The organism is Variovorax sp. F042 (assembly GCF_057814215.1).
Map to the genome: position 1 here is coordinate 611,037 of NZ_JBVASX010000001.1, position 109,483 is coordinate 720,519.

Annotated in this window: 110 protein-coding genes (2 of these 110 only partly in view); 41 read left to right on the forward strand and 69 right to left on the reverse strand. The window is 66.7% G+C overall.

What is annotated here, in order from left to right; translation table 11 throughout:
• On the reverse strand, positions 1-1,571 hold the 5' portion of the coding sequence (locus tag ACZYSP_RS02930) for a sensor domain-containing diguanylate cyclase (RefSeq protein ID WP_093056864.1). Its footprint begins 1,207 nt before the window's first position; 1,571 of the gene's 2,778 nt are visible here — the first part of the coding sequence; it begins with the start codon at positions 1,569-1,571; its stop codon lies beyond the left edge, outside the window.
• A 181-nt stretch (positions 1,572-1,752) separates the two neighbouring features.
• Positions 1,753-2,079, reverse strand: coding sequence for a metalloregulator ArsR/SmtB family transcription factor (locus ACZYSP_RS02935; RefSeq protein ID WP_093056865.1), 327 nt, complete (start codon positions 2,077-2,079; stop codon positions 1,753-1,755).
• Between the two features lie 96 nt (positions 2,080-2,175).
• Here ACZYSP_RS02935 and ACZYSP_RS02940 point away from each other — a divergent pair, with 96 nt between their 5' ends.
• Positions 2,176-2,559: a thiol-disulfide oxidoreductase DCC family protein gene (locus tag ACZYSP_RS02940; RefSeq protein WP_177192711.1), complete on the forward strand. Its 384-nt coding sequence runs from the start codon at positions 2,176-2,178 to the stop codon at positions 2,557-2,559.
• Between the two features lie 16 nt (positions 2,560-2,575).
• Positions 2,576-3,283: a bifunctional 2-polyprenyl-6-hydroxyphenol methylase/3-demethylubiquinol 3-O-methyltransferase UbiG gene (gene ubiG, locus ACZYSP_RS02945; RefSeq protein WP_093074065.1), complete on the forward strand. Its 708-nt coding sequence runs from the start codon at positions 2,576-2,578 to the stop codon at positions 3,281-3,283.
• Between the two features lie 4 nt (positions 3,284-3,287).
• On the opposite strand, the gene ACZYSP_RS02950 is transcribed toward ubiG, so the two are convergent.
• On the reverse strand, positions 3,288-3,695 hold the full coding sequence (locus tag ACZYSP_RS02950) for a PaaI family thioesterase (protein WP_093074063.1): 408 nt from the start codon (positions 3,693-3,695) through the stop codon (positions 3,288-3,290).
• 30 nt (positions 3,696-3,725) lie between these two features.
• Positions 3,726-4,427 carry an FMN-dependent NADH-azoreductase gene (locus tag ACZYSP_RS02955; protein WP_093074061.1) on the reverse strand — a complete coding sequence of 234 codons (702 nt, stop codon included), beginning with the start codon at positions 4,425-4,427 and terminating at the stop codon, positions 3,726-3,728.
• 108 nt (positions 4,428-4,535) lie between these two features.
• On the opposite strand from ACZYSP_RS02955, the gene ACZYSP_RS02960 reads away from it, so the two are divergent.
• Entirely contained in the window at positions 4,536-5,462 is a 927-nt protein-coding gene (locus ACZYSP_RS02960; protein WP_093074059.1) for a LysR substrate-binding domain-containing protein, read from the forward strand.
• Between the two features lie 80 nt (positions 5,463-5,542).
• Complete coding sequence (locus ACZYSP_RS02965) at positions 5,543-7,132, forward strand: serine hydrolase domain-containing protein (RefSeq protein WP_093074057.1); 1,590 nt, start codon at positions 5,543-5,545, stop codon at positions 7,130-7,132.
• 66 nt (positions 7,133-7,198) lie between these two features.
• Here the strand turns inward: ACZYSP_RS02965 and ACZYSP_RS02970 are convergent, their stop codons facing one another.
• The 3 genes from ACZYSP_RS02970 to ACZYSP_RS02980 form a co-directional block, all read right to left on the reverse strand.
• Complete coding sequence (locus tag ACZYSP_RS02970; RefSeq protein ID WP_143062553.1) at positions 7,199-7,402, reverse strand: hypothetical protein; 204 nt, start codon at positions 7,400-7,402, stop codon at positions 7,199-7,201.
• A 78-nt stretch (positions 7,403-7,480) separates the two neighbouring features.
• Positions 7,481-7,636 carry an alpha/beta fold hydrolase gene (locus ACZYSP_RS02975; RefSeq protein ID WP_177192710.1) on the reverse strand — a complete coding sequence of 52 codons (156 nt, stop codon included), beginning with the start codon at positions 7,634-7,636 and terminating at the stop codon, positions 7,481-7,483.
• Positions 7,637-7,712: 76 nt separating this feature from the next.
• A complete protein-coding gene (locus tag ACZYSP_RS02980; protein WP_093074053.1) occupies positions 7,713-8,216 on the reverse strand; it encodes a GNAT family N-acetyltransferase in 504 nt (167 codons plus the stop codon).
• A 65-nt stretch (positions 8,217-8,281) separates the two neighbouring features.
• On the opposite strand from ACZYSP_RS02980, the gene ACZYSP_RS02985 reads away from it, so the two are divergent.
• On the forward strand, positions 8,282-9,022 hold the full coding sequence (locus tag ACZYSP_RS02985) for a hypothetical protein (protein ID WP_093074051.1): 741 nt from the start codon (positions 8,282-8,284) through the stop codon (positions 9,020-9,022).
• A 7-nt stretch (positions 9,023-9,029) separates the two neighbouring features.
• On the opposite strand, the gene ACZYSP_RS02990 is transcribed toward ACZYSP_RS02985, so the two are convergent.
• The 4 genes from ACZYSP_RS02990 to ACZYSP_RS03005 all read right to left on the reverse strand — a co-directional run bounded on the left by ACZYSP_RS02990 (position 9,030) and on the right by ACZYSP_RS03005 (position 11,007).
• The gene (locus tag ACZYSP_RS02990) at positions 9,030-9,314 is read right to left on the reverse strand and encodes a general secretion pathway protein GspL (protein ID WP_256216631.1); all 285 of its coding nucleotides are present in this window, start codon (positions 9,312-9,314) and stop codon (positions 9,030-9,032) included.
• Positions 9,315-9,560: a hypothetical protein gene (locus ACZYSP_RS02995; protein WP_093056874.1), complete on the reverse strand. Its 246-nt coding sequence runs from the start codon at positions 9,558-9,560 to the stop codon at positions 9,315-9,317.
• A 249-nt stretch (positions 9,561-9,809) separates the two neighbouring features.
• A complete protein-coding gene (locus ACZYSP_RS03000; protein ID WP_176928836.1) occupies positions 9,810-9,977 on the reverse strand; it encodes a hypothetical protein in 168 nt (55 codons plus the stop codon).
• A 133-nt stretch (positions 9,978-10,110) separates the two neighbouring features.
• Positions 10,111-11,007, reverse strand: a complete 897-nt coding sequence (locus ACZYSP_RS03005) for a LysR substrate-binding domain-containing protein (protein WP_093074047.1) — start codon at positions 11,005-11,007, stop codon at positions 10,111-10,113.
• A gap of 135 nt (positions 11,008-11,142) precedes the next feature.
• On the opposite strand from ACZYSP_RS03005, the gene ACZYSP_RS03010 reads away from it, so the two are divergent.
• Positions 11,143-11,811, forward strand: coding sequence for an FMN-dependent NADH-azoreductase (locus ACZYSP_RS03010; RefSeq protein WP_093074045.1), 669 nt, complete (start codon positions 11,143-11,145; stop codon positions 11,809-11,811).
• A gap of 18 nt (positions 11,812-11,829) precedes the next feature.
• Here ACZYSP_RS03010 and ACZYSP_RS03015 read toward each other — a convergent pair whose 3' ends face one another.
• The 21 genes from ACZYSP_RS03015 to ACZYSP_RS03115 form a co-directional block, all read right to left on the reverse strand.
• Entirely contained in the window at positions 11,830-12,735 is a 906-nt protein-coding gene (locus ACZYSP_RS03015; protein ID WP_093074043.1) for an SDR family oxidoreductase, read from the reverse strand.
• Between the two features lie 112 nt (positions 12,736-12,847).
• The gene (locus ACZYSP_RS03020; RefSeq protein WP_093074041.1) at positions 12,848-13,786 is read right to left on the reverse strand and encodes a glutathione S-transferase family protein; all 939 of its coding nucleotides are present in this window, start codon (positions 13,784-13,786) and stop codon (positions 12,848-12,850) included.
• A gap of 37 nt (positions 13,787-13,823) precedes the next feature.
• A complete protein-coding gene (locus ACZYSP_RS03025; protein ID WP_093074039.1) occupies positions 13,824-15,464 on the reverse strand; it encodes an isovaleryl-CoA dehydrogenase in 1,641 nt (546 codons plus the stop codon).
• 39 nt (positions 15,465-15,503) lie between these two features.
• Positions 15,504-16,520, reverse strand: a complete 1,017-nt coding sequence (locus ACZYSP_RS03030; protein ID WP_093074037.1) for an NADP-dependent oxidoreductase — start codon at positions 16,518-16,520, stop codon at positions 15,504-15,506.
• Between the two features lie 35 nt (positions 16,521-16,555).
• Positions 16,556-17,020, reverse strand: a complete 465-nt coding sequence (locus ACZYSP_RS03035; RefSeq protein ID WP_093056884.1) for a PaaI family thioesterase — start codon at positions 17,018-17,020, stop codon at positions 16,556-16,558.
• 1 nt (position 17,021) lies between these two features.
• Entirely contained in the window at positions 17,022-17,819 is a 798-nt protein-coding gene (locus tag ACZYSP_RS03040) for an SDR family oxidoreductase (RefSeq protein ID WP_093056885.1), read from the reverse strand.
• A 28-nt stretch (positions 17,820-17,847) separates the two neighbouring features.
• Positions 17,848-18,150: a Dabb family protein gene (locus ACZYSP_RS03045; protein WP_093074035.1), complete on the reverse strand. Its 303-nt coding sequence runs from the start codon at positions 18,148-18,150 to the stop codon at positions 17,848-17,850.
• Positions 18,151-18,161: 11 nt separating this feature from the next.
• Positions 18,162-18,422 (reverse strand): hypothetical protein, encoded by a 261-nt coding sequence (locus tag ACZYSP_RS03050; RefSeq protein ID WP_093074033.1) that lies wholly within the window; start codon positions 18,420-18,422, stop codon positions 18,162-18,164.
• Positions 18,422-20,275: an acyl-CoA dehydrogenase gene (locus ACZYSP_RS03055; RefSeq protein ID WP_093074031.1), complete on the reverse strand. Its 1,854-nt coding sequence runs from the start codon at positions 20,273-20,275 to the stop codon at positions 18,422-18,424. The genes ACZYSP_RS03050 and ACZYSP_RS03055 overlap by 1 nt, the downstream gene beginning before the upstream one ends.
• 17 nt (positions 20,276-20,292) lie before the next feature.
• The gene (locus tag ACZYSP_RS03060; protein WP_093074029.1) at positions 20,293-20,748 is read right to left on the reverse strand and encodes a PaaI family thioesterase; all 456 of its coding nucleotides are present in this window, start codon (positions 20,746-20,748) and stop codon (positions 20,293-20,295) included.
• A 2-nt stretch (positions 20,749-20,750) separates the two neighbouring features.
• Complete coding sequence (locus tag ACZYSP_RS03065; protein ID WP_093056890.1) at positions 20,751-21,926, reverse strand: acetyl-CoA C-acyltransferase; 1,176 nt, start codon at positions 21,924-21,926, stop codon at positions 20,751-20,753.
• 43 nt (positions 21,927-21,969) lie between these two features.
• On the reverse strand, positions 21,970-23,445 hold the full coding sequence (locus ACZYSP_RS03070) for a M20 family peptidase (protein WP_354336251.1): 1,476 nt from the start codon (positions 23,443-23,445) through the stop codon (positions 21,970-21,972).
• A 28-nt stretch (positions 23,446-23,473) separates the two neighbouring features.
• Positions 23,474-25,579: a 3-hydroxyacyl-CoA dehydrogenase NAD-binding domain-containing protein gene (locus tag ACZYSP_RS03075; RefSeq protein ID WP_489012947.1), complete on the reverse strand. Its 2,106-nt coding sequence runs from the start codon at positions 25,577-25,579 to the stop codon at positions 23,474-23,476.
• Positions 25,580-25,727: 148 nt separating this feature from the next.
• Positions 25,728-26,423, reverse strand: a complete 696-nt coding sequence (locus tag ACZYSP_RS03080; protein ID WP_093056893.1) for an ABC transporter ATP-binding protein — start codon at positions 26,421-26,423, stop codon at positions 25,728-25,730.
• A 1-nt stretch (position 26,424) separates the two neighbouring features.
• Positions 26,425-27,195 carry an ABC transporter ATP-binding protein gene (locus ACZYSP_RS03085; RefSeq protein ID WP_093074023.1) on the reverse strand — a complete coding sequence of 257 codons (771 nt, stop codon included), beginning with the start codon at positions 27,193-27,195 and terminating at the stop codon, positions 26,425-26,427.
• A complete protein-coding gene (locus ACZYSP_RS03090; RefSeq protein ID WP_093074021.1) occupies positions 27,192-28,535 on the reverse strand; it encodes a branched-chain amino acid ABC transporter permease in 1,344 nt (447 codons plus the stop codon). The genes ACZYSP_RS03085 and ACZYSP_RS03090 overlap by 4 nt, the downstream gene beginning before the upstream one ends.
• Before the next feature lie 4 nt (positions 28,536-28,539).
• A complete protein-coding gene (locus tag ACZYSP_RS03095) occupies positions 28,540-29,493 on the reverse strand; it encodes a branched-chain amino acid ABC transporter permease (protein ID WP_093056896.1) in 954 nt (317 codons plus the stop codon).
• Between the two features lie 83 nt (positions 29,494-29,576).
• Positions 29,577-30,818: a branched-chain amino acid ABC transporter substrate-binding protein gene (locus ACZYSP_RS03100; RefSeq protein ID WP_093056897.1), complete on the reverse strand. Its 1,242-nt coding sequence runs from the start codon at positions 30,816-30,818 to the stop codon at positions 29,577-29,579.
• A gap of 199 nt (positions 30,819-31,017) precedes the next feature.
• Positions 31,018-32,247, reverse strand: a complete 1,230-nt coding sequence (locus ACZYSP_RS03105; protein ID WP_093056898.1) for a branched-chain amino acid ABC transporter substrate-binding protein — start codon at positions 32,245-32,247, stop codon at positions 31,018-31,020.
• A 147-nt stretch (positions 32,248-32,394) separates the two neighbouring features.
• Entirely contained in the window at positions 32,395-34,038 is a 1,644-nt protein-coding gene (locus ACZYSP_RS03110; RefSeq protein ID WP_489012948.1) for a 3-(methylthio)propionyl-CoA ligase, read from the reverse strand.
• A 114-nt stretch (positions 34,039-34,152) separates the two neighbouring features.
• Positions 34,153-35,913, reverse strand: coding sequence for a carboxylesterase/lipase family protein (locus tag ACZYSP_RS03115; protein ID WP_489013664.1), 1,761 nt, complete (start codon positions 35,911-35,913; stop codon positions 34,153-34,155).
• Between the two features lie 222 nt (positions 35,914-36,135).
• Here ACZYSP_RS03115 and ACZYSP_RS03120 point away from each other — a divergent pair, with 222 nt between their 5' ends.
• The 6 genes from ACZYSP_RS03120 (at position 36,136) to ACZYSP_RS03145 (ending at position 40,897) form a co-directional block, all read left to right on the forward strand.
• Positions 36,136-37,215: an AraC family transcriptional regulator gene (locus ACZYSP_RS03120; protein ID WP_093075176.1), complete on the forward strand. Its 1,080-nt coding sequence runs from the start codon at positions 36,136-36,138 to the stop codon at positions 37,213-37,215.
• A 66-nt stretch (positions 37,216-37,281) separates the two neighbouring features.
• A complete protein-coding gene (locus ACZYSP_RS03125; RefSeq protein ID WP_093074017.1) occupies positions 37,282-38,763 on the forward strand; it encodes a protein adenylyltransferase SelO in 1,482 nt (493 codons plus the stop codon).
• The gene (gene msrB / locus ACZYSP_RS03130) at positions 38,760-39,170 is read left to right on the forward strand and encodes a peptide-methionine (R)-S-oxide reductase MsrB (RefSeq protein ID WP_093074015.1); all 411 of its coding nucleotides are present in this window, start codon (positions 38,760-38,762) and stop codon (positions 39,168-39,170) included. Before ACZYSP_RS03125 ends, msrB begins: the two co-directional genes overlap by 4 nt.
• On the forward strand, positions 39,167-39,709 hold the full coding sequence (locus tag ACZYSP_RS03135; RefSeq protein ID WP_093056902.1) for a septation protein A: 543 nt from the start codon (positions 39,167-39,169) through the stop codon (positions 39,707-39,709). The genes msrB and ACZYSP_RS03135 overlap by 4 nt, the downstream gene beginning before the upstream one ends.
• A complete protein-coding gene (locus tag ACZYSP_RS03140; RefSeq protein ID WP_093056903.1) occupies positions 39,706-39,984 on the forward strand; it encodes a BolA family protein in 279 nt (92 codons plus the stop codon). Before ACZYSP_RS03135 ends, ACZYSP_RS03140 begins: the two co-directional genes overlap by 4 nt.
• A 127-nt stretch (positions 39,985-40,111) precedes the next feature.
• The gene (locus tag ACZYSP_RS03145; protein WP_093074013.1) at positions 40,112-40,897 is read left to right on the forward strand and encodes a peptidylprolyl isomerase; all 786 of its coding nucleotides are present in this window, start codon (positions 40,112-40,114) and stop codon (positions 40,895-40,897) included.
• A 57-nt stretch (positions 40,898-40,954) separates the two neighbouring features.
• Here ACZYSP_RS03145 and ACZYSP_RS03150 read toward each other — a convergent pair whose 3' ends face one another.
• Positions 40,955-41,266, reverse strand: a complete 312-nt coding sequence (locus ACZYSP_RS03150) for a hypothetical protein (RefSeq protein WP_143062552.1) — start codon at positions 41,264-41,266, stop codon at positions 40,955-40,957.
• A gap of 11 nt (positions 41,267-41,277) precedes the next feature.
• The gene (gene purL, locus ACZYSP_RS03155) at positions 41,278-45,246 is read right to left on the reverse strand and encodes a phosphoribosylformylglycinamidine synthase (RefSeq protein WP_093074009.1); all 3,969 of its coding nucleotides are present in this window, start codon (positions 45,244-45,246) and stop codon (positions 41,278-41,280) included.
• 155 nt (positions 45,247-45,401) lie between these two features.
• On the opposite strand from purL, the gene map reads away from it, so the two are divergent.
• The 3 genes from map to ACZYSP_RS03170 are packed head-to-tail and all read left to right on the forward strand — an operon-like array spanning position 45,402 to position 49,925.
• Positions 45,402-46,226 (forward strand): type I methionyl aminopeptidase, encoded by an 825-nt coding sequence (gene map / locus ACZYSP_RS03160; protein WP_093056906.1) that lies wholly within the window; start codon positions 45,402-45,404, stop codon positions 46,224-46,226.
• A 22-nt stretch (positions 46,227-46,248) separates the two neighbouring features.
• Positions 46,249-48,855: a [protein-PII] uridylyltransferase gene (locus ACZYSP_RS03165; RefSeq protein WP_093074007.1), complete on the forward strand. Its 2,607-nt coding sequence runs from the start codon at positions 46,249-46,251 to the stop codon at positions 48,853-48,855.
• A gap of 29 nt (positions 48,856-48,884) precedes the next feature.
• Positions 48,885-49,925 carry a sensor domain-containing diguanylate cyclase gene (locus tag ACZYSP_RS03170; protein ID WP_093075173.1) on the forward strand — a complete coding sequence of 347 codons (1,041 nt, stop codon included), beginning with the start codon at positions 48,885-48,887 and terminating at the stop codon, positions 49,923-49,925.
• A 6-nt stretch (positions 49,926-49,931) separates the two neighbouring features.
• Here the strand turns inward: ACZYSP_RS03170 and ACZYSP_RS03175 are convergent, their stop codons facing one another.
• Entirely contained in the window at positions 49,932-51,263 is a 1,332-nt protein-coding gene (locus ACZYSP_RS03175) for a putative bifunctional diguanylate cyclase/phosphodiesterase (protein WP_257014728.1), read from the reverse strand.
• Positions 51,264-51,408: 145 nt separating this feature from the next.
• On the reverse strand, positions 51,409-51,753 hold the full coding sequence (locus ACZYSP_RS03180; RefSeq protein ID WP_093074003.1) for a hypothetical protein: 345 nt from the start codon (positions 51,751-51,753) through the stop codon (positions 51,409-51,411).
• A 208-nt stretch (positions 51,754-51,961) separates the two neighbouring features.
• On the opposite strand from ACZYSP_RS03180, the gene ACZYSP_RS03185 reads away from it, so the two are divergent.
• Genes ACZYSP_RS03185 through ACZYSP_RS03195 form a run of 3 tightly spaced genes read left to right on the forward strand, consistent with a single transcriptional unit; the run spans position 51,962 to position 54,706 of the window.
• A complete protein-coding gene (locus ACZYSP_RS03185) occupies positions 51,962-52,639 on the forward strand; it encodes an HAD family hydrolase (protein WP_093074001.1) in 678 nt (225 codons plus the stop codon).
• Positions 52,636-54,291, forward strand: a complete 1,656-nt coding sequence (gene pgm / locus ACZYSP_RS03190; RefSeq protein WP_093073999.1) for a phosphoglucomutase (alpha-D-glucose-1,6-bisphosphate-dependent) — start codon at positions 52,636-52,638, stop codon at positions 54,289-54,291. Before ACZYSP_RS03185 ends, pgm begins: the two co-directional genes overlap by 4 nt.
• Positions 54,292-54,295: 4 nt before the next feature.
• Positions 54,296-54,706, forward strand: coding sequence for a PPC domain-containing DNA-binding protein (locus tag ACZYSP_RS03195; protein WP_093073997.1), 411 nt, complete (start codon positions 54,296-54,298; stop codon positions 54,704-54,706).
• On the opposite strand, the gene ACZYSP_RS03200 is transcribed toward ACZYSP_RS03195, so the two are convergent.
• Genes ACZYSP_RS03200 through ACZYSP_RS03210 form a run of 3 tightly spaced genes read right to left on the reverse strand, consistent with a single transcriptional unit; the run spans position 54,672 to position 56,645 of the window.
• The gene (locus tag ACZYSP_RS03200) at positions 54,672-55,742 is read right to left on the reverse strand and encodes an aldo/keto reductase (protein WP_093073995.1); all 1,071 of its coding nucleotides are present in this window, start codon (positions 55,740-55,742) and stop codon (positions 54,672-54,674) included. The two genes, ACZYSP_RS03195 and ACZYSP_RS03200, sit on opposite strands and share 35 nt — an antisense overlap.
• Positions 55,739-56,092: a TIGR04076 family protein gene (locus ACZYSP_RS03205; RefSeq protein WP_256216629.1), complete on the reverse strand. Its 354-nt coding sequence runs from the start codon at positions 56,090-56,092 to the stop codon at positions 55,739-55,741. The genes ACZYSP_RS03200 and ACZYSP_RS03205 overlap by 4 nt, the downstream gene beginning before the upstream one ends.
• Before the next feature lie 16 nt (positions 56,093-56,108).
• A complete protein-coding gene (locus tag ACZYSP_RS03210; protein ID WP_093056923.1) occupies positions 56,109-56,645 on the reverse strand; it encodes a cupin domain-containing protein in 537 nt (178 codons plus the stop codon).
• Between the two features lie 205 nt (positions 56,646-56,850).
• On the opposite strand from ACZYSP_RS03210, the gene ACZYSP_RS03215 reads away from it, so the two are divergent.
• Entirely contained in the window at positions 56,851-57,147 is a 297-nt protein-coding gene (locus ACZYSP_RS03215; protein ID WP_093073993.1) for a DUF3311 domain-containing protein, read from the forward strand.
• Positions 57,144-58,616, forward strand: a complete 1,473-nt coding sequence (locus ACZYSP_RS03220; RefSeq protein ID WP_093073991.1) for a sodium:solute symporter family protein — start codon at positions 57,144-57,146, stop codon at positions 58,614-58,616. Before ACZYSP_RS03215 ends, ACZYSP_RS03220 begins: the two co-directional genes overlap by 4 nt.
• On the opposite strand, the gene ACZYSP_RS03225 is transcribed toward ACZYSP_RS03220, so the two are convergent.
• The 4 genes from ACZYSP_RS03225 to ACZYSP_RS03240 all read right to left on the reverse strand — a co-directional run bounded on the left by ACZYSP_RS03225 (position 58,617) and on the right by ACZYSP_RS03240 (position 63,321).
• Positions 58,617-59,978 carry a homoserine dehydrogenase gene (locus ACZYSP_RS03225; protein WP_093073989.1) on the reverse strand — a complete coding sequence of 454 codons (1,362 nt, stop codon included), beginning with the start codon at positions 59,976-59,978 and terminating at the stop codon, positions 58,617-58,619.
• A 270-nt stretch (positions 59,979-60,248) separates the two neighbouring features.
• Positions 60,249-61,304: an amino acid ABC transporter permease gene (locus ACZYSP_RS03230; protein WP_093073987.1), complete on the reverse strand. Its 1,056-nt coding sequence runs from the start codon at positions 61,302-61,304 to the stop codon at positions 60,249-60,251.
• Positions 61,301-62,290: an amino acid ABC transporter permease gene (locus ACZYSP_RS03235; protein ID WP_093073985.1), complete on the reverse strand. Its 990-nt coding sequence runs from the start codon at positions 62,288-62,290 to the stop codon at positions 61,301-61,303. Before ACZYSP_RS03235 ends, ACZYSP_RS03230 begins: the two co-directional genes overlap by 4 nt.
• Positions 62,287-63,321, reverse strand: a complete 1,035-nt coding sequence (locus tag ACZYSP_RS03240) for an amino acid ABC transporter substrate-binding protein (RefSeq protein WP_093073983.1) — start codon at positions 63,319-63,321, stop codon at positions 62,287-62,289. Before ACZYSP_RS03240 ends, ACZYSP_RS03235 begins: the two co-directional genes overlap by 4 nt.
• Positions 63,322-63,488: 167 nt before the next feature.
• Between ACZYSP_RS03240 and ACZYSP_RS03245 the strand changes: the two genes are divergently transcribed.
• Entirely contained in the window at positions 63,489-63,884 is a 396-nt protein-coding gene (locus tag ACZYSP_RS03245) for a DoxX family protein (protein ID WP_093073981.1), read from the forward strand.
• 10 nt (positions 63,885-63,894) lie between these two features.
• Here ACZYSP_RS03245 and def read toward each other — a convergent pair whose 3' ends face one another.
• The 5 genes from def to smc form a co-directional block, all read right to left on the reverse strand.
• Positions 63,895-64,434, reverse strand: coding sequence for a peptide deformylase (def, locus tag ACZYSP_RS03250; protein WP_056590568.1), 540 nt, complete (start codon positions 64,432-64,434; stop codon positions 63,895-63,897).
• A 45-nt stretch (positions 64,435-64,479) separates the two neighbouring features.
• Positions 64,480-64,896: a hypothetical protein gene (locus ACZYSP_RS03255; RefSeq protein ID WP_093073979.1), complete on the reverse strand. Its 417-nt coding sequence runs from the start codon at positions 64,894-64,896 to the stop codon at positions 64,480-64,482.
• 120 nt (positions 64,897-65,016) lie between these two features.
• Positions 65,017-67,116, reverse strand: a complete 2,100-nt coding sequence (gene ligA / locus ACZYSP_RS03260; RefSeq protein WP_093073977.1) for an NAD-dependent DNA ligase LigA — start codon at positions 67,114-67,116, stop codon at positions 65,017-65,019.
• 26 nt (positions 67,117-67,142) lie between these two features.
• Positions 67,143-68,249 (reverse strand): cell division protein ZipA C-terminal FtsZ-binding domain-containing protein, encoded by a 1,107-nt coding sequence (locus ACZYSP_RS03265; RefSeq protein ID WP_093056934.1) that lies wholly within the window; start codon positions 68,247-68,249, stop codon positions 67,143-67,145.
• Positions 68,250-68,263: 14 nt separating this feature from the next.
• Positions 68,264-71,779 (reverse strand): chromosome segregation protein SMC, encoded by a 3,516-nt coding sequence (smc, locus tag ACZYSP_RS03270; RefSeq protein WP_093056935.1) that lies wholly within the window; start codon positions 71,777-71,779, stop codon positions 68,264-68,266.
• 114 nt (positions 71,780-71,893) lie between these two features.
• Here smc and ACZYSP_RS03275 point away from each other — a divergent pair, with 114 nt between their 5' ends.
• From ACZYSP_RS03275 to ACZYSP_RS03290, 4 genes are all read left to right on the forward strand, one after another.
• A complete protein-coding gene (locus tag ACZYSP_RS03275; RefSeq protein ID WP_093073975.1) occupies positions 71,894-72,652 on the forward strand; it encodes a hypothetical protein in 759 nt (252 codons plus the stop codon).
• A gap of 64 nt (positions 72,653-72,716) precedes the next feature.
• On the forward strand, positions 72,717-73,031 hold the full coding sequence (locus ACZYSP_RS03280; protein ID WP_093073973.1) for a helix-turn-helix domain-containing protein: 315 nt from the start codon (positions 72,717-72,719) through the stop codon (positions 73,029-73,031).
• The gene (locus tag ACZYSP_RS03285; RefSeq protein ID WP_093073971.1) at positions 73,028-74,341 is read left to right on the forward strand and encodes a type II toxin-antitoxin system HipA family toxin; all 1,314 of its coding nucleotides are present in this window, start codon (positions 73,028-73,030) and stop codon (positions 74,339-74,341) included. Before ACZYSP_RS03280 ends, ACZYSP_RS03285 begins: the two co-directional genes overlap by 4 nt.
• Positions 74,342-74,392: 51 nt before the next feature.
• Complete coding sequence (locus ACZYSP_RS03290; RefSeq protein WP_093056939.1) at positions 74,393-75,085, forward strand: P-loop NTPase family protein; 693 nt, start codon at positions 74,393-74,395, stop codon at positions 75,083-75,085.
• 62 nt (positions 75,086-75,147) lie between these two features.
• On the opposite strand, the gene fabG is transcribed toward ACZYSP_RS03290, so the two are convergent.
• The 10 genes from fabG to ACZYSP_RS03340 form a co-directional block, all read right to left on the reverse strand.
• Complete coding sequence (gene fabG, locus ACZYSP_RS03295) at positions 75,148-75,879, reverse strand: 3-oxoacyl-ACP reductase FabG (protein ID WP_093056940.1); 732 nt, start codon at positions 75,877-75,879, stop codon at positions 75,148-75,150.
• Positions 75,876-76,358, reverse strand: a complete 483-nt coding sequence (locus ACZYSP_RS03300; protein WP_093073969.1) for a hotdog family protein — start codon at positions 76,356-76,358, stop codon at positions 75,876-75,878. Before ACZYSP_RS03300 ends, fabG begins: the two co-directional genes overlap by 4 nt.
• A complete protein-coding gene (locus ACZYSP_RS03305; RefSeq protein ID WP_371258768.1) occupies positions 76,355-77,104 on the reverse strand; it encodes a class I SAM-dependent methyltransferase in 750 nt (249 codons plus the stop codon). The genes ACZYSP_RS03300 and ACZYSP_RS03305 overlap by 4 nt, the downstream gene beginning before the upstream one ends.
• A 70-nt stretch (positions 77,105-77,174) precedes the next feature.
• Positions 77,175-77,996 carry a polysaccharide deacetylase family protein gene (locus tag ACZYSP_RS03310; protein ID WP_093073965.1) on the reverse strand — a complete coding sequence of 274 codons (822 nt, stop codon included), beginning with the start codon at positions 77,994-77,996 and terminating at the stop codon, positions 77,175-77,177.
• Positions 77,997-78,015: 19 nt separating this feature from the next.
• A complete protein-coding gene (locus ACZYSP_RS03315) occupies positions 78,016-80,412 on the reverse strand; it encodes an MMPL family transporter (protein ID WP_093073963.1) in 2,397 nt (798 codons plus the stop codon).
• Complete coding sequence (locus ACZYSP_RS03320) at positions 80,409-81,038, reverse strand: LolA-related protein (RefSeq protein ID WP_176928838.1); 630 nt, start codon at positions 81,036-81,038, stop codon at positions 80,409-80,411. Before ACZYSP_RS03320 ends, ACZYSP_RS03315 begins: the two co-directional genes overlap by 4 nt.
• Complete coding sequence (locus ACZYSP_RS03325) at positions 81,028-82,050, reverse strand: lysophospholipid acyltransferase family protein (protein ID WP_093073961.1); 1,023 nt, start codon at positions 82,048-82,050, stop codon at positions 81,028-81,030. Before ACZYSP_RS03325 ends, ACZYSP_RS03320 begins: the two co-directional genes overlap by 11 nt.
• Positions 82,050-83,756, reverse strand: a complete 1,707-nt coding sequence (locus ACZYSP_RS03330) for an AMP-binding protein (protein WP_093073959.1) — start codon at positions 83,754-83,756, stop codon at positions 82,050-82,052. Before ACZYSP_RS03330 ends, ACZYSP_RS03325 begins: the two co-directional genes overlap by 1 nt.
• Before the next feature lie 16 nt (positions 83,757-83,772).
• On the reverse strand, positions 83,773-84,417 hold the full coding sequence (locus ACZYSP_RS03335; RefSeq protein ID WP_093073957.1) for a COG4648 family protein: 645 nt from the start codon (positions 84,415-84,417) through the stop codon (positions 83,773-83,775).
• A gap of 4 nt (positions 84,418-84,421) precedes the next feature.
• Positions 84,422-84,733, reverse strand: a complete 312-nt coding sequence (locus tag ACZYSP_RS03340; RefSeq protein ID WP_093073955.1) for a phosphopantetheine-binding protein — start codon at positions 84,731-84,733, stop codon at positions 84,422-84,424.
• 100 nt (positions 84,734-84,833) lie between these two features.
• On the opposite strand from ACZYSP_RS03340, the gene ACZYSP_RS03345 reads away from it, so the two are divergent.
• A complete protein-coding gene (locus tag ACZYSP_RS03345) occupies positions 84,834-86,351 on the forward strand; it encodes a helicase HerA-like domain-containing protein (RefSeq protein WP_093073953.1) in 1,518 nt (505 codons plus the stop codon).
• A gap of 30 nt (positions 86,352-86,381) precedes the next feature.
• Here ACZYSP_RS03345 and ACZYSP_RS03350 read toward each other — a convergent pair whose 3' ends face one another.
• The 3 genes from ACZYSP_RS03350 to ACZYSP_RS03360 form a co-directional block, all read right to left on the reverse strand.
• Positions 86,382-87,023, reverse strand: a complete 642-nt coding sequence (locus ACZYSP_RS03350) for an NrsF family protein (protein ID WP_093073951.1) — start codon at positions 87,021-87,023, stop codon at positions 86,382-86,384.
• The gene (locus ACZYSP_RS03355) at positions 87,020-87,610 is read right to left on the reverse strand and encodes a sigma-70 family RNA polymerase sigma factor (RefSeq protein WP_093056952.1); all 591 of its coding nucleotides are present in this window, start codon (positions 87,608-87,610) and stop codon (positions 87,020-87,022) included. Before ACZYSP_RS03355 ends, ACZYSP_RS03350 begins: the two co-directional genes overlap by 4 nt.
• Positions 87,611-87,690: 80 nt before the next feature.
• Positions 87,691-88,026, reverse strand: a complete 336-nt coding sequence (locus ACZYSP_RS03360) for a hypothetical protein (protein WP_143042606.1) — start codon at positions 88,024-88,026, stop codon at positions 87,691-87,693.
• A 155-nt stretch (positions 88,027-88,181) separates the two neighbouring features.
• Between ACZYSP_RS03360 and ACZYSP_RS03365 the strand changes: the two genes are divergently transcribed.
• From ACZYSP_RS03365 to ACZYSP_RS03410, 10 genes are all read left to right on the forward strand, one after another.
• Positions 88,182-89,492, forward strand: coding sequence for a GTP cyclohydrolase II (locus ACZYSP_RS03365; RefSeq protein ID WP_093056954.1), 1,311 nt, complete (start codon positions 88,182-88,184; stop codon positions 89,490-89,492).
• Positions 89,489-90,895, forward strand: coding sequence for a URC4/urg3 family protein (locus tag ACZYSP_RS03370; protein ID WP_093073949.1), 1,407 nt, complete (start codon positions 89,489-89,491; stop codon positions 90,893-90,895). Before ACZYSP_RS03365 ends, ACZYSP_RS03370 begins: the two co-directional genes overlap by 4 nt.
• 36 nt (positions 90,896-90,931) lie before the next feature.
• Positions 90,932-91,561, forward strand: a complete 630-nt coding sequence (gene upp, locus ACZYSP_RS03375; RefSeq protein ID WP_007837874.1) for a uracil phosphoribosyltransferase — start codon at positions 90,932-90,934, stop codon at positions 91,559-91,561.
• An 80-nt stretch (positions 91,562-91,641) separates the two neighbouring features.
• Positions 91,642-92,643, forward strand: a complete 1,002-nt coding sequence (locus tag ACZYSP_RS03380) for a BMP family protein (protein WP_093056956.1) — start codon at positions 91,642-91,644, stop codon at positions 92,641-92,643.
• An 8-nt stretch (positions 92,644-92,651) separates the two neighbouring features.
• Positions 92,652-93,599 carry a 5'-methylthioadenosine/S-adenosylhomocysteine nucleosidase gene (locus ACZYSP_RS03385; protein ID WP_093073947.1) on the forward strand — a complete coding sequence of 316 codons (948 nt, stop codon included), beginning with the start codon at positions 92,652-92,654 and terminating at the stop codon, positions 93,597-93,599.
• Positions 93,596-95,227 carry an ABC transporter ATP-binding protein gene (locus ACZYSP_RS03390; RefSeq protein WP_489012949.1) on the forward strand — a complete coding sequence of 544 codons (1,632 nt, stop codon included), beginning with the start codon at positions 93,596-93,598 and terminating at the stop codon, positions 95,225-95,227. The genes ACZYSP_RS03385 and ACZYSP_RS03390 overlap by 4 nt, the downstream gene beginning before the upstream one ends.
• Positions 95,227-96,291, forward strand: coding sequence for an ABC transporter permease (locus tag ACZYSP_RS03395; RefSeq protein ID WP_177142302.1), 1,065 nt, complete (start codon positions 95,227-95,229; stop codon positions 96,289-96,291). Before ACZYSP_RS03390 ends, ACZYSP_RS03395 begins: the two co-directional genes overlap by 1 nt.
• Entirely contained in the window at positions 96,288-97,211 is a 924-nt protein-coding gene (locus ACZYSP_RS03400; protein ID WP_093073941.1) for an ABC transporter permease, read from the forward strand. The genes ACZYSP_RS03395 and ACZYSP_RS03400 overlap by 4 nt, the downstream gene beginning before the upstream one ends.
• A complete protein-coding gene (locus tag ACZYSP_RS03405; protein ID WP_371258767.1) occupies positions 97,211-97,678 on the forward strand; it encodes a hypothetical protein in 468 nt (155 codons plus the stop codon). Before ACZYSP_RS03400 ends, ACZYSP_RS03405 begins: the two co-directional genes overlap by 1 nt.
• Positions 97,679-97,741: 63 nt before the next feature.
• Positions 97,742-99,028, forward strand: a complete 1,287-nt coding sequence (locus ACZYSP_RS03410; RefSeq protein WP_093073937.1) for an amidohydrolase family protein — start codon at positions 97,742-97,744, stop codon at positions 99,026-99,028.
• Positions 99,029-99,037: 9 nt separating this feature from the next.
• On the opposite strand, the gene ACZYSP_RS03415 is transcribed toward ACZYSP_RS03410, so the two are convergent.
• Together ACZYSP_RS03415 and ompR are read right to left on the reverse strand one after the other, a co-directional pair.
• Positions 99,038-100,342, reverse strand: coding sequence for an ATP-binding protein (locus ACZYSP_RS03415; RefSeq protein ID WP_093073935.1), 1,305 nt, complete (start codon positions 100,340-100,342; stop codon positions 99,038-99,040).
• On the reverse strand, positions 100,339-101,061 hold the full coding sequence (gene ompR / locus ACZYSP_RS03420; RefSeq protein ID WP_093073933.1) for an osmolarity response regulator transcription factor OmpR: 723 nt from the start codon (positions 101,059-101,061) through the stop codon (positions 100,339-100,341). The genes ACZYSP_RS03415 and ompR overlap by 4 nt, the downstream gene beginning before the upstream one ends.
• A 194-nt stretch (positions 101,062-101,255) precedes the next feature.
• Between ompR and ACZYSP_RS03425 the strand changes: the two genes are divergently transcribed.
• Genes ACZYSP_RS03425 through ACZYSP_RS03440 form a run of 4 tightly spaced genes read left to right on the forward strand, consistent with a single transcriptional unit; the run spans position 101,256 to position 103,744 of the window.
• Positions 101,256-101,702: a hypothetical protein gene (locus ACZYSP_RS03425; protein ID WP_093073931.1), complete on the forward strand. Its 447-nt coding sequence runs from the start codon at positions 101,256-101,258 to the stop codon at positions 101,700-101,702.
• Positions 101,703-101,719: 17 nt separating this feature from the next.
• Positions 101,720-102,010 (forward strand): EF-hand domain-containing protein, encoded by a 291-nt coding sequence (locus ACZYSP_RS03430; protein ID WP_093056963.1) that lies wholly within the window; start codon positions 101,720-101,722, stop codon positions 102,008-102,010.
• A 1-nt stretch (position 102,011) separates the two neighbouring features.
• Positions 102,012-102,872: a sterol desaturase family protein gene (locus ACZYSP_RS03435; protein WP_093056964.1), complete on the forward strand. Its 861-nt coding sequence runs from the start codon at positions 102,012-102,014 to the stop codon at positions 102,870-102,872.
• Positions 102,869-103,744, forward strand: coding sequence for an alpha/beta hydrolase (locus ACZYSP_RS03440; protein ID WP_093073927.1), 876 nt, complete (start codon positions 102,869-102,871; stop codon positions 103,742-103,744). The genes ACZYSP_RS03435 and ACZYSP_RS03440 overlap by 4 nt, the downstream gene beginning before the upstream one ends.
• On the opposite strand, the gene ACZYSP_RS03445 is transcribed toward ACZYSP_RS03440, so the two are convergent.
• Complete coding sequence (locus ACZYSP_RS03445) at positions 103,741-104,592, reverse strand: NAD-dependent protein deacetylase (RefSeq protein WP_093073925.1); 852 nt, start codon at positions 104,590-104,592, stop codon at positions 103,741-103,743. The genes ACZYSP_RS03440 and ACZYSP_RS03445 overlap by 4 nt on opposite strands.
• A 114-nt stretch (positions 104,593-104,706) precedes the next feature.
• On the opposite strand from ACZYSP_RS03445, the gene ACZYSP_RS03450 reads away from it, so the two are divergent.
• Complete coding sequence (locus ACZYSP_RS03450) at positions 104,707-105,117, forward strand: GFA family protein (protein WP_093073923.1); 411 nt, start codon at positions 104,707-104,709, stop codon at positions 105,115-105,117.
• 11 nt (positions 105,118-105,128) lie between these two features.
• On the opposite strand, the gene ACZYSP_RS03455 is transcribed toward ACZYSP_RS03450, so the two are convergent.
• The 5 genes from ACZYSP_RS03455 to clpA all read right to left on the reverse strand — a co-directional run.
• Positions 105,129-105,575: a DUF3574 domain-containing protein gene (locus ACZYSP_RS03455; RefSeq protein ID WP_093073921.1), complete on the reverse strand. Its 447-nt coding sequence runs from the start codon at positions 105,573-105,575 to the stop codon at positions 105,129-105,131.
• A gap of 21 nt (positions 105,576-105,596) precedes the next feature.
• Positions 105,597-106,331: a CatB-related O-acetyltransferase gene (locus tag ACZYSP_RS03460; RefSeq protein WP_093073919.1), complete on the reverse strand. Its 735-nt coding sequence runs from the start codon at positions 106,329-106,331 to the stop codon at positions 105,597-105,599.
• Positions 106,332-106,343: 12 nt separating this feature from the next.
• Positions 106,344-107,783: an exodeoxyribonuclease I gene (gene sbcB / locus ACZYSP_RS03465; RefSeq protein WP_093056969.1), complete on the reverse strand. Its 1,440-nt coding sequence runs from the start codon at positions 107,781-107,783 to the stop codon at positions 106,344-106,346.
• A complete protein-coding gene (cls, locus tag ACZYSP_RS03470) occupies positions 107,784-109,229 on the reverse strand; it encodes a cardiolipin synthase (RefSeq protein ID WP_093073917.1) in 1,446 nt (481 codons plus the stop codon).
• Positions 109,230-109,341: 112 nt separating this feature from the next.
• Positions 109,342-109,483, reverse strand: the end of a protein-coding gene (gene clpA, locus ACZYSP_RS03475; RefSeq protein WP_093056971.1) for an ATP-dependent Clp protease ATP-binding subunit ClpA. The gene runs 2,180 nt beyond the window's last position; only the last 142 of its 2,322 coding nucleotides appear in the window; the start codon falls outside the window, past its right edge; the stop codon is at positions 109,342-109,344.

Sequence of the window (109,483 nt, forward strand, 5' to 3'; positions counted from 1 at the left end):
TTGGCGAACAGGCAGTTCTGCTCGCGGTCGAAATAGCCGACCAGCGCCGGAATGCTGTCGGTCACGTCGCGCAGCAGCTTTTCCTGCTCGGTCAGGGCCCGGCGGATGTTCACTTCTTCGGTGATGTCGAAGGTCATCGAGAACACGCCGCACACCACGCCGTCGGCATCGACGTCGGGAATGTAGTGGGCCTTGAAAGTGCGGTTGCCGATGCCCAGGGCCGGGTCGCCCGACTTCTCGAGGATCACCGTCTCGCCGGCCAGCGCGCGCATGAAGTGCGGCTCCACGAGCGCAAAGTCTGCGGCGCCGCGCACCTCGGGCATCAGGCGCCCCACCAGCGCTGAGTTGTTGTGCAGGGCCCGCACGTGCGCGTTGACGAAGGTGTAGCGCAGCGATGCGTCTACATGCGAAACCATCGCCGGGATGTTGTCGGCAATGGTGCGCACCTGCGCCTCGCTGCGCGCGAGGCTGAGCTCGATGGCACGCCGCTGCGCCATCAGCTCGTCGAAGGTGCGCGAAAGGTCGCCGATCTCGTCGGGGGCGTAACTGCTGCGCGGCTCGGCGGCGGCTGCGGGTGCCTCCTTCGTGGACTGCATGTGCCGATGCAGCTCCGACAGCGGCTTCAGCTGCCGGCGCGCCACGCCCAGGGCCAGTGCGCCCGCGAACAGCGCGAGCGCCATCGCCCCGAACAATGCACCGCGCTCGATGGCGTCGATGCTCGCGAAGGCCTCGCTGCGCGGATACATGGCGCCGACGATCCAGTTGGTCTGCTCGGTGCGGTCGAAGGCATAGAGGGCAGGCACGCCGGCATCGTTGATGCCCTCGCTCGAGCCCTGGAAACCGGCCATCGCGCGCAGGATTTCGGCATTGCCGCGGCCATCCGCCTGGACCTGGTTCAGGATGCGCGAAGTCTGCGGATGGTCGACCACGATGCCGTCCACGGTCGTCACGAACAGGTAGCCGGTCTTGCCGAACCTGACGTCGCCGAGCGTGCCCAGGATGTTCCGGTCCTTCAGGTTGATGGCGCCGGAGATCACGAACCTCACCTGCCCCGCGTTGTCGAGCACCGGCTCGGTGATGGCCACCTGCGCCAGTCCGTTGAGGCGGTTGCGGTAAGGCTCGGACACGAGGCCGGCCTTGGAAGCGACCGTCTGCTGGAAGTAGGGGCGATCCTTCACGTTCACCTTGCCGATCGCCTGCACGCCGTTCAGGTTGGCGACCAGGTTGCCGTCCATGTCGACGAACGCAACGTTGTCGAAAGCCTTGCGCAGCGAGCCATGCTTCTCTAGAAAGGCCTGCAGCGCGGCGCCCTGGAGGTCCTGCGCTTCCACGCTGCCGCCAAAGGTTTGCAGCAGGATCCGGCGGCTGCCGAATTTCTGGTCGATCGCATCCGCGATGGCACCCACGCGGGCGACCTCCTCGGTCGCGATCGAGGCGCGCATGTTGCTCTTGACCAGATGCAGGGCGAAGGTGGCGATTGCGAAAGTGGTCAGCAGAACCACTGCTGCCACACCGAGGCTCAGGCGCGTGTGCAAACCGAAGCGGATTTTCGAGAAGCCTGTTGGAGTCATTGAACTTGTTCGGAGCCGGTACGTTGCCGGCGGGGAGTTTCCGGGCAGAGTATCGGTGCGTTCCGCGTGCGGAGAAAGACTCAGGGACACAGGCTCCGGTGAACCGCGTGGCACGGCGGAAAAATGAATTCCTTTGCCGTACTTTTCGCCTTCCGGGAAGGAAAAAGCGCGGGGCGCTGCGTCAGGTGCCCGAGGAATCCGCCGAGCGCTTGCTGGCCAGGGCGCGGCTTTCTTTCTTCAGCGCCTTCGACACCGGGCAGACCGCCTGTACGAAGCCGGTCAGCGTGTTGGCCAGGCTCTCGCGCTGCAGGCTGTAGAACACGAACTGGCCGCGCTTCTCGGCCTTTACCAGCCCCGCGCCTTCGAGGATCTTCAGGTGCTTGGAGAGCGAAGGCTTGGTCATGTCGAAGCGCGAGGCGATGTCGCCGGCCGACAGTTCGGTCTCCGACAGGTACGCCAGGATCTTGCGCCGCGGCGTGGAGGCAAGCGCTTCGAAAACTTTTTCCATCGGTTCAGTTTAGCTCGCGAGTAGGCAATTCTCTAATTAGTTATTTAGCCATTTAGCTAAATGAATGGCACAATGGCCCGAACAGGAGCCGATGACATGCAAGCACCCACCGCCCCTTCCCCGCGCACGGTTGTCTACTACAACAGCGCCTGTCCCGTCTGTGATGCCGGCGTTTGCGCCATGCGCGAGAAAACACCGGACGCAAGCGTCGAGTGGATCGACGTGCACACTCGCCCGGAAGTGCTCGAACCGCTGGGCCTGCAACTGGAGGACGTGCGCGAACGCCTGCACCTCGTCGACACCTCGGGCGCCACGCACATCGGCGCCGACGCCATCGCCAGCGTGCTGGCCCTTGCTCCGCGATGGCGCTGGCTGGCAAGGCCGCTTCAGTGGCCCGGGCTGCGAACGCTCGGCGCCTGGCTCTACAACCTCTTCGCGCATCAGCTCTACCGCTGGAACCGGTCGCGGGGTCATTGGTAAACCAAGGAGAAGAACCATGAGCGCAGCATCCAACTTCGACCCCGCCGAACTGGCCAGATTCCAGGCCCTGGCCGACCGCTGGTGGGACCCGCAGTCTGAATTCCGCCCCCTGCACGAAATCAATCCGCTGCGGCTGGACTGGATCGACAAGCTCGCCGCGCTGAACGGCCGCAAGGTGCTCGACGTCGGTTGCGGCGGCGGCATCCTGGCCGAGTCGATGGCGCACCGCGGCGCGGACGTGCTCGGCATCGACCTCGCCGACAAGCCGCTGAAGGTCGCAACGCTTCATGCACGCAGCAGCGCGGCAAGCGTGACCTACCAGGCCATTTCCGCCGAAGACCTGGCCGCTGACAACGAGGCGAAGTTCGATGTCGTCACATGCATGGAGATGCTCGAGCACGTGCCGTCGCCAGCAGCCGTGATCGACGCCTGCGCCCGCATGGCGAAGCCCGGAGGCTGGGTCTTTTTCTCCACCATCAACCGCACGCCGTGGGCATGGCTGATCGCGATCTTCGGCGCGGAGCAGGTGCTGCGCATCCTGCCGCGCGGCACGCACGACTACCGCAAGCTCATCCGCCCTGACGAACTCAAGAGCGCGGCCGCCAATGCCGGCCTCGTGCTGCGGGACCAGCGCGGCCTGGGCTACAACCTGCTCACCCGCAACTTCAGGCTCCACCGTTCGCTGCGCGTGGGCTACCTGCTTGCCATGCAGAAGAAGGATTGAGCCGTCAGGCCTTCACGACCCGCGCGCTGGCCGTGGAGCGCGCCACGACGCGGCCGTCCGGATCGCTCAGTTGCGCCTCGAGAAAAGCGATGGTCTTGCCGCGCTGCACGACCCTGCCTTCGCCATACAACAGGCCGGGCTTCGCGGCCGCCAGAAAAGACACGCTGAGGTCGATGGTGACGGAGTAGGTCTCTTCGCCATTCATGACCCACAACGCCGGCCCCATCGTGTCGTCGAGCATCGCGACGAGGATGCCGCCCTGCACCGCGCCCGCGGGGTTGAGAAACGCATCGGTGGCCACGAAGCTCAGGCGGATCGATCCTTTGGCCTTGTCGAAATCGAGCACGCGCTGATTGAAAAGCTCGGCGGTGGGCGGGCGGGGAAAGCGCTCAAGCAAAACGTCGGGCTTCATTTTTTCGCTCAGGAAGTGGAGCGAAAAATCCTATGCCGCAGCTACTGACAGCGTAGTGTCAGTAGCTGTCAACACATCGACGAGCTCGTCCACGCGCTGCTCCGCACGCCGCATCGACTGCGCGAGCTGCTCCCCGCCGAACTCGTCGGACTCCACTGCGGCCTCGAACACATCGGTGATGCCGATGTAGCCGAGCACCGAACGTACGCTGCCCTCGGTGTGGTTGAGATGCGCGATGCGCCCGCCCGCGTCGTAGCCGTGGTCGCCGCGCGCGCCGAGCAGCACCACGCGCTTGCCCGCTTCCGCCAGCAGCGGCCAGTACGGCACCGCGCCGCGCGAACGGTCGAAGCCGAAGGTGCGGCCCACGCGCACGATGTTGTCGATCCAGGCCTTGAACTGCGCGGGCACGCTGAAGTTGTACATCGGCAGGCCGATCACGACCACGTCGGCCGCAATGAGCTGATCGACCAGCCGGTCGCTCTCGGCAAGCACGTCGGCCATCCACGGCTCGCGCGCGGCCGGCGGTGTGAAGGCCGCATGGATCCAGCGGCCGTCGACGTGCGCGGGCGGCCGCTGTCCCACGTCGAGGTAGTCGATGCGGTCGTCGGGCCGCGCCTTGCGCCAGCGCTCGACAAAACGCGCGGAGAGACGGCGCGTGTGCGAGCCGTGGAGATCGGTGTCGGAACGGCCCGGACGGGCGCTGGCGTCGATGTGAAGGAGGTTCATGGTCATGGCCTTTATGGATGAATTGATGTCTTTCATTTCGCGCTGCCAGAATGGCGCGCAGGCCTTGAATCTATGGATGCAGGCCTGCCATCACAAACGACGATTTCTCTGCCTATGAACGAGATTGGCTCATCTATCAGATATCCCCGCCGGCTGCCTCCGCTGCTGTCGCTGCGTGCCTTCGAGGCAGCGGCCGCACACCTGAGCTTTCAGCGCGCGGCGCTCGAACTCTCGGTTACGCCCTCGGCCATCAGCCACCAGGTGCGTGCGCTCGAAGACACGCTCGGCCTGCCACTGTTCCGCAGGCTCACGCGACAGCTCGCGTTGACGCCTGCGGGCCAGCGACTGTTCGACGACCTGCGCATGGGCTTCGACGTGCTCGAAGCCGGTGTGGACAAGCTGCGCCGGCCGGCCGCATCGCAGGCCGTCACCCTCACCACCAACACCGCCTTCGCCGCGCGCTGGGTGCTGCCGCGCATGGAGGCGTTCCGCAAGGCCAGCCCCGGGGTGGAGCTGCGGCTGCATGCAAGCGATACCGTGGTCGATCTGGCGCGCGGCGATGCCGACATCGCTGTGCGCTCAGGCCGTGGCAACTGGCCGGGGCTGGTGTCGCGCGAACTGATGCCCGAGCGCTATGCGCCGTTGTGCAGCCCGATGCTGGGTCTCAAGCGCGCGGCAGACCTGCCGAAGCATCAGCTGATCCATTGCGACTGGCAGCCACAGGCGCTCGCACCCGCCGTGTGGCCGCGCTGGTTTCGTGAAGCCGGCATCGCACCGCCGAGGGGGCGTGCGATGAAGGCCTCGGGCCTGTCGTTTTCCGACGAGACGCACGCGATGCTGGCCGCCCTCGCCGGCCATGGCGTGGCGTTGCTGAGCCTCACGCTGTCGGCTGAAGAGCTTCGCAGCGGCGCGCTGGTGCAGCCCTTCGGGCCCGCGCTCGAAACCGGCAGCTACTTTCTTGCGGCTGCGAACGGGAGGGAGAACGAGCCGGCCATCCGCGCCGTGTGGGAGTGGATCGCGTCGCAGGCCACCACAGGCTGAGAAAAAGCTGAACGCCAGGCTTGCAGGTCGTTACGTTTCTCATGGAGACTCCGGCACCAACAATAAAGTGAGGAGAGTTCATGACGAGGTTTGCCCGCGCCCCTCTTGCCATCGCAACAGGCGCGCTTCTTGTAGTAGCTTTGACTTCATGTGGAGGCGGCGGTGGAGGTGGAGGTGGTGGAGGCGGGGGCATCGGCATACTCCCCAGCGCGGGCGGAACCACGCCGACCACAAACACCCCCGAGCTGCCGGCACGCGAAGCCCTCATCGCCCGCGCCAGAAGCTACGAACTCGACACGCCCTACGTCCCGCCGCCCGGCGATCCCCTGGAGCACAACACCTCGGGCTACGCCAAGACGATGTGCTCCGCCGCGTTCATCACCGGCCTTGACCCCGACGTTGCCGCCGAGAGCGTCGGCTACTTCACCGGCCCTTACGACCAGCGCAAGAAAGTGGGCAAGCCGGTGGTCGACCGCGTCAAGAAGGAAGTCCGCATCGCCATCCCGAACGGTCCGACGCTGGTGGCGCGCTACTACGGCTCGCAGGGCTGCATCACGCTGCCACCCGGCAGGGACGATGTGTTCTTCACGCCTGTGGCCGTGACAAGCACCCTCCCCGATCCCTCTACGCAGGCATGGCCCATGGGCGACGTGATGCCCGCCGGCCCCGCGCCCGGCATCGATACGGCAAAGGTAAGCCAGGCAGTCGATGCAGCCTTCGAGTTGCCGGAGGCCTACACCGCCGCCTTCGTCGTCACGCACAAGGGGCGCATCGTTGGCGAGCGCTACATGAACGGCATCACGGCGAACACGCCGCTCGAATCGTGGTCGATGGGCAAGAGCGTGACCGCGACGATGCTGGGCGTGCTGATGAAACAGGGCGAGTACCGGCTCGACCAGCCGGCGCCCATTCCGGAATGGCAGGGAGCGGACGACAAGCGCAAGGAAATCAAGATCCAGGACATCCTGCATATGTCGAGCGGGCTGCGCATCAAGGCGCCGGACGATCCGGACTTCGACCCCAACGGCACTTACCCCGACCACATCTATCTCTACACCGGCCGCATAAACTCGTTCAACTACGCAGCCACGCGTCCGCAGCAATGGCCGCCCAACACCATCGGCCGCTATCGCAACACCGACCCGGTGCTCGCAAACTACCTGATCCGCCTTGCCGTGGAAAAGCGCGGTGAGGAGTACCTGTCGTTCCCGCAGAGAAACCTGTTCGACAAGATCGGTATCCGCACGATGACGCTGGAGACCGACCCGTACGGCAACTTCCTGGCACAGGGCTACGACTTCATGTCGGGGCGCGACTGGGCGCGTCTGGCCAACCTGTATCTGCAGGACGGCGTCTGGAACGGCGAGCGCATCCTGCCCGAAGGGTTCGTCAAGTTCGTGAGCACCCTGGCGCCGGCCTGGGCGGCCGACAAGCGCCCGATCTACGGCGGCTTCTTCTGGCTCAACGGCGCGATCAACGGTGCGAGCACCTGGCCGGTGCCGACCACGGCGTACTACATGCTGGGTGCGGGCGGGCAGACGGTGCTGATCGTTCCTTCGCACGACCTGGTGGTGGTGCGGCTTGGCTATGACAAGGGAGAACGCGCCTCGGCCACGAGCCTGCGAAAGGCGCTGACGCTGCTGATGCAGGCTGTGCCCAGCTCGTCGTGAACGTGAAAAGGCCTCCCGAAGGAGGCCTGCGCCGACCGGGTTCCGGGCGGGGCCCGGACTTTCTCTTCATTCGACGCGCTTGCTCAGGAGAGTCGGCACGACATAACCGTCGCGGTACACGGCCTCGATGCTTCCCTGCACGCGGTCAGCGGCATGCGCAGCCACGAATTTTTCCTCTGTCACGCGGTAGACCACCATGGTGCACGACGAGTGCTTGCTGAGGGTGCGGGCCACGCCGGTGGCCTGTCTTAGGGTTGGGTACGTTTCCATGGGATCCTCCTTGTCTGCCTGACAGCCCAAATGTTAACTCTTTGGTACTCAAATATGCCTCAGGGTATTTTCTGAGCGTCAACGGTCGCCATTCTTGTCCGCCCCTCCCTTTTGCAGGAATCGGATGATCTGGCCATTGACATCCTCAGGCTGCGACATGGCCGCGATGTGGTCTGCGCCCGGCACGATCGCAGCCTCCAAGCCCGGCATCCGGCGCTGCGCCAGCTTCAGCATCGCCTGGGGTTCGTAAAGCTTTTCCGCGTCTTGTACCGCGCCCTGGCTTCCTCGCTCCTGAACTCGGGCGGCCCTGTCATGCGCCAAGGCCTTGGGCGAGCTGACTCAACTGGGGTTCGGACAGCCGGTAGCTGAGCCTGTCGAGAACCCTCCCGGCACCAAGGCCTTCGTAGAACGAGATGCCCCTGTCGTTCGATGCCTTGACGGGCCAGTCGATGCGACAGCAGCCGTTCTCGACAGCGTACCGAGCCACCCAGGCCATGAGCGCCCTGCCGGCTCCATTGCTCCTGCCAGAAGCCTTCACATACAGTTCCTTGAGCTGGCAGTGCTTGCACCTGTCAGGAGCAAATTCGACGAGCGAATACACCAGCGAGATGGCCGCCAGACCAACCACCGCGCCGTCATCGCCTGAAGCCACGACCAGACGATGGGGCGACCCAGCCGCCAGGAGGTTGCCGAGGAGGTGCTCTCTCACGGCCTCCCGAGAGACTGTGGCGCCATCGTTGTAGAAGGCATGCAACTCGCACAGCAGGTCTGTCAGCGACTCATGCTGGGCTTCAGAGACAAGTTCAACGTGCATACGGTGTCCTTGGAGGCTCCCGGCTAAACGCGGCGATGCTACCAAGCTCACTACACTGCCCTCCGATGAACCACCCTCCTCGACCGCAACGCGCGCGAGACATCCTGACTTCCTACTTCTGGAGCGGCGACGTCATCCGCAGCCGAAGCGTGAGCAATGTCGTGTTGTCTGCCACGGTCGACGTGCCTGTGCCCCCTGCGCGCCTGCTTGCAGATTGGGAGAGTGAGATTTCTTCGCGCCTGTTCCTGGAACCCGGAGACGTCGAACCATTGCCCCTGGCCCGGGCGCGTACGCGCTGGCCTGACTACAAACACTGCGTGCAGGCGGTGTCCGACTGGATGCGCACGCTTGGGCTGTCCGATGTGCTTGCCTCCAGCGACGTGGCCCTCATGGCCTGCCGCGGCGCGAAGTACCACCACGACGGTGCGCAGTACGGCGGCGCGGCCTTCTGCAATCTCTTCATGAGCGAGGACAAGGGGCTGGACCTGCACTTTCCCTTTGCAGATCACAGGATCCCGCTGACCCGGGGCACGGTGGTGATCTTCGATACCGGCCAGCCTCACGCCGTCATTCAACGCGGCAGCGGCGGCTTCGATGCGGCCGACTTCGCGCCCGAGCGGGATTGCAGCCAAGTGTTCCTGACCTGGGAACTGCCCATCGAGGATGTCCATGTCGGGCACGCACTGGGAGTCGCCTTCGACATCGATCTTTCGACCCCACCGCAGCTGGATGAAGAGCAAGTCTGGCTGAACGGCGCACGGGCCATCGTGTGCCCGGAGTCCGGACGATGGCGCAGTGCCGACTGACTGATCGTCAGCGATTGGATGGAAGAGCCCTGGCAGCAGCCAGTTCGCCCAGACAGGCGTTGACCGCCTGGAGCGGTGCCTTCTCGTGGCAACGCGCTACCGCCTCGCGCGCAACGGCTTCGCTCAAGCGCCGCTCCCGCGCGGCCTCGACCTGGAATTCGACGATCCACTTCATGAGCCCAGCCAGCACGATCAGCAAGCCGATCAAGGCTGCGACCAGGGTCACCCGCCAGCCCTGAACGCGAAAGATGGATGCCGCGGATTTTCCCGCCATGGGTTCCTGCGAAGCCATCTAGCGGGGAAGGTCCGGAAAGACCCACATGCTCAAGCCGAGGATCAGGCCAGCACCCAGGAACATGATGGCTGCCGTCGTGAACATCGATGCCGCAATGATGTTCGGAACAAGGATGGCCACGACCACAAAGGCCACGGCTGCCACGATGCACAGGAGCACGGACAACCATGCCATGTACGCTGGCCCGCGCCCGGCCGCCAAAGGCTCGTCCGGGCTGGTTTCGGGTTGGAACGGTGTGCGCATGAATAGCCTCCCTCTTCGCAGATGTCGCGTGTAATTCGGTAGCCGGTGCAGGCAGGTGCGAGGCAGCATGGACTGCGCGCAACCTTTCCTGACCTTCGTCAAAAAAGTACAGGAAGGTTAAGAAGAACAGCCGATCGGGCTAAGGGATTAATTCGCGCGCACCGCACATGAGAGCAGGTTCGGTGCAGAAAGCCAGTGAACCTGCGCAATATTTGACAAATGTCAAACATTGCGCAGCGCGGGCACCTCTCAGCCGCAGAGGTCGAAGATCGCTTCCATGATCAGCTGATAGCCACTCCAGAACAGCCAGTGGTCGCTGCACTGGGTGAACGGCCCTGCGACAGCCGGGGCAGCCAGAGCCAGCGACGACAAGATCGCGGCCACGGCGCCAGCCTTGATTGCGGTTGCACGTTTCATGATTTCTTCCCTCCATTGGTACTTCTGAACGCAGGACATCTCGCTCCTGCAACCCGAGATGAGCCGCGCAAGCGACTCACGGTCGGACTCTAGGACTGCGAACGAGCGACCACCAGTGTCGAAAGTCACGCGCTCAGGCACCCAGCGGCTGAAGCCCCCTCACCCACTCGAACACCGCAGCGACGGCCGGCTCCGAACGCCGCGACTCGAGGCACACCAGATAGAACGGCAGCCCAGGCAACTCCGGACCGAAGGGCTGCACCAGATTGCCCGCGCGCAATTCGTCGGCAATCAGCGCAAGGCCCATCAACGCCACGCCTTGCCCCTGCAGCGCGGCAGACACGGTGTGCGTTTCGTCCGAGAACACCGGCCCGGCCGATACGTCGAGGCCGGGCACCTGCGCCTGCTGCTGCCACTCGGCCCAGGTGCCGGGCTGGCTCTTGTTGCCGGGGACCGCGAAGTGCAGCAGCGTGTGCCGCGTCAGGTCACTGCGCCGGCGCAGCTTGAGCGCGGGGCTGCAGGCCGGCGCGAAGACGTTGTCGAACAGCTTCTCGGCCACCATGCCCGGCCACTGTCCCTTGCCGTAGCGGATGGCGATGTCAGCCGTGACACCGTCGAGCGCAACCGCTTCGTGCGACGCATGAATGCGCAGGTCGAGCCTCGGGTGCAGCGCGCGCAAAGTGCTCACGCGCGGCAGCAGCCAGCGCGCCGCGACGGCCGGCGTGGCCGACAAGGTGATGGCGCTGCGCTCGGGCGGTGCACGCAGCCGCGCCACCGCATTCGCCATGGCATTGAACGATTCGCTCAGCACCGCCTGCAGTTCCCTGCCCTGCGGCGTGAGCACCAGTTGCCGCGGCTGGCGGATGAACAGCGGCACGCCGAGTGAGTCTTCGAGCTGCCGCACCTGATGGCTGATGGCGGTAGGCGTGACCGAAAGCTCATTGGCCGCGAGCTTGGCGCTGCAGTGCCGCGCGGCCGCTTCGAAGGCGCGCAGCGCCGCCAGCGGAGGGAGTTGGCGAAGGTTGGCCATGGATGAATTAATTTTTCAGTAATGCAAAGAAATCGTCGTTTGTCGCGCTGGGAATGCCTGGATAAATTGAGAACCATGTCAAGCAGACAGCTGAATTCTCTTCATCCCACCCTTCACGTCAACGAGGACCACGCCATGACCACACTGCTCCACATCGACGCCAGCGCCCGCCCCGGCCGTTCCGGCACCCACGTTCACGGCTCGCATTCGCGCCGGCTGAGCCATCACTTCGTGTCGAGCTGGCTCGCGACGCAGCCGGGCACCGAGGTGATCTATCGCGACATCGGCGCCGCGCCGCCGAGCAACGTCACTGGCGAATGGATTGCGTCGGGCTATACGCCCGCCGCGGAACGCGAACCGTGGATGCACGCCGTACTGGCCGAAAGCGATGCGCTGATTGCCGAGATCCACCGCGCCGACGTGCTGGTGATCGGCGTGCCGATGTACAACTTCAGCATGCCGGCACCGCTCAAGTCATGGATCGACAACATCGTGCGCGTCGGAGCCACCTTCGACTTCGACCGCAGCCGCGAGAACCCGTATGTGCCGCTGCTGGCCGAGCGCAACCGCCGCACGGTGCTGCTGACCTCGTGCGGCAGCAGCGGCTACGGGCCGGGCGGGTTCCAGGCGCATCTGGACCTGCTCACGCCCGGCATCACGAGCCCGCTGGCCCTGCTCGGTCTCAACGAAGTGCACAGCGTGGCCATCGAGCACGCCGAAGACCATGGGGACCTGCTGGACCGCTCCATCGCTAGTGCGCTCGCCCGCGCCGAGGCGCTGGTAGGCGAGCTGCAGGCCTCCTGATGACTGGGAAAAAACTGCTCAGGCCGAGCGCAGCTGCTCGCGCAGCTTCTGCCCGATCTCTGGTCGCTCCAGGAAGGGGTCGGCCGGGTTGGTGATGGAGGCGATGTTCTCCATGCGGCTGCGCACGTTGCCCAGCGCCTTCGGGTGGCTGAACACGTAGAACTGGTTGGCGGTGATGGCGTCGAACACCTTGGCCGCGACTTCTGCGGCCGTGATCTTGCCGCTGCTCACAGCCTTGTTGCTCATGGCCTGGCCGATGAGCTGGCTCCTGGTGAGCTCGGTTTCCTTCGGCGCATTCGGTCGGTTGCGCTCGCTGCTGGTGATGCCGGTGGGCACGAAGTACGGGCACAGCAGGCTCGCACCGATCTGGTCGGTGACGAGGTTCAGGTCCTGGTACATCGTCTCGGTGAGGCTCACGACCGCTGCCTTCGCGGCGTTGTAGATGCCCATGTTGGGCGGCGTGAGCAGGCCCGCCATGCTGGCGGTGTTGGTGATGTGGCCGCGATAGCCCGGGTCTTTCGCGGCGGCCTCGAGCATCATCGGCGTGAACAGGCGCACGCCGTGAATCACGCCCCACAGGTCTACGCCCAGCACCCACTCCCAGTCAGCCACGGTGTTCTCCCACACTAGGCCACCAGCGCCCACGCCCGCGTTGTTGAACACGAAGTGCGGCGCGCCGAAGCGTTCCTTCACGGCAGCGGCCAGCGCTTCCATCTGCGCCGCGTTCGACACGTCGACCTTGCGCGCCAGCACCTGAGCACCGGCTGCTTCCATTTCTGCCTGGGCCTTGTCGAGCGCGTCCTGCTGCACGTCGACCAGCACGAGGTTCATGCCACGGGCGGCGCCGATGCGCGCGCACTCCAGGCCGAAGCCCGAGCCCGCGCCGGTGAGTACGGCGGTCTTGCCCTTGAAGTCCTGAATCATTTGCCGGTGTCCTTCTGCTTTGTTGAATGTCTCTGGGGTGGAGACGCTATTGAAATACGGAAAGCGCGCCGGCGCAGTCACGAAGGTGCCCGTCTGCTTGTCTCGGCAGGTTTCAGGCCTCAGCCTTCTTCAGCACATACCCGATCCGCGGAAAGTGCACATGCACCGTGCCAGTCCGCTCGCTGCTGCGCTCCAGCGTGTAGTGCGTGCGCGTAGCCGCGACCAGCGTGCCGGGCGTCTCTTCGAGGCCGAAGCTCTCGGCGCGCACGGTGACGGCGCTACCCAGCGGAATGCCGTGGTCGTCCTGGAAGGTGCTGTCGGTCAGCAGCGTGTGCGGCGTCGCGGCCTTGGCTACTGCAATGGCCTCGTCGCTCGTGAACTTCTCGGGAACGCCGTGGCCGATGGCGGCCATGCGGTCGAGCCAGTCGATCACCGCGGGCGTCAGGTCGAGGATGGTGCGAACCGACTCGATGCGCCGCGTGTACCAGAGCGGGTGGTAGGCCGAGAAGTCGGCAATGCTGGGCACCTCGCCGAGCAGGAAGGGTTTCTCGTCGAGCATGTCCGACAGGCGGCGCAGGTACGACTTGTAGGCGCTGGTGGCGTCGGCGGGGCGCAGGCGGGTCATGTTGCCGGCGCTCATCTTGCCGCGGTCTTCGCCGAAGGCTTTTGCGGCTTCTGGCGGGGCCTTGGCGAACACCTCGGCCGCGCCCCTGGGCTGCAGGTTCCAGGCCATGGCAGCCCAGAAGAGCGTGGTGTCGGCCCACTGGGCGAGGATGCGCGACATGCCCTTTTCAGGCTCGGGGTAGAGCGTGGGTTCGGGCTGCAGGTGTTCGAGCACGTCGGCGATGAGTGCGCTGTCGCAATACATGTCGGCGCCGATCTGCAGGAACGGCGTCTTGCGGTAGCCGCCGGTGAGCACCTCCACGTCGGGCTTGGGCATGATCGGCGGGATGAAGACCGACTTCCACGGCAGCTTCTTGGCACCGAGGATCAGGCGCACCTTCTCCGAGAATGGGGAGGTCAGGTAGTGGTGAAGGATCAGGTCGGCCATGGGTGGGGTCTTTCTTCTGTGGTGGGTTCGGCGCGTTTCAACGGGGTTGCGCGCGCTGGATGATCGAATCGAAATCGGTGCCCGCGGCCAGCGTGCCAAAGGCATTGCCCCAGTCGCCACCCAGGCGCGAGGCGCAGAACGCGCCAGCAATGGCAGGTGGCGCGGTCTGTACGAGCAGTGCAGCCTGCACGGCGAGCGCAACGTCTTGCGCGAGGCGACGGGCCTCAGCTTCGGAGGCCATCGCCTCGATGCGAGCCGGCAGCGCGTCGGCCAGCCGGTCGAGCGCTGCGTGCTGACCACGCGCAGGCGCCAGCTCCTTCGTCAGCGCGGCCACCGCGTCGCCCTTGCGCAGGCCGCGCAGCAGGTCGAGCGCCATGATGTTGCCCGCGCCTTCCCAGATGGAGTTGAGCGGCATCTCGCGGTAGATGCGGGCCATGACGCCCTCGCCACCCTCTTCCACGTAGCCGTTGCCGCCAAGGCATTCCATGGCCTCCTGCGCGAAGGCGCTGCCGCGCTTGCAGATCCAGAACTTGGCGACCGGCGTGAGCAGGCGGGCCATCAGGCGCTCGTGCTCGTCGGCCTGATTGTCGAAGGCACGGGCCAGGCGAATGGCGAGCGCGGTGGCGGCTTCACTTTCTAGCGCGAGATCGGCCAGCACGTTCTTCATCAAGGGCTGTTCGATCAGCGGCTTGCCGAAGGCCTTGCGCTGCATCGCATGATTGAGCGCGATGCCCAGCGACTGGCGCATCAGCCCGCTGGTGCCCAGCGCGCAGTCGAGCCGCGTCATCGTGCCCATCTCGAGGATCTGCGGGATGCCGCGGCCCTCTTCTCCCACGAGCCACGCGCTGGCGCCCTGGAACTCGACCTCGGAACTTGCGTTGGCCTTGTTGCCGAGCTTGTCCTTCAGCCGCTGGATCTGGATGGCGTTGCGCGAGCCGTCGGGCAGCACGCGCGGCAGGAAGAAGCACGAAAGCCCCGCGGGCGCCTGCGCCAGCACCAGGAAGGCATCGCACATCGGCGCCGAGAAGAACCACTTGTGGCCGGTGATGGCATAGCGCTCGCCCCAGGCATCGCTGCCGTCGCGCACGGCTTGCGTGGTGTTGGCCCGCACGTCGGAACCGCCCTGCTTCTCGGTCATGCCCATGCCCATAGTCACGCCGGGCTTGTCGCTGAAAAGCTTCAGGGCCGGGTCGTACCAGAGGCTGCCGAGCTTCGGGCCCCAGTCGGCGTATACGGCCGCATTGCCGCGCAACGCGGGCGTGACCGCGTAGGTCATGGAGATGGGGCAAAGAATCGATGGCTCCAGCTCGGTGAAGAGCATGAAGCCCGCTGCGCGCAGCACATGCGGCGAGGCCGAAGTGCCCGTCCAGGGCGTGCCGTGCAGCCCGGCACCCACGGCGGCGGTCATCAGCGCGTGGTAGCTCGGATGGAACTCCACCTCGTCGATGCGCCGCCCGAAGCGGTCGTGCGTATGCAGCTCGGGCGTGTGGATGTTGGCGAGCCGCGCATGCGCCTGCATGCCGGCCGTGCCGAGGGTGGCGCCAAGCTCGTGCAGCTGCGTCGTCTGCAACGCGGGCGCGTTGAACTTCAGCGCATCGCGCAAGGGCCGGTTGGTGTCGAAGAGGTTGTAGTCCACCAGCGGCGTGGGCTGGTTGAACACCTCGTGCGTGGTTTCCATGACCGGCCTCCTTGCCGTGCGTTCAGTTCATCCAGTGCATCAGATCAGCTTGACGAGTTGCTTGCCGAAGTTCCTGCCCTTGAGCAGGCCCAGGAAGGCTTCAGGCGCCGCTTCGATGCCTTGCGCAATCGACTCGCGCGGCTTCAGCTTGCCCGTGGCCACCAGCGTGCCCAGCTCGGTCAGCGCCTCGGGCCACACTTCCATGTGCTCGCTGACGATGAAGCCTTCGATCTTCATGCGGTTGATGAGGATCAGCGCCGGGTTGGCCAGCGGCAGCGGCTGGCCGTCGTAGCCCGCGATCATTCCGCACAGCGCCACGCGGGCGAAGGCGTTGGCGCGCAGCAGCACCGCGTCGAAGATGTAGCCGCCGACGTTCTCGAAGTAGCCGTCGATGCCGTTCGGGCAGGCTTCCTTGAGCGCCGCGCTCATCGACTTGACGTCGGCGTGCACGCGATAGTCGATGCAGGCATCGAAGCCCAGCTCGTCGGTCACGTACTTGCACTTGTCGGGGCCACCGGCAATGCCGACCACACGGCAGCCGCGCGCCTTGGCCAGCGCACCGAAGGCGCTGCCCACGGCGCCGCTGGCGGCGGTGATGACCACCGTTTCACCGGCCTTGGGCGCAATGATCTTCACCAGCCCGTACCAGGCCGTGACGCCGGGCATGCCGACCGCGCCGAGGTAGTGCGACAGCGGCACATGCGTGGTGTCGACCTTCTTCAGCGCTCCGGGCTGGGAGGCATCGACCACGCTGTATTCCTGCCAGCCGCCGAAGCCGACCACCTTGTCGCCCACGGCGTACTTGGGGTGCTTGCTCTCGACCACTTCGCCGACCGTGCCGCCCTGCATCGTCTGGCCCAGCGGCTGGGGCTGCGCGTAGCTCTTGGCGTCGTTCATGCGGCCGCGCATGTACGGGTCGAGGCTCATGTAGTGGTGGCGCACGAGCACCTGGTTGTCCTTGAGCGCGGGGGTCTCGGCGGACACGAGCTTGAAGTTGCTGGCCACGGCCTCGCCGTCGGGGCGGTTGTCGAGGTGGATCTGCTTGTTGATCGGCATGAATGTCTCCGGGAAAGTGTCAGTCAGTCAGTCAGTCAGTCGGTCGACGGCGGCCGCATCTCGTTGGCGCTGGCGGGGCCGGTCGGCAGCCGGCGCTTCACGTACTTGAAGGTGCCGGTGGCGTGGGCGCACACGCGTTCCTGTTCGTCGTAGATTTTGGCCTCAGTGAAAGCCAGCGTCGCCGTCCTGTGAATGAGCGTGCCGCGTGCGTGCAACGGGCCGACCGAAGGCTGCATGAAGCTGGTCTTCATCTCGATGGTGACCACACCCGTCTCGGGCGCCACGCTGCGCGCGGCTGCTGCCATGGTGATGTCGAGCAGCGTCATGCAGGCGCCGCCGTGCGTCACGTCGAAGGTGTTCAGGTGCTCGGGCTTCGCCGTGTAGATGATCTCCGACTCGCCGCCCTCGAACTTCGTCAGCTCGAAGCCCAGGTGGCGCGCGAACGGGATCTGGCTCGTGTACGAGCGGATGTTGATGTCGCTGGAATCTGAAGAAGACATGTCAGGCCGCACCCAGCACCACGCTGACGCCGCCGTCCACAGCCAGCCACTGGCCGGTGATGTGCTTGCCTGCATCGCTCGCGAAGAGCAGCGTCAGGCCCTTCAGGTCTTCCTCGTCGCCCAGGCGGCCGAGCGGGGCCTGCGCGGCCATCTTTTCCTCGCCCAGCGACTTGATGAGACCGGCGGCCATCTTCGTCATGAAGAAGCCGGGGCAGATCGCGTTCACATTGATGCCGTAGCGGCCCCATTCGGCGGCCAGCGTGCGGGTGAAGCCGATGACCGCGGTCTTGGAGGTGTTGTAGGCCAGCGTCTGCATTTCAGGCGGGTTGCCGTTCAGCCCGGCGATCGAGGCGATGTTGATGATGCGGCCGGTCTTCTTCGGAATCATGTAGCCGTTGGCGATCTGCTGCGACAAGATGAAATAGCCGCGCACGTTGAGGTTCATCACCTTGTCCCAGGCCTCGACCGGGTGGCTCTCGGCCGGCGAACCCCAGCTGGCACCCGCGTTGTTGATGAGGATGTCGACTGCGCCCATGCGCTGCAGCGTCTCGTCGGCCAGGCGGCGGGTGTCTTCTTCCTTCGAGCAGTCGGCGGCGATCCAGCGCGCGTCGATGCCGGCGGCTTGCAGCTCGGCGGCGGCCTGCTCCAGGTCGTCGGCCTTGCGCGAGCTCAGCATGATCTTCGCGCCGGCTTCGCCGAGCGCATGGGCCATCTGCAGGCCCAGGCCGCGCGAGCCGCCGGTGATGAGTGCGGTCTTGCCGGTGAGGTCGAACAGCTGCTTGATGTTGCGGGGCGTCATGAGGTGTCTCCGGTTTTGAATGTCAGGCTCAGATCTCGTAGTCCATGCACTGGCGGGCTTCACGCACGGCGCCGATGAAAGGCTTCAGGGCCACGTGCTGCGGATGGTCCGAATAGGCCGCGAGCGCGGCGGAGTCGGTGAATTCCGAGTACAGGACCAGGTCGTAGGTGGCTTCCAGCCCGGGCTGGGCAATGGCCACCTCGAAGCGCAGCGTGCCGGGCGACAGCTTGGCGCAGGCGTCGAGCAATGCCTTGGCTTTCAGCAGGTTGGTCGCCTTGTCGGTGCCCTCGGCGTGTTCCTTGAACTTCCACATCACGATGTGCTTGAGCATGGCGGGCCTCTTTACTTGGTAGGGGTGTTGGGCAGCCGCGAGCGCACGTAGATCAGCACGAAGCCGACCAGCGCCACGATGCCGCCGGGCACGGCGAGGGACCAGCCCAGCGCGGCGTCGGTGCGGCCGGTGGCAATGCCCAGGATCACGACGAACAGGCCGCCGTAGATCAGGATCCAGATCCACTTCTCGAGCCGCGCGTGCGGCTTGGGAGGTTTGACGGCGGGGGTGTTGTTGTTGGGGTTGGCGTTCGGCGAATCGGTAGTGGCCATCAGAAGGCGTCCTCGGGCAAAGCTGTACAGGTCGGGTCACGGGTTTCGACCACGTTGAGCCATGCGCCGATTTTCGGCAGCTCGTAGTGGAAGAAATAGTCCGTGGCGCCGATCTTGCCAGCTGTTACCGCCCTCGCCTTTTCACCGTCGGTCTGCAGGGCCCTTTGGGCCACGTCGAGCCAGATCCAGGCCAGCACCGTGTGGCCGAAGGCCTGCATGTACGGCACGGCGTTGGCCAGCGCGTCGGCCGGGTCGCCGGTGGACCATGCGGCCTCGGTGGCACTGCCGATGCGCTGCAGCGCGACGCCCAGCGCCTTGGCATGAGCGGCCAATGCCGGCACCTTGGCGGCGCGCCCGATGGTGTCGGTCATGCGCCCAGCCAGCAGCTGCAGGCCGCGGCCCTTTTCCATCAGCACCTTGCGACCCAGCAGGTCGGCTGCCTGGATGCCGTGGGTGCCCTCGTGAATCATGTTCAGGCGGTTGTCGCGCCAGTACTGCTCCACCGGAAAGTCGCGCGTGTAGCCGTAGCCGCCATGCACCTGGATGGCCAGCGAATTGGCCTCCAGGCACCACTCGCTGGGCCAGCTCTTGGCGATGGGCGTGAGCACTTCGAGCAACAGGCGCGCGTCGTCGGCGGCCTGCGCGTCGCCGGTCTTCTGCTCGTCGACCAGCCGGGCGCAGTACAGCTCCAGCGCCAGCGCGCCTTCGCAGTACGCCTTCTGGGCCAGCAGCATGCGCCGCACATCGGCGTGCTCGATGATGCGCACCTGCGGCGCGGCCGAGTCCTTGGCGACTGCGGCCCCTGCTGCATCCGGCTTCTTCACCAGCCGCCCCTGCGGACGGCTCTTGGCATATTCGAGCGAGGCGTGGTAGCCGGCCATGCCGAGCATGGTGGCGGCCGTGCCGACGCCGATGCGCGCCTCGTTCATCATGTGGAACATGCAGTGCAGGCCCTTGCCGGGGGCGCCGACCAAGTAGCCCACGGCACCGGCCTTGCCATCGACCGGGTACTTGCCCTCGCCGAAGTTCAGCAGCGTATTGGTGGTGCCGCGCCAGCCCAGCTTGTGGTTCAGGCCCGCGAGCGCAACGTCGTTGCGCTGGCCCGTCAGCTCGCCCTTGGTATCGACCATGCGTTTGGGCACGATGAACAGCGAAATGCCGCGCGTGCCCGGCACCAGCTTGCCGTTCTCGTCGGGGATCTTGGCGAGCACGATGTGCACGATGTTCTCGGTCAGCTCGTGGTCGCCCGACGAGATCCACATCTTGTTGCCCGTGAGGCGATAGCGCGGGCCCAGCGGGTCATTTTGAAAGCCGGCGCCGTCGGGCACTGCGCGCGTGGCCACGTCGCTCAGCGACGAACCGGCCTGCGGCTCCGACAGGCACATGGTGCCGGCCCAGCGGCCCGAGAACTCGTTCTTGGCGAACACCTCTTTCTGCATCTCGGTGCCGTGCACCATCAGCAGGTTGGCGTTGCCGCTCGTGAGCATGTTGGAGCCGATGCTCACGGAGGCCATCGCGAAGAAGCTGTTGGCCGCGGCAGAGAGCGTGTACGGCAGCTGCATACCGCCGATGTCGTAGTCTTGCGCCGCGCTCATCATTCCCGACTCGACGAAAGCCTTGTGCGCGTCATGCGTGGCCTGCGGCAGGATGACTTTTTCGCCATCGAAATGCGGCTCCTGCGTGTCGACCGTGCGGTTGAACGGCGCGTACTTTTCGCGCGCGATGCGCTCGCAGGTATCGAGCACCGCGTCGAAGGTTTCGCGCGAGTGGTCGGCAAAGCGTTCGCGCTGGTTGAGCGACTCGGCGTCGAGCCAGTCGTAGAGCAGGAAGTCGAGGGTGGAACGCAGGCTCATGAGGGTGTCTCTTCTTGCTACTTTTTCGGAGAGTCAGGCAGTTTCGCGATGGTGCCCTGCGCCAGCGCGCAGAGCTTCTCTGCACCGTCGTTCACCACGAACACTTCGCAGGTGCAGACGGCCTGCGAGCTGCCGCAATGGGCTGTGGTGGCCCGTGCGATCAAGCGGTCGCCAAGAGCCGGCCGCACATAGTTGATCTTGAATTCGGAAGTCACCACCGGCACACGCAACGCGCTGCCACCGGCAAAGGTGAGCGCGTTGTCGGCCATGTAGCTCACGATGCCGCCGTGGGCAAAGCCGTTCTGCTGCTTCAGCTGCGCCGTGAGCGGCAGCTGAAGCTCGGCAAGGCCCGGCGCCAGCGCGTGCAACTCCGCGCCGATCAGCACGCTGAACGGCTGCGATGCAAGCATGCGGCGCCCGTAGGCCAGAACGGCTTCGGGCGAGACCTCGTGGTCGTGGCCCAAGCCGGACATGATTACAAGACCTCGAACACGCCCGCGGCACCCATGCCGCCGCCGATGCACATCGTGACCACGACTTTCTTGGCACCGCGGCGCTTGCCTTCGATGAGCGCGTGGCCCGTGAGGCGCTGGCCGCTCACGCCGTAGGGGTGGCCCACAGCAATGGCGCCGCCGTCCACGTTCAGGCGGTCGGCCGGAATGCCGAGCTTGTCGCGGCAGTAGATCACCTGCACGGCGAAAGCTTCGTTCAGCTCCCACAGGTCGATGTCGTTGACCGTGAGGCCCAGGCGCTTGAGCACCTTCGGAATGGCGAACACGGGGCCGATGCCCATTTCGTCGGGCTCGCAGCCGGCCACGGCAAAACCGAGGAAGCGGCCCAGGGGCTTCAGGCCCTTCTGCTCGGCGTACTTCTCGTCGACCACCACGCAGGCGCCGCCGCCGTCGGAGAACTGGCTGGCATTGCCGGCCGAGATCAGGCCGCCGGGAATGGCCGAGCGGATGCCGCTGATGCCTTCCTTGGTGGTGCCGGCGCGGATGCCTTCGTCGTTCTCGATGGTGACTTCCTTGGTGCGCAGGCCCAGCACGGGGTCGGCCACGCCGGCCAGCACGGTGATGGGGGCGATCTCGTCCTTGAAGCGGCCGGCTTCCAGCGCGGCGGTGGCCTTCTGCTGGCTGGCGGCGCCGTATTCGTCCATGGCGTCGCGGCCGATGTTGTAGCGCTTGGCGACCTGCTCGGCCGTCTGCAGCATGTTCCAGTAGATCTCGGGCTTGTGCTTCACGAGCCACGGGTCGGCCAGCATGTGCTTGTTGGCTTCGTTCTGCACGCACGAGATGCTCTCGACGCCGCCGGCCACGTACACCTCGCCCTCGCCCGCGATGATGCGCTGGGCGGCGGTGGCGATGGTCTGCAGGCCCGACGAGCAGAAACGGTTGATGGTCATGCCCGAAGTGGTGATCGGCAGGCCGGCGCGCAGCGCGATCTGGCGTGCGATGTTGGAGCCGGTCGCGCCTTCGGGCGTGGCGCAGCCCATGATGACGTCGTCCACCGAAGCAGGGTCGATGCCGGCGCGCTGCACCGCGTGCTGCACGGCGTGGCCGCCGAGCGTGGCGCCGTGCGTCATGTTGAAGGCACCCTTCCAGCTCTTCGCGAGCGGCGTGCGGGCGGTGGAAACAATGACGGCGCTGGTCATGGTGAGGTCCTTTGAAGCAGATGGAAGGGAAAAGAGGTTGTCGTCATTGCGCCGGAGCAGCGTTGGTGTTGCTCAGGAGCTGGTGATAGAAGCCGATCATCTCGCCGTAGTTCGAGATGGCCAGCCGCTCGTTGTTGCCGTGAAAGCGCGCCAGGTCTTCGCCCTTCACGCGGAACGGCGAGAAGCGGAAGACGGCATCGCTCACGAGGCTGAAGTGGCGCGAGTCGGTAGCGGCGGTCATGAGGCCGGGGGCCACCACCGCATCGGGGAAGGTCTGACGCACGGCCTGCTGGATCGCGCGGTAGCCGGTGCTGTCGGTCGCCGACACGGGCGACGGCTCGGCGTTGCCGGGGTACTGCTTGATCTTGATGTCGTCGTTGGCCAGCGTCTTGCGCAAGTGTGCCTCGACGCTGGCGAGCGTGTCACCCGGCAGGATGCGGAAGTTGACGGCGGCTTCGGCGCGGCCGGGCAGCACGTTGTCTTTGTTGCCGGCGCGAACGATGGTCAGCGCGGTGGTCGTGCGCAGCATGGCATTGCTGCTCGGGCTCTTCTCGAGCTGGCCGCGCACCAGCGGCTCGGTGAGCCACAGGTTGGACAGCATCACGCGGTTGACGCCGCTCATCTCTGGCGCAAGCGCGCCGAACATCTGGCCGGCCACGCCCTTGATGCCACCAGGCATCGGATTGGCTTCGAGCCGTGCCAGCGCCGCACTCATGCTGCCGATGGCGCTGTGCTGCGGCGGCATCGACGAGTGGCCGGGGGAGGTGTCGAGCGAGAGGAAGAAGGTGCCATAGCCCTTTTCAGCCAGGCCGATGAGCGCCGCGGGCTTGCTCAGGCCCGGCAGCACGCCGTCGAGCACCAGCAGGCCTTCGTCAAGCACCCAGTCGAGGCGCACGTTGCGCGACTTGAGCAGTTCGGCAATAGGCAGCGCACCGCGCAGGCCGCTCACCTCTTCGTCGTCGCCCATCACGAGATAGACGGTCTGCCTGGGCTTGAAGCCGGCGCCGATGAGCAGCTCGATGGCTTCCATCTGCGCGAGAAGATTGCTCTTGTTGTCGAGCGTGCCGCGGCCCCAGATGAAGCCGTCCTTGATCTCGCCCGCGAAGGGGTCGACCGTCCACGCCTTCTCGGTGCCCGGGGCAATGGGCACCATGTCCTGATGCGCCATCAATGCGATGGGCTTGGCAGAGGGATCGGTGCCGGTCCATGTATAGAACAGCGCCTTGTTGCCGACCACTTCCTTCTTGAGAGTGGCATGCACCTTCGGGAACTGCTGTGCAAGGAATGCATGCAGCTTGTCGAACTCGGCCGCATTCGCAGCCGGATCGTCCATGCCCGACACCGTGCGGAACGTGATCGCTGTAGAGAGCCGCTTGGCTGCTGCCTGCAGATCGATGTCCAGCTTCGGCGCGGGCGCCACCGCCAGTTGCTGCGACGGTGTGGTCCAGGTCTTGACCGCCACGGCGGCCACCAGCAAGACGATTGCCAGCAGCAGCCCGAGGAAGATGCGTTTCAACATTGGCGGTCGGTCCCTTTGCCTTAGTGGATCAGCTGAACTGCTTGCCTTCGGCCACGAGCTTCTGGATCAGCGGTGCGGGCTGCCAGAACGCGCCGTCATCACGCGGGTTCTTGGCAAAGCGCTTCATCGTCTCGGCCACGTTGTACAGGCCGACCTGCGACGCGTAGTGCATCGGGCCGCCGCGCCAGATCGGGAAGCCGTAGCCGGTGAGGTACACCATGTCGATGTCGCCAGACTTCGAGGCAATGCCGTCTTCCAGGATGTGCGCACCTTCATTGACCAGTGCGTACACCAGGCGCTGCACGATCTCTTCATCGGAGATCTTGCGCGGCGTGATGCCAAGCTCTTTGCGGTGGTCCTCGATCATCTTGTTGACGAGTTCCGACGGAATCGCATCGCGCTTGCCGGCCTGGTAGTCGTACCACCCTGCCCCGGTCTTCTGGCCGAAGCGGCCCAGTTCGCAGAGCTTGTCGGCCGTACGGCTGTACTTCATGTCGGCGCGCTCGGTGGCGCGGCGCTTGCGAATGGCCCAGCCGATGTCGTTGCCGGCCAGGTCGCCCATGCGGAACGGGCCCATGGCAAAGCCGAACTTCTCGACGGCCTTGTCGACCTGCTGCGGCGTGGCGCCTTCGTCCAGCAGGAAGCCTGCCTGGCGCGAGTACTGCTCGATCATGCGGTTGCCGATGAAGCCGTCGCACACGCTCGAGACCACCGAGGTCTTCTTGATCTTCTTGCCGATGTCCATGACCGTGGCGAGCACGTCCTTGGCGGTGGCCTTGCCGCGCACCACTTCGAGCAGCTTCATCACGTTGGCGGGGCTGAAGAAGTGCATGCCGACCACGTCCTGCGGACGGTCGGTGAACGAGGCGATCTTGTCGACGTCGAGCGTCGAGGTGTTCGAGGCCAGGATCGCGCCCTTCTTGGCCACGCGGTCGAGTTCCTTGAAGACCTTTTCCTTCACGCCGATTTCTTCGAACACGGCCTCGATGATGAGGTCGGCGTCCTTCAGGTCGTCGTAGCTCAGCGTGGTGCTCAGGAGCGCCATGCGCTGCTCGTACTTGTCCTGCTTGAGCTTGCCCTTCTTGACCTGGGCTTCGTAGTTCTTCTTGATGGTGGCAACGCCGCGGTCGAGCGCTTCCTGCTTCATCTCGAGGATCTTGACGGGGATGCCCGCGTTCAGGAAGTTCATCGAGATGCCGCCACCCATGGTGCCGGCGCCGATCACGCCAACGGCCTTGATCTCGCGCTTGGGCGTGTCTTCGGGCACGTCGGGAATCTTGCTCGCGGCGCGCTCGGCCATGAACAGGTGGCGCAGGGCCAGCGATTCGGGCGTGAACATCAGCGCCGTGAACAGGCGGCGTTCTTCGGCCATGCCTTCGTCGAACTTCAGTTTCGTTGCGGCCTGCACGGCGTCGACACACTTCAGCGGCGCCGGGTAGTTCTTCGACATGCCGCCGACCATGTTCTTGGCGAACTGGAAGTAGGCGTCGCCCTGCGGGTGCTTGCACGGCAGGTTGCGCACCAGCGGCAGCGCTTCACCAGTCTTGCCGGCCACGCTCTTGGCGAAGGCCACGGCTTCTTCGAACACCGATTCGGCCGAGGCAGCCAGCTTGTCGAACAGCTTCTGGCCGGGCAGGCTCGCGAGCAGTTCGCTCTTCACGGGCTCGCCGCTGACGATCATGTTCAGTGCGGTTTCCACGCCGAGCACGCGCGGCAGGCGCTGCGTGCCACCAGCGCCGGGCAGCAGGCCCAGCTTGACTTCAGGCAGTGCCACGCTGGTGCCGGGAGCAGCCACGCGGTAGTGGCAGCCCAGGGCCAGTTCAAGGCCGCCGCCCATGCACACCGAGTGGATGGATGCGACGATGGGCTTGGGAGAGGCTTCGAGCGCGAGGATCACGCTCAGCAGGTTGGGCTCTTGCAGCGCCTTGGGCGTGCCGAACTCCTTGATGTCCGCGCCGCCCGAGAAAGCCTTGCCGGCGCCGGTGATGACGATGGCCTTGACGGCGTCGTCGGCATTGGCCTTCGACAGGCCATCGGTGATGCCGATGCGTGTCGAGAAACCGAGACCGTTGACCGGAGGGTTGGTCAGTGTGATCACGGCGATATCGCCGAGCACTTTGTATTCAGCCGTCATGCTGCGTTCCTTGGTGTGTGAAGAAAAAGAAGAAAAAGCACGAGTGTTCTTTTTCGGGGATTCTAGGCGTTTCGCGTGGCCCAACAATGGCACGCAGTCGCTGGAGAGACAAGGGGATCCGGGGCGTAGCCCGAATCCCCTGGGGGTATCAAACCTCCAACCACTCTTTGCGAGTGGTGGCGTCGGCGCGGAGGCTGTCCGGCGTGCCGTCGAACACGATGCTGCCGTGGCCCATGACGAGCGCGCGGTCTGAAATCTGCATCGCGATGGTGAGCTTCTGTTCGATCAGCAGCACCGAGATGCCCTTGTCCTTCAGCGTGCGCAGGTACTGCCCCACCAGCTCGACGATCTTGGGCGCGAGGCCTTCGGTGGGCTCATCGATGATGATGAGATCGGGGTCGCCCATCAGCGTGCGGCACAGCGTGAGCATCTGCTGCTCGCCGCCCGAGAGCACGCCCGCTTCGGTGTGCTGCCGCTCCTTCAGGCGCGGGAACATGCCGTACATGTCGTCGAACGACCAGCGGCTGCCCTTGCCCGAGCCCTTCTGCCCCAGCAGCAGGTTCTGGTGCACCGTGAGCTTGGGGAAGATGTCGCGGTTCTCTGGCACGTAGCCGATGCCGAAATGGGCGATCTCGTAGGCTTTGCGACGCAGGATGTCCTGCCCCTTCCAGTGCAGGCCGCCCTCGGCATGCACCAGGCCCATGATGGCCTTGGCCGTGGTCGAGCGGCCGGAGCCGTTGCGGCCCAGCAGCGCGACGATTTCGCCGGGGTTCACGTCGAACGAAACGCCGTGCAGCACATGGCTCTTGCCGTAGTAGGCGTGGATGTCTTTGAGCTTCAGCATGTCAGTGTCCCGCCCCTTGTGCATCCGCGACCGACGAGCCGAGGTAGGCCTCCTGCACGCGCGCATTCGCACGAACGGCAGCAGGCGTGTCGAAGGCAATGACTTCGCCATACACCACCACCGCGATCTTGTCGGCCAGCCCGAAGACCACGCCCATGTCGTGCTCCACCGTCAGCAGAGTCTTGCCGACCGTGACGTGCTTGATGAGCGAGATGAAGTGCGAGGTTTCGGTCTTGCTCATGCCCGCCGTGGGCTCATCCAGCAGGATGACGCTGGCGCCGCCCGCAATGGTCACGCCGATTTCCAGCGCGCGCTGCTCGGCGTAAGTGAGGTTCACCGCGTGCACGTCGCGCTTCTTCTCCAGGCCGATCTGCCTGATGAGCTCTTCGGTGCGCTCGTTGGCGTCGTCGAGGTTCGAGAGAAAGCGCAGGAAGGTGTACTTGTAGCCCAGGCTCCACAGCACGCCGCAGCGCAGGTTCTCGAAGACGGTGAGCTTCGGGAAGATGTTGGTGATCTGGAAGCTGCGCGACAGCCCCATGCGGTTGATCTCGTACGGCTTCATGCCGTCGATGCGCTGGCCGTTGAGCAGCACCTCGCCGCTGGTGGGCGTGAGCCGCCCGCTGATCAGGTTGAACAGCGTGGACTTGCCCGCGCCGTTCGGCCCGATGATGGCGATGCGCTCGCCGGCCGTCACGGCCAGATCGACGCCGCGGATGATGTCGGTCTTGCCGAAGCTCTTGCGCAGGTTCTTGAGTTCAAGTGAATAGGTCATGCCGTCTCCCGCCGCTTGATCTCGGCTTCGATTTCTTCCTGTGCATGGCCCCAGACCTTCGCGAAGCGCCGGCGCACCACCTCGAACACGCCCAGGCCCACCGCCAGCAGCGCCACCGCGATGATCCAGCTAGTGGCCGATGAGGTATCGAGCTGCAGGCCCGCGAGCGGCACCACGGGCCCGAGCGCCGCATTCAGCTGCATGTGATAGATCATCTCGACGATGGCGGCAGCGCCCGCGAGCATGATGGCCGCACCGATGAAGAGGCCCACGTAGAGTGCGTAGAAGCGCTTGATCTTGCCGAACAGCGCCACGCGCACGTTCATCATGATCAGGCTGGCCACGCCGCCGGGCGCGAACATCACCATCAGCAGGAACACCAGGCCCACGTACAGCAGCCAGGCCTTGCTGAGCTCGGACAGCAGCACCAGCGCGAACACCAGCAACGCCGCGCCGATGATCGGCCCGAAGAAGAAGGTCGCGCCGCCCAGGAAGGTGAACAGCAGGTAGCTGCCCGAGCGCAGCCCGTTCAGGCTGTCGGCCGCGTTCACGATCTCGAAGTTGATGGCCGCCAGTCCGCCGCCGATGCCCGCGAAGAAGCCCGCGATGATGAAGGCGTAGTAGCGCACGCGCTGCGTGTTGTAGCCGATGAACTCCACGCGCTCCGGGTTGTCGCGCACCGCGTTCAGCATGCGCCCGAGGGGCGTGCCGGTGAAGGCGAACATCAGCCCGGTGCAGATGAAGCAGTACACGGCGATCAGGTAATACACCTGGTTCTGCGGCCCGAAGTTGATGCCGAAGACCGAGGCGCCGTACACGCGGTTGGTGGTGATGCCGCCCTCGCCGCCGAAGAAGCTCGGGAACATCAGCGCCATGGCGGCCACCAGCTCGCCGAGGCCGAGCGTGATCATCGCGAAGGTGGTGCCCGACTTCTTGGTCGACACGTAGCCGAACACCACGGCGAAGAACATGCCGCCCAGGCCACCCACGAGCGGGATGAGCACCAGCGGAATCGGCAGCTTGCCGGCGCTGGCCAGGTTCATCGCGTGGATGGCGATGAACGAGCCCAGGCCCACGTACACCGCATGCCCGAAGCTGAGCATGCCGCCCTGCCCCAGCAGCATGTTGTAGCTCAGGCAGATGATGATGAGGTAGCCGATCTGCGACAGCATGGTGAGAGCCAGGCTGCTGGTGAAGATCATCGGCGCCACGATCAGCAACAGCGCGAAGAAAGACCAGATCAGGATGCGGCCGATGTTCAGCGGCTTGAAGCGGTAGTACTGCGTCGGCGCCTTGTTGGCCGAAGCGGCTGGCGTGGTTGTGGTGGTTGCAGTGTTCATGGCGTCAGTCCTCCCGCGTTCCGAGAAGACCCTTGGGCCTGAAGATGAGAATCAGCACCAGGAACAGATACGGCAGGATCGGTGCCACCTGCGAAATGGTGAGCTTCAGCAGTTCATAGCCGAAGGTCTGGTCGCTCACCGCCACGCCGAGCGCCTGCAGGCCGGTGGCGAGCGACTGGTCCATGGCCACGGCGAAAGTCTGCACCACGCCGATGATCAGCGAGGCCAGGAAGGCGCCTGCCAGCGAGCCCATGCCGCCGACCACCACCACCACGAAGATGATGGAGCCGACCGAACCCGCCATGGCCGGCTCGGTGACGTAGGTGTTGCCGCCGACCACGCCCGCGAGGCCAGCCAGCGCTGCGCCGCCGCCGAACACCAGCATGAACACGCGCGGCACGTTGTGGCCCAGCGCCTCGACCATGTCGGGGTGCTTCAACGCCGCCTGGATGACCAGGCCGATGCGCGTGCGCGTGAGCAGCAGCCACACCGACACCAGCATCAGCACCGCCACCAGCATGATGAACGAGCGCGACTTGGGAAACTGCGTGCCGTAGAGCGAGAAGAGCGGGCCCTGCAGCGCCGACGGCAGGCCGTACGGCACCGTGGAGCGGCCCCACACCAGTTGCACGAGTTCGAGGATCAGGTACGAAAGACCGAAGGTCACCAGCAGCTCGGGCACGTGGCCGAACTTGTGGACCCGGCGCAGGCAGTAGCGCTCGAAGGCCGCGCCCAGCGCGAACACCAAGAGCGGCGCGATGAAGAGCGCCGGCCAGAAACCGACGACGCCCGACAGCGTGTAGGCGAAATAGGCGCCCAGCATGTAGAAGCTGGCGTGCGCGAAATTGAGCACGCCCATCATGCTGAAGATCAGCGTGAGGCCAGAGCTCAGCATGAACAACAGCAAGCCGTAGCTCACGCCGTTGAGCAGCGAGATGACGAAGAATTCGACGTTCATCGGTCTTTCGTGTCAGGTAAAAAAGAAAAAGGCCCGAGTGTTGAAGTCGGGCCTCGACCTGTCAGGTGGCGATCAGACAGCGATCAGGAGGCGCCGCCGGGCCGCTTCATCTGGCAGGAGGTGGGCGTGCTGGCCACGTAGGCGTCGTAGTACTTCACCGGGGCCAGCGTGTAGCCGGTGTTCTCCGGGCTGTACGGGTACTTGGCGCTGGCCTTCTCCCACTTGGCGATGTACAGGCCCTGCTGTGCCTGGTGGTCGGTCTTGCGCAGTTCGATCTCGCCGTTGAAGCTCTTGAACTTCATGCCTTCCATGGCGGCGGCAACCTTGACGGGGTCGGTCGACTTGGTCTTCACGAAGGCTTCGGTCAGCGCCTGGAACACGGTGTAGACGTCGGTGGTGTAGAGGTCGTCGTTGAACTTCTTCTTGAACTCTTCGGCGTACTTCTGCATGTCGCCGCCCATGTTGTAGTGGGCATAGCCGACCTGGTACACCTTGCCGTCGGACGCAGCGCCCATGGCGGTCGGCGTGCCGCTGGTCACGGCGTAGTAGGTGTAGAACTTGACGTTCAGGCCCGAGTCGTTGGCCGACTTGATAAGCAGCGCGAGGTCGGAGCCCCAGTTGCCGGTGATGACGGTGTCGGCGCCCGAGGCCTTGATCTTGGCGATGTACGGCGCGAAGTCGCGCACCTGGGCCAGCGGATGCAGGTCGTCGCCGACGATCTGCACGTCGGGGCGCTTGTTCTTGAGGTTTTCCTTGGCGAACTTGGAGACCTGCTGGCCGTGCGCGTAGTTCTGGTTGAGCAGGTAGACCTTCTTGATTTCCGGCTGGTCCTTCATGTAGGTGGTCAGCGCTTCCATCTTCATCGACGTGTCGGCGTCGAAGCGGTACTGCCAGTAGCTGCACTTGCTGTTGGTCAGGTCGGGGTCGACGGCGGCGTAGTTCAGGTACAGCGCTTCCTTGCCGGGATTGCGCGCGTTGTTCTTCTCGAGCGCGTCGATGATGGCCAGCGCAGGGCCGGAGCCGTTGCCCTGCACGATGTAGCGCGCGCCCTGGTCGAGGGCCGAACGCAGTGCGCTGGTGGTCTCTTGCGGGCTGAGCTTGTTGTCGATGCCGATGATCTCGAACTTCACGCCTGCCGCATTCTTCTTGTTGAACTCTTCGGCAAAGAACTGGAAGGTCTTGAGCTGGTTCGTCCCGACCGCGGCCATGAGGCCCGACAACGGGTCGAGCCATGCGATCTTGACGGTTTCACCCTTCTGGGCAAGGGCGCCGGTGGCGGTTGCCGCGATGACGGCCGCGGTAGCGATTTTCAGAGCGAACTTCAATCTATATCTCCTGGTCAAACCGATTCAAAACGCCGCACGAGAGTACAAGCGTTTGCAGCCCCACTCCTCAGGGAATGCCCGTAAGAGGGGTGCTGCAAAGGCCCGTTTCTATCGCGCATGCGACACCGCGTTTCTCCAATTTGCTACCCGTTGGTAGACAGCTGCTACCAATGGGTAGGAAACGCGTTCACAAAGACGCCTAGGGGCGCTTCATCTGGCACGACGTGGGCGTGCTCGCCACGTACGATTCGTAGTACTTCACGGGAACGTTCGTGTAGCCGGTGTTCTCCGCGTCGTAGGGGTACTTGGCGCTGGCCTTTTCCCAGCGCGAGATGTACAGGCCCTGCTGCAGCTGGTGGTCGGCCTTGCGCATCTCGACCTCGCCGTTGAAGCTCTTGATCTTCATGCCCTCCAGCGCCGCGGCCACCTTGACCGGGTCGGTCGACTTGGTCTTGGCGAAGGCGGCATCGAGCAGTGCGAACACGTGATAGATCGACGACTGCGTGAGGTCGTCATTCATGCGCTTCTTGTAGCCGGCGAGCAGCTGCTGGATTTCTCCGCCCATGTTGTAGTGGGCGTAGGCGACGGTGTAGACCTTGCCGTCGGAAGTGGCGCCCATGGCCGTGGGCGTGCCCGCACCCGGCGCGTAGTAGGTCAGGAACTTGACGTTCAGCCCCGAGTCGTTGGCCGCCTTGATGAGCAGCGACAGGTCGGAGCCCCAGTTGCCGGTGATGACGGTGTCGGCGCCCGAAGCCTTGATCTTTGCGATGTACGGAGAGAAGTCGCGCACCTGCGCGAGCGGATGCAGGTCGTCGCCCACGATCTGGATGTCGGGGCGCTTCACCTTCAGGTCTTCCTTGGCGAACTTGGACACCTGCACGCCGTGGGCGTAGTTCTGGCCGAGGATGTAGACCTTCTTGATGTCAGGCTGGTCCTTCATCCAGGTGGTCAGCGCCTCCATCTTCATGGAGGTGTCGGCGTCCAGCCGGAAGTGCCAGTAGCTGCACTTGCTGTTGGTCAGGTCGGGGTCGACCGCAGCGTAGTTCATGTAGAGCAGCTCCTTGCCCGGATTGCGCGCGTTGTTCTTCTCGACGGCGTCGATGATGGCTAGCGCGGGGCCGGAGCCGTTGCCCTGCATGATGTAGCGCGCGCCCTGGTCTTGCGCGGAACGCAGCGCGGCGGTGGTCTCTTGCGGGCTGAGCTTGTTGTCGAGCGCGATGATCTCGAACTTCACGCCCGACTGGTTCTTCTTGTTGAACTCTTCAGCAAGGAATTGCGTGGTCTTGAGCTGGTTGGTGCCGACCGCGGCCATGAGGCCCGACAGCGGGTCGAGCCAGGCGATCTTGACGGTCTCGCCCTTCTGAGCGAATGCAGCGGCAGCGCTCACCAACATTGCACAGGCAGCTACTGACTTGATAGCAAATTGCATGAAGAGTCTCCAGTGTGAAAGGCGGAATGCCAGCGTACAAGCGCCCTTTTCTTCGCCGCACAGGGAATGCCCGGAAGGAAGGCCGCCGGGGCGGCTTTCCTATCGCGTAGGCGACAGTGCGGGTGGGCTTGGCTCGTGTCCTTGTCTTCAGAGGGTCGGCAGCTTGTAGTCCTTCAGCAGCTCGCGCAGCTTGGTCTTGAGGATCTTTCCGGTGGCGCCGATCGGAATGGCCTCGACGAACACCACGTCGTCCGGGATCTGCCACTTGGCAGTCTTGCCCTCGTAGAACTTCAACAGCTCTTCGCGCGTGACTTCGGCGCCGGGCTTCTTCACGACCGCGATGATCGGCCGCTCGTCCCACTTCGGATGGAACACGCCGATGCACGCGGCCATGGCGATGGCCGGGTGCGCGACGGCGATGTTCTCGATCTCGATGGAGCTGATCCACTCGCCGCCTGACTTGATCACGTCCTTGCTGCGGTCGGTGATCTGCAGATAGCCCTCGGCGTCGATGGTGGCCACGTCGCCGGTGGGGAACCAGCCGCGGTTCTGCTCGTCGGGAATCAGCGGATTGCCGCCCTCGCCCTTGAAGTATTCCTTGACGATCCACGGGCCCTTGACCAGCAGGTCGCCATAGGCCTTGCCGTCCCACGGCAGTTCCTTGCCGTCGCCGTCGATGATCTTCATGTCGACGCCGAAGATGGCGCGGCCCTGCTTCATGCGGATCTGCAGCTGCGCATCGGCCGGCAGCGACAGGTGCTTGTTCTTCAGCGTGCACAGCGTGCCCAGCGGGCTCATCTCGGTCATGCCCCAGGCGTGCAGCACCTCGACGTCGTAGTTCTCCTGGAACGCCTTGATCATGGCCGGCGGGCAGGCCGAACCGCCGATGACGGTGCGGTTGAGCTTGCTGAACTTCAGCCCGTTCGCCTGCATGTGGCCGAGCATCATCTGCCACACGGTGGGCACGCCCGCCGCGAAGGTCACGCCCTCGCCTTCGATCAGCTCGAACACCGACTTGCCGTCCAGCGCCGGGCCGGGGAACACGAGCTTGCAGCCCACCAGCGCCGCCGAGTACGGAATGCCCCAGGCGTTGACGTGGAACATCGGCACCACCGGCAGCACCGAGTCGCGTGCCGACAGGCGCATGACGTCGGGCAAGGCCGCGGCGTAGGCATGCAGCATGGTCGAGCGGTGGCTGTAGAGCGCGGCCTTCGGGTTGCCCGTGGTGCCGCTCGTGTAGCACATGCTCGAGGCGGAGTTCTCGTCGAAGCTGGGCCACTCGTAGTCGGTGGACTGCGCGCCCATCCAGCTTTCGTAGCTCACGAGGTTGGGCACGCCGCTGTCGGCGGGGAGCTTGTCCGCATCACACAGTGCAACCCATTTCCGGATCGTGGGACAGCGCGCATGCACGGCCTGCACCAGCGGCAGGAACGTGAGGTCGAAGCACAGGATCTGGTCTTCGGCATGGTTGGCGATCCACGCGATCTGGTCGGGGTGCAGGCGCGGGTTGATGGTGTGCAGCACGCGGCCGCTGCCGCTCGCACCGTAATACAGCTCCAGGTGGCGATAGCCGTTCCAGGCCAGGGTGGCGATGCGGTCGCTGAACAGCAACTGCTCGCCGTCCAGTGCGTTGGCCACCTGCCTGGCGCGCGATGCGATGTCGCTCCAGGTGCAGCGGTGGATGTCGCCTTCGACACGGCGCGAGACGATCTCGCCGTCGCCGTTGTGGCGCTCGACGAACTCGATCAGCGACGAGATCAAAAGCGGTTGGTCTTGCATCAAACCCAGCATCTACGAACTCCTATGTGAAATGACTTCATGAAAACCTGCGGACAACGGATTCACGCAAGCTTCGGCCACTTCCACAATGACACAAACCCGCACTGCACGATTGAACGAAGCGGCTCATTGCACCGGCGTGATCTTGGCCGCCAGCGGCGTGGCGTCGAGCAGCAATTGCGCGGGCCACGGCGCCCAGGTCGCACCAAGTTCGGGCGTGTTCGGATCTCCCTTGCGCATGAAGGCGCCGATGCTGGCCATGACGGCGTTCGACAGCGCCAGCCGCCCCTTCTCGTTGGCCTTGCCGCCCATGACGTTCGACAGCACCGAGGGACCGAAATTGCCGAACACGAACGGCAGGTCGAAGGCGTGCGAGGCGCCATACACGTCATTCCACGGCGCCGCTTCCTGCGACCAGTCGAGACGGTAGTGCCAGATGTTCGACTGGCGCGTCTTCATCGTGTCGAGCAGGTTGCTGCGGTTGGCCTCGAACAGCCCCTTCGTGACGAGCGCGGTGGCTGCGTTGTAGCCGGTGCCGGGCTTGTCTACCGGAAGGTAGAACGGGTCGATGATGTCGTTCACGGTGAGCGTGGGTGCGGCATCGGGGTCGAAGTTGAACATCAGCGAGAAGCGCTGGGCGTCGTTGACGATCCAGCCCGAGGTCGGAAAGCCGATGGTCCCCAGCAGCGAGGCAAAGAGCTTGCCCTCGTCGCGCGTGTTGCCGGCGAGCATGGGCACCTTCACGTACTGGTCGGCCGCGATGGCGCCGATGGGGTCGGTCGGGATCACGGTGCCATCTGGAATGGGCCCGACCGAGCCCAGCCCCGCGGCGACCACGGTGCCCAGCATCTTGCCGCCGTCCTGCGCGCGCAGGTACTCGGCGATCTGGGCCGGTGTGCGGGTGGCGATGTAGGCCTTGGCAGCGGTCGCGTCGGCGGCGGTGCCGTCTGCTACGAGCAGCTTCTCCAGGATGGCCGCGCCCTGCGCGAGCGAGGTCGAGGCCGGCGACAGCGAAGGCAGCGTACCGGGCGGCAGGTTGCTCGCGAGCGAAATGCCGCCGCTCATCTCGAAGGCCTTGTGGAACAGGCCCTTGGCCATCGGCGAGGTCATGACCGACAGCAGGTTGGTGGCGCCGGCCGACTCGCCCGACAGCGTGACGTTGCCCGGATCGCCGCCGAAGTTGGCAACGTTGTTCTGGATGAACCGTAGCGCCGCCATGTTGTCGAGCAGCGCGAAGTTGCCGGAGTCGTCGCCCGCGGTGCCGCCCGGCTTCAGCTGCGGCATGTTGAGAAAGCCCAGGATGCCGAGGCGGTAGCTGGCGGTGATGACCACCGCGTTGGCGGCCTTCGCCAGTTTTGCGCCGTCGTACAGCGGGTCGGCCGTGTAGCCCGAGATATTGCTGCCGCCATGCACGAACAGCAGCACGGGCAGGTTCTTCTCGTCCGTCGCCGGTCGCCAGATGTTGACGAACAGGCAGTCTTCGCTGCCGACCGGCTTGCCGAGGTTGGTGCCGACGGTGGCGTCGTATGTGTTGTTGAGGCCGGGGCTGAAGATGCGGCCGATCTGCAGGCAGGCATTGCCGAACTTGGTTGTCTGGCGAATATCGCTCCAGGCTTCGGGCGCGACCGGTGCGCGCCAGCGCAGCGCGCCTACGGGCGGCTGGGCGAACGGGACGCCCTTCCAGTAGTAGGTGCCCGAGCTGGCGCCGTCGTCCACGCCTTCGATCTTGCCGGCCGTGGTCTGGCGCACCATCGGGCCGTCGGCTGGAGGCGGAGCCGGGGGCGCTGGCGCCGGTGGGGGCGCACTCGGCAGGAAGGTGAAGCCGGACGAACCGGATGAACCGCCTCCGCAGGCCGAGAGGGCCGCAAGGGCCGCCGCTGCCGCCATGGTGGCGATGGCCTTGCCCACCGCCGTTTTTCTTGCTGCACCCTGGTTTTGTGCCGTTGTCTCTGTCTTCATGTTTTTGTCTCCACACCGGGTTAATCGGAATTCCTGGCCTGGTGCGCGGCACCCATACTCCGGGCCGCCGAGCACGCAAAAAATTCTAGAAACCGGCATCGTTTTCACCGCTATCGCAAGGAAGCCAAACGAATGACTTCAGGAGCCTCCCTGTCGCACCGCCAACGCGGGCCGCAGCGACGGGCCGGCAGCATGCCGCAGCCGGAGCTGCGCACCAGCTCGGCCGCGTGGCTAGAGGGCGTGCTGTCGATGTTCGAGGCCGAGGGGCTGGACGTGCCTTCGCTGTTGCGCGATGCCGGCTTCGACCCCGATTCACTGCACCGCCAGAACACGCGCATCCCGGTCGACGAGATCTCGGTCCTTTGGCAGCTCGCGGTAGCGCGCGCCGGCAAGCCCACGCTGGGCCTTCACCGCGACCTGGCCGCCACGCACAGCAAGCTGGGCACGGTCGGTCACGCGATGGCCTGCAGCCCAGACCTGGGCGCTGCGCTCACACGGCTGACGCGCTACATGGCGGTGATCTCGGACGCGACCGCCTTCTCGATGCACCCCGAGCCGCGCGGCTGCTGGATGGTGATGGAGCACACCGGCGGCAGCCTGCCGATTCCGCGCCAGCGCGTCGAATACGCCCTGCTGACCGTGTTCATGCAGTGCCAGTGGCTCACGCGGCGCGAGCTGCAGCCGCTGGCCATGGAGTTCGTGTACCCCGCGCCGGCCAACGACCGGCTGCACCGCGAGGCCTTCGGCTGCGAAGTGCGCTTCAACGCCGTCGCCAACCGGCTGCTGCTGTCGACGGCCGATATGACGATGCCGCTGCCCACCTTCCACCCGGTGCTCGGCGAGATGCAGGAGCACCTGCTCGACGATCAACTCAATCTGCTGGGCCAGACCACCACCAGCAGCCTGGTGTGCGCCGAAATCGCACGCCGGCTCCAGCACGGCGAGCCGCGCCGCCAGGACGTGGCCTCGGGCCTGGGACTGGCCGAGCGCACGCTGCAGCGGCGGCTGCAGGAAGAGTCTGTGTCGTTCCAGGGTTTGCTAGACCGCACCCGCCGAGAGCTCGCGCAGCAGTACCTGGCGGAAGACCGCCACACGCTGACCGACGTGGCTGACATGCTGGGCTTCGTGGACACCAGCAACTTCTTTCGCGCCTGCAAGCGCTGGTTCGGCGTGCCGCCGGCGCAGTACCGGGCTCGCATCTGGGACAGCCCCGCGCCGCTAGCCGCCTGAACTCGTGCAACGGGCCTCGATGGCCCGCTTGGCAAGGGGTTACGCGCTGTGCCGGACAATCCGCCCATGAGCTTGCTTGCTGAAGACACCGAGGTCGCGGACCTTGGGCTGCGCTGGAAACCCGGTTTCGCCACCCTTGGCCCGGCCTTTCTCACCGAATTGCGGCCGACGCCGCTGCCCGATCCGTACTGGGTGGGCCGCAGCGAAGCCGTCGCCCGCGAGCTGGGCCTGCCGCCTGATTGGCATTCGTCGGATGCAACGCTGGCGGCCCTGACAGGCAGCCTGCCCATCGCCGGCACACGCCCCTTTGCCACGGTCTACAGCGGCCATCAGTTCGGCGTGTGGGCCGGCCAGCTGGGCGACGGGCGCGCCATCATGATCGGCGAGACCGAAAGCGGGCTCGAAGTGCAGTTGAAGGGCGCGGGCCGCACGCCTTACTCGCGTGGCGGCGACGGCCGCGCGGTGCTGCGCTCCAGCATCCGCGAGTTTCTCTGCAGCGAGGCCATGCACGGCCTCGGCATCCCGACCACCCGCGCACTCTGCGTGACCGGCTCCGACGCCCGCGTGTACCGCGAGGAGCCCGAAAGCTCGGCCGTCGTGACCCGCGTGGCGCCCAGCTTCATCCGATTCGGCCACTTCGAGCACTTCGCGGCCAACCAGCGTGAAGACGAGTTGCGCGCGCTGGCCGACTACGTCATCGACCGCTACTACCCGGCGTGCCGCACCACCGACCGCTTCAACGGCAACGCGTACGCAGCCTTCCTCGAAGCCGTGAGCGAGCGCACCGCCGCCCTGCTCGCCCGATGGCAGGCCGTGGGCTTCTGCCACGGGGTAATGAACACCGACAACATGAGCATCCTCGGGCTCACCATCGACTACGGCCCGTTCCAGTTCCTCGACGGCTTCGATCCGCGCCACATCTGCAACCACAGCGACACCAACGGGCGCTATGCCTTCAACCAGCAGCCCAACGTCGCCTACTGGAACCTGTTCTGCCTGGCGCAGGCGCTGCTGCCGCTGATCGGCGACCAGGAAGTGGCGGTGGCCGCGCTTGAGTCTTACAAGACGGTGTTCCCGAACGAGTTCGAAGGCCGCATGCGCGCCAAGCTGGGCCTTGCCGAGGCGGCCGAAGGCGACCGCGCGCTCATCGAGGGTGTGCTCAAGCTGCTGGCCGCGGGCAAGGTCGACTACACGATCTTCTGGCGACGGCTCTCGAACTACATGGCCGACGGCAACGTCGAGCCGGTGCGCGACCTGTTCCTGGACCGCGAGGGTTTCGATGCATGGGCGCTAGCGTTTTCGGAGCGCCATACGCCCGCTGGGCGCGCGCAAGCTGCCGATCTGATGCTCAAATCGAATCCCGGATTCGTGCTGCGGAACCACCTGGGACAGCAAGCCATCGAAGCAAGTCAGCAAAAGGACCACTCGGCTGTGGCAACCTTGCTGGCTGTGCTCCAGTCCCCATTTGAAGAACATCCCGACGCCGACGCACTGGCCGGCTTCCCGCCCGACTGGGCCTCCACGATCGAAATCAGCTGCTCATCATGACCACTCCCGTACAGAGAACCGACGCCGAATGGAAAGCCCTGCTCGCTGAAAAAGGCGCCGAGCCCGCTGCCTTCGAGGTAACGCGCCACGCCGCCACCGAACGCCCCTTCACCGGCAAGTACGAAGCGCACTGGGACGACGGCACGTATCACTGCGTGTGCTGCGGCGCCAAGCTGTTCGAGTCGACGACCAAGTTCGACGCGGGCTGCGGCTGGCCCAGCTTCTCGGAAGAAGCCGTGCCCGGTGCCATCCGCAACATCGTCGACCGCTCGCACGGCATGGTGCGCACCGAGAACGTCTGCGCCAATTGCGGCGCCCACCTGGGCCACGTGTTCCCCGACGGACCCACCGAAACCGGCCTGCGCTACTGCATGAACTCGGCGTCGCTCGACTTCCAGAAAAAATGAAACTGCTCCTCGACTTCTTCCCGATCCTGCTGTTCTTCGGCGCCTACAAGCTCGGCGACATCTACACCGCCACCGGCGTGCTGATGGCCGCCACTGTCGTGCAGATGGCGATCATCTACGCCACCGAGCGCAAGCTGCAGGCCATGCAGAAAGCCACGCTGGTGCTGATCCTGCTGTTCGGCACGCTCACGCTGGCTCTGCACGACGACCGCTTCATCAAGTGGAAGCCGACGGTGCTGTACGGCGCAATGGCCATTGCGCTGGCCGTGGCGCTCTGGGCGCTGAAGAAGAACTTTTTGAAGATGCTGCTGGGCTCGCAGCTCGAGTTGCCCGACCGCATCTGGGGCCGGCTCAATGTGGCGTGGATCGGTTACTGCCTGTTCATGGCCATCATCAACGGCTACGTGGCGGCGTACTTCACGACCGAGGCCTGGGTCAACTTCAAGCTCTGGGGCTATGTGTTCCCCATCGTCTTCCTGGTGGCGCAGGGCCTGTACATCGCGCCGCACCTGAAGAACGAAGACAAGCCGACGGCATGACGACGAGCACCACACTGCTGCCCACAGCCGCCGACATCGAAGCCGCGCTGCGCGAGGCGCTTAGCCCCACGCAGCTCGAAGTGATCGACGAGAGCGCCGCCCACGCAGGCCATTCGGGCGCCAACGCGGAGGGCCGCGGCACCCATTTCCGCGTGCGCATCGCCTCCCCTCTGTTCGAAGGGAAGCCCCGCGTGGCGCGACATCGGCTTGTGTATGATGCCCTCCAGGTTTTTATCGCACAGGGTCTGCACGCCATCGCCATCGAGGTGCTCTGAGTCGTCCACCGGATCGCACGCCGCGTTTGCACCGGCCGTTGCTCCCCTTCTTTTCTTCCCTATCCCTGCTTTCTTTCCCGCGCCTTTTCCTACACGCGCATTTCCTTTCCAGCTCGATATTCATTCCATGAAAAAACAAATCTTGCAGGCCGTCGCGGCCGCAGTGCTGCTCGGTGCCACGTCCATGGCGGCTCTGGCGCAGAACGCAGCCATCGTGAACGGCAAGCCGGTGCCCAAGGCCCGCATGGACGTTCTGGCCCAGCAACTGGCAGCCGCAGGCCGCCCGGTGACGCCTGAAATGCAGAGCCAGCTGCGCGAGGAAATCGTGGCGCGCGAAGTGTTCATGCAGGAAGCGCAAAAGCAGGGCCTGGACGCCAGCGACGACTACAAGAACCAGCTCGAACTCGCCCGCCAGGCCATCCTGATCCGCGCACTGTTCGAGAACTACCGCAAGACCAACCCGGTCTCGGACGCCGACGTAAAGGCCGAGTACGACAAGTTCGTGGCGGCCAATGGCGGCAAGGAATACAAGGCCCGCCACATCCTGGTCGAGACCGAAGACCAGGCCAAGAAGATCATGGCCGACCTGAAGAAGGGCGCCAAGTTCGAAGACATCGCCAAGAAGCAGAGCAAGGACCCGGGTTCGGGCGCCAACGGCGGCGACCTCGACTGGGCCAACCCCGCGAGCTTCGTGCCCGAGTTCTCGGAAGCGATGATCAAGCTCAAGAAGGGCGAGACCACCCCCGCTCCGGTCAAGACCCAGTTCGGTTATCACATCATCCGCGTCGACGACATCCGCCAGGCCCAACTGCCGAAGCTGGAAGAAGTGAAGCCGCAGATCACGCAGCAACTGCAGCAGCAGCGCCTGCAGAAGTACCAGGAAGACCTGCGCGCCAAGGCCAAGGTCGAGTAACTCGATCCAGGCAAAAGAAAAGCGGCCTACGGGCCGCTTTTTTGTGGGTGTCTCTATTCAGATCGCCCAGGTGCCGAAGTTGTCGCCCGGTCCGTCGAGCGCTGCGAACGCCCGCCATGCCTTCCCGGCATCCGCGCCCTGCACCGCGCGGCCCAGCGCGTCGAGCGTGCGGTAGATTTTCTTCGATGCGCCGAAGTGCGCGGCGTTGAGCGCCTCCAGCTGCGGAAGCAGCGTCTGCAGGATCTCAGTGCGCGCGGACGAAGCTGCCGCCTCGTCTTCACGCCATGCGAGCAACAGCTTGCGGATCAGATCCTCGACACGCGACGCTTCCAGCACGTGCCGGCTTCGCGGGTGATCGAGGTCGAGCATCGGCTTCGGCTTCAGCCCACCCAGCGGCGGGCATTGCGCCAGATCTGCATCCACGGGCTCAGATCGCTTTTGTCACCCGAGGTCCAGCTCATCTGGATGTTGCGGAACACACGCTCGGGGTGCGGCATCACCGCGGTGAAGCGGCCGTCACGCGTGGTCACCGAAGTCAGGCCGTTGGCGCTGCCGTTCGGGTTGAACGGGTACTGCTCAGTGGGCTGGCCATGGTTGTCCACGAAACGCATCGCGCCGATGGCCTTGGCGGCGTCGCCACGATGCTTGAAGTTGGCATAGCCCTCGCCATGCGCCACCGCGATCGGCAGGCGGCTGCCGGCCATGCCCGCGAAGAAGATGCTGGGCGACTCGAGCACTTCGACCATCGACAGGCGCGCCTCGAAGCGCTCGCTCTGGTTGGTGGTGAAGCGCGGCCAGGCCTCGGCGCCGGGAATGATGTCGGCCAGCTCGGCGAACATCTGGCAGCCGTTGCACACGCCCAGGCCGAAGGTGTCGGTGCGGCCGAAGAAGGTCTTGAACTGCTCGGCCAGCTTCGGGTTGAAGGTGATGCTGCGCGCCCAGCCGATGCCAGCGCCCAGTGTGTCGCCGTAGCTGAAGCCGCCACAGGCGACCACGCCCTTGAAGTTGGCGAGGTCCGCCCTGCCCGTCTGCAGGTCGGTCATGTGGACGTCGAAGGCTTCGAAGCCGGCCTCGGTGAAGGCGTAGGCCATCTCGACGTGCGAGTTGACGCCCTGCTCGCGCAGGATCGCGACCTTGGGGCGCGACTGCAGGATGGCCGGAGCGGCAGGCTGCGCATTCGGCAGGAACACGTGCATACCCGGATCGCTCGGCACGCCGGCTGCGGCGTGCTCAGCATCGGCACAGGCTGGGTTGTCGCGCTCGCGGGCGATCTTCCAGCTGACCGAGTCCCACACCTGTTGCAGGTCGTGCAGGCTGGCACTGAACACCGACTTGGCGTCGCGCCAGACTTCGACCTTGCCCTTGCCCGCATCCATGGTGGAGCTGGCGGGGCGCGTCTTGCCGATGAAGTGGCTGTGCGTGCTGAGGCCGTGAGCGCGCAGCACTTGCATGACGTCGTTGCGCTCGGCGGTGCGCACCTGCAGCACCATGCCCAGCTCTTCGTTGAACAGCGCCTTGAGCGTGAGTTCTTCGCGCCGCGCGCTGACCTGCTGCGCCCAGTTCTTGGCGTCGCCGGTTTCCATGCGGCTGTCGGAAATGCCGTCGCCTTCGGTGACCAGCATGTCGACGTTCAGCGCCACGCCAACGTGGCCCGCAAAGGCCATTTCGCAGGCTGTGGCGAACAGGCCGCCGTCGCTGCGGTCGTGCATCGCGAGGATCTTGCCGTCGGCGCGCAGCGCGTTCACGGCGTTGACCAGCGCCACGAGCTGCGCCGGGTCGTCGAGGTCAGGCACGGTGTCACCGCTCTGGCCCAACGTTTGCGCCAGGATGCTGCCGGCCATGCGGTGCTTGCCCTGGCCCAGGTCGATCAGCACCAGCGTGGTGTCGGCTTCTTCGGCGTCGAGCTGCGGCGTGAGCGTGCCGCGCACGTCGGCCAGCGAGGCGAAGGCGGTGATGATCAGGCTCACGGGCGACGTGACCTTCTTGGCCTCGGCGCCGTCCTTCCATTGCGTGCGCATCGACAGCGAATCCTTGCCGACCGGAATCGACACGCCGAGCGCCGGGCACAGCTCCAGGCCAACGGCCTTGACGGTCTCGTACAGCGCGGCGTCTTCGCCGGGCTCGCCACAGGCGGCCATCCAGTTGGCCGACAGCTTGACGCGCGAGAGTTCGATCGGCGCGGCCAGCAGGTTGGTGATGGCCTCGGCCACGGCCATGCGGCCCGAGGCCGGTGCGTCGAGCGCGGCCAGCGGCGTGCGCTCGCCCATGCTCATGGCTTCGCCGGCAAAGCCCTTGTAGTCGGCCAGCGTCACGGCGCAGTCGGCCACGGGCACCTGCCACGGGCCGACCATCTGGTCGCGGTGGCTCAGGCCGCCCACGGTGCGATCGCCGATGGTGATGAGGAAGCGCTTCGAAGCCACGGTCGGATTCGCGAGCACGTCGATGGCGGCCTTCTGCAGGTCGACGCCCGTGAGGTCGAGCGGCTTGAAGCTGCGGGCCACTGTCTTGACGTCGCGGTGCATCTTCGGCGGCTTGCCGAGCAGCACGTCCATCGGCATGTCGACCGGCTGCACCTGTGCGCCCTCGTCGGCCACCAGCAGCTGGCGTTCTTCGGTCGCCACGCCGACCACCGAGAACGGGCAGCGCTCGCGCTCGCAGAAGGACTTGAACTGGTCGAGCGATTCCGGCGCGATGGCCAGCACGTAGCGCTCCTGGCTTTCGTTGCACCAGATTTCCTTCGGCGCCATGCCCGACTCTTCGAGCGGCACGGCGCGCAGGTCGAAGCGCGCGCCGCGGCCGGCGTCGTTGGTCAGTTCGGGGAAGGCGTTGCTCAGGCCGCCGGCGCCCACGTCGTGGATCGCCAGGATCGGGTTGGCCGCGCCCTGCTGCCAGCAGTGGTTGATGACCTCTTGCGCACGGCGCTCGATTTCGGGATTGCCACGCTGCACCGAGTCGAAGTCGAGCTCGGCCGCATTGGCGCCGGTTGCCATCGAGCTGGCGGCGCTGCCGCCCATGCCGATGCGCATGCCGGGGCCGCCGAGCTGGATCAGCAGCGAGCCGGCCGGGAAGCGGATCTTCTTGGTCTGCGCGGCGTCGATTTGCCCCAAGCCGCCCGCGATCATGATGGGCTTGTGGTAGCCGCGCTGCACGGTGTCGAGGTCGCTCGCCACGGTCTGCTCGTATTCGCGGAAGTAGCCCAGCAAGTTGGGACGGCCGAATTCGTTGTTGAACGCGGCGCCACCCAGCGGGCCCTCGGTCATGATCTGCAGCGGGCTGGCGATGTGCTCGGGCTTGCCGTAGTGGCCTTCTTCGGGCCAGAGCTTCGACACGGTAAAGCCGGTCAGGCCGGCCTTGGGCTTGGAACCACGGCCGGTGGCGCCTTCGTCGCGAATTTCGCCGCCTGCGCCGGTCGATGCGCCCGGGAACGGCGAAATGGCGGTCGGGTGGTTGTGCGTTTCGACCTTCATCAGCACATGGCTCAGGGCGCTATCTTTTTGATAGCTCTGCGAGCCGGTCGCGGGAATGAAGCGCTCGATGGTCGCGCCTTCCATGACCGAGGCGTTGTCCGCATAGGCGATCACCGTGTGCTGCGGGTTCTGCTTCTCGGTGTGGCGGATCATCGAGAACAGGCTTTGCGGCTGCGCCTTGCCGTCGATGGTGAAGTCGGCGTTGAAGATCTTGTGGCGGCAGTGCTCGCTGTTGGCCTGCGCGAACATCATCAGTTCGACGTCGCTGGGGTTGCGGCCCAGGCGGGTGAAGGCATCGACCAGGTAGTCGATCTCGTCCTCGGCCAGCGCCAGGCCGAAACCGGTGTTGGCTGCCACCAGCGCCGTACGGCCGCCGGCCAGCACGTCGACCTGCGCCATCGGCTGGGCAGGCAGCTCGCTGAACAGGCTTGCGGCCTGATCGACGGTGGCCAGCACCGATTCGGTCATGCGGTCGTGCAGCGGGCCGGCCACGGCGGCCAGCGTGTCGCCTTCGATCACGGGGGCCTTGCCAATCAGCGGGGCCTTGAGCTTCAGGTGGTACTGGGTAACGCGCTCGACCCGGCGCAAGGCCAGGCCGCAGTTATGGGCAATGTCGGTGGCCTTGGAGGCCCAGGGCGACACCGTGCCCAGGCGGGGCGTGACCACCACCGAGGTGCCAGCCTTGGCCGGCGCCTCGAAGGGCTCGCCGTAGGTCAGCAGCGCCGCAAAGCGCTCGCGGCCGGCTGAATCCAGCGCCGCATCGGTGACCACGAGGTGCACGAAACGGGCCGAAATGCCCTCGATGCGCGGTTCGATGGCCTGGAGCTTCGGCAGCAGCTGGCGTGCGCGGAAGTCGCTGAGCGCGCTGCCGCCCTCGAACATGGTTACGACGGGAAGGGCTTGAGGTGCGGGCTGCGTCACGGTCGATGGGGCCTCGGGGGCCGCGTTGGAAATCAAGGAATCGAGGCAGATGGCCGCTGACTGGGGCCATCCGCGTTAGCCCGGAATTTTAGCTTGCCGAATGGGATAATTCGGGGATGAGCATTAACTACAAAGACGCTGCGGGCATCGAAGCCATGCGGGTCGCCTGCCGCCTGGCTTCCGAGGTGCTGGATTACCTCACGCCCCTCATCAAGCCCGGCATCACGACCAACGATGTCGACCGGCTCGCCGCCGAGTACATGGTCAAGCAGGGCACCACCTCGGCCACGGTGGGATACATGGGCGCAAGCAGCGTCCCGTACCCGAAGTCGCTGTGCACCTCGGTGAACCACGTGGTGTGCCACGGCATTCCCAATGACAAGCCCCTGAAGAAGGGCGACATCATGAACGTCGACGTGACCGTCATCAAGGACGGCTGGTTCGGCGACAACAGCCGCATGTACGTGATCGGCGACGCCTCCATCGCAGCCAAGCGCCTGTGCAGTATCACCTTCGAAGCCATGTGGCACGGCATCCTGCAGGTGCGCCCCGGCGCGCACCTGGGCGACGTGGGCCACGCGATCCAGAAGTTCGCCGAAGGCCAGGGCTTCTCGGTGGTGCGCGAGTTCTGCGGCCACGGCGTGGGCCAGCGCTTCCACGAAGAACCCCAGGTGCTGCACTACGGCCGCCCGGGCACCATGGAAGAACTCAAGCCCGGCATGATCTTCACCATCGAGCCGATGATCAACGCCGGCAAGCGCGACGTGAAGGAAGACTTCAAGGGCGGCCAGTACGACGGCTGGACCATCGTCACGCGCGACCATTCGCTGTCGGCCCAGTGGGAGCACACGGTGCTCGTCACCGAGACCGGCTACGAAGTGCTGACGCTCTCCGCAGGCAGCCCGCCGCTGCCCTCCTTCGTCACTTCGACCAAGACCTGACGCGGCAACGCGTCTCCCCGCCGTGATCGAAGCAGCCAACATCGACGTGGCGACGCTGCGCGAAGCCTATCGCGCGAAAAAGCTCGCGCTGTTCGACACCCTGCGCTTCGCGCGCGCCCCTACCCGCAGCGTGCACACGGTGCTGCGCCAGCTCTCGGCACTGGCCGACGAAACGCTCTGCACGCTGTGGCGCGACGCCGGCTTCGGTGACTCGCTCTCCCTGGCCGCCGTGGGCGGCTTCGGGCGCGGCGAGCTGTTTCCGTATTCCGACGTCGACGTGCTGCTGCTGTTGCCGCCCGAAGACCACGAAAACGCCATCGACCCCGCCCGCATCGAGGCTTTCATCGGCCATTGCTGGGACGCGGGCCTGGAAATCGGCTCCAGCGTGCGCACGGTCGACGAATGCCTGGCCGAGGCCGAGAAAGACGTCACCGTCCAGACCTCGCTGCTCGAAGCGCGGCTGATCGCAGGCGACAAGAAGCTCTTCACGGCCTTTCGCCGCCGCTTCACCCGCGCGATCGACCCGCAGGCCTTCTTCGTAGCCAAGTCGCAGGAAATGCGGCACCGCCACCAGAAGTACGACAACACGCCCTACGCGCTGGAGCCCAACTGCAAAGAGTCACCGGGCGGCCTGCGCGATCTGCAGACCATCCTCTGGATGACCAAGGCCGCCGGCTACGGCAGCCGCTGGGACGACCTCGCCAAGAACGGCCTGGCCACCTCCTTCGAGGCGCAGCAGATCAAGCGCAACGAAGCGCTGCTCTCGCTCATCCGCGCGCGGCTTCACGTGATTGCCAACCGCCGCGAAGACCGCCTGGTGTTCGACCTGCAGACCGCCGTGGCAGCCAGCTTCGGCTACGAAAGCGAATCGCAGCGCAAGTCGAGCGAGGCGCTGATGCGGCGCTACTACTGGGCCGCCAAGGCGGTCTCGCAGCTCAACCAGATCCTGCTGCTCAACATTTCCGAGCGCCTGCAGCCGAGCGACGAGCAGCACACGCCCGTCAACGAGCGCTTTTACGAGCGCGCCGGCCTGATCGAGATTGCGAGCGACGACCTCTACGAGCGCGAGCCGCACGCGGTGCTCGAAACCTTCCTGCTGTACCAGAAGACCATTGGCGTGAAGGGCCTGTCGGCGCGCACGCTGCGCGCGCTCTACAACGCGCGCCACATCATGGACAGCAAGTTCCGCAACGACCCGGTCAACCACGAGACCTTCATGCGGATCCTGCTACAGCCCTACGGCATCACGCATGCCTTCAGGCTGATGAACCAGACCTCGGTGCTGGGGCGCTACCTGCGGGTGTTCCGTAGCATCGTGGGGCAGATGCAGCACGACCTGTTCCACGTGTACACGGTGGACCAGCACATCCTGATGGTGCTGCGCAACGTGCGGCGCTTCTTCATCGCCGAGCATGCACACGAGTACCCGTTCTGCTCGCAGCTGGCAGCCGGCTGGGACAAGCCCTGGATCCTGTACGTAGCCGCCCTCTTCCACGACATTGCCAAGGGCCGCGGCGGCGACCATTCGACGCTGGGCGCACGCGACGTGCAGCGCTTCTGCAAGCAGCACGCCGTTGCCCGCGAAGACGCGAAGCTCATCGAATTCCTGGTGGCCGAGCACCTGGTGATGAGCCAGGTCGCCCAGAAGCAGGACCTGAGCGATCCCGAAGTCATCGGCGCATTCGCCAAGCGCGTGGGCAACGAGCGCTACCTGACCGCGCTCTACCTGCTGACCATCGCCGACATCCGCGGCACCTCGCCGCGCGTGTGGAATGCCTGGAAGGGCAAGCTGCTCGAAGATCTGTACCGCTACACCCTGCGCGCGCTGGGCGGCCGCATGCCCGACCCGGACGCCGAAGTCGAGTCGCGCAAGCGCGAGGCGCTGGTGCAGCTGGCCCTGCACGCCCAGCGCTTCGAAGCGCACAAGGCCCTGTGGGACACGCTCGACGTCGGCTACTTCATGCGCCACGACGCCACCGAGATCGCCTGGCACGCCAAGCAGCTCTCGCGCTTCGTACCGCCGCCCAACGTGCCGATCGACCCGAAGGCACCGCCCATCGTGCGCGCGCACCTGTCGCCGGTGGGCGAAGGCCTGCAGGTGGTCGTCTACACGCCCGACCAACCCGACCTTTTCGCGCGCATCTGCGGCTACTTCGACCAGTCGTCCTTCAGCATCCTCGACGCCAAGGTGCACACCACGAGCAACGGCTACGCGCTCGACACCTTCCAGGTGGTGACCACCTTCCTGCCGGACCACTACCGCGACCTGATCAGCATGGTCGAGTCGGGCCTGGCGCAAACGCTCACCGAAGCCGGCGCCCTGCCCCCGCCCAGCATGGGCCGGGTGTCCCGCCGGGTGCGCAGCTTTCCGATCAAGCCGCGCATCAGCCTGCTGCCCGACGACAAGGCGCAGCGCTGGCTGCTCAACATCTCGGCGAGCGACCGCGCCGGCCTGCTGTATTCGGTGGCCCGGGTGCTGGCGCGCCATCACCTGAATCTGCAGCTCGCCAAGGTCACGACGCTGGGCGAGCGGGTGGAAGACACCTTCCTGATCAGCGGCCCCGAACTCCAGGGCCAGAAGACCCAGCTGGCCATCGAGACCGAACTCATGGAAGCCCTGGCCTCCTGAAAACAACCTATCCCCTCAGAATGTCGGCCATGGAATCCCTGATCGAACAGCTATCCGACTGCGTCTCCTCCGCCAAGACGCTGGAAGACCTCGCCCGCCCGATGCTCGAAATGCTCGAGGCGGCCACGGGGCTGGAGTCGGCCTACCTCGTGAGCGTCGACCCGGACAAGGGCCGCCAGCACATCCTCTTCGCCCACAACACCGGCGAGCTGCTGACCATTCCCGAGGGAACCTTCGTGCCCTGGGCCAACACGCTCTGCCGGCACGCCCTCGAAGAAGACCGCACCTACACCGACGACGCCGGCGGCTGCTGGGGCGACGCCGATGCCGCCCACGAGCTCGGCATCCAGACCTGCGTGAGTGCCCCGGTAAAAACCGACAGCGGCGAGCTCTTCGGCGCCCTGTGCGCCGCCAGCGCACAGCAAATGCCCTTGCCGCCACAAGCGGAGCCAGTGCTGCGGCTGTTCGCGCGGCTGATCGGGCAGCAGGTAGAGCGCGAACTGCTGGTCGAGAAGCTCAGGAAGGCCAATGCCGAACTCGCCACGCACGCCGCCATCGACGCCCTCACCGGCCTGCCCAACCGCCGCGTGCTCGTCGACGCGCTGCAGCGCATGCTGGCGCAAGGTGCGCGCAGCGGCCAGAGCGTGCTGGTCGGTTTCGTCGACCTGGACGACTTCAAGAAGATCAACGACGCGCACGGCCACGCTATCGGCGACGAATTCCTCGCGGCCATGGCAAAACAGCTCGCGAACTCGGTGCGCGCAAGCGACATGCTGGCGCGCTTCGGCTCCGACGAGTTCGTGGTGATCGGCCTGGGGCCCGCGCTGGGCGAATCGCCGCGCACCGGGGCGCGGGCGCTGGCCGACCGCCTGGCGGAAAACACCATCGGCGAGCTGCGGCTGAAGCGCATGACGATCGACTACGCAGGCGCCAGCGTCGGCGTGGTGGCGGTCGACCCGCGCACCACCTCCGCCGAGGAGGCCCTGCGGCAGGCAGATGCCGCCATGTACGCCGTCAAGCACAGCCGCCGCGGCATGGTCCGCGACGCCGGGGAAGCCCTGTCTGACTGAACGCGACTAAACGGACGAGGTGGCAGGCAGCGCCGCCGTATCGGCGCCCCACAGGGGAGCCTGCTCATACTGCGCCACCCATTGCACGACGTCCTTGGCCGCCATCGGCATCGCGATGCCGTAGCCCTGGCCCAGCGTGCAGCCCAGCGCAAGCAGCGCTTCGCCCTGCTTCACCGTTTCAACCCCCTCGGCCACGGCCGTGAGGCCAAGCGCGTGGAGCAGCGCGACGATGCCCTGCACGATGGCTCGGTCCTGGTCGTTGTCGAGCATGCCGCGCACGAAGGACTGGTCGATCTTCACGGTCGACACCGGCAATTGCCGCAGGTAGGTGAGCGATGAATACCCGGTGCCGAAGTCGTCGATGGTGACGCCCACGCCCAGCATCTTGCAGGCCTCGACGAACAACGCGACGTTCGCAAACTGGCTGATCGCCGTGGTCTCGAGGATTTCGAGCTCGAGCATGCCCACGCCCATCTTCGGAAACTGCGCCAGGTGCCGCGCGAGCCGTTCGACGAAGTCCCAGCGCATCATGTGGCGCGGCGCCACGTTCACGCTCACCGAAATCTGCAGGCCCGCCAGGCGCCACTGATGCGCCTGCCACAGGGCCGTGGCAATGGCCCAGTCGCCCACCTGCTCGACCAGCTGGTCGTCTTCGATCAGCGGCACGAACTGCGCCGGCGGCAACAGGCCGCGCTCGGGGTGCTGCCAGCGGATCAGCGCCTCGACACCGGCCACCACGCCGCGCCGCATGTCGACCTTGGGCTGGTAGACCAGGAAGAACTCGCCCTGCAGCAGGCCTTCCTGGATGCGCTGGCGCTCGCGCACCACCTGCTCGTCGGCGCGCGCCTGGGGCGCGTCGAAGTAATGCACCTTGCCGTCGGCCGCGCGCTTGGCGAAGAAGGCCGCGTGCTGCGCCTGGCGCAGGGCTGTCTCTGGTGGCGGGCCGTTGCTGTCGAGCAGCATGGCGCCGATGCTCGCGTCGATGCTGGCCGTCTGGTCGCGCCAGCTCCAGGGCTCGCCGAGCGAGGCCTGGATGCGCTCGAGCACCTGGGTGCATTGCGAGGTTCCGATGCCGGCGAACAGGGCTGCGAACTCGTCGCCGCCCACGCGGGCCATCACGCTCTCGCGCGGCAGCTGGGCCTTGATACGGCGGGCCACCTCTTCAAGGGCGGCGTTGCCCGCGACCATGCCGAGGTGATCGTTCAGCTCGGCAAAGCGGTCGACGTCGATGTAGCAGACGGCAGCCAGGCGTTTGCCGGCGCGGGCCCAGTCGGCCATCAACGGGCGCAGCACTTCATCCGGCGGAAGACGTGCCGACCCGTCGTAGTACGACGGCAAGGAGACTGTGGGTTGCTGGTTCGACAAAAGACTGGGGCTCCGAAAGTCGCGGGCTATTGTTCTCCCAATCCGGGCCGTTCCACACCTTGCAGTGAGATTTTGTTACAGACGAGGTGTACGAACAACACTCGTGCATACAGTGTGGCTAGCCGCAATAGGCACCTACCACGCGCCCGGTGGGCTCGACCTGCACGTTGAGCCGTGTCATGTCTTGCGCCGGGTCGGCGGTTTCGGTGGCCAGCACGGTGCGTGCCACGCGGGCGCCGGAGCGCTGGCGCATTTCTTCCAGCAGTTGCTGGCTGATGCGCAACCCCAGGCCGAAGCGCACGGCCGTGGCCTGGCAGGTTTCCGGCGGCGTGACGAAGCTCGGGGGTTCAGGCACTTCCGATGTCAGGGGCCGGTCGGCCGGAGGTGTCTGGCAGCCAGCCAGCAAGAGGCCCAGGGCCGCAGCCGGCAAGCCGGCCCGGAGTCGACCGTTCGTGATGCGCATCTGTCTTGCTCCTTCTTCTTCAATCTGGGCGGAAGCTTATTCGACTCCGGGGACAGTCCCGCGGCAGGGATTAAGTCGATGGTCCGCAAAGTGGCGACCAATTCACGCGACGGCTGTCTGGCGTCGCATTCAGGGCCATTCAAGGCGTATGCTGGCCGCGACACGCGCAGTTCGGGCCCCCAAGTTCAGGCACTTTGGCCGCACATCCATGACACCTCCTCCTGCCACCGTTTTCCTGATCGACGTCGACAACACCCTGCTCGACAACGACCGCGTCGTGGCCGATCTTCGCGCCCATCTCGAACAGGCCTTCGGCGCCGAAAGCGCCGGCCGCTACTGGGTGGCCTTCGAGCAATTGCGCAGCGAGCTCGGCTACGTCGACTACCTCGGCGCCCTGCAGCGCTACCGCGCCGAAGAGAGCCGCCGCGGCATGAGCGATTCGCGGCTGCTGCTGATGTCGAGCTTTCTCATCGACTACCCCTTTGCCGAACGGCTCTACCCCGGCGCGCTGGAAGCACTGAAGCATCTGCGCCGGCACGGGCCCACGGTGATCCTGTCTGATGGCGACGTGGTGTTCCAGCCGCGCAAGGTGCAGCGCTCGGGCCTGTGGGAGGCCACCGAGGGCCGCGTGCTGATCTACGTGCACAAGGAACAGATGCTCGACACCATCGAGCAGTGCCACCCCGCCCAGCACTACGTGATGGTGGACGACAAGCTGCGCATTCTTTCGGCCATGAAGGCCATCTGGGGGCCTCGTCTGACGACGGTCTTCGTGCGGCAAGGGCACTATGCACTTGATGAGCAGGCCATTGCCGCCTACGCCCCTGCCGACATCACCGTCGAACGCATCGGCGACCTGATCAACTTTGACTTTCCATCGACATGAGCCAAGCAACCAACCCTCTCGCGGGAAAGCCCGCCCCTCTCGAACTGCTGGTCAACGTGCCGCGCCTGATCTCGGCTTACTACACCGGCCGGCCAGACCCGTCGGTGCCGAGCCAACGCGTGGCCTTCGGCACCTCGGGGCATCGCGGCTCCTCCTTCGACGATGCATTCAACGAATGGCACGTGCTGGCAATCAGCCAGGCCATCTGCGACTACCGCAAGCAGAAAGGCATCGACGGTCCGCTCTTCCTCGGCATCGACACGCATGCGCTGTCCACGCCGGCCTTCAGCAGCGCGGTGGAAGTGCTCGCAGCCAACGGCGTCGAGCTGATGATCTCGAAGGACGACGAATACACGCCGACGCCGGCCGTGTCGCACGCCATCCTGGTCTACAACCGTGGACGCACAAGCGGGCTGGCCGATGGCATCGTCATCACGCCCTCGCACAACCCGCCCGAGAGCGGCGGCTTCAAGTACAACCCGCCGAACGGCGGACCGGCCGGCACCGACATCACCTCGGCCGTCGAGGCCGCGGCCAACAAGATGCTGGCCAACAAGCTCGAAGGCGTGAAGCGCATGCCGCTCGCGCAGGCGCTGCGCGCATCGACCACGCACCGGCACGACTATCTGAACACCTACGTCGAAGACCTGGCGCAGGTGCTCGACATGGACGCGATCCGCGACGTGAACCTCGACCTGGGTGTCGACCCGCTGGGCGGCGCGGGCGTGCGCTACTGGCCCGCGATTGCCGAGCGCTACAAGCTCACGCGCCTGAACGTGCTGAGCCAGGAAGTCGACCCGACCTTCCGCTTCATGTCGCTCGACTGGGACGGCCGCATCCGCATGGACCCGTCTTCGCCCGACGCCATGCACAAGCTGATCGAACTGAAGGACCGCTTCGGCATCGCCTTCGCCTGCGACACCGACCACGACCGCCACGGCATCGTCTCGGGCAGCACCGGGTTGATGCAACCCAACAGCTACCTCGCAGTGATGATCGACTACCTCTACACGCACCGCCCGCAATGGCCGGCGCAGGCGGCTGTCGGCAAGACGGTGGTGAGCAGCCAGATGATCGACCGCGTCACCGCACGGCTCGGCCGCAGGCTGTACGAGGTGCCGGTGGGCTTCAAGTGGTTCGTAGACGGGCTGGTCGATGCCTCGCTGGCCTTCGGCGGCGAGGAAAGCGCGGGCGCGACCTTTCTGCGCAAGGACGGCTCGGTGTGGACCACCGACAAGGACGGCCTGGTGCCCGCCCTGCTCTCGGCCGAGATCGCTGCGCGCACCGGGCGTGACCCGGGCGAGCGCTACACCGAGCTGACGCGGGCGCTGGGCCAGCCGGTGTCAGACCGCGTGGATGCGGCCGCCACCGTCGAGCAGAAGAAGCGGCTGTCGAGTCTCTCGCCGGAACAGATCCGTTCGACCGAGCTGGCGGGCGACAAAATCGTCAATGTGCTGAGCCATGCGCCGGGCAACGGCGCGGCCATCGGCGGCGTGAAGGTAGTGACCGACAACGGCTGGTTCGCCGCGCGGCCCTCGGGCACGGAGAACATCTACAAGATCTACGGCGAGAGCTTCAAGGGCAAGGAACACCTCGCGCGCATCCTCGAAGAGGCGCAGCAGGTGGTGGATGGGGCGCTCTCGGGAGCCTGAACGCATGCAGACGCTGGTGCTGCGACTGAACCCCGGCGACGATCTGCGCGCGTCGCTCGATTCAGCATTGAAGCGAGGCGGTGCCGACGCGGCGTTCGTGGTCTCAGGCATCGGCAGCCTGAGCGGGGCGAGCATCCGGTTTGCAGGCGCAGAGAACGCGGCGCGCATCGAAGGCGACCTGGAAATCCTCACGCTGGCGGGCAGCCTGTCGCCGGACGGCTCGCATCTTCACATCAGCGTGTCGGATGCCGAGGGCCGAGTTTTCGGCGGCCATGCCGCACCCGGATGCACAGTGCGCACCACGGCGGAAATCCTCGTCGCCGTGCTGCCCGACTGGCAGTTCGCGCGCACGCACGACCCGCTCACCGGCTACGCCGAACTCAATGCGGTTTGTCGTTCAGGTCGTACTTCATGATCCGGCCATGGCGGCCTTCGAGGTCGCGCTCTACGGCGTAGACGTCGCCGCTCGGCGCGCTGCGCTGCGAGAGCACTGCATCCAGCGCCGCGAGGTCGGCCGCGTCGAGTTGCAGGTCAAGCACCTTCAGGTGATCCGCCAGGTGGTCGCCGCGCCGCACGCCGACGATCACTGCCGCGACGGACGGCTGCTGCAGCACCCAGCGCATCGCCACGGTCGAAATCGACACGCCATGCCGCAGCGCGATCTGCTTCAGCTGCACCAGCAGTTGCTGGAACAGGTCCCAGCCGCCGAAGTCGTCGATGATGAGCTTGTACTTGACCAGCGAGCGGTTCTCGAACGACTGGCCCGGATCGCTCACGCCGAGCCAGCGCTCCGAGAGGAAGCCGCCGGCCACGCTGCCGTAGCACAGCAGCTTCATGCCTGATTGCTCGCAGTACGGCGTCATCAGCGGCAAGGGCCGCTGGTCGAGCAGCGAATACTGCACCTGCATGCTGAACAGCGGCACGCCGGCGTCGGCCAGTTCGCGCACGTGCGCCGTGTCGAAATTGGTGCCGCCCACGCGGTCGATCTTGCCGGCGCGCTGCAGTTCCAGGAGCCAGTGCGCAACCTCGAGATAGCGCGGCACGCCGTAGTCCCACCAGTGGAACTGCACGAGGTCGAGCCGCTCCATGCGCAGGCGCTTCAGCGAGCGATCGATGATCTGCTCGACCTGGCGCTTGTCGATGGTCGGCAGGATGGCGAGGTCGGGCACGAACTTGGTGTGCACGCGCAGCTGCGAGAGGCTGTCGCGGCCGTGGCGCTGCAGGTAGTCGGCGCGGAACTCGCCGATCATTTCTTCCACGCCGGTGTAGATGTCGGCGCAATCGAAGGTGGTGATGCCGGCGTCGTAGTAGGCCGCCATGTCGGCGATGGCACCTGCGTGATCCACGTCGCCGTGGCCGCCGGCCAGTTGCCATCCGCCCTTCAGCAGGCGGGAAATTTCATAGCCGGGCGCGAGCTCGATGCGATGGTGCGAATGCTGCGAGGGATTCATGAAGACTCGTTCGATGGATGGACAACCGCCGTGGTGTCGGCGTGGCGAAAAGTGCGCAGCCCCATGCGGGTGATGCGAAAGCGCGAGGGGCAGTTCGGATCAGGGCAGGCCACCTCGGCGTCGGTGCTCATCCAGTCGTTCGCGTCGGTGGGCCGCTGCTTGGCGGCCAGCAGCGGCAACAAGGCGCCCAGCGAATAGATCGAGAAGCCCTGCCCCTCGGGCAGATGCAGCATCTCGCCGCGCAGCTCGAAATAGTCGCCCACCTTGGCGCCGCAATAGATGCGGGCGCCTTCCGGTGCGACGACTTCGACGCGCAGGTCGTGGAGCGTGAAACTGGGGTCGGGGTTCATCATGTGCCTCGGGTGCTCAGGGGTTGGGCGGCGTCACCGACAGGATGATTTCGGTCGGGGCCTGCGACTGGTTCAGGTAGCGATGCGGCAGGCGCGAGTCGAACGAGATGCTCTCGCCCGCCAGCACCGGATAGTCGACGCCCGCGATCTGCGCCACCAGCGCGCCCGCGACCACATACACGCACTCAGTCGATGCATGGCCGCGCGGTTCGTCCGCCGACACCTGGCCCGGCTGCAGCACGGCACGCAGCACTTCGAGCTGGCCATTGCCGGCTGTCAGGCGCTCGTACCCGACCTGCCCCTTGGGCGCGGTGAGCAGCGAGCGTTCGCCCGGACGGCTGATCCACACCGAGGGCGGCGCGGGCTCGGAGAACAACGACGAGACCGATTCGCCGAACACGCCGGCCAGGCGGCGCATGGTTTCGAGGCTCGGGTCGGTGACCGAGCGCTCGATCTGGCTGAGCAGCGTGGCCGACACACCGGCCTGGGCCGCGAGCTCGCGCAAGGACAGGCCGCGCACGGTCCGCAGCTCTTTCAATCGCTCGCCGATCATCCGGTCGCTCCGTTATCTGTGCAGTGTGGCTTCATTTGGTGGCGATGGTATGTGCTGTGTGACTGCACGTCAATGGTGCACTCGCGTCACATTCGTGCATTGGCATTTCTTCGGGCAATGGCTGAAATCCAGCTTGCGCTTTTTGACAATCCGATTGCACACTCCAGCCAGTTTTTGTGCAGTATCACTTTACAGGAGCAGAGAGATGGTCGATACCCCTCCCGCGCGCAGCAGCGATTCACCCCGCCTCGGCCATCGATGGTTGCTGGTCTTCCCCTTCGTCTGGCAGGCCTGCCTCGCGCCGGCGGTGAACGACATCGCGGCCAGGCCTTTCGGCATGCCCTTTCCCATGTTCTGGCAGATGGCGGGCATCGTGCTCACGAGCGTGGTGATCGCGATCGTCTTCAGGCTCGACGCCCGGGCCGGCGTGGAAGCCGAAGAGGCCGACTTCCTCGACAACAGCCTGAAAGCCGACAACGCTGGTAAGGACGGCGCGGTATGAAGCTCGCAATCGTCCTCGCCATCCTGCTCGCCACCGTGGCAGGCGCCATGGCCTACGGCCGCCGTACGCGCCACGGCAAGAGCTTTGCGGACTGGGCCGTCGGCGGCCGCAGCCTCGGCACGCTCGTGTTCTGGTTCATGAATGCGGGCGAGGTCTACACCACCTTCGCGGTGCTCGGCATCTCGGGCTACGCCTGGGCGCTGGGAGCTCCCGCGTACCTCGCGTTCTGTTCCGTCTCGATGAGCTACGCGGTCGGCTACTGGCTGATGCCGAAGATCTGGCGCGCGGGACGACTGCGCGGGCTGCTCACGCAATCGGACTTCTTCGCCACGCGCTACGACGCGCCCTGGCTCGGCGTGCTGACCGGCGTTGTGGGCATCGCGTCTCTGGTCGTGTATGTGCAGATCCAGCTCGTGAGCCTCGGGCTGATCGTGCAGCTCACACTGGGCAACAGCATCTCGAGCGAAGCCGCAACCATCGGCGCGGGCGCGCTGATGATCGCCTTCGTGTTCGCGGCCGGCGTGCGCTCCGCCGCCTTCGCAGCCGGCGTGAAAGACATCCTCATGGTCGTCGTCGTGGTGTTGCTGAGCGTGACGGTGGCCAGCAAGGTTGGCGCAGCCTCGCTGATGGATCTGTTCTCGATGGCGGAAGCCAAGCACCCGGGCATCGGCAAGTTCCCGGGGCTGGACGCCACCTCCCCCACCACGGCGATCTGGCTCATGACCTCGGCCATCAACATCGCGCTGGGCAACTGGGTCTTTCCGCACCTGTTCCAGATGTCGTACACGGCGCACAGCGCCACCGCCATCCGGCGCAACGCGATCTGGCAGCCGCTGTATTCGCTGGCCTACTTCTTCATCATCCTGCTCGGCTTCGCGGCCCTGCTGGCGAACACGCAACCGCCGGGCGGCAACCTGAACGCGGCGCTGCTGCAGTTCGTGTCGGACCGCTACCCGGCCTGGACGGTCGGGCTGCTGGCGGGCACGGGTTTTTTGCTGGCGCTGGCGCCGGGTTCGCTGCTGCTGCTGACGGCGGGCTCGATCTTCACGCGCAACGTGGTGCGGCCGTTTCGCCCGGGGCTGGGCGAGCGCGGGTCGCTGGCCCTCTCGCGCGGCTCGCTGGTGGTGTTCGCGGCGATTGCGGTATGGCTGTCGATCAGCCAGAAGGGCTCGCTGGTGAAGATTTTGCTCGACGCCTATTCGGCCATCGGCATGCTCGCGCCGGGTGTGTTCCTCGGGTTCCTGTGGAAGCGCACGAGCGCCATCGGCGTGCTGGCCGGCCTGGTCGCGGGCTTCGTCGCGCTGCTGGCGCCGTTCGCGGCGAAGTTCTGGGCGACCGCGGTGCCGCAGTGGGAAGCTGGGCTGATCGCGATGGCGATCAATGCGGCCGTGGTCGTGGTGGTGAGCCTGGCCACCCGGACGCCGCAGCGCGATGCGGTCGCGCTGGGGTTGCAGATCCGGGCGGCTTGATCAGCCTTCCAACGCTTCCACGCGCAGCGTGACCACCGGGCCGGCCACTTCGTTCCGCGCCTGGAGCGCATGCACCGCGAGATCGAGCGTGCCCTGCACTACAGGCCCGGTCAGCACCAGCACCTGCGGCCCGGTGCCGGAGCATTCGGCCGCCAGTGCTACCTGCCGCACGGGCACCTTCTGCGCGGCGAGACAGGCGGCGACCGCCTGGATCTGGCCGACCGCGTGCACCGGCACACGCAGGTAGTGCGAGGTATCGACGGCCGCGCGCGGCAGCACCGACAAGGCATTCGTCGCATGCGCGTGAACGCCCAGGTGCGGCACATGCTGCGAGGCGTCGACGCCATCGAGCCGCGCCACGTCCACGAGGTCGGCGATCACGGCCGAAGCCGTTTGCTCCGAGCCGGCGCCCGCGCCGTAGTACATCGTGAGGCCAGCCGCGTCGCTCTTGACCATGACGGCGTTCATCGAGCCCTTCACGTGCGCCATCAGGTGGTCTGCGGGTACTAGCGCGGGCTGCACGCGCAGTTCGACGCCAGATGCTTGCCGCCGCGCCACGCCCAGCAGCTTGATGCGGTAGCCGAGCTGTTCGGCACACGCCACGTCCAGCCCTTGCAGGGCGGTGATGCCTTCCACCTGCGCGTCGGCAAAGCGCAGCGGCATGCCGAAAGCGTTGGCGGCGAGCAGGGTCAGCTTGTGGGCGGCGTCGATGCCTTCGATGTCGAAAGTCGGGTCGGCTTCCGCGTAGCCCAGCGCCTGTGCTTGCGCGAGCGCGGCGACGAAGTCGAGACCCTCGTCGCGCATCTTGCTCAGGATGAAGTTGGTGGTGCCGTTGATGATGCCCGCCACCCATTCGATGCGGTTGGCCGCAAGGCCCTCGCGCAGCGCCTTGATGATGGGGATGCTCACTGCCACCGCCCCTTCGTAGGCCACGACCACGCCTTTCTCCCGCGCGGCCGCGAAGATCTCGGTGCCGTGCACTGCCAGCAGGGCCTTGTTGGCCGTCACCACGTGCTTGCCGTGCGCGATGGCGGCCAGCACCCAGTCGCGCGCCGGGCCTGTGCCGCCTGCCACTTCCACCACCACGTCGACATCGGGGTGCGTGGCCACATGCATCGCGTCGGCCGTGAGCGGAACGCCCTCTCCCACGATGCCGGCGGCCCGCTCCAGGTTGCGCGCGGCGACGATCACAAGCTCGATCGAACGGCCGGCACGCGCCGCGATGTCGGCCCGGTTGCGCGCCAGCACGCGGAAGGTGCCGGAGCCCACGGTGCCGATGCCAATCATCCCCACGCGCAGGGTACGAATGGCCGCGGCGCGACTGTGCAGGGGCTCGAGGGATTCAACGGGATCGCGGTACATGGACATCTCCAGACGAAAAAACAAAACCCAGCTGCCAGAGCTGGGTTCATTCGTTCGGGGAGAGAGCGATACACCAGGTGGCTGCCGGAACGGCCACCTGCGCGTGTCAGGTGACCGCGGTGGTAATGGTGGTAATCATTCGAGCAACAACCATCGCCTGCGCGGAGGCAGGCGGCATCATGCGAGCCATCAGGGCTGCGTTGGATGCGGAGTGGGAGTTGTGGCTCGACATGAAGGCCCGGAGTGTACAGGAGCCCGGCGGCGTCCGGCTCAGGGCGCAGCCGAGAGCCGTTTTTCGAGCCACACGCTGTAGCGCGAGAGCCCGAAGCACAGCACCCAGTACACGGCCGCGATGAAGAGATAGCCCTCGAGGTAGAACGGCCGCCACGTCGGATCGCCGCCGAGCGCCAGCCCCAGCGCGCCGGTCAGCTCGAACAGGCCGACCACGGTGACGAGCGAGGTGTCTTTCAACGTGCCGACCACGCTGTTGGTGAGCGCGGGCACGACGAGGCGCAGCGCCTGCGGCAGCACGATGTCGCGCTGCACCGGCCAGCGGCCGAAGCCCAGCGCCATGGCCACTTCGGTCTGTCCGCGCGGTACGGCCTGCAGGCCACCGCGGATGATTTCCGCCAGATAGGCAGCCACGAACAGCACGAGGCCCGCGAGCACCCGCACCAGCACGTCGGGCTGCCATCTGGCCGGCCACAGCAGCGGCAGCAGGAACGAGGCCATGAACAGCACCGAGATCAGCGGCACGCCGCGCACCAGCTCGATGTAGCTCGCGCTCAGCGTGCGCACCACGGGCCAGCCCGAGCGGCGCCCCAGCGCCAGCAGCAAGGCCAGCGGAAAGGCCAGCGCCAGCCCCACCACCGCCAGCCCGATCGTCAGCGGCAGGCCGCCCCAGCGGCTCGTCGGCACCTGGGCCAGGCCGAGCACGCCGCCGCGCATCAACAGTACGAACAGCAGCAATGCGACGGCCCAGAGCGGCACCAGCCACCAGCGCCAGCTGCGCGGCCACGCACTGAGCATCGTGACGGCGGACAGCACGACCACCGCGATAGCAGGCCGCCACTGCTCCTCATACGGAAAGCGCCCGAACAACATCGGCCGCCATTTCTCGGCCACCACGCCCCAGCAGGCGCCATGTTGAACAGCACGGCAGGCCTCGGCGTCGGCCCGGAACACCGCATGCACGATGCCCCATTCAATGACGTGGAAGCCGCCCCACGCCAGCAGCGCCAGCAGCAGCACCGTGGCAAGCGAGCGCAGCGGCGAACCCCAGAGTTCGCTGCGCCATGCGATGGGGCCTTGTGCAACGTTCCTCATCGCCAGCCCCGCAGCGCGACGCGCGCGTTGTAGCGATTCATGCCGAAGGAGATCAGCAGCGACAGCAGCAGGTAGACCGCCATGATGATCGCGATGCACTCGAAGGCGCGGCCGTTCGAGCCGATGGTGGTGTTGGCCACCGACACCAGTTCCGGATAGCCCACCGCCACCGCCAGCGACGAATTCTTGGTAAGGCTCAACAGCTGGTTGGTGAGCGAAGGCACGATCACCCGCAACGCCTGCGGCAGCACGACGATGCGCAGTTGCTGCACCGGCGACAGCCCCAGCGCCTGCCCTGCGAGCACCTGTCCCTGCGACACCGACAGGATGCCCGCCCGCACGATTTCCGCCACGAAGGCGGCCGAATAGAAGCTCAGGCCTGCGACGATGGTCACGTACTCGGGGCTCAGCGCCGCGCCGCCGCTCACGCCGAAGTCACCGCGCTCGGGAAACTCGAAGTGCAGACCGCCCTCGCCCACCATGGGCCACGGCACGCTGAGCCCGCCCTTGCTGAGCCACACACCCGGCAGCAGCCGAACCGGCTCGGTCGGGTCGGGCAGCAGGTTGGCCATGGCAAAGGCCAGCATCAGCAGTTGCACCAGCAGCGGTACGTTGCGCAGCAGTTCGACGTACGCGGTGCAGATGCCGCGCAGCAGCACGTGCGGCGCGAGCCGTCCGATGCCGATCAGCGTGCCGAGCACTACCGAGAAGATCGCCGCCGGCACGGCCGCGCGCACCGTGTTGATCAGGCCCGCGAGAAAGGCGCGCCAGAACGGCTGGCTCGCATCGAAGTCGAGCCAACCTTCGCTGATCGAAAAGCCCGCGGGCTCGGTAAGAAAGTCGAAGCCCGAGCGAACCCCGCGCGCGCGAAGCACCTCGAGCGCATGGTGCACCACCCAGACTGCGCCGGCCACCACGGCCAGCACCAGCAGTGTCTGGACGGCCCACGCCAGCCAGACCCCGCGGCGCGAGGCCCCGCCGTTCATCGAACCGGGGGTGCGTAGATCAGACCGCCCTTGCTCCAGAGGTTGTTGGAGCCGCGTGGCAGCTTCAGCACCGACTTGGGACCGACGTTGCGCTCGAACATCTCGCCGTAGTTACCTACGGCCTTGATCGCGCGGAACGACCAGTCCTTGTCCAGGCCCAGCAGCTTGCCGAGGTCTTCACCGGTGCCGACCAGGCGCTGCTGCGCCGGATCCTTGCTGCTGGCCTTGAGCTCGTCGGCATTGGCCTGGGTAACGCCGAATTCCTCGGCCTCGATGAGCGCGTTGGGCACCCACTTGGCAATGGCGAACCACTCGTCGTCGCCACGACGCACCAGGGGCGCGAGCGGCTCCTTGGAGATCAGCTCGGGCAGGATGATGTAGTCGTCGGGGTTCGGCGCTTCCTTGTTGCGCAGGCCGGCCAGCGCCGAGGCGTCGGTCGTGAAGGCCTGGCAGCGGCCCGAGAAGAAGGCCTTGAACGAAGCCTCGAAGCTCTCGAAGACGACCGTCTTCACCGGGATGTTCTGGGCACGGAAGTAGTCGGAAACGTTCTTCTCGTTGGTGGTGCCCGACTGCGTGCAGATGGTCGCGTTCTTGAGCTGCTTGGCGCTCGTCACCTTGAGCTTCTTCGGCACCAGGAAGCCCTGGCCGTCGTAGTAGGTGATGGTGGTGAAGTTGAAGCCCAGCGAGGCGTCGCGCGTGAGCGTCCAGGTGGTGTTGCGCGCGAGGATGTCGATCTCGCCGGCCTGCAGGGCCGAGAAGCGCTGCTGCGAGTTGAGCGGCACGAAGTCGACCTTCTTGCCGTCGCCGAGCACGGCGGCCGCGATGGCGCGGCAGGTGTCGACGTCGAGGCCCGACCAGTTGCCCTGCGTGTCTGGCGCGGAAAAGCCCGCCACGCCGTTGGTCACGCCGCACTTGACGGTGCCGCGCTGCTTGACCGCGTCGAGTGTCTTGCCGGCGAAGGCCGGTGCGGCCGCAGTCAAGGCGATGACAGAGGCGGCTGCGAGCAGGGCCGGGCGGAATCGATTGTTCATTGGTGTGTTCTCCTCAACAGTAGGCAAAAGGCAGTGTACGGGCCGACACCAGACTCTGCCAAAGAACTCCGGGTTGGATGCATATGCGCCGCAAAAGCTGGCTCGAAGCGTCGCAGGTTCACTACCATACGGCCCTCCAATCAACCACTCCAATGGAATCCACACAAATGGTCAAATCCGACGACACCGGCAAGTTCATCCTGCGCGTTTCGCTTGGCGTCCTGATCCTGCTGCACGGCATCGCCAAGCTGCAAGGCGGCGTCGGCTTCATCTCCGGCATGCTGGCCCAGCACGGGCTGCCGGGCGCGCTGGCCTATCTGGTCTACATCGGCGAGGTGGTGGCGCCCGTGCTGCTGATCATCGGCCTCTACACGCGTCCCGCCGCGTGGATCGTGGTCATCAACATGCTGGTGGCATTCGCGCTGGTCCATATGAAGGACCTGACCTCACTCGGCAAGCAAGGCGGCTGGGCGTTGGAACTGCAAGGCATGTTCCTGTTCGCGGCGCTGGCTCTCGCCTTCATGGGCGGTGGCCGCTTCGCACTCAGCAGCAAATACAACTGATCAGGTTCGATCAGTCGTCGTCGGCTGCATCGAGGCCCGGAAACAGAACCTCGGTGTAGCCGAAGCGCGAGAAATCGCGCACCCGCATCGGGTAGAGCTTGCCCAGCAAGTGATCGACTTCATGCTGCACCACGCGCGCATGAAAGCCGGTGGCGACCCGGTCGATCGGGTCGCCGTACGGGTCGAACCCGGTATAGCGGATGTTGGCAAAGCGCGGCACCACGCCGCGCAGGCCCGGCACCGACAGGCACCCTTCCCAGCCCTCTTCTTCCTCGTCGTCCAGCGGCGTGATGACGGGATTGAGCAGCACGGTGCGCGGCACCGGCGGCGCATCGGGATAACGGGGGTTCACGACATCAGTGCCGAAGATCACGAGCTGCTGGTCCACGCCGATCTGCGGCGCGGCTAGGCCGGCGCCATTGACCGCATGCATGGTTTCGAACATGTCGCGCACCAGCAGGTGCAGCTCGTCGGTGTCGAAGGCGGCGACCGGCTGCGCGATGCGCAGCAGCCGGGGGTCGCCCATCTTGAGGATTTCGCGGATGGCCATGGCGGGATTATCGCGACAGCCCCGCGTCTTCGCCCCCTGGCAGGATCAGGGAGGAGTTTGCGTCTTGGAGTCCGGCGAGGTCCACAGGCGCGCGTTGCCGCGCGGCTGCGTCGGGATGGAGCCGGGACCGCCACCTGCAATCGGCGGTCGCACCACGGCCGGAGGCCGGCCACCGCCCCAGTTCGGCGGACGCGCCGCCGGATAGCCCGGACGCACGGCCGGATAAGCCGGGCGGCCGTAATAAGGACGACCACCGTCGTAATACGGACGGCGCTCGTAGTAGCCGCCACCGTTGATGTAGACCGGCGCAGGCGCCACGACCACGGGCGCAGGCTCGCTGTAGTAAGGCCCCGACGAATAGCCCCCGCCGTAGTAGGGATCGGCAGGCACGCCCACGCAGCCGCTCAGCAGCGCAACGCCGCCGAGTGCAACACAGGCACCGAGAACTCGAATTTTTTGCATGAGGGACTCTCCTTGTGGCCTTCAATTAGCTTTCAACGCCAGGTTGTAGACCCTGTTGACTGCGCTGCGATGAAGTCGCGTAACGGCCGGTAAAGAGGATCTGCCGTCACGTTTCCCCGCTCACTCGCCCGCGTCTTCTGCCGGGACACCGTTGGCGAGTATCTCCAGCATACGCGCCTCGTCGATGATCTCGACTCCGTTCTCACGTGCCTTGTCGAGCTTGCTCCCGGCCTCTTCCCCGGCCACGAGGTAATGGGTTTTCTTGCTGACGGAGCCGGAAACCTTGGCACCGGCCGCCTCCAATTTATCCTTCGCTTCGTCGCGGCTCAGCGTAGGAAGGGTACCGGTGATGACGAAGGTCAGGCCCGCCAAAGGCTTCGGGGCACGCGCGGCCGGCTCGCCCTCTTCCCACGTCAATCCGCAGGCGCGCAGCTGCTCGACCACTTCGCGGTTGTGCGGCTGGTCGAAGAAGGTGCGCAGGCTTTGCGCCACCACCGGGCCAACGTCGTTCACTTCGAGCAATTGCTCTTCGGTCGCGTCCATGATCGCGTCGAGCTTGCCGAAGTGCTTGGCCAGGTCTTTCGCGGTGGTCTCGCCCACGTGGCGAATGCCAAGGCCGAACAGGAAGCGCGGCAGCGTGGTCTTCTTCGAGGCTTCGAGCGCATCGACGAGGTTCTTCGCCGACTTCTCGGCCATGCGCTCCAGCCCGGCCAGCGTGGTGAAGCCCAGCTTGTAGAGATCAGGCAAGGTGCGGATCAGGTTGGCATCGACCAGTTGCTCGACCAGCTTGTCGCCAAGGCCGTCGACGTCGACCGCACGCCGCGCCGAGAAGTGCAGGATGGCTTCCTTGCGCTGCGCCGCACAGAACAGGCCGCCAGTGCAGCGGTAGTCGACCTCGCCCTCTTCGCGCACGGCCTCCGAATCGCACACAGGACATTTGTGCGGCATGGTGAACTGCGCAGCGCGCTCGCCCTCGGGTTTTGCGAGGCTTTCGGGCACCACGCCGACCACCTCGGGAATCACGTCGCCGGCGCGACGCACGATCACCGTGTCGCCCACACGCACATCCTTGCGGCGCGCTTCGTCTTCGTTGTGCAGCGTGGCGTTCGTCACGGTCACGCCGCCGACGAATACCGGCGCGAGCTTGGCCACCGGCGTAAGCTTGCCGGTGCGCCCGACCTGGATCTCGATGCCGACCACTTCGGTCAGCTGCTCCTGGGCCGGGTACTTGTGGGCCACGGCCCAGCGCGGCTCGCGTGAGACAAAGCCCAGTTGCCGCTGCAACTCGATGCTGTCGACCTTGTAGACCACGCCATCGATGTCGTAGGGCAAGGCATCGCGCTGGCGGCCGATGTTTTCGTGGAATGCTATGAGTTCGATAGCGCCCGTAGCTCGCGCCGTCTGCGTCGCCACAGGGAAGCCCCATGCGTGGAACTGCTGCAGCCAGTCGAACTGCGTCGGACAGTCTGGCCCGCCTTCGGCCGCCGGCGTGACCTCGCCCAGCCCGTAGGCAAAGAAGCTCAGGGGCCGCGCCGCGGCAATCGCCGGATCGAGCTGACGCACCGCGCCAGCCGCGGCGTTGCGTGGATTGACGAACACCTTCTCGTTCTTTTGTCCGTCCGCAATCTTCTGGCGCTGGCGCTCGTTGAGCGCGTCGAAATCGGCGCGCTTCATGTAGACCTCGCCGCGCACTTCGACCACGGGCGGTGCCGTGCCGTTGAGCCGCAGAGGGATCTCGCGCACGGTGCGGATGTTCTGCGTGACCTCTTCGCCCACCTCGCCGTCGCCGCGCGTGGCAGCCTGCACCAGCACGCCGTTCTCGTAGCGCAGGTTCATGGCGAGGCCATCGAACTTCAGCTCGCAGACATAGCTGACCTGCGGCCCGTCCTCGGGCAAGCCCAGTTCCTTGCGCACGCGCGCATCGAAGGCGCTCGCGCCGCCGGGCGTGATGTCGGTCTCGGTGCGGATCGACAGCATCGGCACCTTGTGGCGCACCTTGACGAAACCGTCGAGCACCTTGCCGCCCACGCGCTGCGTCGGCGAATCGGGCGTGCGCAGATCGGGAAACTCTGCCTCGATGGCCTGCAGGCGCTGGAAGAGCTTGTCGTATTCCGCGTCCGGCAGTTCGGGCGTGTCGAGCACGTAGTAGAGATGGGCGTGCCGGTGGAGCTGTTCGCTCAGTGCGGCGGCTTCGCGTGCCGCTTCGTCGCGCGTCGTCATGGGGTGTCTCCCGAAGGTCGGAGTTGTTAGCTGAAGAGGCGTCGCGCCAGCGGAGAACCCGCAGCGAGGTCGCGCGCATCGAGCGTGTCGTAGAGCTGCTCGAGGTCGGCGCCGATCACGTCCATCGTCTCGTCGCGCAGCAGCTGGCCGTCGCTGTCGGTAACCACGCCGTCCATTTCGCGCGCCAGCGTTGCGGCGGCTTCGCGCATGCGGCGGAACGGCTCTTCGCCGCGGTCGACCTGCGGCACATCGAGGCTCAGGCTGAGTTCGCGAATGGCCGACTGGGCCGGGTCGTCGGCCAGCGCGGCCTGCGTGTCGAAGGCCAGCCCGAGGATCGGCGGCAAGCCGACTTCGCTGGTCGGCAGCACCATGCGCCCCGGGATGATGCCGGCCACGAAGCCGAGCCGCGCCGCGTTCTGCTGCACATAGCCCGGGCTCCAGGCCGCATGCAATGCGCGCAGGACAAAGCCCAGCTGCGCGTCGTGCGCGCTGGCGAACTGGTCGAGCTCGCGGGCGCGTGCCACTTCGTCGAGCATCTCGGGGAACTCCGGCGCGCCGTTGACCGCATCGGCAAATGCCTGCGCCTTGACCACGAATTCGGAGTACTCGATTTCGTTGAGCGCGCCCGTGCGGTTGGCCAGCTGCACACCGACCTGGAAGGCGCTGTAGCGCTGACCGGGCACGGGCGGCTCCCATTGGCCGTTGTGTTCGTTCAGGCCCTCGATGGCCACTGGCTTGCTACCGGCGCGCCGCGTCGACGGCATGGCGGCAATGGCGGCGTCACCGGACGCGAGCCCGTCGAGCGAGATTGGCGCGATCACGTCGATCAGCGGATCGAGCCCGCCGCGGCGCTCGCCGGTCGGCACGGGCACGCCGCTGGGCGCCGGCAGGTCGGGGTCAAACAGGGGCTCGTGGCGGTCGGCGCCCTGCTGCACCTGGTACGGGTCGACGTGCAGCATCGGCTCCGCGCCGTCGGGCGAGCCCGACATTGCGCGCTCCGCATCGGCCAACGCAAGGTCGACTGCATCGGGCTGGCGCGGCGCATTGCGGCGCGACATCAGCGTGTTGTAGGCAACGACGGCCGCGAGAACGAGACCGCCGAGGATGGCCAGGGCGAGAGTGAGATTGGTCATGGGTGCCGCTCGGCTTACGCGGCTTCGACCATCGAGACCGCCGACTCCATGTCGACCGCGACGATGCGCGACACGCCCTGCTCCTGCATCGTCACGCCGATCAGTTGCTCGGCCATTTCCATGGCGATCTTGTTGTGGCTGATGAAGAGGAACTGGGTTTCACGGCTCATGGCGGTGACGAGTTTGGCATAGCGCTCGGTGTTCGCGTCGTCCAGCGGCGCGTCCACTTCGTCGAGCAGACAGAACGGCGCCGGGTTCAGCTGGAAGATGGCGAACACGAGCGCAATGGCCGTGAGCGCCTTCTCGCCGCCCGAGAGCAGGTGGATGGTCTGGTTCTTCTTGCCCGGAGGCTGGGCCATCACCTGCACGCCGGAGTCGAGGATCTCGTCGCCGGTCATCATGAGCTTGGCATTGCCGCCGCCGAATAGCTCGGGGAACATGCGGCTGAAGTGCTCGTTGACGATCTTGAAGGTGCCGCCGAGCAGGTCGCGCGTTTCGGCGTCGATCTTGCGGATGGCGTCTTCGAGCGTGCCGATGGCTTCGTTCAGGTCGGCCGACTGGGCGTCGAGGAAGGTCTTGCGTTCGCTGGCAATGGCCAGTTCGTCGAGCGCGGCCAGGTTCACCGCACCGAGCGCGACCACTTCGCGGTTGAGGCGGTCGATTTCGCTCTGCAGGCCGGTGAGCTTGACCTTGTCGGTTTCGATCGACTGCTCGATGGCTTCGAGGTCGGCGCCGGCGTCGTCCAGCAGTTGCTGGTATTGCTCGACGCCCAGGCGCGCGGCCTGCTCCTTCAGCTGGAACTCGGTGATGCGCTGGCGCAGCGGGTCGAGTTCGCGTTCGAGCTGCAGGCGGCGCTCGTCGCTGGCGCGCAGCTTGAGAGTGAGGTCGTCGTACTGGCTGCGCGCCGAACCGAGCGCAGCTTCGCGCTCGAGCTTGAGGGCCAGCGCATCCTGCAGGCCGGCTTGCGCGGCGGCGTCTGACAGGCGGCTCAACTCGGCGCGGGCGCGCTCGTCTTCGTCGGTCAGCGCCACGGTCTGCTGCGCAGCGGTTTCGATGGAGCGGTTGAGCTCCGCACGGCGGGCTTCGAGCGTGCGTTGCGAGAAGGTCGCTTCCTGTGCCTGGCGTTCAAGGCTGCGATGCTGCTCGCGGCTCGCGGCCAGCGCGCGGCCGGCCTCGATCACGCGTTCGTCGAGTTCGGCATGGCGCTCCTGGCTGTCTGCCAGTTGCATGTCGAGCTCTTCGAAGCGGCCTTCGGCAGCGATGCGTTTTTCTTGCAGTTCTTCGAGCTGCGCATCGACTTCGCCGAGGTCAGCCGCCAGCTGCTGGCTGCGGGCGCGGGTCTGCTCGGCGAGCTGCGTCATACGCAGGGTCTCGACCTGCAATTCGTGCGCGCGCGACTGGGTTTCGGCGGCTTCGCGCCGCGCAGTCACGAGGCGCTGCGCAGCGTCGGCATAGGCCGCTTCGGCGCGGACCAGCGCAGTGCGCGCTTCTTCGTTGATGAGCGTCTGGGCGCGCAGCTGGCGCTCCAGGTTTTCCATTTCCTGCTGGCGGGCCAGCAAGCCAGCCTGCTCGGAATCAGGTGCGTAGAAATTGACGCTGTGCGAGGACACGGCATGGCCGCTCTGCACGTAGATGACCTCACCCGGCTGCAGCGCGGCGCGCTGGGCCAGCGCTTCCTCGAAGCTCGCGGCGGTGTAGCAGCCGTGCAGCCAGTCGTTCAGCAAGGCCTGTTGCCCCGCATCGTTCAGGCGCAGCAGGCTCGACAGGCGCGGCAGCGCGGCCGTGCCTTCGGGTGCTCCGGCGGCCGGCGGACTGTAGAAGGCGAGCTTGGCGGGCGGCGCGTCGTTGCCGAAGGCGCGCACCATCTCCAGGCGGCTGACTTCGAGCGCGCCCAGTCGCTCGCGCAGTGCGGCTTCGAGCGCGCTTTCCCAGCCCTGTTCGATGTGGATGCGGCTCCACAGGCCCTGCAAGCCGTCGAGGCCATGCTTGGCGAGCCAGGGGGCCAGCTTGCCGTCGGTCTTGACCTTTTCCTGCAGCGCGCGCAGCGCTTCGAGGCGGGCCGAGTACTCGGCGTGGCGGGCGCCCTCGGTGTTGACGGCCTGCTGCTTGGCGCGGCGGTCGTCGTCGAGCTGCGGCACGGCTTCCTGCAGCTCGTGCAGGCGCGCTTCGGCTTCGCTGGCGGCTTCCTGCGCCATGGCGTGCTGCTCCTGCATGTCGAGCAGGCGGGCTTCGTCGGGCGCGGCCAGCGCGTTCTGGTCGGCGCGCAGGCGTTCGCTGCGCTGCGTGAGCTGGCGGCTTTGTTCTTCGATGTTGCGCTGGTCGGCGGCCAGCACCTGGATCTGCTGCTGCACCTGCGACACGGTCGTGCGCTGGGTGTTGGCCTCGTCCTGGGCGCGTTGCACGGCCTCTTCGAGGTCGGGCATGCGCGCGTCGTGCTCTTCGAGCTGGGCGGCCAGCATGATGGCCTGCTCTTCAGCGTCTACACCCGCGCCGGCCAGGGTTTCGATCTCGGTTTCGGCTTCTTCGCGGCGACGGCCCCACTGGCCCATTTGCTCGCGCAGTTGCACAAGACGCTGCTCGACGCGCTGGCGGCCTTCGACCACGAAGCGAATCTCGCCTTCGAGCCGGCCGACTTCGGCGCTGGCCTCGTAGAGCTTGCCCTGCGCCTGGTTGACCTGGTCACCGGCCCCGTAGTGGGCCTGGCGCACGGTTTCGAGCTCGGCCTCGATGTGGCGCAGGTCTGCCGTACGCGATTCGAGATCGTTGATGGCCTTTTCGGAATCGGCCTTGATCTTGGACTGGTCGGCGTTGCTTTCGCTGCGCTTCAGGAACCACAGCTGGTGCTGCTTCTTCGTGGCGTCGCCCTGCAGCGTGTTGTAGCGCGCGGCCACCTCGGCCTGCTTTTCGAGCTTTTCGAGGTTGGCGTTGAGTTCGCGAAGAATGTCTTCGACCCGCGTGAGGTTCTCGCGCGTGTCGCCCAGGCGGTTTTCGGTTTCGCGGCGGCGCTCCTTGTACTTGGAAACGCCCGCGGCTTCTTCGAGGAACAGGCGCAGTTCCTCGGGCTTCGATTCGATGATCCGGCTGATCGTGCCCTGGCCGATGATGGCGTAGGCGCGGGGGCCGAGGCCCGTGCCCAGGAACACGTCCTGCACGTCGCGGCGACGCACCGGCTGGTTGTTGATGTAGTAACTGCTGGTGCCGTCGCGGGTGAGCACGCGGCGCACGGCGATTTCGCCGAACTGGTTCCACTGGCCGCCGGCGCGGTGATCGGCGTTGTCGAACACCAGTTCCACGCTCGAGCGGCTGGCCTGCTTGCGGGTGGTTGTGCCGTTGAAGATCACGTCCTGCATCGATTCGCCGCGCAACTCCGACGCGCGCGACTCGCCGAGCACCCAGCGCACCGCGTCCATGATGTTCGACTTGCCGCAACCGTTGGGCCCGACGACGCCGACCAGTTGGCCCGGCAGCAGGAAGTTGGTGGGTTCGGCGAACGACTTGAAGCCCGAAAGCTTGATGGAATTAAGACGCACGACTTGTCGGCCTGCCTTGGCTGTAGCGCCAAGGTATTGATTTGTAAGGAAAATTGCACGGGCCCGCAGCTTGATGCAGGCCGCCGCCCCAGCCGTGGATGATAACGTCAGGGCATGAGCGATTCCCCGGTTTCACCCCTTGCCGTAAGACGAACCTGGCTGCTGGCGGGCACGGCCGCCCTGCTCGGTCTTGCCGGCTGCTCGTCGGTACGCGACACCCAGCGCGCCGAACCCTACAACAACCAGGAGTGGCTGCAGTCCGGCGCCAACCGCATCGCCAACCTGTCATTGCGCGACAACCTGCAATCAGTGCGACGGGTTCAGAGCACCCTGTACAAGCGCAACCCCCGCGAATGGCGCAAGTCGGCAGCCAGCATGGACGAGGCCACCCAGCGCGCCTGGGACGCCGTGCTCAAAGGCCCGCCCCTGCCCGAGTTGAAGGGCGCCACCGGCATCGACGCGATCCGCATGGCCTTCGACACCGGGCCGCAGGGCTACCAGGGCGACCGCGTCGCGGCACTGGTGGTTGGCTGGGCCACCATGCTCAAGCAGGCCAACGGCGACACCTGGGACCAGACCATGATCGACGGCGTCAACGCCGAAAACAGCTTCCGGGCCGCACGCAACTTCGAGATCTCGCTCTGGCTCATTTCCTCCAAGACCGGCCCCGACGGCCAGCCGCTGCTGCTGGCCACCGAAATCAGCGACCGTGGCCGCAACCTCGTGGCCGACCGCGAACTGTCGAAGGTGGTGGCGCGGCTCGATCTGCTGGCCGCCCAGGCCGACGAGAAATACCGCCGGGCGGCACTCGACTTCGGCCAGAACTGGGTGATGGGCGTGGTCATGCCCTTCTTCACGCTGCTGCCCAAGTAAGGTCGCGGGGAATGCAGCATAGGAAAGATATTTCCCAAATCTGCATTTACGGTAATATGTTTCCGTGAACAAGCAGGAACTCATCACCGCCCTGACTGCCCGCCGCGAGGCCGCCGGCATCTCGAATGCCGAGATCGCGCTGCGCTCTGGGCTCACCGAGCGCTCCGTGCGCAACGCGTTGAGCCTGCGGGGCAACCCTCAGTTGTCGTCCCTGCTTGCGCTGGTCGATGCGCTGGGGCTCGAGTTGCAGCTTGCGCCCAAGGGCTTCGGTGAAACGACGGCAACCGATGCCGGCTACCGCCCCGTGACCACGCGCGTCGGCCATGCCGTGACGCAGGCGCCCGCCCCGCGCTACGTCAAGCGCCGCTCACCGCCATGAACGTCAAGATCCTGGAGATTTCGCTCGGCGCACGCCGCTTCGGCAAGCTGTTCCAGTACGCCGACCTGTGCCGCTTCGTGGCGGAACCCGAGCTAGTCGCCAGCCCACCGCCCGAAGTGCTGTCGCTCTCGATGGTGGCGAGCGATCCGCCCACTCAGTCGGCGCTGTGGAGCGACGTCAAGAACCCGTTGTTCAACGCCCAGAGCGGCCTGCTGCCCAGCTTTTTCCAGAACCTGCTGCCCGAGGGCGTGCTGCGCAGCCACATCGCGCAGCTTCGCGGCTGCCGCGAGAACGATTATTTCGAGCTGCTCGCGGCCTGTGGCGGCGACCTGCCCGGCGCCGTGAGCGCCAGGCCAGTGTCGGTGGACCGCGGCACGCTGCAGCGGCTCATCACGCAGGACCAGGACGCGCTGGAGATGTCGGTGGTCGAGCTGCCGATGCCGCAGGGCATTTCGGTCTCCGGCGTGCAGCCCAAGCTGGGCCTGCGCCGCCAGGGCGGACGGTATGTTGCCCGCACACGGGCCGGTGCGAGCACCCGGGTCATCGCCAAGCTGCCGGTGGCCGGCCGGCCGCACATGCCGCAGCTCGAAATGCTGTCGCTGCAGATGGCGAGCGCGGCGGGCGTCGAGGTTTGCCATGCCGAACTCGCACCGCTCTCAGCCATTGCCGCAGAGCACAGCTATGCGCTGCCCGACGAACCCGAGTTTCTGGCAGTGACGCGTTTCGACCGCGACGGCGCGCGCCGCATCCACTTCGAAGATTTCGCGCAGGTGCTGGCAATCGACCCGATGCGCAAGTACAGCGGGAGCTACCTCGACATGGCGCTCGCAATGCGCGCCTTTCCGTCGCTGGGCGACGAAGCGGTGCTCGAGCTCGTGCGGCGCCTTGCGGTGAACGATCTCCTCGGCAACCCCGATGCGCATCTGAAGAACTTCGGCGTGCTGTACCCCGATGGCATCGCGCCGCGCTTTGCCCCGGCCTACGACATCGTCGCCTACGCAGCGCTGCAAGGTGTCGACGGCCACGCCTTGCCATTGCTGCCCGCAGCCGCCGGCACGGCCAGGCGCACGGCCCTGTTCACGCCCGCCAGCGTGCGCGCCTTCTGCTTCTCGACCGGGCTGCACGAGCCGCTGGTGCGCCGTGTGATCGCCGACACCGCGCGGCTCGCCCGCGACAAGTGGCCCGCAATGATCGAAGCCTCGACGCTGCCGGCCCCGTGGAAGAAACGGCTGCAGCAGCGATTGCAGGCACATCCCTTGCTGCAAGCCATTTCAAAAGGTGGCAAACAAAAAGAAAAAGCAGCCCCCTAGAATGAATCCGCCCTCCACCCCTCCTCAACCCATTCGAGGCAGCATCAACTCATGAGCTCCATCAATTTCATCGGCGGCGAAAAAGGCGGTGTCGGCAAGTCGGTCACCGCGCGCGTGCTGGCGCAGTACTTCATCGACCACAGCCGCCCCTTCACCGGCTTCGACACCGACCGCTCGCACAGCTCGTTCACCCGTTTCTACGAAGGCTTTGCCTCGCCCGTGGTGGTCGACAGCTTCGAAGGGCTCGACACGGTCGTCAACGGCTTCGAGACCAACCCGCAGCAAAGCGTGATCGTCGACCTCGCGGCCCAGACGCTGGCGCCACTGTCGCGCTGGATCAAGGAGTCGGACCTGTTCGACGTGTTCGCCGAGATTGGCGTCACAGTCAATTTCTGGCACGTGCTGGACGACGGCAAGGACTCGACCGACCTGCTCGGCTCGCTGATCGACACCTTCGGCAACCGGCCCAACTACATCGTGGTGCAGAACTACGGGCGTGGCAGCGACTTCGGGATGCTGCTGGGTTCGCAATCGCTTTCGAAGGCCACGGCCAATGGCGCTCGCGTGATTGCGCTGCCGCGTTTGCATGACGCGAGCATGCGCAAGATCGATGCGCAGAACACCAGTTTCTGGAAGGCCGTGAATGACCGCGAAGGGCCGCATGCGCTGGGGCTGCTGGAGCGCCAGCGCGTGAAGTCTTGGCTGGCTACCGTTTACGCCGCGTTCGACACGCTGCCGTTGTAGGTTTTATTGGGGCCGCCCAAGGACACAGCACCCACCGCCGTGCCCCATGGCGACCAGCGCCCCTAGATCATCCCGCCATTGATCGAGATCACCTGCCCCGTGATGTAGGCCGCCTCGTCGCTGGCCAGGAACGCCGCCAGCGACGCCACTTCCTGCGGCGTTCCCGCCCGCTTCACCGGCACCATCTGGTTGATCACCGCCTGGTCGAACACTGCATCCGCCATCGGCGAGGCGATGATCCCGGGCGCGATCGCATTCACCGTCACGCCGCGCGACGCCACTTCGAGCGACAGCGCCTTGGTCGCACTGTTCAGCGCGCCCTTGGCAGCGGCGTAGTTGACCTGCCCCCGGTTGCCCGCAATCGCGGCCACCGACGAGATGTTCAAAATGCGGCCCCACCGCGTGCGCATCATCGGCAGCAGCAAGGGCTGCGTGACGCGGAAGAAGCCGTTGAGCGACACGTCGATCACCTTGTGCCACTGCTCGGCGCGCATGCCCGGCAGCACGGCGTCGTCGTGCACGCCCGCGTTGTTGACGAGGATCTGCACCGCCCCGCCCTCCAGGATGCGCGCGCAAGCTGCTGCCGAGGCCTCGTCGCTGCGCAGGTCGAACACATGGCATTCCGCCTTGCCGCCTGCAGCCGTGATCGATGCCGCCAGTTGCTCGACCGCCTCGGGCCGCGAATTGGCATGCAGCAGCACCGTGGCGCCGTCCCGTGCCAGGCGTTCGGCCATGGCAGCGCCGAGTGCGCCGCTTGCGCCTGTGATGAGTGCGCGTTTTCCTTCGAGGCTCATGGCGATGTCGTGCTTTCTTGTTGTTCTGCTGCGAGCGGCGTGTTCAGGACCACGACGGCACGGCCTTCGGCCAGCATGCGGCCGTCGTCGGCCTTGACGGTGAATTCATAGAGGATCTGGCGATCGTCACCCGACAGGCGCCGGGCGCCCACCTGCAAGGCGCCGGGCACGTCGTCGAGACGTGCCACCGCCAGCTTCACATTGCGCGCGCTTGCCAGGAAACCGGCCGATGGCCTGCTGCCCTCGGTGGCCAGCAAGCCACCATGCAGCGCCATGGCCTGCGCCGCGTATTCGATTGCGTTCGGTGCGAGCAGGCCGCCTTCCGTGCGCAGAGGGTTGCCCGCTTGCGCATGGGTCGTGGTGCTGCAGTGGATCGCGTCGGCGTCCCAGCTTTCGAGCCGCTCGAGCAGGCACATGCTGCCGCTGTGCGGAATGCGCTGCGCAATGCCTGCGCGGTCGAGCGTCTGCGGTGCGGTCAAGCTGCGGCCTCCAGGTCGGCGACCAGCAGTACGTTGGCAAACGGGGTGCCTTCGCTCATCGGGATGCTCTGCACCCGGAAGCCCAGGCGCTGCAGCAGCGCGGTCCAGTCGGCCAGCGGACGGCCCCAGGTCGGCGAGACCTTGTGGCCGCGGATGCGTGTCACGGTGCGGTCGACCCACTGGCTGATTGCGAAGCCACGGCGGCTCGACGCATCGCCCACGCGCAGCAGCAGCCGTGCGTGCGGATTGCCGCCACGGCGCAGCGCGTCGTGCACGCGCTGGAGCACACCTTCCTGCGCTTCGAGGTTCACGTAATGCAGCACGTCGAGGATCACGACGAGGTCGCAGTCCGGCAAGGCAGCCGAGCACATGTCGGCGCAGACAAGCCTGGGCGTGGGCTCCAGATGGCCAATGGAGGCCTCGGCGCGCGCCACGTCCTTCGGCATCAGCTCGATGCCGGTGTAGTCGGCGCTGTGCGGCGTGGCAAGCCACGCTGATGGCCAGCGGCCCTGCTTCTGCATCGCGCTCATCGATGCCAGCAGGCTCGCGAAGAGGCCCTGCCCGCAGCCGATGTCGACCACGCGGTGGTGCGGCGCGCCAAACAGCCCGCGCTCGAGCAGCCCGCGAAACACCGGGTCGCGCCCCAGCTTGCCGCGTGCGAAGTGCCAGGCGAAGCTGCCGCCTTTTTTGTAGGGAATGGTCGCGGCTTCATGCAGCTCGCGCCACGCCTTATCGGTCGACAACATCACCGCGCTCATTCGGAAACCTCCGCGCTTCGCGCTGCGGTGCGAGCGCCTTCGGGCGGCCGGGCGGCGCTCATGACTTCAATCCTTCAGGCAGGGTCACGGAGCGCAATCCATCGGCGCGCAGGCGTTCGAGCAACAAGGGCAGTACCTCCAGCAAAACAGGTTGTCCAGCAACGGTGCGCGCGGCATTGCCGTCGTGCAGCAACAGGATGTCGCGCGCCTGCAGGTTGTGGCTCAAGCGCGCCATCACCTTGGCGGCGTCGCCTTCGCGCGTGTCGAAGCCGCGCCGTGTCCAGCTCACGAGCGAGAGGCCGAGGCGGTGCAGCACGGGTTCGAGAAACGGGTTGCGCAGGCCAGCGGGCGCGCGGAAACAGGTCGGGCGCTGGCCGGTGACGTCGCTCAGGATGTCCTGCGCCCGCGCGATCTCGGCGGCGAAACCGCGCGGCCCGAGAAAGGAAAAATTGTGCCGGTGCCGCGCCGTGTGGTTCTGGATGCTGTGGCCGCGCGCCACGATCTCGCGTGCCAGTTCGGGATGCGCCAGCACGCGCTCGGCAATGCAGAAGAAGGTGGCGCGCTGGCCGTGCGCGTCGAGCAGTTCGAGCACACGCGGCGTTACCTCGGGCTCCGGCCCGTCGTCGATGGTGATCGCCACTTCGCGCCGCGCCGCGGCCGCTTCGGGCAGCCGCGTGACATTAGGGCCCAGCAGGCTGCTGCGCGGCGTCAGGCCGGCACCGGTGATCAACGCATGGTTCAGCACGATCGCGCCGACGGCCCACGGCAACGCGCCCGGCACCAGCACGCCCGCACCGATGGCCGCGACGTGCCACGCCGCGCTGGCGCGAATGGCCGGCGGCCAGGGCCAGGATTCGGTAGGTGCGGGAGCGATGGACATGAGGCCGGATTTTCCCCCGTCAGCCACGCGAAGCCTGCGAAGGCCCCACGCTGCGTGCGAATGCTGCCGAAAGCAACAGCGCCAGCAGCGCCCCAGGCGCAACCACGCGGCCGATGGACGACAGCGCCGGAATGTCCGAAATCGCGATCAGCCCGAACGACACCACGGTCGTCAGGTTGGCCAGCATCAGCGACGCCAGCGTGTCCTCGTCGGCCCGCCCGGTGGTGCGCAGCTGGTCGAAGAACAGCGCGTAGTTGGATCCCACCGCCACGATCAGCAGCAGCCCCACCAGATGCAGGATGCCCAGCGCCGCCTGCAGCACGGCCATGCCCCCAAGCGTGAGCACCACCGCGAACACCAGGGGTTGGCACACGGCCAGCAGCCGGCGCCACGAACGCAGGTAGATGCCGAGCAACAGCACCACCGCCAGCGCGCCGAGCAGCACCTGCACGAAGGCCTCGTGCAGGTAGCGCTGGTACAGGCTCGCAAGTTCGCGGCCGACGTCGACCACCTGCACTTCAGGCAGGCCGGCCAGCGCCGCTTCCAGGCGGCCCTGGTCGAACTTGGCGCCCGGATGCAGCACGACCAGCGTGCCCCAGCCGCCGCCCGGACGCTGGTACATCAGCGTGTTCAGGACCGAGCCGAGCGGCCCGGCGGCCAGTTCGGCGCGCTGCACCAGTGGCAGCTTGCGCGCAGCCTCGATGTCGGCCAGGAACGGTCCGAGCCGCGAAGCCGGCAGCGGCATGCCCTTGGTTGCTTCTGCCAGGTTGGCGCGCAGCGTTTCGGCGTCCGGCAGGGCTGCGATGCGCGCGGTCTGCACTTCCACGCTGGGCAGCACGCGGGTGACCGTTTCGTAGCCGACGAGTTCGCCCTGATCCACCAGCGCATCGAGCCGCTGCGCCGCCGCCTCGGTGTTGCGCAGCGCGGCCTGCTCGTCGTCGCCATAGGCGACCACCAGCACGCCACCGTCGCTCGCGCCGATGTCGTTGCGCAGCATTTCGTCCAGCTGCTGGGCTGCCTTGGGCACCGGGCTCATCGCGCCAAGATCGGCGCGCCACAGATGGCCGCCCTGCCACAGCACCAATGCCAGTGCCGCCACCCCCAGCGCGGCCAGAGGCCAGCGCAGGCGCGGCAGGCCGCGCACCAGCGCGCCGGCCATTTGCGCCATGTACTTGCGCATGCCCATGCCGGTGGCACCGTCGGGCGCGAGCATCGGCAGCACATAGCGCGTAGCCAGCGCCGCCGCAACAAGGCCGGCGATGGAGAACACACCCAGCTGCGCCAGCCCCGGAAAGCCCGAAAACACCAGCGCCGCAAAGCCGCACACCGAGGTCAGCAGCCCGAGCCGAACGGTCGGCCAGTTCAGGTCGCGCCAACGCTGCCAGCCGGTGCCGGCCACGGTGGCGCCACGCGCCTGGATGAGGTAGTAGATGGCGTAGTCGACCGTTTCTCCGATCAGCGTGCTGCCGAAGCCCAGCGTGAGGCCATGCACCGAGCCGAACACCAGGCTCACGCTCGCGGTGCCGATCACCACGCCCGTGGCCACGGGCAGGAAGGCGATGACCAGCGCGCGCGGCGATGCAAACGCCAGCAACAGCAGCCCGCCCATCACGATGCCGCCCACCACCGCGAGGTGGATCGCTTCGGTCTTGATCTTGTCGCGGCTCATCACCGAGAACACGGGCGGACCGCTCAGCAGCAGCTTGGGCGCGGTTGCGCCCATGTCGCGCGTCGCGGCCGCGTAGGCGGCGTGCACGCGCGCAATGGCGATGGCCTGCGCGTCGAGGTCGCTGCCGGCAGCGCGCGTGGTGGCGACCATCAGCGCGCGCGGCGCGGTGCGCGACATCCATACGCCGTCCTCGCTGCGCGGCGCGCTGGCGGGCGTCAGCTCCATGGCAATGCGCTGCGTCTCCCCGGTCGGGTCGCGATCAAGGAGGGGCTTGATCACGTTGCCGGCAGGCGTGCCCAGCATCGACAGCGTTTCGTTGATCGCGTCGCGCAAGCCCTCGACAGTGAACTGCCCGGGCGTGACGCCGGGCGACAGCTGGTAGCGGTGTTGGAGTACCCAGTTTCCCGCCTCGCTCCAGTCGCCGACGTCGCCGTTCTGGATCAGGTCGAAGAGCTTGCTCTCGCGCATGTCCTTTGCGACCGCGCGCGACACCGCGGCGCGCTGCTCGGCACTGCCGCCTTCGATGCCCAGCATCAGCGTGCGCGAGGCGACGCCGCTTTGCAGCTGCTCGATCAGCACGCGCTGGCGCACATCCGGGCTCTTGGGCAGAAAGGCCGAGAGGTCGGCGCCGATCTGCGTGCGCGCGATGACCACGGCTCCGCACACCAGCACCAGCAGCCACGCCAGCAGCACGACCGCCCTGCGCCGCCAGCCCGGCGGGCCGCCCGCCTGCTGCTGTGGCGTCACGGCGTGGTGCGTCCGGTGGCGCCGGACGGAGCCGCGTTGGCTGGCGCGGGTGCTGTCGCGCCCGGCGTGATGTTCATGGCCGATCGGTCACCGCCGACGAACTCCATCTCGAGCCCCAGCACGTCGCTCGCGCGGCCGCTGATGCGGATGCTGCGCACCTGCGCGGCCAGCCGGCTGTCCATCGGCACGAGGTCGAGCGTCCACTTGGCAGCGGAGCCCGACACGGTGCTGCGGAAATAGCGCTGCAGCGTGGCGCCGTCGCCGGTCAGCGTGCCTCGCATGGCTTCGACCAGGCCGAGCAGCTCGGGCATGCTGTCGAGCGCCAGCGTGCGGTTGCGGCCGCCGCGCGACAACGTCAGCGTGTTGCCCTCGACCGCCATGGTCTCGACGCGCGGCGACAGCGTGCGGCGCACCAGCTTGTCGGGCGCATCGAAGCTCAGCGTGCCGCTGGCGTCGAGCGGGCCTTCCAGGCCGTGCACGAAGCGCTGTTCGGTGAAGCGGGCCTCCCCGCTCTTCTGCTTGGCCAGCAGCGTCATCAGTTCGGGCAGGTCGAACGCCGCCCAGGCCGGCACGGCGCAAAAGGCCAGTGCGAGCACGCATGCCCTGCAAAGCCAGTCAAGCCGCATCTTCGAGCCAGAAATCATGGAAATTGAACCAGTTGTAGGGATACGCGCGGCACAGCGCTTCGAGGCGTGCCACATAGGCTTCGACGGCAGCACGAATGCGCGCTTCGCGCTCCGCGGGGCTGCAAACCGGCTCGCCGAAGTCGGCCAGCGGGTCGAATCGCACGTCATAGCGGGCACCGCCGCCGTAGAGCCCGGCCATGAAGAACACCTTGCGACGCAGCAAGGCGGCCAGGCGGAAAGGACCATCGTTGAAAACTGCGGGCTGCCCGAGGAACGGCAGCACGATGTTGTTGCCACGCTGGTGCGCGGGCTGCTCTTCGCTGCCCGGCAGCGTGCGGTCGGCCAGCATGCCGCCCAGGCCGCCGCCGTCGAGCCAGTCGCGCAGGGCCAGCATCGAATGCGGCCGGCCCAACGCGATGACGTGCGGCCGCAGCTCGGGCACGGCAATGGTGTTGAGGACGGCCGTGATGCGCTGCGCGTTGTCTGGGTACATCAGCATCGCCAGGCGCAGGTTGCACTGGTGCGTCTGCTGCTTGCAGGCGCCGAGCACCTCGAAGCTGCCGATGTGGGCGCCGAGCAGAAAGGCGCCCCGCCCTCGCGCGATCTCGGCATCGATCGGTGCATTGCCCTCGATGCTGACCTTGAACAGGTCCAGGCGCCCACGCAGGAAATACACGCGATCGAGCACCGTCGAGGCAAAGGCGTGCAGCAGGCGGAAGCCGTCGACCCAACCCGCCTGCGGACCGATGGCCCGGAACAGGTAGCGCTTGATGTGCCGGCGCTGCGCCGGCGCGAACAGCAGGAAGTACAGGGCAATCGGCGGCAGCAGGAGGCGCGTGACGTGGCGTCCGCACACCAGCGCCATGAAAACGATGAACCGCAGCGCCAGCATGTTGCTGCGCTCGGGCGCACGGGCCCAGTCGCCGCTTTCGCCACGCTCGCCTTTCGGTGCCGCCTGCCCTGCCCTGGTTGCCTCTTTCACGGCGCGCGCCTCGACATCGGTGTGCTTCATCACGCGGACTCTTGCACGGCCGTCCAGCGGCCCGTGACAGCCACCACGCCGTCGCAACGCACGTCGAAACGCACGCCGCGACCAGGCCCGGCTTCCGGATGCAGCTCGATGGACAGCGCGGCGCCGGGCCGCACGGGCGCCAGGAACTTGGCCGCGGCGAGCGTGGGATGGGCGCCCAGCCGAGCCACCAGGGCCGGCACGCGGCGAATGGCCTCCATGACCTCGGCCAGCACCAGCGCGCCCGGCAGCAGCGGCTGCCCCGGGAAATGACCGGCAAACACGGGGTGGTCAGCTGGCACCACGTGGGCCATCTGCACCGATGTGTCGTCTTCCGCTAGCTGCGCCAGCGCAAATTCGCGCAGCGCCCGCACGGTGAGCTTGCCCGTGCCTTCGCGCGGGAAGGCCTTGACCTGCACCACGCGGCGCGGCACGAACACGGGTTCGAGCCGCTGCCGCAGGGCCGCGATGATGTCGCCCGCCGACAGCGTGGGCGCGACCACAAAGGCCACCGGCCGTACGACACCGTCGGCCACCTCGTCGGGCAGCCAGAAGGCGCCGTCGTCCACGCCGGGAATGCTGTTCAGGTGAAAGTTCAGGTGCGCGAGCGAACTGCGCCGGCCTGCCACGTGGATCAGGTCGTTGGCCCGGCCGAACAGGCGAAAGCGGCGCTCGTCCAGCAGTTCGAGCACGTCGGCCATGGGCGTGGGCTCGGGAATGAAGTCGCCGCTGAAGATGAAGCGCTCGGGGCTACCGTCCGCCGAAGGCTCGGCGTGCACGCGGATCTCGCCGAATGTCTCCCAGATCTCGTTGTCGGTGGTGCGGCGCGTGGCGACCTGCCCCGACTCGGTACTGCCGTAGATTTCGAGCAGCACGCCGCCCATCGCCTGCTCTGCCTGCTGCGCGAGCTGCGGCGAAAGCGGCGCGGTGGCCGACAGGATCAGGTCGACCGGCGGCAGCTCGATGCCCGAGAGCAGCAATGTCTTGAGATGGAACGGCGTGGTCACCAGCGCGCGGGGGCGCGGCACCGAGGCCAGCGTCTTCGCCACATCGGCCGGAAAGAATGGCCGGCCGCTTTCGAAGGCCGCGCCGCCGAGCATTGCCAGCAGCACTGACGACTCGAGCCCGTAGCTGTGCTGCACGGGCACGGTCGCGACCAGCGTCAGGCCTTCCAGCGTGGGACGTTCGAGCACACGGCACAGCCGTTTCACGGCCACCGCGACGTCGCCCACCAGCGTGCCCCAGGTCTTGGCGTGGGGCTGCGGCACGCCGGTCGAACCGGAGGTCAGCAGGCTGGCGGCGTGCATGGCTGCGTCGATCTGCGGCACGGGGGCCTCAGAGCTCGCGCGGTTCTGGCTGTTCTCGATCAGCACGCGCTGCATGCCGGGCGTTTGCTGCTTCAGATCGTCGGTGAGCGCAAAAAGACGTGGGCCGCCGGACTCGAGCAGGCGAGCGAGCGTGTCGGGCCGCGCGTCGGGCGGCAGCAGGCTGGCATGGCCGCGCACCAGCGCCGCGCCCAGGCTCACGGCAAAGGCATAGCGGTCGACGCAGAGATTGACGGCGGAGCCCTCGCCCGGAAGCTCGGGCGCGAAGCGGGCCACGTCGGCCAGGAACTGCCGCGTGCTCACGGGCACGCCGGCGCGCCAGGCCAGGATGGAATCTGGGTCTCGGTCGGTGAGAAGTGGCAGGAAACGGGTATCTGTCGTCACGCGGGCGGCGCCTGTGTCATTGGCCGCCGGGGCTGGTGTCCACCGACGATGTGCCATAGAACGCGCGCACCGCATCCACGAGGCGCGTGCGTTCGAATTCGGGATGCAGCCGATAGCGTACAAAGTGCTCGCCCACGAAGAGCAGCGTCACCATCACGGGCGACAGCACATTGGCGAACAGCGACCAGTCGGAGAACGGCCTTGTCAGGTAGATGAGGATCGACGCCAGCACCGTCAGCGCGAAGAAGCCGGTCCAGATGCGCGTGAGCTGCGTGGTGTAGGACAGCATGTGCCCCTTGAGCGGGTGCACCCGCTGCGCGAACTGCGTGATCAGCGGCAGGCCCCGGCCGCGCAGCGTGGAGCCGAACCAGCCGCACAGCGCGGCGTTGATGGCCACGTGCTGCAGCACGTACAAGCGGTTGGGATCGCCTGCCTCACCCAGGAAGACGAGCGAGAAGCCGCCCACGCCCAGAACGGCCACGGCGGCAAGGCCCCAGCGACCGAACCAGCTGGCGGCAAGGCCCATGGCAGCGAGCCAGAGCGGCCCGAGCAACACCACGACCGCCCACGGTTCCGTGGCATGGAACAGCGTCATCCAGTGGGACAGGCCGGCATACGCCACGCCTGCCACCAGAAGGAGTGCTATTCGCCATCGCGACATGGGATCAGGAAACCACGCGATGCTGGGCGACGTGGGTCGCGAGCGTACGCAGCGACTGGAAAATCTGCTGGTTGCGTTCGTCGTCAGAACGCAGCTGGAAACCATAGCGGCGCGAGACTTCGAGCGCTACTTCGAGGATGTCGATCGAGTCGAGTCCGAGGCCTTCGCCATAGAGCGGGTCGGTCGGCACGATGTCCTCGGGGGCCACTTCGAGATTCAGCGCGTTCACGAGCAGCACGGCCAGCTCTTTTTCGATCGGCGACTGTTCGGAGGCATCGCCAGTGGCGGGAATGGGGGGCTGAGCAGTCGATGACAAAAAAACCTCCTAAAACTTTTTCCTGAACTACCGTGCGGGCCGTGGATTATAGGAGTGCCGCTTGATTAGACTGCCCGCTTCGATACGACCGGAGCGCCCCATGGCCGACCCACTTCTGATCGCACGGCACGACGCCATCGAGTGCAGCCTTCTCCCCAGCCTGGCCAATCGCCATGGCCTTATCACCGGCGCCACCGGCACCGGCAAGACAGTCACCCTGCAGACCATCGCCGAAAAGCTCTCCGCCATCGGCGTGCCGGTGTTCATGGCCGACGTCAAGGGCGACCTGACCGGTATCAGTCAAAAGGGTGCCATCGGCGGCAAGCTGGCTGCCACCCTCAAGGAACGGGGCATCGAGGTGCCCGAGCCCTCCGCCTGCCCCGTTACGGTGTGGGACGTGTTCGGCGAACAGGGCCACCCGGTGCGCGCCACCGTCTCCGACATGGGCCCGCTGCTGCTGGGCCGCATGCTCGACGTGAACGAAACACAGGCCGGCGTGCTGAACCTCGTGTTCAAGATCGCCGACGACAACGGCCTGCTGCTGCTCGACCTGAAAGACCTGCGCGCCATGCTGCAGTACGTGGGCGAAAACAGCAGCCAGTTCACCACCCAGTACGGCAACATCAGCGCCGCCAGCGTGGGCGCCATCCAGCGCGGCCTGTTGCAGATCGAAACCCAGGGCGGCGACAAGTTCTTCGGCGAGCCGATGCTCAACATCGCCGACTTCATGCAGACCGTGGGCGGCAAGGGGGTCGTCAACATCCTCGCGGCCGACAAGCTCATGAACTCGCCGCGCCTGTACGCCACCTTCCTGCTGTGGATGCTGTCCGAGCTGTTCGAGCAGCTGCCCGAAATCGGCGACCCCGAGCAGCCCAAGCTGGCCTTTTTCTTCGACGAGGCCCACCTGCTGTTCAACGAGGCGCCCAAGGCGTTGGTGGAACGCATCGAGCTGGTGGTGCGGCTGGTGCGCTCCAAGGGCGTGGGCGTGTATTTCGTTACGCAGAACCCGCTGGACATCCCTGACACGGTGCTGGCCCAGCTGGGCAACCGCGTGCAGCACGCGCTGCGCGCCTTCACACCGCGCGACCAGAAGGCCGTGAAGGCGGCCGCCAGCACCATGCGCCAGAAGCCGGGCCTCGACATCGAGACGGCCATCACCGAACTCGCGGTCGGCGAGGCGCTGGTGAGCTTCCTCGACGAAAAGGGCCGCCCGAGCGTGACCGAGCGCGTGTTCGTGCTGCCGCCCGGCAGCCAGCTCGGCCCCATCACGCCCGACCAGCGCAAGGCACTGATCGCCGGCTCGCTCGTCGCCGGTGTCTACGAGAAAACGGTAGACCGCGAATCGGCCTACGAAAAGCTCAAGGGCCGCGCCGACAGCGCACCCGACGCACCGGCAGCAACGCTGCCCGGCGGCAAGGATGCGGCGGCATCGTCCGGTTCCGGCATGGGCGGCATGCTCAACGACATGCTCTTCGGCACCACCGGCCCGCGCGGCGCGAAGCACGACGGGCTGGTGCAGACCATGGCCAAGTCGGCGGTGCGCACCATGGGTACGTCTGTTGGCAAGGAAATCCTGCGAGGCGTGCTCGGCGGGATCTTCGGCTCGAAGAAGCGTTGACTTGACCGGCCCAGGGCCTCTGCCGGCGCGCTACCAGCGCAGCAGGCGTGGCCCGAGCACGGCACCAACCAGCACCGGCACAGCGATCCCGCTCACATACCAGACCGCAAGGAACGGCGCGGTCAGCTCCATGCAGTGCAGCGCGTAGACCGCCGCGCCAATGCCCCCGGCAAGCGCCCCTGCCGCAGCCCCGGCCAGCGCCGGCCGCGTGGGCGCCATTCCCTTGAGCGCCACCATCGTGGCCGCGAACACCGGCAGCGCCATCAGCCCGATGCTCAGTGCGCAGACGCGCCATGACTGCCCCATCAGCGAGGGCATGCGCTCCTCTGCCGGCACGGTGAACCAGGCGATCACCGCCAGCACCCACACCGCGAGCACGGGCAGCACCGCGCCCACCCAGGTGCGCCGCGGCTCGACGCCCGGCCGCGCAAGCCGCTCCACGGCCACGAAGCCAGCCGCTGCGATGCACAAGGGAAACAGCACCTTGACCCAGAACATCGGCCAGAACATGGCCTGCACGATGTCGCGCCGCATGCCGTACTCGCCGAACAGGATCAAGAACGAGAACGGCAGACCCAGCAGCACCGCCAGCCAGATGCGTCGGCTGGCACGGCGGCGCGGCACGGCCACCTCGCCGCTCGCCAGCATCGCGACCAGATCGTCGGTCTTCATGCCGCACCTCCCCAGCTGTTGCCGAACCGGGCCGCCAGCGCCTTGAGCCCCCTGTGAATGCCGACCTTGACCGCCGACTCCGACATTCCTGTCAGGCTCGCGGTCTCGGCAACCGACAGGCCTTCGATCTTCACGTGCACGATCGGCAGCCGCTGGCGCTCGGGCAGGGTTTCGAGCAGGCCGCCGAGGTCGCGCTTCGCATCGCTGGCCTCTTCGGCTGATTCGGCGAACACGGCCAGGTCGTCGTCCAGCGGGTCATGCAGGTCTTCGCGGACCGACTTGGCGCGCAGCAGATCGATCATCTTGTAGCGCGCAATCGCATGCACCCAGGCCGTCAGCGGCTGGTCGCTCTGGTAGGTGTGGCGCTGGTTGTGCATGGCGAGCAGGCATTCCTGGACGAGGTCTTCCACTTCATCGGGCCAGCCAAAGAGGCGCTTGCCCAGAAAGGCGCGCAGGTGCGCGCTGAGTCGCTGCAGGAAGTCGCGGTAGGCCTTCGCGTCGCCGTCGAGGCCGCGAAGGAACAGGCTGCGCAGCGCCGCTTCCGCGTCGCTCGGGTTCGTCCTGCTGCCTACGGTGTTTCGTTCCATCGGGCTGGCTGGTTACAGCCTTGTCGAAAAAAGTTCCGGTGGATTGTGCCGCGAGCGGCGGCCGGCCCCGGGCCGGAGCCTCAAGACACCCGCGCCGGCGTATCCACCACGAGGCCGACGGCCTCCTTCACGCACTGCTCAATGATCGGGCCGCTCTTGCTCCTGATCTTGTCCACGTCCTGCAGATCCGACACAGTAGCGTCCTTCATGACGCCATCGGCCGCGCAGGTGCACAGCTTGGTGAGCTCCTCCTGCGATTTGTTCCCGCGCGATCCGGCGCTCTTGACGCAGCTGTCGATGAAGCTCGTCCTGAAGTTGGTCTTGAAGGCGGAATCGAAACCTTGCGAGAAGCCTTCGGTGGCCTTGTCGCAGGCAGACAGGCTCAAGGCGAGAAATACACAGAGAAGCGTGCGCATTGATTTCCTCCAGCAAAAGATGTTGTGAGTGCGGTCCGTCCACGCGCATTGTTGTTCAACATCCGCGGACCGCCGAAGCGCGCTGCAACCAAGGGCGCGCCCTCGCTTGCCAGCCGCACAAGTGATCGGTACATTGCATTTTTTGAGGGCTACCAATGTCTGCAGACAGCACAACGATCCCTTCCACCCCGGGCGGTGTCACGCCCCTCCCCCCACTTCATCCCTCGTCGTCGACCGGCCACATCCGGCTGACTTCGCACGCCGGCGGCTTCGGCGCGCTGCCCATTCACTGGGGCGCGGCCACTGCAACCGAGCGCGGACCGGTAGTCGGCACCACCACCAAGCGGGCACATCGCAACGTGATCGGCACGCACAGCGGCTCCTACAGCGTGTACCGCGCGCTGGCAGTGGCGGCCGGGGCGCTCAAGCGCGAGCACAAGGCCGACCTGACCAACACCGCGCCCACCGACGTGATCGGGCCCTATCCGCAGTGGAGCGAGCCGGGGCGCATCGTGTCGCTGGACCCATGGGGCGCGCTGGTGGCAGACGTGTTCTCCACCGAGCTGGCAGCGGGCTACGACATCCGCCCGACCATCGCGATCACCAAGGCGCATGTGATCCTGCCCGAGGTCATCGAGGCGCTGCAAAGCGGCCGCCTCAAGGCCGACGGCCATTTCCTCACCACCGGCGGCGCCGCGATGGTGACCAAGGCCGCCATCGAACCCGTGTGGTACCTGCCCGAGGTGGCGCGCCGCTTCGGCTGCTCCGAGACCGACCTGCGCCGCACGCTCTTCGAGGAAACCGGCGGCATGTACCCCGAGCTGGTCACGCGCTCCGACCTCGAAGTGTTCCTGCCGCCCATCGGCGGGCAAACGCTCTACATCTTCGGCAACCCGCGCGACCTGGCCAACCCCGAAGTCGAGCTCACCGCGCGCATCCACGACGAGTGCAACGGCTCGGACGTGTTCGGCTCCGACATCTGCACCTGCCGGCCCTACCTGACGCATGCCATCGAGGAGTGCATCCAGGGCGCGCAGCGCGGCGGCGTCGGCCTCATCGCCTATTCGCGCAAGGAAGGCCGCGCGCTCGGCGAAGTCACCAAGTTCCTGGTCTACAACGCGCGCAAGCGTCAGGTGGGCGGCGACACGGCCGACCAGTATTTCGCGCGCACCGAATGCGTGGCCGGCGTGCAGGACATGCGCTTCCAGGAGCTGATGCCCGACGTCTTCCACTGGCTGGGCATCAAGAAGATCCATCGGCTCGTGTCGATGAGCAACATGAAGTTCGACGCGATCACCGGCTCGGGCATCGAGATCGGCGAACGCGTGAACATTCCCGACGCGCTGATTCCGGCCGACGCCCGCGTCGAGATGGACGCCAAGATGGCCGCCGGCTATTTCACGCCCGGCCCGGTGCCGGACGCCGAGGAACTGAAGAAGGCCAAGGGCCGGGGATTGAGCGAATGAGCAACCGCAACAGCGACGACAAGAACATGCCAGTCGACGGCTCCGGCAGCCTGCCGCCGGGGGGCGCGGGCAAGGTCGATCCGTCCATCGAATTCACTGCCGACAGCGCGCATCCGGCCGGCGCGGCCAGCCTGCTGCGCACCACCGCCGCCATCCGCCAGCGCGCGGGCGCCCTGCTGGCACGCGCGCGCCGGGGCGAATCGCAGTGGTTCCGCATCGGAAGCGACAACACGCTCGAAGACGCGGCGCGCACCGTCGCCGAGGTCACGCGCGAGCGCTATCCGTGGGACACCATCCCGTACCACAGCCGCTGGCGCCATTTCGAGGCCGGCGGCGTCAATCGCCTTGAAGAACTCGACGCATTGCTGGGCGAATGCGACGCCCGCCAGCGCGCCCGGGCCCACATCGACCTGGTGCTGGTGAGCGTGCTGCTCGACGCCGGCGCCGGACCCGACTGGCACTACACCGAATCGGCCACCGGCGAGCGCTTCACGCGTTCCGAGGGGCTGGGCGTGGCGAGCTACCACGCGTTCATGAGCGGGCTTTTCTCGTCCGACCCAAACCATCCCTACCAGGCCGATGCGGCCGGCCTGCGCGGCCTGGTCACCGACCGGCTCGGCGACGCCTTCCAGGTCAGCGAGGTGAATCCGCTGGTCGGCCTGGCGGGCCGCACCACACTGCTGCGCCGGCTCGGCGAGGCCATGGGCGAGCAGCCCGAGACCTTCGGCGACGACGGCCGGCCCGGCGGCCTGTTCGACGCGCTGGTCGGCCCCTACGGCCCGGCCGCGCCGCCCACTGCGGAGATCACCGCGCACCAGATCCTCTCGCTGCTGCTCGAAACACTGTCGCGCATCTGGCCCTCGGCCAATGCCGTCGACAGCATCGCGGCCGACGGCAGCGACAGCGCAGGCGGCATCGGCTCCGGCGACCCGGCGCTGGCGCTGGGCGACTGCTGGCGCCACAGCGCGGTGCGCGGCCCCGGCCTCACCAACGGCTGGATGCCGTTTCACAAGCTCTCGCAGTGGCTCACGTATTCGCTGCTCGAACCCTTCGAATGGGCCGGCGTGAAGGTGCGCCACCTCGACGCGCTCACCGCCCTGCCCGAGTACCGCAACGGCGGCCTGCTGATCGACAGCGGGGTGATCGTGCCGAAGGACCCGGCGTTTCTCACCCGCCGCTGGAAGGCCAGTGACGAATTCATCGTCGAATGGCGCGCGCTCACCGTGGCGCTGCTCGACGAAGTGGCGCCGCGCGTGCGCAAGGTTCTCGACCGCACCGAGGAAGAGCTCCCGCTGGCCTGCGTGCTCGAAGGCGGCACCTGGGCCGCGGGCCGGGCGCTGGCACAACGCTTGCGTGACGGTGCTCCGCCTCTGCTGATCGAGAGCGACGGCACCGTCTTTTAGACTCCCGGGTTCAGCAGCAACGATAGAAAAAATCCAATGAGCAACGTCCACCTCGTCAACCACCCCCTCGTCCAGCACAAGCTCACGCTGATGCGCCGCAAGGATGCGTCCACCAACAGCTTCCGCCGGCTCCTCAACGAAATCAGCATGCTGATGGCCTATGAGGTCACGCGCGACATGCCGATGCAGGACATCGAGGTCGAAACCCCGCTCGAGACCATGCAGGCCAAGGTCATCGACGGCAAGAAGCTGGTGCTGGTTTCCATTCTTCGCGCCGGCACCGGCATCCTCGACGGCATGCTGACAGTGGTGCCCGGCGCCCGCGTCGGCCACATCGGCCTGTACCGCGACCCGAAGACGCTGACGGCCGTCGAGTACTACTTCAAGATGCCCGGCGAGATGGAGAACCGCGACGTGATCGTGGTCGACCCGATGCTGGCCACCGGCAACTCGGCCGTGGCCGCGGTCGAGCGCCTGAAGGAGCTCAACCCCAAGTCGATCAAGTTCGTCTGCCTGCTGACCTGCCCCGAAGGCGTGGCGACGATGCAGAAGGCCCACCCGGATGTGCCGATCTACACCGCTGCGATCGACCGCGAGTTGAACAGCCACGGCTACATCCTGCCGGGTCTGGGCGACGCAGGCGACCGCATCTTCGGCACCAAGTAACGCCCCGGCGTCCGATTGAAGGGCGCCGCGCTGCTCCCCGGCAGCGACAAGAAGATTTCCATACCTCGAGGAGAAGCACCGTGACAGCACGCCGCCAGTTGATCATCCGTTCCGTCGCCATTGCCGCAGCACTTGCGGCCGGCGCGCCCGGCCTTGCGCTCGCGCAGGCCAAGCTGAAGGTGGCGGCGGTGTACACCGTGCCGTTCGAGCAGCAATGGGTGGGCCGCATCCACAAGGCATTGAAAGCGGCCGAGGCTCGCGGCGAGATCGAATACAAGGCCACCGAGAACGTCAGCAACGCCGACTACGAACGCGTGATGCGCGAGTACGCCACGGCCGGCAACCAGCTGATCCTGGGCGAGGTGTTCGGCGTGGAGGCAGCGGCGCGCAAGGTCGCGAAAGACTTCCCGAAGGTCGCCTTCCTGATGGGCTCGTCGCTCAAGCCGCAGGCGCCCAACTTCAGCGTGTTCGACAACTACATCCAGGAGCCGGCCTACCTGAGCGGCATGGTGGCCGGCGGCATGACGAAGAGCAATCGCATCGGCATGGTCGGCGGCTTCCCGATTCCGGAGGTCAACCGGCTGATGAACGCGTTCATGGCCGGCGCGAAGGAAACGAATCCGAAGGTCGAGTTCAGCGTGAGCTTCATCAACAGCTGGTTCGACCCGCCGAAGGCCAAGGAAGCGGCCTTCGCCATGATCGACAAGGGCGCGGACGTGATGTACGCCGAGCGCTTCGGCGTCTCTGACGCAGCCAAGGAAAAGGGCAAGCTCGCCATCGGCAACGTGATCGACACCCAAAGCCAGTACCCCGACACGGTGGTCGCCTCGGCCCTGTGGAATTTCGAGCCCGCGGCCGACCGCGCGATCAAGCTCGTGAAGGAAGGCAAGTTCGCGGCCGAAGACTACGGCGTGTACGCGCAGATGAAGCACAAGGGCTCCGAGCTGGCGCCGCTGGGCACCTTCGAGAAGAAGGTGCCTGCCGACATCGTCGCCAAGGTGAAGGCCAAGCAGGCTGACATCCTCTCGGGCAAGTTCACGGTGAAGGTGGACGACGCGCAACCGAAGTCCACCGCAAAGTGAGCGCGCCGATGAAGATCCGCTGGGTTTCCCTTCTCGCGGCCGGCGTGCTGGCCCTTGGCCTCGCGGGCTGCGTCGGCGTCTACAAGGGCACTGGCGTCAGCATCAACAGCAGCACGCGCCTCGACGACACCCCGCGCATCGCGGTGCTGTCGGCCTTCGAGCCCGAGCTCAAGCTGCTGCTCACGCGCCTGCAAACCCCGGCGAAGCACAGCGTGAACGGCGTGGAGTTCACCACCGGCACGCTCGAAGGCAAGCCCGTGGTGCTGTTCCTGTCGGGCATCAGCATGACGAACGCGACGATGAACACGCAGCTCGTGCTCAATCGCTTCCGCGTGACGAACATCGTGTTCAGCGGCATCGCGGGTGGCGTGAATCCGTCTCTGCATGTGGGCGACGTCACGGTGCCGGCGCAATGGGGCCAGTACCTCGAAGTGCTGATGGCGCGCGAAACCGCGCCCGGCAAGTACGCAGCGCCACCCTTCATCACCGACGCCACGCTGCCCAACTTCGGCATGATGTTCCCGCGCCCGGTGGAGGTGCGCTCGGCCGCGCGTCCGGAGATCCAGCGCAAATTCTGGTTCGAGACCGATCCGAAGATGCTCGAGGTGGCACGCAGCATCCGCAACGTCGACCTGGCCAACTGCAGCGCCGGCAAGTGCCTGCCGCGCAAGCCCCAGCTGGTAGTTGGCGGCAACGGTGTCTCTGGCCAGGCCTTCATGGACAACAAGGCCTACCGCGAATACACCTACAAGACCTTCCAGGCCAACGTGCTCGACATGGAAACCGCGGCCGTGGGCATGGTCGCCTACAGCAACGGCGTGCCGTACATCGCCTTCCGCTCGCTCAGCGACCTCGCGGGCGGTGGCGACGGCGAGAACGAGATGGGCACCTTCATGGGCATCGCGGCGGACAACTCCGCCAAGGTCATGCTGGCTTTCCTGGCTGCGTGGAAGTGACCCCGCCTTCCCTCTCTCCCACGGAGGGAGGAAGCGACGCCACCGTCCTGCGCCTCCAGGGCATCACCAAGCGCTTCGGCAGCCTCGTCGCCAACGACGGCATTTCCCTCGACCTGCAGGCCGGCGAAGTGCTGGCGCTGCTCGGCGAGAACGGCGCGGGCAAGTCGACGCTGATGTCGATTCTGTTCGGCCACTACGTCGCCGACGAAGGCAGCATCGAAGTCTTCGGCGCACCGCTGCCGCCAGGCAACCCCAAGGCCGCGCTCACTGCCGGCGTGGGCATGGTGCACCAGCACTTCACGCTGGCCGACAACCTCAGCGTGCTCGACAACGTGATGATGGGCACCGAGCCGCTGTGGCGCCCGGTGTCGCGCCGCGCGGCCGCACGTGCCCGGTTGCTCGACGTGGCCCAGCGCTTCGGGCTGCCGGTGCAGCCTGACGCGCAGATCGGCAATCTGTCGGTGGGCGAACGACAGCGCGTGGAAATTCTCAAGGCGCTGTATCGCGGCGCACGCATCCTGATCCTCGACGAGCCGACCGCCGTGCTGACGCCACAGGAAAGCGAGGCACTGTTCGCCACGCTCGCGCAGATGGTGGCACAAGGGCTGTCGGTGATCTTCATCAGCCACAAGCTCGGCGAGGTGCTGCGCGTGTCGCACCGCATCGCCGTGCTGCGCGGCGGCAAGCTCGTGGCAGAGGCGCGCACGGCCGACACCACGCAGGCACAGCTGGCACTGTGGATGGTCGGGCATGCGGTCGATGCGCCGCAGCGGCGGCCAGCCAAGTCGGTGGGCGATGCCGTCTGCGTTCTCGACCACGTGAGCACCGCATCAGACAAGAACGGCGGGCAAGACCGGCTGCGCGAGGTGTCGCTGACGCTGCGCGCCGGCGAGATCACCGCCATCGTCGGTGTTTCCGGCAACGGGCAGGTGGCGCTGGCCGAGCTGCTGTGCGGCACGCGCCGCGCCACATCTGGCACGGCTCAACTGATGGGCCGCGCCTTGCCGCCCTCGCCCGCCCGGCTGGTGCAGCGCGGTGTCGCGCGCATTCCGGAAGACCGGCATGCCGTCGGCGTGGTCGGCGACCTGCCGGTGTGGGAGAACGCGGTGTCGGAGCGCCTGCGCAGCCCGGTGTTCTCGCGCTGGTCGTGGATCGTGAAGCGCGCGGCCGCCCGCCTGCATGCGCGGCGCATCGAAAAGGCATTCGACGTGCGCGGCGCCGGCCTGATGGCGCCGGCCCGTTCGCTCTCCGGCGGGAACATGCAGAAACTGATTCTGGGCCGCGCCCTGCTGGCGCCCGAGCCGCCCGAAATGGCCAAGGGCGACGACAACAAGAAGTACCCGAACCGCGCGCCGCGCCTGATCGTCGCGCACCAGCCGACCTGGGGCCTCGACATCGGCGCCGTGGCCTATGTGCAGCAGCAGCTGATTGCCGCGCGCGACGCTGGCGCGGCGGTGCTGGTGATTTCCGACGACCTCGACGAAGTGCTCGCGCTCGGCGACCGCGTGGCCGTGATGCACGGCGGCCATCTGGGCGAGGCACGCCCGGCCGCGGCCTGGACACGCGAAGCCATCGGGCTGGCCATGGCCGGCGCGACGGCTGCGCACGCCAAGGGAGCCACGCCATGATGCGGCTCGAACGGCGCCACGAAACCTCGCGCACGGCGCTGGTGCTTGCCCCCATCGGCGCGGTCGTCTTCACCATGGCAGTCAGCGCGCTGCTGGTGCTGTGGGCCGGTGCGCCGGTCGGCCGCACCTACGCGCTGCTGCTGCAGGGCGGCTTCGGCTCGGTGTTCGCGTGGAGCGAGACGCTGACCCGCGCGATCCCGCTGATCCTCACCGGGCTGGCGGCCACAGTCGCTTTCAAGGCGCGGCTCTTCAACATCGGCGCCGAGGGCCAGCTCTATGCCGGCGCGCTGGCGGCCGTCGCCGTGGGCGGCATGCATGGCGGCACGGGCTTCGAGCTGTCGCCGTGGGTACTGTTTCCGCTAATGATGCTGGCCGCCGCCGTGGCGGGTGCGCTGATGCTGCTGGGCCCGGCGCTGATGAAGAACAAGCTCGGCGTGGACGAAGTCGTCACCACGCTGCTGATCAACTTCATCGTGCTGCTGGGCGTGTCGGCGCTGCTCGACGGGCCGATGAAAGACCCCAGCGCCATGGGCTGGCCACAGAGCGTGTCGCTGCAGTCCGATCTCGAACTCGGCAAGCTCATCGCGCAGACGCGCGTGCACACCGGGCTGCTATGGGCCGTATCGCTCGCGGTGATGGTGTGGGCGGTCTTCAAGTACACGGTGCTGGGCTTCGACATCCGTGCCGTGGGTGCGAATGCGCGTGCCGCGGCCTTCGCTGGCGTGCCGGTGACGCGCACCGTGGTGATGGTGGCGCTGCTCTCGGGTGCGCTGGCCGGGCTGGCGGGCGCGATCGAGGTGGCGGGCCGCACGAGCTACGTCACGCTCGACATGTCGCCGGGCTATGGCTACACGGGCATCGTGATTGCGATGCTGGCGGGGCTGCATCCGCTGGGCGTGATCGCGGCTGCCGTGTTCGTTGCGGGCGTGCTGGTCGGTGCCGACACCATGAGCCGCGCGGTCGGCGTGCCCACGTACATCGCCGACGTGATCGTTGCCGCATCGCTGATCGCGGTGCTGGTGGCGACATTGCTGACGCAATACCGGGTGCGGATGAAGAAATGACGGACTTCCTCGACATCCTCGCCAACCCCGCCTTCTGGGTCGCGGTGCTGCGCATCGCCACGCCGCTGATTCTGGGCACGCTCGGCGTGCTGCTGTGCGAGCGCGCGGGCGTGCTCAACCTCGGCATCGAAGGGATCATGGTCGCGGGCGCCTTCACCGGCTGGCTCGCGGTGTATGCGGGCGCGCCGCTGTGGGTGGGCGTGGGCGTGGCTGCGCTCACGGGCATGGTGTTCGGGCTGCTGCATGCCTTTCTGACCGTCGGGCTTGCGCTGTCGCAGCATGTGTCGGGGCTGGGCATCACGCTGCTTGCCACCGCGCTCAGCTACTTCGGCTACCGCGTGAGCTTTCCGAAAGTGAACACGCCGCCGACCATCACGCCGTTTGCACCGATGGACTGGCTGCCGGTGCCGATCCTGAATGCGCAGACCGCGCTCACGCTGTTCGCGCTGCTGCTGGTGCCCGTGGTGGGCTGGGTGCTGTACCGCACGCCGCTCGGCCTCGCGCTGCGCATGGTCGGCGAGAACCCGCAGGCGGCCGAGAGCCAGGGCGTGTCGGTCGCGGCAACGCGCACCGGCGCCATCGTCGCGGGCTCCGCGCTGATGGGCGTGGCGGGCTCGTTCCTCACGCTGTCGGCCTTCAACGCCTTCTTCTTCAACATGGTGAACGGCCGCGGCTGGATCTGCGTGGCGCTGGTGGTGTTCGCTTCGTGGCGGCCGGGCAAGGCGCTGATCGGCGCGCTGCTGTTCGCATTCTTCGACGCGCTGCAGCTGCGGCTGCAACAATCGGGCGATGCAGTGCTGCCTTACCAGCTGTACCTGATGCTGCCGTACCTGCTGTCGATCCTGGCGCTGGTGCTGGTGGCGCGCAAGGCGAGCTATCCGCAGGCGCTGATGAAACCGTATCGCAAGGGGGAACGCTGATGATGACCACCCGGACCGCCACCGCCGCGCGAGGCGCCCTGCTCGCGGCGCTGCTGGCGCTGGGCGGCAACGGTGCTCATGCACTTGGCATGAACTACGGCTACGAGGCCTTCAGCACCGCCGACGCCGTGACCTGGGTGCAGATGTGCGGCACCTGGGGCAAGGACCACCAGGGCACCTACCGGGTGGTGCACGCCGAGCAGTACGCCCAGTCCTTCCTCTACGTGCAATGGATGACGCGCGACGCCAACGGCAGCCTGCATGCCGAGCACACGGTGGCGATCGCCGAGCTCGACAACGACCATGCGGAAATCTCGCTGTCCGACCTCACCTGCCGCGCCACGCCGCGCGGCATCGTTGTGACGGCCAAGGCCGACTCGGGGCACGACGAGAAGCTGCGCCGCGTGACCATCGAGGTCGGGCCTGCGCCGGGGCAATACCGGTACCGGGCGCAGAACACGCGCTGAGCGGCTCTCCGGCGGCGCTCAAAGCGGCCGAAAATACCGTTCAACCGATCACAGGGTCCCACGATGCTCGACCTCCTCATCACCAACGCCACCCTCCCTGACGGCCGCACCGGCATGTCGATTGCCGTCGAGGGCGGCCGTATCGCCGAAGTGACCGAAGGCCTCGTCGCCCCGGCGCACGAAAAGCTCGATGCGCAAGGCCTGCTGCTCGCGCCCCACTTCGTCGACCCGCATTTCCACATGGACGCCACGCTCAGCTATGGCCTGCCGCGCGTCAACGAAAGCGGCACGCTGCTCGAAGGCATTGCGCTGTGGGGCGAGCTGAAGCCGCTGCTCACGGCCGACGCGCTGATCGAACGTGCGCTGGCCTACTGCGACTGGGCCGTGGCAAAGGGAATGCTGGCCGTTCGCTCTCATGTGGACACCAGCGACCCGAGCCTGCTGGCGGTCGACGCGCTGCTCGAGGTCAAGCGCCGGGTGGCGCCCTACCTCGATCTGCAACTGGTCGCCTTCCCGCAGGACGGCGTGTTGCGCTCCCCGGGCGGCGTCGAGAACCTGGAGCGCGCGCTCGACAAGGGCGTGGACGTGGTCGGCGGCATTCCGCATTTCGAGCGCACCATGGCCGATGGCGCGGCCAGCGTGAAGCTGCTGTGCGAAATCGCGGCCGGGCGGGGCAAGCTGGTCGACATGCATTGCGACGAGTCCGACGACCCGCTCTCGCGCCACATCGAGACGCTGGCCTTCGAGGCGCAGCGCCTCGGCATGCAAGGCCGGGTGACGGGCTCGCACTGCACATCGATGCACTCGATGGACAACTACTACGTGAGCAAGCTGCTGCCGCTGATCGCGCAGAGCGGCGTGGCCGTCATCGCAAACCCGCTCATCAACATCACGCTGCAGGGCCGCCACGACACCTACCCCAAGCGCCGCGGCATGACGCGCGTGCCCGAGCTGATGGCTGCCGGCGTCAACGTTGCCTTCGGCCACGACTGCGTGATGGACCCGTGGTACGGCATGGGCTCGGGCGACATGCTCGAAGTGGCGCACATGGGCCTGCACGTGGCGCAGATGACCAGCCAGGCCGGCATTCGCCAGTGCTTCGAGGCGGTGACGACGAATGCGGCGCGCGTGATGCACCTGCAGGGTTACGGCATCGAGGCGGGCTGCGACGCGAGCTTCGTGCTTCTGCAGGCGCGCGATCCGGTCGAGGCGATCCGCCTGCGCGCCACGCGACTCAAGGTGTTCCGCAAGGGGCGCTTGGTGGCCGAAACGCCTGCTGCCACTGCGAGCCTGCACCTCACGGGACGCGACGCCGCAACGAGCTGGATGGCACCGAAGCGCGCCGGCTGAACGAGGCCGTCAGCCCGCCGGCAACGGCAGCCGCAGGCGTGCATGCAGGCCCTCGCCCGGGGGTGTCTCCAGTTCGAGCCGACCGCCATGCGCCTGCGCGATGCGCTGCACGATGGCCAGGCCGAGCCCCGCACCTGCCGTCCCGCCGCGATCCGCATTGCCACGGCGGAACGCCTGCTTGAGAGCATCCGCCTCGGCCGGGTCGATGCCGTCGCCGTGGTCGGCGACTTCGACAATCGCCTCCTGCCCTACCACGCGCGTCGACAGCGTGACCGGCGCCCGGCCGTGGCGCCAGGCGTTCTCGATCAGGTTGCCGATGGCGCGCTGCATGGCCTGCTGGCGCAGCGGCAGCGTGGGCGCGCCGCCCAGCTGCAGCGCCATGGGCCGGCCATGGTCGGCGCTGGCCGCGCCCAGCGCCCGGGCCATGTCGTCGAGCGATGTCGGCACCGGCAGCTCGTCACCGTCGCCGCGCGCAAAGTCGAGGAACTGGCCGACGATGGCGTCCATTTCTTCCACGCTGCGCGTCATGCTGCTCACGAGCTCGGGCTCCATGCGGTCGCGCAATATTTCCACGCCCAGGCGCAGCTTGGTGAGCGGCGTGCGCAGGTCGTGCGAGATGCCGGCCAGCATCAGGGCGCGCTCGCGCTCGGTCTGGCGCAGGCTGCCGACCAGTTGATTGAAGCTGCGGCTCACGGTCGCGACTTCGGTGGGACCGTCTTCGGGCAGCGGCATGGGCTCGCGGCCCGCCGCCAGCGTGTGCGCGGCCTCCACCACGCGCACCAGCGGCCGGTTGAGCCGGCGCTGGAACCAAAGCGCACCCGCCAGCGCGAGCAACGCGCTGCCTACAGATACCGCCACCAGCGCACCCGTGAATTCGCGCGCGGGCAAGAGGCCGGGCATCACGACCCAGTGATCGCTTCCATCGAGCGTGAGCCGCAGCGCCAGGCCGCCGTCGGGCTCGCGGCGCCACACGGCCTCCACGCCCTTGCTCGCGATGCGCGCCGACACCGAGCGCACGAAGCCGCGCTCCAGCGGCGTGAGCAGCACGCGCGGGCCGCGCGCCTTGTCGGCGCGGCCAGCCGTCGCCTGCTGGTTGAACCCGTCCACGAATGCCGGCCGCTGGGCCGGCGGCAGCGCCAGCATGCCCGCGCGGATGGCTGCCACGTTGCGCGCCACGCTCTCGGCAATCTGGTCGAGCCGTGGCTTGATGACCATCTCGCGCAACAGCAACCCGCCGCCGATCTGGCCCAGCGCGATGAGCAGCACGAGCAGCAGCGCGTTGCGCCCGAACAGGCTGCGTGGAAAGAGCTTCATGGCACGAACAGGTAACCCACGCCCCAGACCGTGCGGATGTGGCGCGGTTGCGCGGAATCGGCCTCGATGAGCTTGCGCAGGCGCATGACCTGCACGTCGATGCTGCGGTCGGTGGCCTCGTGCTCGCGGCCGTGGGCCAGTTCGATCAGGCGCTCGCGGCCCAACGGCCGGTTGGCGTTGAGCGCCAGCGCCTGGAGCAGCGAAAACTCACCGGTGGTCAGGGGGATATCTTCTTTCGCGCCCTCCACCTCGCGCTCGAGGCGTCGCTCGCCGAGGTGCAGCGTGAAGGCGCCGAAGCGCACGCTTTCCTGCACCGGCGCCGGCCCGGTGTGCGCGCCCAGCATGCGCTGGCGCCGCACCAGCGCCTGGATGCGCGCCAGCAACTCACGCGGGTTGAAGGGCTTCGGCAGGTAGTCGTCGGCGCCCATCTCGAGACCGACGATGCGGTCGACCGGATCGCCGCGCGCAGTCAGCATCAGGATGGGAATGGTCTCACCCTGTGCGCGCAGCCGGCGGCACACAGCCAGGCCGTCTTCGCCGGGCATCATGACGTCGAGCACCAGCACGTCGAAGCGCTCGCGTGCGAGCAGCTTGTCGAGCGGCTGGGCGCTCTCGACGGTGCGCACGGCATAGCCCTGGTCGCCGAGGTAGCGCTGCAGCAGCGCGCGCAGGTCGGCTTCGTCGTCGGCAATCAGGATGCGGGCCAGCGCTTCGGTCATGCGGCGAATCGTAACGGCGGCTGCCTTGCCCGGTCGCGCGGGAATTCATGACAAACGATGACAGAGCCCCGGACGGGCGCTCACGGATTGTCATGAACGCACCGCGCTGCGCCATGGCTGGCTCACATCTCGCGGCCACAGTCGCTTTCACGGCTTCGCGAGGTGCGCAGCCGGCACCGCAAGGAGTCTTGAACATGAAGCGCGTTCTTTCCCTGTCCACTTCCGCCGCGCTGGCCGGCGTGCTGCTGGCGGCGGCCTTCACGGCCACTCAAGCTGGCGCGGCCAGCCGGCATGTCGTGCGGCCCAACGCCGCGGGTGGCACCACCGCCACGAACATGCGCGCGCTACGCGGGCCCGGCGGAGGCTATGCAGCCCGCGCCGGCACGACCTCGGTCAACCCCGACGGCTCGGCCAGCCACCGCAGTGGCTTCGCTACAGCCGGCACGCGCGGCAGCGCAGAAAGCAGCGGCAGCGCGAGCCGCGACGCATCGGGCAACGTAACCCAGAGCCGCAGCACCACTGCCACCAGCGCCGCCACCGGCAACAGCGTGCAGAGCAGCACGAGCTACAACAGCGCCACCGGCCTGACGCACAGCGCCACCTGCTACAGCGCGGCCGGCGCAGTCATTTCCTGCCGTTGATGCAAGGGAGCGTGCCCATGACAACCCGCCACGTCCTGCCGCTGCTGCTCGCAGCCGTGTCCTTTGCCGCCTGCGCCCAGGCGCCCGATGCCGGCCGCGCCGAACAGATGCGCGCCGAGCTGCACAAGCGCTTCGGCGCCGCCGACACCAACGTCGATGGCCGTCTCACACGCGACGAAGCACGCGGCAAGATGCCGTGGGTCTACCGCAACTTCGACGCCATCGACAGCGCTCACGCAGGCTCGGTGACGATGGCGCAGATCGAGGCCTATGCCGTGACCCAGCAACGCAGCAGCCGGCAGAAATAGCATGTCCTTCGACCTGATCCGCGAATCGATGGGGCCGGGCATCGCGCTGTGGCTGACCGGCCTGCTCGTCTTCGTGCTGGCCGCAGCCACGCTCGAAGGCCTGGTGCAGAGTTTTGTGCGGCGCCAGGCCTACGACTGGCGCGCCTACGGCGCCTCGCTGGCCGACGCGGTAGGCCGGCGCGCGGTCGATGCGCTGGGCCTGTCGATTGCCGCGCCGGTGCTGGCCTGGGCGCACGCGCACCGGGTCGACACCATTTCACTGTCGACGCCCGCGGCCTTCGCACTGCTCTTCGTAGGGCAGGAGTTCTGCTACTACTGGTATCACCGCGCGGCGCACCGCGTGCGCTGGTTCTGGGCCACGCACGCGGTGCACCACTCGCCCAACGAACTCACGCTGGCTGCCGCGCTGCGCCTGGGCTGGACGGGCAAGCTCACCGGCACGGCCCTGTTCTTCGCGCCGCTGGTGTGGCTGGGCTTTCCGCCGCTGGCGGTGGTGGCCACGCTGGCGGCCAACCTGCTCTACCAGTTCTGGCTGCACGCGCCGTGGATGCCGCGCCTGGGGCCGCTCGAATGGGTACTGAACACGCCGACGCACCACAAGGTGCATCACGCGTCGAACCCGGAATACCTCGACCGCAACTACGGCGGCGTGCTGATCGTGTTCGACCGGATGTTCGGCACCTTCGCTGCCGAGCGCAAGGACGTGACGCTGCGCTACGGCCTCACCACGCCGCTGCGCACCCACAACCCGTTGCGCATCGCCTTCCACGAGTGGGTGAACCTGGGCCGCGACCTCTGGAAGGCCGACGGCTGGCGCGCGAAAATCTCGACCCTCTTCGGTCCTCCGGGAGCTTCGTCATGACACATTTGCTGCGGATTTGCGCGGCCTGGCTGGGCATGCTGCTCTTCTTTCCGGCGATGGCACAGCAAGTTGGCGCGCCGGTCGCCCCCACCGGCGTGCAACGGCTTGCCGACGTGCCCTACGGCCCCGATGCACGCCAGCGCATGGACGTCTATCTGCCACCGAACGCACGCAACGCCCCGGTGCTCGTGATGGTCCACGGCGGCGCGTGGATGTTCGGCAACAAGGCAGCCGCCTCGGTGGTCGACGTGAAGATCGAGCACTGGGTGCGCGACCAGGGCTTCATCCTGGTGTCGGTGGGATACCGCTTCGTGCCGCAGGTCGACGTGATGCAGCAGGCTCAGGACGTGGCGCGCGCGGTGGCCACTGCGCAGGCAAGCGCGCCTTCGTGGGGCGGCGATGCGGGCCGCTTCGTGCTCATGGGCCATTCGGCCGGCGCGCACCTTGTTGCGCTGATCAGTGCATCGCCCGGCATCGCACGGCAGCAAGGCGCACGCCCGTGGCTCGGCACCGTGGCACTCGACAGCGCGGCGCTGGACACTGCGGCACTGATGCGACGTCGCCACATGCCTTTCTATGACCGCGTGTTCGGCGACGACCCCGCCTACTGGCGCACCGTATCGCCCACCGACACTCTTGCGCCTGGTGCACCACCGATGCTGCTGGTGTGCTCGACCCAGCGGCGCGACGGCTCGTGCACGCAGGCGAATCAGTTCGCGACTCGGGCCGCGGCAATTGGTGGCCGCGCGGAGGTAGTGCCTGAAGACCTCACGCACGCGCAGATCGACGGTGAACTGGGCCTGCCCGGTGCCTACACGGCGTCGGTGGACGCGTTCATCCGGTCACTGCGCAAGGCGCCGGGCGAACGCTAGGCCACGCGATCCGGTTGCGGCTCGGGCGCCAGTTGCTGCGCAAGCGCCTCCAGCGCCTCGCCCACCGGCCGTTCGACCTTCAGCGAGAGCAGCGCATCGGCCCGTGTGCGCCCCAGGTTCACCGCCGCCACGGGTTTGCCCGCCGCGGCGGCCGCTTGCACGAAGCGAAAGCCCGAATACACCATCAGCGACGAACCGGCCACGAGCACCGCGTCGGCTTCTTCCAGCGCCGCGAAGGCGGCCGTGACGCGCTCCTTCGGCACGCTTTCGCCGAAGAACACGACGTCGGGCTTGAGCAGGCCACCGCAGTGCGTGCACGCGGGCACGTCGAAGGCGGAGAAATCATGGCCCTGGAGATCGGCGTCGCCGTCTGGCGCGGCACGGGCTTCGAGTGCGGCCCAACTCGGATTGCGCTGCCGCAGTTCGAGCTGCAGCGCCGCGCGCGGCGTGCGCCGCTCGCAGGCCATGCAGCGCACGGTGTCGATGCGCCCGTGCAGGTCGATGGCGCCGCGGCTACCGGCCGCCTCATGCAAGCCATCGACGTTCTGCGTGAGCAGCAAGCCCACGCGGCCCGCCGCCTCCAGCCGCGCCAGCGCGCGGTGCGCCGCACCCGGACGGGCGCCGGCCATCGTCGGCCAGCCGATCAGGCTGCGCGCCCAGTAGCGCTGTCGCGTGGACTCCTCGCCCATGAAGGCCTGGTAGGTGACGGGCAACGGGCGCTTCCATTCGCCCTCGACGTCCCGGTAGTCGGGAATGCCCGATTCGGTGCTGCACCCCGCGCCGGTGAGCACGAAGAGCTTGCGGTGGCGGGTGGCGAAGTCGGCGAGCGCGGTGGAATTGGCGTCCATCCGGGGAGCATACGTGGCCGCGCCAGAGGCTGCGCGGCCGGGGAAATAGCCAGCCATTGCGCCCGCAGGCCGCTCTTCCTACGATGCCCACTTCCCCCGAAAAAAGGAATTCGCATGCAAGTACAAGGCGCCTGTCACTGCGGCCAGATCACCTTCGAAGCCGACCTCGATCCGGAGAAGGTTTCGCTGTGCAATTGCAGCGACTGCCAGGTGCTGTCGGGCTCCGCCTACCGCGTGTCGGTGCCTGTGCCGGCCTCCAGCTACCGGCTGCTGACCGGCACGCCGAAGACCTACGTGAAGACGGCAGACAGCGGCGCGCGGCGACGACACGGCTTCTGCGCGAACTGCGGCTCGCCAATCTGGGCCGCCGCGGACAGCGACACACCGCCAAGCTATGCGCTGCGCGTGGGAGCACTGGCGCAGCGCGCATTGCTGCCCCCGCGTCGCCGTATCTGGTGCCGCTCCGCGCTGGCGTGGTCGGAAGACCTGAGCGGGCTGCCGGCCATCGACGGACAACCCTCCTGAGCGCGGCAGCCTCAGAAGCGGACGCAGACGGATTGCCGCTCCTGCAGCACCGCCTCTTGCGCGAAGCGCTGGCGGTAAGTGCCGATGATGCTGGCGATGGCGGCGTCGTCCTTGTCGCTGCGCGGATGCAGCAGCACCACCAGCTTGGAGCGCTCGCGCACCACGTCGCCCGACACGCCGCGCCACTGGCCGGCGGCATCGATCACCGTCAGGCCCTGCGGAAAAGCCGGCGTCATGGTGGTGTCGAGAAAGCCCGTCCACTCGGCATCCGACACCTGGCCGCCCGAGGGAATGGCCCGGCCGAAATAGAGCGTGTCGCGCTCGAAGGTCTCGAAGCTGCTCCCGCAGGCTTTCGCCGCACCAGGCGCCGATGGCAATGCGCTGCATCCGGCGAGCGCCGCGGCCATCGCGACGGCTGCCAGCGCGGTGCGGACAAGGGGCGAAATACCTGTAGTCATGCGAAATACCTCCATGCGTGATCAACCCGGCAGAAAGACCAGCGGCGCAGGCTGGCCCTCGGCGGGCGGCGTACCGTGGTCGAGCAGGCGCCAGCCGGGATTCCAGCGCGACAGACGACCTTCTGCAACGGCGGCCTCCAGTGTCGACTGGGCTTTTTCAGGATGCTGCCAATCGAGCGCCAACGTGCGCGAGTCCCAGTCCCACCAGGGGCAGGCCTGGATACGTTCGATGAGCGCATCGGGAAAACGCTGGCGGATCGCCCTGGCCGGCACGCCGCCAACGACGGTGAAAGGCGCCACGTCGCGGGTCACCACAGCGCCCGCTCCGATCACTGCGCCGTCGCCGATGGTGATGCCGCTCTTGAGGCTGACCCTGGAGCCAATCCACACGTCATTGCCGATCACGACTGGAGAGTGCGACGGAAACTGACCTACTGACTGGTGCCGGTAGGGCTCAGGAAAATTCGGCGCATAGGCCAGCATGTGCGTCGTGAGCCAGCCGGCGGGATGGTCCGACAGGGTCTGCACACCGTCGCCGATCGAGCAATAGCGCCCCATGCGCACGTCGACGAGCAATGCGCCCGGCGAGATGCTCGAATACGCGCCCACCGAACACCCGCCGTGCATCTGCACGGCATGCCACACGCGCACCGGTGTCTCGAAGCGGAATGGCGTTGGCAGCAGCGAGCCTTCCGACAGGAACAGCCCGTAGCTTTCGAGCCCCTTCGACAGTTCGGCGTTGATCGAGAGGCTCATGGGCGACGCGGATCAAGCCTCGGGCGCGATGGCCTCGGCGTATTCGTAGAGCGCGCCGAGGATTTCCTCGCCACGCTCGTCGGCGTTCTCGGACAGCGCATCGACCTCGCTGAACAGCATCTCGATGGTGCGAGCCCCGCCCTCGCCCTTGAAGAGCTTCGCCACGCGCAAGGCTTCCCAGCGTTCGGCCTCGTCCTCATTGAGCAGTTCTGGCCAGTTGCGTGCGCGGTAGCGGAACAGGATCTCGTCGAGCCGTCCGTCGTCGAAGCCGGTGCGGTCTTTGGCCAGCTCCTCGGGCGACAGGCCGCGCAACTGGTTGAGGCGCCGGCGGTCGGCGTTGCCGACGAAGCCGCCGTAGAGGTCTTCGTCGACGTCGGGCGTTGCCTCCTTTGGCCGGGCATACACCTGCGACCAGATGGCGCTCATGTCGGGCAGGTCGCGTGCGATGGCGGCGTGGCGCATGGCCGTGTCGAGGTCGACGCCCCAGCGCTCGGCCATGGCCGGCGCCAGCGTGCGCAGGTTGCCGACCACCATCGGCGACTTGTTCAGGTGCACGCCCTTCACGGGCAGGCGCACCACGCCTTCAGGCAGGTCGGCCGTGCGGGTGAACAGGCGCAGCCGCAGCGTATCGACGTCGATGTCGCGCAGCTCGCTCGGGTCATACGCAAGGTCCCAGGCAAGCAGTTCGTTCTTGTTGGTCGGATGGCTGGCCAGCGGCCACATCACGGCCAGGCAGCCGCGCTCGACCGGGAACATGCCCGAGACGTGCAGGAAGGGCTTCGCGGTTTCACGCATCGCGGGCAGGCCGAGTTCGCTGGCAACGCGGTCCTTCTTGTGCAGGCCGAATGCGAAGTCGAACAGCTTGGGCTGCTTGTCGCGGATCAGGCGTGCCAGTGCGATGGTGGCGCGCACGTCGGAAAGCGCATCGTGCGCCGACTCGTGCAGCAGGCCGTTGGCGCGCGCCAGGTCTTCGAGCTTGAAGCTGGGCTTGCCGTCTTCCTTCTTCGGCCACTCGATGCCGTCGGGGCGCAGCGCGTACGTCAGGCGCACCACGTCGAGCAGGTCCCAGCGGCCGCAGTCGTTCTGCCACTCGCGCGCATAGGGGTCGATCAGGTTGCGCCAGAACAGGAAGCGCGTGACCTCGTCATCGAAGCGGATGGTGTTGTAGCCGACGCCGATGGTGCCGGGCTGCGAGAAGGCGCGCTCGATGTGCGCGGCGAATTCATGCTCGGGGATGCCGCGCTCCAGGCACACCTGCGGCGTGATGCCGGTGATCAGGCAGGCCTCGGGGCTGGGCAGGTAGTCCGGCGCGGGCTTGCAATAAATCATCAGCGGCTCGCCGACTTCGTTGAGCTCGGCGTCGGTGCGGATGGCGGCGAACTGCGAGGGACGATCGCGACGCGGCACTGCGCCGAAGGTTTCGTAGTCGTGCCAGAGAAAGGTGTGGTTCATTCAGAGCAAGGGTGAAAACAAGCGCGCAATGGCGTCGCCGAGGCGGCGCCAGAAACTCTGGTGCCGGTTGCCGCGCACCGCGCCGGAACTCTGCAGGTCGGTCTCGAACTGCGCCGCCAGCGGCCGGGTCAGTTCCGGACCATAAACCACCGCGCACACCTCGAAGTTGAGGCGGAAGCTGCGGTTGTCGAAATTCGCGGTGCCGATCATCGCGCAATGGTCGTCGACCACCAAGGTCTTGGAGTGCAGCATGCGCGCCTTGTACTCCCAGACCTTCACGCCGGCGGCGATGAGCTCGTCGAAGTACGAGCGCGCGGCGGCGCTCACGATGGCCGAATCGCTGCGGCGCGGCACGAGCAGACGCACGTCGACGCCACGCAGCGCGGCACTGGTGAGCGCCATCAGCGCCGGCTCGCCGGGCACGAAGTACGGTGTGGTGAGCCAGGCGCGGTGCGTGGCCGAGTGAATGGCCTCGACGTGCATTCGGTGGATGGCTTCCATCGCGTTGTCGGGGCCGCTGGTGATGATCTGCACGGGAATGTCGCCGGCTTCCAGCTGCGGCAGCATGGCGTTCAGGGTGTCGTCCATGCCGCGCGGGTCTTCGCCGGTGGCGTAGGTCCAGTCTTCGAGGAAGGTGGTCTGCAGCCAGCGCACCGCGCTGCCTTCGATGCGCAGGTGCACGTCGTGGTAGGCGTCGGGGTTGGTGCGCTTGTCCTCCTCGTCGGTGATGTTCACGCCGCCCGTGAAGCCGATGCGACCATCGCACACAACGATCTTGCGGTGGGTGCGGTAGTTGGTCACCGGGCGCAGGCGGCGGCCGATCTTGGTGTCGTGGAACAGCGCGACCTTCACGCCCGCCTCGAGCATCGGCGCCATGAAATTGCGGCCGATGCGCTTGGAGCCCAGTGCGTCGATCAGCAGCCGCACCGTCACGCCCTGCTTCGCGCGCTCGATCAGCAGGTCGCGCAAGGCCGTGCCGATCTTGTCGGGCTCGAAGATGTAGTACTCGAGGTGGATGTGGTTCTGCGCGGCGCGCACGGCCTCGAAGATCGCGTCGAAAGTGCGCGCGCCGCCTGAAAGCAGCTCGACGTCGACGGCGCTCGACACCGGTAGCCCGCAGGTCGCGGTGCCCAGTTTGGCCATCTGTTGCAGCGCCGGCGGGGCGTTCTGCGCCGCATCGCGCAGCCGCGCCACGTCGGCCTGGGCGGAGGCGCCGGCGCGGCTGCGCAGGCGCTTGAGCCGCTGCTTTCGCAGGCGCTGCGGCCCGAGGAAGTAGTAGATGACGAAGCCCGCGAACGGCAGCAGCGCCAGCGACAGGATCCAGCTCATCGTGGACACCGGCGCGCGCTTCTGCATCACGATCCAGATCGACAACACCGCGATGTAGCCGCTCCACGCCAGGGAGAGGCCGGTTTTCCATTCGTGGCTGAGTTCGGGGAGGATCAAGGCGAGGAGGCTTCGTGATTTCGGCGGCCCAAAGAAAAAGGCCGGCAGCGTGATGCTACCGGCCTTTGGAGGCGGTTCCGCGACCTCATCGGCCGCGGACTGCCCGGTTCTTTCAACCTGTCGCAGCTTCTTCAGCTTCGGGCTTCGACTTGCCTTCCTTCTTCGAAAGCGGCTGGATGTCGAGCAGCACTTCGTCCTTGTCGTCGAGGTCGACTTCGAGGCGGCCGCCGTCGGTCAGGCGACCGAACAGCAGC

What these genes read in the sequence shown, in the direction of transcription:
- ACZYSP_RS02935 (WP_093056865.1), bottom strand. Translation starts at nt 2,079, where the DNA reads ATGGAAAAAGTTTTCGAAGCGCTTGCCTCCACGCCGCGGCGCAAGATC.
- ACZYSP_RS02940 (WP_177192711.1), top strand. Translation starts at nt 2,176, where the DNA reads ATGCAAGCACCCACCGCCCCTTCCCCGCGCACGGTTGTCTACTACAAC.
- ubiG (WP_093074065.1), top strand. Translation starts at nt 2,576, where the DNA reads ATGAGCGCAGCATCCAACTTCGACCCCGCCGAACTGGCCAGATTCCAG.
- ACZYSP_RS02950 (WP_093074063.1), bottom strand. Translation starts at nt 3,695, where the DNA reads ATGAAGCCCGACGTTTTGCTTGAGCGCTTTCCCCGCCCGCCCACCGCC.
- ACZYSP_RS02955 (WP_093074061.1), bottom strand. Translation starts at nt 4,427, where the DNA reads ATGACCATGAACCTCCTTCACATCGACGCCAGCGCCCGTCCGGGCCGT.
- ACZYSP_RS02960 (WP_093074059.1), top strand. Translation starts at nt 4,536, where the DNA reads ATGAACGAGATTGGCTCATCTATCAGATATCCCCGCCGGCTGCCTCCG.
- ACZYSP_RS02965 (WP_093074057.1), top strand. Translation starts at nt 5,543, where the DNA reads ATGACGAGGTTTGCCCGCGCCCCTCTTGCCATCGCAACAGGCGCGCTT.
- ACZYSP_RS02970 (WP_143062553.1), bottom strand. Translation starts at nt 7,402, where the DNA reads ATGGAAACGTACCCAACCCTAAGACAGGCCACCGGCGTGGCCCGCACC.
- ACZYSP_RS02975 (WP_177192710.1), bottom strand. Translation starts at nt 7,636, where the DNA reads ATGCTGAAGCTGGCGCAGCGCCGGATGCCGGGCTTGGAGGCTGCGATC.
- ACZYSP_RS02980 (WP_093074053.1), bottom strand. Translation starts at nt 8,216, where the DNA reads ATGCACGTTGAACTTGTCTCTGAAGCCCAGCATGAGTCGCTGACAGAC.
- ACZYSP_RS02985 (WP_093074051.1), top strand. Translation starts at nt 8,282, where the DNA reads ATGAACCACCCTCCTCGACCGCAACGCGCGCGAGACATCCTGACTTCC.
- ACZYSP_RS02990 (WP_256216631.1), bottom strand. Translation starts at nt 9,314, where the DNA reads ATGGCTTCGCAGGAACCCATGGCGGGAAAATCCGCGGCATCCATCTTT.
- ACZYSP_RS02995 (WP_093056874.1), bottom strand. Translation starts at nt 9,560, where the DNA reads ATGCGCACACCGTTCCAACCCGAAACCAGCCCGGACGAGCCTTTGGCG.
- ACZYSP_RS03000 (WP_176928836.1), bottom strand. Translation starts at nt 9,977, where the DNA reads ATGAAACGTGCAACCGCAATCAAGGCTGGCGCCGTGGCCGCGATCTTG.
- ACZYSP_RS03005 (WP_093074047.1), bottom strand. Translation starts at nt 11,007, where the DNA reads ATGGCCAACCTTCGCCAACTCCCTCCGCTGGCGGCGCTGCGCGCCTTC.
- ACZYSP_RS03010 (WP_093074045.1), top strand. Translation starts at nt 11,143, where the DNA reads ATGACCACACTGCTCCACATCGACGCCAGCGCCCGCCCCGGCCGTTCC.
- ACZYSP_RS03015 (WP_093074043.1), bottom strand. Translation starts at nt 12,735, where the DNA reads ATGATTCAGGACTTCAAGGGCAAGACCGCCGTACTCACCGGCGCGGGC.
- ACZYSP_RS03020 (WP_093074041.1), bottom strand. Translation starts at nt 13,786, where the DNA reads ATGGCCGACCTGATCCTTCACCACTACCTGACCTCCCCATTCTCGGAG.
- ACZYSP_RS03025 (WP_093074039.1), bottom strand. Translation starts at nt 15,464, where the DNA reads ATGGAAACCACGCACGAGGTGTTCAACCAGCCCACGCCGCTGGTGGAC.
- ACZYSP_RS03030 (WP_093074037.1), bottom strand. Translation starts at nt 16,520, where the DNA reads ATGCCGATCAACAAGCAGATCCACCTCGACAACCGCCCCGACGGCGAG.
- ACZYSP_RS03035 (WP_093056884.1), bottom strand. Translation starts at nt 17,020, where the DNA reads ATGTCTTCTTCAGATTCCAGCGACATCAACATCCGCTCGTACACGAGC.
- ACZYSP_RS03040 (WP_093056885.1), bottom strand. Translation starts at nt 17,819, where the DNA reads ATGACGCCCCGCAACATCAAGCAGCTGTTCGACCTCACCGGCAAGACC.
- ACZYSP_RS03045 (WP_093074035.1), bottom strand. Translation starts at nt 18,150, where the DNA reads ATGCTCAAGCACATCGTGATGTGGAAGTTCAAGGAACACGCCGAGGGC.
- ACZYSP_RS03050 (WP_093074033.1), bottom strand. Translation starts at nt 18,422, where the DNA reads ATGGCCACTACCGATTCGCCGAACGCCAACCCCAACAACAACACCCCC.
- ACZYSP_RS03055 (WP_093074031.1), bottom strand. Translation starts at nt 20,275, where the DNA reads ATGAGCCTGCGTTCCACCCTCGACTTCCTGCTCTACGACTGGCTCGAC.
- ACZYSP_RS03060 (WP_093074029.1), bottom strand. Translation starts at nt 20,748, where the DNA reads ATGTCCGGCTTGGGCCACGACCACGAGGTCTCGCCCGAAGCCGTTCTG.
- ACZYSP_RS03065 (WP_093056890.1), bottom strand. Translation starts at nt 21,926, where the DNA reads ATGACCAGCGCCGTCATTGTTTCCACCGCCCGCACGCCGCTCGCGAAG.
- ACZYSP_RS03070 (WP_354336251.1), bottom strand. Translation starts at nt 23,445, where the DNA reads ATGTTGAAACGCATCTTCCTCGGGCTGCTGCTGGCAATCGTCTTGCTG.
- ACZYSP_RS03075 (WP_489012947.1), bottom strand. Translation starts at nt 25,579, where the DNA reads ATGACGGCTGAATACAAAGTGCTCGGCGATATCGCCGTGATCACACTG.
- ACZYSP_RS03080 (WP_093056893.1), bottom strand. Translation starts at nt 26,423, where the DNA reads ATGCTGAAGCTCAAAGACATCCACGCCTACTACGGCAAGAGCCATGTG.
- ACZYSP_RS03085 (WP_093074023.1), bottom strand. Translation starts at nt 27,195, where the DNA reads ATGACCTATTCACTTGAACTCAAGAACCTGCGCAAGAGCTTCGGCAAG.
- ACZYSP_RS03090 (WP_093074021.1), bottom strand. Translation starts at nt 28,535, where the DNA reads ATGAACACTGCAACCACCACAACCACGCCAGCCGCTTCGGCCAACAAG.
- ACZYSP_RS03095 (WP_093056896.1), bottom strand. Translation starts at nt 29,493, where the DNA reads ATGAACGTCGAATTCTTCGTCATCTCGCTGCTCAACGGCGTGAGCTAC.
- ACZYSP_RS03105 (WP_093056898.1), bottom strand. Translation starts at nt 32,247, where the DNA reads ATGCAATTTGCTATCAAGTCAGTAGCTGCCTGTGCAATGTTGGTGAGC.
- ACZYSP_RS03110 (WP_489012948.1), bottom strand. Translation starts at nt 34,038, where the DNA reads ATGCTGGGTTTGATGCAAGACCAACCGCTTTTGATCTCGTCGCTGATC.
- ACZYSP_RS03115 (WP_489013664.1), bottom strand. Translation starts at nt 35,913, where the DNA reads ATGGCGGCAGCGGCGGCCCTTGCGGCCCTCTCGGCCTGCGGAGGCGGT.
- ACZYSP_RS03125 (WP_093074017.1), top strand. Translation starts at nt 37,282, where the DNA reads ATGAGCTTGCTTGCTGAAGACACCGAGGTCGCGGACCTTGGGCTGCGC.
- msrB (WP_093074015.1), top strand. Translation starts at nt 38,760, where the DNA reads ATGACCACTCCCGTACAGAGAACCGACGCCGAATGGAAAGCCCTGCTC.
- ACZYSP_RS03135 (WP_093056902.1), top strand. Translation starts at nt 39,167, where the DNA reads ATGAAACTGCTCCTCGACTTCTTCCCGATCCTGCTGTTCTTCGGCGCC.
- ACZYSP_RS03140 (WP_093056903.1), top strand. Translation starts at nt 39,706, where the DNA reads ATGACGACGAGCACCACACTGCTGCCCACAGCCGCCGACATCGAAGCC.
- ACZYSP_RS03145 (WP_093074013.1), top strand. Translation starts at nt 40,112, where the DNA reads ATGAAAAAACAAATCTTGCAGGCCGTCGCGGCCGCAGTGCTGCTCGGT.
- ACZYSP_RS03150 (WP_143062552.1), bottom strand. Translation starts at nt 41,266, where the DNA reads ATGCTCGACCTCGATCACCCGCGAAGCCGGCACGTGCTGGAAGCGTCG.
- purL (WP_093074009.1), bottom strand. Translation starts at nt 45,246, where the DNA reads ATGTTCGAGGGCGGCAGCGCGCTCAGCGACTTCCGCGCACGCCAGCTG.
- map (WP_093056906.1), top strand. Translation starts at nt 45,402, where the DNA reads ATGAGCATTAACTACAAAGACGCTGCGGGCATCGAAGCCATGCGGGTC.
- ACZYSP_RS03170 (WP_093075173.1), top strand. Translation starts at nt 48,885, where the DNA reads ATGGAATCCCTGATCGAACAGCTATCCGACTGCGTCTCCTCCGCCAAG.
- ACZYSP_RS03180 (WP_093074003.1), bottom strand. Translation starts at nt 51,753, where the DNA reads ATGCGCATCACGAACGGTCGACTCCGGGCCGGCTTGCCGGCTGCGGCC.
- ACZYSP_RS03185 (WP_093074001.1), top strand. Translation starts at nt 51,962, where the DNA reads ATGACACCTCCTCCTGCCACCGTTTTCCTGATCGACGTCGACAACACC.
- pgm (WP_093073999.1), top strand. Translation starts at nt 52,636, where the DNA reads ATGAGCCAAGCAACCAACCCTCTCGCGGGAAAGCCCGCCCCTCTCGAA.
- ACZYSP_RS03195 (WP_093073997.1), top strand. Translation starts at nt 54,296, where the DNA reads ATGCAGACGCTGGTGCTGCGACTGAACCCCGGCGACGATCTGCGCGCG.
- ACZYSP_RS03200 (WP_093073995.1), bottom strand. Translation starts at nt 55,742, where the DNA reads ATGAATCCCTCGCAGCATTCGCACCATCGCATCGAGCTCGCGCCCGGC.
- ACZYSP_RS03205 (WP_256216629.1), bottom strand. Translation starts at nt 56,092, where the DNA reads ATGAACCCCGACCCCAGTTTCACGCTCCACGACCTGCGCGTCGAAGTC.
- ACZYSP_RS03210 (WP_093056923.1), bottom strand. Translation starts at nt 56,645, where the DNA reads ATGATCGGCGAGCGATTGAAAGAGCTGCGGACCGTGCGCGGCCTGTCC.
- ACZYSP_RS03215 (WP_093073993.1), top strand. Translation starts at nt 56,851, where the DNA reads ATGGTCGATACCCCTCCCGCGCGCAGCAGCGATTCACCCCGCCTCGGC.
- ACZYSP_RS03220 (WP_093073991.1), top strand. Translation starts at nt 57,144, where the DNA reads ATGAAGCTCGCAATCGTCCTCGCCATCCTGCTCGCCACCGTGGCAGGC.
- ACZYSP_RS03225 (WP_093073989.1), bottom strand. Translation starts at nt 59,978, where the DNA reads ATGTACCGCGATCCCGTTGAATCCCTCGAGCCCCTGCACAGTCGCGCC.
- ACZYSP_RS03230 (WP_093073987.1), bottom strand. Translation starts at nt 61,304, where the DNA reads ATGAGGAACGTTGCACAAGGCCCCATCGCATGGCGCAGCGAACTCTGG.
- ACZYSP_RS03235 (WP_093073985.1), bottom strand. Translation starts at nt 62,290, where the DNA reads ATGAACGGCGGGGCCTCGCGCCGCGGGGTCTGGCTGGCGTGGGCCGTC.
- ACZYSP_RS03240 (WP_093073983.1), bottom strand. Translation starts at nt 63,321, where the DNA reads ATGAACAATCGATTCCGCCCGGCCCTGCTCGCAGCCGCCTCTGTCATC.
- ACZYSP_RS03245 (WP_093073981.1), top strand. Translation starts at nt 63,489, where the DNA reads ATGGTCAAATCCGACGACACCGGCAAGTTCATCCTGCGCGTTTCGCTT.
- def (WP_056590568.1), bottom strand. Translation starts at nt 64,434, where the DNA reads ATGGCCATCCGCGAAATCCTCAAGATGGGCGACCCCCGGCTGCTGCGC.
- ACZYSP_RS03255 (WP_093073979.1), bottom strand. Translation starts at nt 64,896, where the DNA reads ATGCAAAAAATTCGAGTTCTCGGTGCCTGTGTTGCACTCGGCGGCGTT.
- ligA (WP_093073977.1), bottom strand. Translation starts at nt 67,116, where the DNA reads ATGACGACGCGCGACGAAGCGGCACGCGAAGCCGCCGCACTGAGCGAA.
- ACZYSP_RS03265 (WP_093056934.1), bottom strand. Translation starts at nt 68,249, where the DNA reads ATGACCAATCTCACTCTCGCCCTGGCCATCCTCGGCGGTCTCGTTCTC.
- ACZYSP_RS03275 (WP_093073975.1), top strand. Translation starts at nt 71,894, where the DNA reads ATGAGCGATTCCCCGGTTTCACCCCTTGCCGTAAGACGAACCTGGCTG.
- ACZYSP_RS03285 (WP_093073971.1), top strand. Translation starts at nt 73,028, where the DNA reads ATGAACGTCAAGATCCTGGAGATTTCGCTCGGCGCACGCCGCTTCGGC.
- ACZYSP_RS03290 (WP_093056939.1), top strand. Translation starts at nt 74,393, where the DNA reads ATGAGCTCCATCAATTTCATCGGCGGCGAAAAAGGCGGTGTCGGCAAG.
- fabG (WP_093056940.1), bottom strand. Translation starts at nt 75,879, where the DNA reads ATGAGCCTCGAAGGAAAACGCGCACTCATCACAGGCGCAAGCGGCGCA.
- ACZYSP_RS03305 (WP_371258768.1), bottom strand. Translation starts at nt 77,104, where the DNA reads ATGTTGTCGACCGATAAGGCGTGGCGCGAGCTGCATGAAGCCGCGACC.
- ACZYSP_RS03310 (WP_093073965.1), bottom strand. Translation starts at nt 77,996, where the DNA reads ATGTCCATCGCTCCCGCACCTACCGAATCCTGGCCCTGGCCGCCGGCC.
- ACZYSP_RS03320 (WP_176928838.1), bottom strand. Translation starts at nt 81,038, where the DNA reads ATGCGGCTTGACTGGCTTTGCAGGGCATGCGTGCTCGCACTGGCCTTT.
- ACZYSP_RS03325 (WP_093073961.1), bottom strand. Translation starts at nt 82,050, where the DNA reads ATGAAGCACACCGATGTCGAGGCGCGCGCCGTGAAAGAGGCAACCAGG.
- ACZYSP_RS03335 (WP_093073957.1), bottom strand. Translation starts at nt 84,417, where the DNA reads ATGTCGCGATGGCGAATAGCACTCCTTCTGGTGGCAGGCGTGGCGTAT.
- ACZYSP_RS03345 (WP_093073953.1), top strand. Translation starts at nt 84,834, where the DNA reads ATGGCCGACCCACTTCTGATCGCACGGCACGACGCCATCGAGTGCAGC.
- ACZYSP_RS03350 (WP_093073951.1), bottom strand. Translation starts at nt 87,023, where the DNA reads ATGAAGACCGACGATCTGGTCGCGATGCTGGCGAGCGGCGAGGTGGCC.
- ACZYSP_RS03355 (WP_093056952.1), bottom strand. Translation starts at nt 87,610, where the DNA reads ATGGAACGAAACACCGTAGGCAGCAGGACGAACCCGAGCGACGCGGAA.
- ACZYSP_RS03360 (WP_143042606.1), bottom strand. Translation starts at nt 88,026, where the DNA reads ATGCGCACGCTTCTCTGTGTATTTCTCGCCTTGAGCCTGTCTGCCTGC.
- ACZYSP_RS03365 (WP_093056954.1), top strand. Translation starts at nt 88,182, where the DNA reads ATGTCTGCAGACAGCACAACGATCCCTTCCACCCCGGGCGGTGTCACG.
- ACZYSP_RS03370 (WP_093073949.1), top strand. Translation starts at nt 89,489, where the DNA reads ATGAGCAACCGCAACAGCGACGACAAGAACATGCCAGTCGACGGCTCC.
- upp (WP_007837874.1), top strand. Translation starts at nt 90,932, where the DNA reads ATGAGCAACGTCCACCTCGTCAACCACCCCCTCGTCCAGCACAAGCTC.
- ACZYSP_RS03385 (WP_093073947.1), top strand. Translation starts at nt 92,652, where the DNA reads ATGAAGATCCGCTGGGTTTCCCTTCTCGCGGCCGGCGTGCTGGCCCTT.
- ACZYSP_RS03395 (WP_177142302.1), top strand. Translation starts at nt 95,227, where the DNA reads ATGCGGCTCGAACGGCGCCACGAAACCTCGCGCACGGCGCTGGTGCTT.
- ACZYSP_RS03400 (WP_093073941.1), top strand. Translation starts at nt 96,288, where the DNA reads ATGACGGACTTCCTCGACATCCTCGCCAACCCCGCCTTCTGGGTCGCG.
- ACZYSP_RS03405 (WP_371258767.1), top strand. Translation starts at nt 97,211, where the DNA reads ATGATGACCACCCGGACCGCCACCGCCGCGCGAGGCGCCCTGCTCGCG.
- ACZYSP_RS03410 (WP_093073937.1), top strand. Translation starts at nt 97,742, where the DNA reads ATGCTCGACCTCCTCATCACCAACGCCACCCTCCCTGACGGCCGCACC.
- ACZYSP_RS03415 (WP_093073935.1), bottom strand. Translation starts at nt 100,342, where the DNA reads ATGAAGCTCTTTCCACGCAGCCTGTTCGGGCGCAACGCGCTGCTGCTC.
- ompR (WP_093073933.1), bottom strand. Translation starts at nt 101,061, where the DNA reads ATGACCGAAGCGCTGGCCCGCATCCTGATTGCCGACGACGAAGCCGAC.
- ACZYSP_RS03425 (WP_093073931.1), top strand. Translation starts at nt 101,256, where the DNA reads ATGAAGCGCGTTCTTTCCCTGTCCACTTCCGCCGCGCTGGCCGGCGTG.
- ACZYSP_RS03430 (WP_093056963.1), top strand. Translation starts at nt 101,720, where the DNA reads ATGACAACCCGCCACGTCCTGCCGCTGCTGCTCGCAGCCGTGTCCTTT.
- ACZYSP_RS03435 (WP_093056964.1), top strand. Translation starts at nt 102,012, where the DNA reads ATGTCCTTCGACCTGATCCGCGAATCGATGGGGCCGGGCATCGCGCTG.
- ACZYSP_RS03440 (WP_093073927.1), top strand. Translation starts at nt 102,869, where the DNA reads ATGACACATTTGCTGCGGATTTGCGCGGCCTGGCTGGGCATGCTGCTC.
- ACZYSP_RS03445 (WP_093073925.1), bottom strand. Translation starts at nt 104,592, where the DNA reads ATGGACGCCAATTCCACCGCGCTCGCCGACTTCGCCACCCGCCACCGC.
- ACZYSP_RS03450 (WP_093073923.1), top strand. Translation starts at nt 104,707, where the DNA reads ATGCAAGTACAAGGCGCCTGTCACTGCGGCCAGATCACCTTCGAAGCC.
- ACZYSP_RS03455 (WP_093073921.1), bottom strand. Translation starts at nt 105,575, where the DNA reads ATGACTACAGGTATTTCGCCCCTTGTCCGCACCGCGCTGGCAGCCGTC.
- ACZYSP_RS03460 (WP_093073919.1), bottom strand. Translation starts at nt 106,331, where the DNA reads ATGAGCCTCTCGATCAACGCCGAACTGTCGAAGGGGCTCGAAAGCTAC.
- sbcB (WP_093056969.1), bottom strand. Translation starts at nt 107,783, where the DNA reads ATGAACCACACCTTTCTCTGGCACGACTACGAAACCTTCGGCGCAGTG.